Raw genomic sequence first — 86,969 nt, 5'->3', positions numbered from 1 at the left:
CCGAGGTACGAGGCTCGTCCGCCGACTAAGGGAAGGAATTTGAAATGGAAAATTGATGATTTAAAATTTGGCTGCCGCACGGGGAGTCGTCGGCCGACCGAGGCACGAGGCTCGTCCGCCGACTAAGGGAAGGAATTTGAAATGGGAAATTGATGATTTAAAATTTGGCTGCCGCACGGGAGAGTCGTCGGCCGACTGAGGTACGAGGCTCGTCCGCCGACTAGGTGGGGTAGATAGCTATCGGGGCTCGTATGCAGACTTCGGTGCAGGTAAATTTACCGTTTACAATTTACGGATGTACCATGTACCATTTGGTGTTACCCCCTTGCCGCCAAAACGAAGCCGATGCAGTCGCTGAGCAGAGCCACACAATTTTAAATTGAAAATTTTCAATTTAAAATTGATCCCCCTCACTTCAGCCGCTCAATCAGCCGGCCCGCTACGCGCAGGAAGTCCATTTCGGTGATGATGCCGACCAGCTCGCCTTCCTTGACGACGGGCAGGCAGCCGAGTTTGTTGCCGCGCATCGTTTGCATGGCTTCCTTGATGGTGGTTTGGGGACCCACCGTAGCCGGATTTTTGATCATGAGGTCGGCGACGGTTTTGTAGTCGTTGGCTTCGTTTTCTACCCGTCCCTTGTGGATGTAGTAGCGGAGCAGTTTGCGGGTGGTGATGAGGCCGCAGAGGTGGCCGTCTTCGTCCTCAACGGGGAGGTAGCGGAGCTTGCGCCAGTCCATGAGATCGCCGACGAGTTCCAGTAGGTCGGTTTCGCGGACGGTAAACAGATCGGTTTCCATGAACTCTTCCACCCGCAGTCCGACGGGGCGGTAGTGCTTCAGGTCTTCCACCTTCGGGATGGGCCACTTATGCACGGGATCCTGCTCGAGTTGGCACTTGACCATCTGGGAGGTGAGAATGGTCACAGCCTCGTCGCGGTTGACGCGCTCCGTTAGCTGAGTGAACGACTTCAGCAGCCAGCGGGCGCCGTTTTGGTGTACTTCGGCCCGGCCCTGGATCACGCCGAGGTAGCGCTCAATGTCGGGCTTATCGATGCCCTGGGCTACCAATCCGTCGTAGGCAATGGGAATCAACTCCTGGAGGATGAGGTCGCGGCAGTTGATCTTCTGGTTGTTGAACCAGGTGAACTGGGTATCGATGCCGAATTTGGCGGCTTTGGAGAAATTGTCCTTCGCGTCGGCAAAACTCATGTGCTCGCGAATGTCCTTGTACTTATGCGCCATGCCCATCATGAGTCCCAGCCAGAAGGCGGCGTTGGCGGTCTGGTCGAGCACGGTAGGGCCGGCGGGCAGTACGCGGTTTTCAATGCGCAGGTGGGGCTTGCCGTTATCGCTAATGCCGTAGCAGGGGCGATTCCACCGGTATACGGTGCCGTTGTGGACCTGCAGGGCGCGTAATTTCGGTATCTCCTGCTTGCCGATCATTTCCAGGCTGTCCTCGTCGATCTCGGTGCCGAGCAGAACGCGGAAGCGGGCGATGTCTTCTTTGTAGATCTCCATCAGGCTCTTATCGAGCCACTGGGTGCCGAAGCTTACCCGCGGCTCGGACTGTCGCATGTGCTCTTTGCTCGTGCGGACGTCGAGCGACTGTTGAAATAGGGCAATGCGCGACTCGTGCCAGAGGCGTTTGCCGAACACCAGCGGACTATTGGCAGCAATGGCCAGAATCGGGGCGGCAACGGCCTGGGCAATATTGTAGAGCGGCACGAAGGTATCCGGCGTCACTTGCAGGTGGACCTGGTAGCTGGTGTTGCAGGCTTCGAGCAGGGGGCTGTCGTGGTGAATGTGAAGATCGTCGATGCCCTGCAAATTGAGGGTAAAGCCGCGCTCGTTTTTCTGTTGCTCCTTGATGGCTTCGATCAGGGCCAGGTAGCGGGGTTTCGGGGTGAGGTTCTCGAGGTTGAGGTCAAACTTGCGCAGCGTGGGCAGGATTCCGGTAAGTACGATCTGAGCATTGCTGGCCTTTGCCGCTTCCTTGACGATGCGGAGTTGCTCCATGTTCTCCTCCTCCATCCGCCGTAGCGCGTCGCCCTTAAAAACTTGTGGCGTGAAGTTGGTTTCCAGATTGAAGCGGGCTATCTCGGTGGTCGCCCACGGATACTGCTTCAGCCGCTTCAGCACGTTCATGTTCTTCGGCGTCGGCTTGAGGGTCTTTTTATCGACCAGGCACATTTCCTGCTCGGCACCGATGCGAATCGTGTCCGTCTCAAACCACTTGTGCTTGAGCATGTACTCCAGGGCCTGCACATCCTGCAACAAGTGATGGGTGAAGGCGGACCGGCTGTCCTGAGTGGGTACGTTTACTTTTTCTTCTCCCATGCTTGGATTACTGTTTGCCGAAGGTACAACGCGTCTTCCTATCTTCGCGCCCCCAAACTCTTATCCCATGGCCACCGAAATCGACTTTAAAGCACTCACCGCCCACGCAAAGGAGAACGGATTCATCTACCAGAGTAGCGAAATCTATGACGGACTGGCCGCCGCCTACGATTACGGCCCCAATGGCGTGCTTCTGAAGAACAACCTCAAGGAATACTGGTGGCGCAGCATGGTACAGCTGAACGACAACATCGTAGGCATCGACGCGTCCATCTTCATGCACCCCAAGACCTGGAAAGCCTCCGGTCACGTGGATGCCTTTAATGACCCCCTGATCGACAACAAGGACAGCAAAAAGCGCTTCCGCGCCGATGTCCTGATCGAGGAACACATGGACAAGATCGAGGGCAAGATCAACAAGGAAATCGCCAAGGCAAAAAAACGCTTTGGTGATGACTTCGATGAGGCCCAGTTCCGCGCCACCAATCCCAACGTGCAGCGTTACCTGACGGAGCACGACGCCATCGCCAAACGCCTGGCCACCGCCATGACCGAAGGCAACATGGCCGAACTGAAGCAAATCATTGAAGACCTCGGCATCAGCGAGCCCGACACCGGCAGCAAGAACTGGACCGAGGTGCGGCAGTTTAACCTCATGTTCTCCACCCAGCTCGGCAACATCGCCGGCGAGGAAGGCAAGCTCTACCTGCGCCCCGAAACCGCCCAGGGCATTTTCGTCAATTTCACCAACGTACAGAAGACCACCCGCCAGAAACTCCCCTTCGGCATCGCCCAGATCGGCAAGGCCTTCCGCAACGAGATCGTCGCCCGCCAGTTCATCTTCCGCATGCGGGAGTTCGAGCAGATGGAAATGCAGTTCTTTATCCAGCCCGGCACCCAGCAGGAGTGGTACGAAAAGTGGAAGGAGGCTCGCCTAAAGTGGCACCTGGCCCTTCACCCCCAGAGCAAACTGCGCTTCCACGACCACGACAACCTAGCTCACTACGCTGACGCGGCGGTCGACATCCAGTTCGAATTCCCCTTCGGCTTTAAGGAGCTCGAAGGCATTCACAGCCGCACCGATTTCGACCTCGGCGCCCACCAGGAACTGTCCGGCAAAAAACTACAGTACTTCGACCCCGAAACCAAGGAAAGCTACGTACCCTACGTCGTCGAAACCTCCATCGGTGCCGATCGCCTCTTCCTCGCCACCCTCACCCACGCCCTGCGCGACGAGCAGGTGCCCGGTCAGGACGATCCCAACAATACCCGCACCGTACTGTCGCTCCACCCCGCCCTGGCGCCCATCAAGGCGGCCATCATGCCCCTCAAGCGCAACGACGAGCGACTGGTAAATATGGCCAGGGACATCTTCAACGACCTCCGCTTCCGCTTCGAGGTGCAGTACGACGACACCGGCTCCATCGGCAAGCTCTACCGCCGACAGGACGCCGTGGGCACCCCCTTCTGCATCACCGTCGACTTCGACAGCCTGGAGGATAACACCGTCACCGTCCGCGACCGCGATACCCTGCAGCAGGTGAGGGTCAAGATCGACGAGCTGGCGGGAATGATCGGACCTAAGGTGGATATGGGGGCTTTGCTTCGCTCCGCTCAATAATATTTACCGCAGATTATAACAGATTGATGTCGCAGATAACGCGGATTCCACGCTTAGCATCTGCGTCAATCTGCGAACCTAATCTGCCTTAATCTGCGGTTAAACTACAACGTCCCCGCCGCCTCCCGAAACACCGTAGCCAGCACCACCTGCCCCGCCGCCCGTAGTGTGCGCTTGTCGATGACGTCCATGTTGTCGTTGCCCGTGTGCCAGTGGTCCGGGAAGGGGCTGTCCGAGGCATTCGGCAGGTTGATGATGTCGATGGTGGGAATACCGCCCATGGTATTCAGGTAGTAGTGGTCGTCGGTGATCGCATTGCCGCGCTCATTGACGAAGTAGCTGCCGTAGCCCATGCCGTCGGCCAGTCGCCACACCTTTCGCACCACGTCGGGCGCGTACCTTTCCGAATAGCCCTCTACCGCGAAGCGCGCATCACGGGCCCCGACCATATCGAGGAGGATGCCGAAGCGGGGTTTGGGCTGGATGATGTTTTTACTGTAATGCTGGGCACCGAGGGCGTAGCTGTTGCGACTTCCCCCATCTGATTTCCCGTAGTCCTCGGCATCGAGGAGCACAATGTCCACGCCGATATCGGGGGTGTTCAGGCCGAGCTGACGGGCTACTTCGAGCAGTACACCTACCCCGCTGGCTCCGTCGTCGGCCCCGTTTACGACGGCGCTAGGGTCGTCTTCTAACTCACTGTCGGCCCAGGGTCGCGTATCCCAGTGGGCGGCCAGGAGAATACGATCCTGTAACTCCGGCGCATACCGGGCGATGATATTGGTCGACTGGAGCTGGGTTCCGTCAAAGGCTTTCGCGACAAATTCCTGCTCGATGACTTCCGCACCGAATTCATTCAGTTTTTCTACCAGCCAGGCGCGGGTTTGCCGATGGGCTTCGGTGTTGACCACCCGCGGACCGAAGTTCACCTGTTGCTCTACGTAGGCGTAGGCGCTGTCGCGGTCGAATTTTGGTACGGGCTTAGCATCTTTTTTCACGGGCGGGGTCGCGGGTGCAGTGTCGGAAATGGGAGGAGCGGGGTCTGGTTGGCACCCAAAGGTCAGCAGGGCGAGCAACAAGGATAGCGTGACGTGCTTAATGGTCAAAGCAAAAATTTCAAATGGTTAAGGTCGTCGGCTGAATCAGGGGAGGTTCACAACGAGTCGGCGGACGAGGCTCGTGCCTCGCTCGGCCGACGACTATTTAGAAACCAGCTCCGCGTCGGTGAGGATGTACATGAGCCGGTTGATGTTGTCGTTGTTGAGGGTGAGCTTGCCGCGTAGGGTGATGCGGGAGGTGCTGTACTTGACCGGGTCAGTAGCGGTCACTTCCATTACCGTCTCTGGACCTGCGCCCCCGCAAAAGAAACACATGTTGTACGGGTAGGCGCTGAAGACGAATTCGTTGTGGCTTTTGTAGCCCTCCACGGGTACGATGTATCCACTGATCTCGATGGTTTTGCCCTCCATGGCCCGGACGTTCTCACCGAATACCGGCACGTCTACCTTAAAGCCAAGCAGCTCATCGTACTTCTTCTCGTAAGTCACTTTTGCCAGATCCTGCCACGTACTAGCCGCGGCCGTCTGGGCGAACGCCCCGGTGGAGAAGAACAGCACACATAAAAAATAAAAGGCTCGCATGGATGGGAATTTGTACGGAACTACGAATATAGCCCTAACACCCCCGGACCGCTATTGGCTGTGAATGCGGCGTTAAAGCCTACCAGCCACCGCCGGCACCACCGCCGCCGAACCCGCCGCCGCCGAACCCGCCAAATCCGCCGCCGCCACCGAAGCCACCTCCTCCGCCACCAAATCCACCACCGCCGCCACCGAAGCCGCCCGGGAGGATGAACCAGCCGCCACCCCGTCTTCTCCTTCTGCGGCGCGGATCGTCCTTGTCGTAGCGACCGTTGCGCCAGTAGCCTCCGTCATCGTCGTCGTCATCGTCGTGGCGGTTGCCGAAGCGGTTCAGCAGCATGAAGATGAAGAAGATGAACATGAAGACGAAGATCGGGGGAATGCCCCCGCTGTTTTCGGGGACCTCGTCAGCGGTGTACTCTCCCCGTCCAGCGTCCATGATAGCCTGGGTGGCTCCCGCGATACCCGCGTAGTAATCTCCCTGCCGGAAGGCCGGGGTCATGATGTTGCGGATGATGCGACCGGCGCGGGCATCGTTGAGAAATCCTTCGGCCCCGTAGCCGGTCTGAATGAAGATTTTCCGGTCGTCGCGGGCAACGTACAGCAGCACCCCGTTGTCCTTCTGCTCCGAGCCACCGATCCCCCAACCGGAGGCAATGGCCAGGCTGCGGTCAAAGACATCTTCTCCCTGCAGGGAAGCTTCCGTCACGACCGCAATCTGGGTAGAAGTTTCCTTAGCGTAAGCGTTGAGTCGCTGCGTGAGCTCCGCCTGCTGGGCGGCCGTCATAAGTCCGGCATAATCATTGACCAGTTTATCACTCTTTGCCGGAATAGCGGGCTGGGCGGCCAGGGCCAGCGAGAGGACGAACAGCAGAACCACCGACATCCAGCCTTTAGAATGATTCAACACTAACGATCGGTAGTTCACAATTCGGTTTTTTACCCCTTCCGGCGATTCAGCAACCTGGCCGAACCGGAAAAGAAATCACTTTGACTTATTGTAGGAAATCTCGTCGGGCAGTTCGTTGACGTCGTCGGTTTGGTAGGGGAAGTAAGTCTTCAGTTTCTCACCGATCTGCTGGATGACCAGCTCGATGCCCGTGGCGAATTCCCCCCGCTTGAAGTGCTGCTGCATCAGGTCGCGTTCGGTGGCCCAAAAATCTTCGGGTACGACCTTATTGATGCCGACGTCGCCCAGGATGGCGAATTCACGGCGGTCGACGGCGAGGAGAATCAGTACTGCATTCCGGTCCTGGGTGTTTTCCATCTCCAATTCTTGGAAAATACGAGTGGCTACCTCCAGCGCAGGCTTGCGGGCACCAACCTCGACGTGCACCCGAATCTCTCCTGAGGTAGCCAGCTCAGCGGCCCGAATGGCGGCAATGATCTGTGCTTCTTCTTCCTGGTTAAAGAACTTTACCATCAGAATTCTACCGTCGGGGCGTTTTGGGCACCGGCTTCGGCCTGGAACTGTGGCTTCTGGTCAAATCCGAAGACGGAAGCGAAGACTACGCCGGGGAACTGACGCACCTTCTTATTGTACTCCGTAGCCTCCTCATTGAAACGCATCCGGGCGGTGCTGATGCGGTTCTCAGTGCCGGCCAGTTCGTCCTGGAGCGCCTGAAACTGAGCGTTGGACTGCAACTGCGGGTAAGCCTCGGCGGTGGCGAGCAGTCGGCCGAGTCCGGCACTTACCTGGGCCTGGGCGGCCTGAAACTGTTCGAGCTTTTCGGGGGTGAGGTCGTCTACGTCGATGGTGATCGAGCTTGCCTTGGCGCGTGCCTCGGTGACCGCTTCCAGGGTTCCGCGCTCGAATTCGGCGGCTCCCTTCACGGTATTCACCAGGTTGGGGATGAGGTCGGACCGGCGCTGGTACTGGGTCTCAACGTCTGACCAGACTTTCTCGACGTCCTCTTCGGCGTTGACGAATCCGTTGTAGCTGGAGCAGCCCGCGATAAGCAGGACGGCCAGGATGCCGACGACGATGGCCAGGGTGGAAAATGATCTCATGGTTTACTGTTTTTTATAAATTCCGTCAGTATAACATCCGCAGTGGCGGGAATGGTGAGGTGTTGGTCGAGCAGGTCGCGAAGTTGGTCGTTTTTCAGTCCGGCCGCCCGAAGGTAAACGTGCAGCCTGCGTAGCAGTTCGCGGTCGAGTTGTTCGCGCAGCCAGTCGGTGCGTTGCCCCTCGCGCCTTTCGGCGACGAAGGCAGCCTGGCGGGTGCGGTACAGATCCATTCGATCGGCCACCTCACTTACCCCTTGCCCAGTGAGGGCGCTTGCCGTAGCCACTTCTACCGTCCAACCATCCGGGCGGGGTGGGGCCAGGTGGAGCCCACGACGCAGTTCGGCCGCCGCCAGTCGGGCTTCCCGGGGTAGCGTATCGGCCTTGTTCACCACCAGGTGGTCCGCCAGTTCCAAGATGCCGCGTTTAATGCCCTGTAGATCGTCGCCGGCGGCGGGCTGGGCGAGCAACAGGAAGGCATCGGTCATGGCGTGCACCTGCCACTCGGCCTGTCCGACGCCCACCGTCTCCACGATGATGTAATCGTATCCGGCCGCTTCGCACAATACAACCGCCGCCCGGCTGGCCGGTCCGACGCCACCGAGTTCACCGGCATTCGGGCTGGGACGGATAAATACGTCGGGATGCCGGGTGAGCAGCTCCATCCGGGTCTTGTCCCCTAGAATACTGCCGCCGCTCAGGCTACTCGTAGGATCGATGGCCAGCACGGCGAGTCGGTGACCCCGGCGCAGGATTTCCAACCCGAAGGCTTCGATGAAGGTAGATTTACCTACGCCGGGCGTACCGCTGATCCCGAGTCGGAAGGTTTGAGATGCGTGAGGTTGCGCTTCGGCCAGCGCGATCAGTTCCGCAGCGATTGCCTGGTCCTCCGGACGACTGCTTTCCACCAACGTAATGGCGCGGCCGAGGGCACGGCGATGGTTGGGGCTGGATAGGTCGCTAAAGAGCTGCATCTGGGAGGAGTACGGGTTAAATAATACCTAAAACGGCCGCTGACGGGGGATAAACCGGTCGTACCGCATTTCATTTATCGAGCCGGCCACCCTGCCGCACCGATCGCTCATTTTCCATTACGGTAAATCGCGAGTCTGCCCCGGGCGGCGTGGGTGTCCGGTCTCTATATCAGTTTGAACAGCTTGCGAAATTTATCGAGCTGGTGGGGATTGCCCACGACGATGAAGCTGCCCTCCGGTTCGAGCACGGTGCTTGGCCCGGGATTGACCTGATACTTACCTCCCTCTAACCGGTGACCGATGATGTTGACACCGGTATTTGAGCGCAAGCTCATCTCCATGATCGGCTTGCCCAGGTACTCCTCGGGAAGCTGGTCGTAGCGTAGTTCCTCAAAGCCGATGTCCGCCGACAACTCGTTGGTAATGAAACTGAAAAATTCCACCGCTCCCGGTTTTGAGATCAGCGTAGCCATATAGAACCCGCCAATCTGCTCGGGCATAATGACGTGACTCGCCCCGGCCTTCATGAGTTTCTGCCGGCTTCTCATTTCCTTCGCCCGGCTGACGATGCGTAGTTTCGGATTGAGGTCCTTGGCGGAGAGTACGATGAATAGGTTGTCGCTGTCGTCGTTCAGCGCGGTGATAAGCGCGCCGGCCCGCTCAATACCGGCCGCGAAGAGGGTATCGTCGTGGGTAGCGTCGTTGAAGATGTAGAGTGCATCCTCGTCCTCGTCGATCAGTGGCCCGACCTTCTCCTCATCCTGCTCGATGACTACGTAAGGATGCTTGTGCAGCCGCAAGTGGCTTACGATCTCGCTCCCGTACTTGCCGTACCCACACACAATGGTGTGCCCCTCCATCTTGCTGATCTTCGACTGGATCCGATTGTACTGCATGGTCTCAAAAATTTTGCCGTCGATAACGTAGTAAGAAAAGGCGGCCAGGACATAAGCTACTACCCCGATATTGACTACGACCATGGCGGAGACGAAGATGCGCCCACCCGCGGATAGTGGCCTTACTTCGCTAAACCCCACTGTAGAAATGGTGATGACCGACATATAAAACGCCTCAATCAGGGAGTACTCCTCGATCAACATCAGCCCCGCCGTGCCAATACCCACCGCAACGAACAACAGCACTAAGGCCAACCGCAAGTTCAGAGCGGTCGTCGTGAGTCGTACGCGGGGTAATCGAAGTCGCATAGCCTGCAAAGTACAGTGCGGCCCAGGAATGCCGTTCACCCTAGGGAATTTTGCAACTCCAGTCGGCGGACGAGCCTCGTGCCTCGGTCGGCCGACGACCACGAGCCCCGATAGCTATCGAGGCGAGCAGAGACGTGCGGCAGCTAAATTGACAACTGTAAATTTGAACTTGTAAATTGTAAATCTTTCAATCCCCAGTCGGCCGACGACCCTACCTCACCTGCCCCATTCCCCGCACCAGCCACTTATAGCTCGTCAGCGCGGCCAGCCCCATCGGTCCGCGGGCGTGGAGCTTCTGGGTGCTGATGCCGATCTCGGCCCCCAACTCGAACTGGCCGCCGTCGGTGAAGGCGGTGCTGGCATTGACAAAAACGACGGCGGCATCCACCTCCCGCAGGTAGCGTTCCTGGTTGATGTCGTTGTCGCTGACGATAGATTCACTGTGGCGACTGCCGTGACTTTCTACGTGCCGGATCGCCTCGTCGATGTCGTCGACGGTCTTTACGGACAGCGCCATCCGCAGGAACTCCGTCCCGAAAGAATCCGGGGTGGCCTGGTGGAGTAGTTCGCTGGGATAGTCTTCCCGAAGCGCCGCGTAGGCGGCTTCGTCGGCGTACACTTCGCAGCGGTGTGCTTCCCCCAATTCTTGCAGGAGGTCTGGCAGCTTTTTCAGGTGGGCGCGGTGCAGCAGTAGGCAGTCCAGCGCGTTGCAGACGCTTACCCGGCGTGCTTTGGCGTTGGTGATGATGTCGCGCGCCCAGTCAAGATTGGCCTGTTCGTCGACGTAGGTATGGCAGATTCCGGCCCCGGTTTCGATGACGGGTACGGTGGCGTTGGCCCGCACGTGGTCGATGAGTCCCTGGCTGCCGCGGGGGATGATGACGTCAACGAGTCCGTCGGCGGTCAGGATGGGCTGCAGGGCCTCCCGTTCCGCCGGTGCGAGGTAGCAGGCGGCGGGGAGGCCGGTCTCCGCAAGGGCGCGATCGATCAGTTCCTTTATGGCCCGGTTGCTGTCGGCCGCATCCCGACTTCCCTTCAGCACGGTGGCGTTGCCCGCCTTCAGATTGAGCGCGAAGACATCGAAGGTGACGTTGGGCCGCGATTCGAAGACGATACCTACTACCCCGATGGGTACGCTTACCCGGCTGAGGTGCAACCCGTTGGCCAGCTCCCGCTCCTCCAGGGTGGTCCCGAGGGGAGAGGGCAGTTCGGCTACCCGGCGCAGGTCGGCGGCGATGGCCATCAGTCGGTCTTCGTTGAGCAGCAGGCGATCGTACTTCGGGTTCGTAGCGTCCATGCGGGCCAGGTCAAGGGCGTTAGCGGCCAGGAGAGACGGTATGTTTTCTTCGGTCAGTTCGGCCAGTCGGCGCAGGCAGTCGTTGAGCCGCTGGGCGGGCAGGCGGTTGAGGTGCAGGGCGGCGGCGCGCAGGAGCAGTAATTGGGAACGAATATCGGCGGCGGTCACGGAAACTGTCATAGCGAAAGAACGTTACTGGGAAAGCAGGGAGTTGCAAAGTTAACAAGGCCGAGGCGTTGCACGCCGAGCAGGTTTGCCCTTCGCGATTAACGCATTGCTCAATGTACGTTCATTGCTCCCGCGCGCCCGCCCCGAAAACCGAATTATGAAGTTAGAACATATTGGCATTGCTGTTGAAAACCTCGAACAGAGCGAAGCCTTACTGAAAAAGCTCCTCGGCCGGGCCTCCTACAAACGGGAGACGGTGGAGAGTCAGTCGGTCACTACAAGCTTTTTTACCGCCGGAGATGGCGCGGCGAAGCTGGAGCTCGTGGCACCCGAAAATAGCCAGGGGCCCATTCAGAAATATTTGGACAAACGTGGCCCCGGCATCCACCACTTGGCCTTTGAGGTGGACGATATCGTTGCGGAGATGCGGCGGCTGAAAGAAGACGGTTTTGAACTGCTGCAGGAACTGCCCTCCGAGGGGGCGGACAACAAGCTCGTCTGCTTCCTCCACCCCCGCAGCACCGGTGGCGTCCTGGTCGAGATCTGCCAAACCCGCACCGAATGATCAGCGAAAAGCGACTGCTGTTCATCCTGGCCACGGTACAATTTTGTCACATCATCGACTTCATGATCATCATGCCGCTGGGCAAGACGATCATGGAGGCCTTCAGCATCAGTCCCGGCCAGTTTGCCTGGGTGGTCTCGGCGTACGCCCTGGCGGCCTTTATCGGCAACCTGGTAAGTACGGTGGTGATCGACCGCTTCGATCGCCGCACGGCCCTGCTGTTTCTTTTCGCCTGTTTCACGGTGGGAACGCTGGCGTGCGCTTTCGCACCCACTTACCTCTTCCTGCTTGCGGCCCGCTTCGGCACCGGCCTGTTTGGGGGAACGCTGGGCGCGCTGGTACTGGCCATCGTGGGCGACGTCATTCCGCTCGAACGCCGCGCTTCGGCGATGGGCTGGGTGATGACGGCCTTCTCGGCGGCCTCCGTGATCGGTGTCCCGGCGGGCATCTGGATCGCGGCGGAATATACCTGGCACGCGCCCTTCTATGCAACGGCAGCCCTTGCGGCGCTATTTGTGGTGGTCGCCTTCTTCTTCGTCCCCTCGATGCGCGGCCACCTGGTGGAGCAAACCATCCTGCCGGACGGCGGTATGGACGAAGTGGGCCGCGAACCGGAAGCCCAGTTGCTGCAGCCCACTAGCCTCGTCAGTAAAATCGTAGACCCCTTCCGCGCCATTTTCACCAACGCCAATCAGCGCGCCGCCCTCCTCTTCACGCTGACCCTGATGCTGGGCCACTTCACCATCATCCCCTTCATCGCGCCGTACATGCAGATCAACATCGGTTTTGCGGACAAGCAAGTGAGCCTGGTGTACCTTATCGGCGGCCTGCTGACGGTCGTGCTGCTCCCCCTCTTCGGCCGACTGGCGGATCGCTACGGACGCCTACGGATATTTACCCTGTCGTCCTTCCTGGCGCTGTTTAGCATCTACGCCCTCACGAATCTCGATACCACCTCCATCCCCCTCGCGCTCGTCGTCACCAGTTCCTTCTTCGTAGTAGCCAGCGGCCGCAACGTGCCGGCTACCACCATGATCACCTCCGTCGTCCGCCCGGAAAACCGGGGAGGCTTCATGAGTATTCGGCAGTCGGTCAATGAGATGGCCCTCTTCTTCAGCACGGTCATTGCCGGCTTCATCATCACCGAGGGCCCCGACGGCAAGTTGCAGCACTACGAGATCCTCGGTTACTTCACCATCGTGATGAGCCTGATCGCGATCTACACAGCCAGCCGCATCAAAGCGATTGCCTAGTCGTCGGCCGAGCGAGGCACGAGCATCGTCTGCCGACTCCACAGTAATTTCCGTACTTGCACCCATGAGTAACCCCAAGCGCATCGCCATCTTCATCAGCGGCGGCGGGTCGAACGCCCGCGTCATGATTGACCGTTTCCAGCAACATCCGGAGGACGGCGTGGAGGTGGTACTCCTCGTAAGCAACAAGGCCAGCGCCGGCGGACTACTCATGGCGGCGGAGCGCGGGATTCCGAGTCTCGTAGTAAAGCGAGCCGACTGGGCAACGGGCGAGGAGCTGATCGCTGCGTTGCAAGCTTATCGGGTCGATCTGATCGTGCTGGCCGGCTTCCTTTGGCTCATTCCGTCCTACCTGGTGCAGGCCTACCCCGATAAGATTGTCAACATTCATCCCGCCCTACTGCCTAAATACGGAGGAAAGGGGATGTATGGCCGCCACGTCCACGCAGCGGTGAAGGAAGCCGGTGACCTAGACAGTGGCATCACCATCCACTACGTCAACGAAAATTACGACGAGGGCAACGTCATCTTCCAGGCCGCCGTCCGCCTCGACCCCGACGACTCCCCGGAGCAAATCGCTGCCCGCGTGCTGCGCTTGGAACACGGAAACTACTGGCGCATCATCCGCAACCTGTAACCCGCTGCCTCCCGGCAGCGACAGTACGATGCTGCCTCCGGCAGCGACGTGCTCCGCGACTTGCAGTCGCGGTGTATGAAGCCCTTCTCTACCACAGAGTACGTCGGTAGGGTCCGTTAATGCTGCCATTTTGTACTCGCTGTGAAGGGTGCAACACGGGTTTGTTGCCTCACTGCTTCGCTGCCGGAGGCAGCATCGCACATCGCGGTCAGGAGACCGCTTCGTACCGGGCCCGGTAGCCAATGCTCATCTCAATCAGCAGCAGCAGCACCGCCGGTGCCAAAAACCAGTAGAAGTAGCTGTCGTAGCTCGAAAACGACTGCGTCTCGAACTCCTGTTTCTCGATGCGGTCGACCTGGGCGCGGAGGGCCTGGGCAAGGTTTTCACTGTCGCCACTGAGGGTAAAGTAGGATCCACCGCCGCTGGAGGCGATGTCTTCCAGGGTTGCCATATCGGCGCTGGTGGTGGCCGGACCGCCGCCCGACTGGCGGATGTAGTCGCTGCGGCCGTTGTTGAGCTGGACGGGCATCAGGCTGGCACCGGATTTACCCACCCCGACGGTATACACCAGCAACCCCGCCTCATTGGCGCGTTTGGCGGCACTGGTGGCAGAACCCTCGTGGTCCTCTCCGTCGGAGATGATGATGAGGGCGCGGTGGTTAGCGCTTTCCTCGTCGAAGGCAGCCTCGGCGGTGGTGATGGCTTCGGCAAGATTGGTCCCCTGCGCGCTGATCTGGTAGGGGGCGGCGGTGCTGACGACACTCTTTACGAAGTTGTAATCGGTGGTCAGCGGAGCAGCCATTACGGCGGTGCAGGTGAAGAGCTCGACGCCGATGTTGTTCCCGGCCAGTTCGTCGATGAGGGTGGTGGTAAAGAAGCGGGCGCGGTCCATGCGACTGGGCTTCACGTCTTCGGCGAGCATGGAATTGCTGATGTCCAGCGCGATAACCAAATCGATGCCCCGCCGCTGCATCTCCTCCCGTTGGGCCGACCACTGTGGATTGGCAAGTGCCACCACAAACAGGGGCAAACTCAGCGCCAGTAGGATAAACTTCGTCCACGGCAACCGCCGATTGATGCCGGGAGCCAGGTGGTCCAGCAACTCCCGGTCGGCAAAGCGATCTAGGGCAGCCCGACGCTGGCGCCAGTACCAAAAGAATAACCCGATGACGGCCGGCACCAACAGCAGTAGCCAGAGGTAATCGGGGTGTTCGAAGCGGACCATGGTGAAGAAATTAAGGTTCGTACGCTAAAGGGAAGCCCCAAGGTAAGCAGTGCGCTACGCTTAGTCGGCGGACGAGCCTCGTACCTACGATTAGCAGCAGCAAGAGATAGTTGGGGTGAAGAAATCCGAAGTGGACGTCTCAAATTTACGCTTAGTCGGCGGACGAGCCTCGTGCCTCGGTCGGCCGACGACTGCGCTGGCCCCCCCGTTGCGCAGCAACCACATAAATCACCTACTCTTAATCCCCCGAATAATCTTCATAATATCCGGCGTCATCTCCTTCGGCATCTCGAAGGTATCGCGGCGGTAATCCGACCAGGCTTTTTCCTCCTTGATCTGAGCCTTGACTTCCTTAAGCAGGGGACGGAGCAAGTGCTCCAGATCGGGAAAACGTTTCCTGAGTAAGGCGATCACGCGTTCGCATTCGTCCATGCTGTTGCTGGGAAAGAGATCGACCTGGGCGGCAATCTCAATGCGGCGGCGCTGCTTGGTGTAGAACCACTGCTGTACTTCCTCGGCGTCGATGGTGCCCCGAGCATCGGCCGACCAGATCAATACATTGTACAGTTCCGCCACCTTGATGGCCGGTACGCCCTCGCTGAGTCGGTAGAGCAGTTCGGTAACGCCCTCACCGGGGAGCAGCTCCAGCAGTTCCGTAAGTTCGGTGAACATCGTTTCGGCCAGCGACACCTGCTCGTAACCGGGCTGCCCCTCGACGTACATCAGGTCATAAACGATCGCTAACTGGTGGCGGACGGCGGAAAGAGACTGGGACACGGCTGCTTATCTAGGGAACAGTTCTTAACACGGTATACCGCAGTACGGTTTCCAGTAGGAGCAGACCGAAGCCCAGCCAGAGAAAGCGGGCAAACTGCTCCTCGTAGCGCTTGAAGACGGTCGTCTCGATCTCCGTCTTCTCCAGCTCGTCGATGTACTCGTAGATCGACTCCAGCTCCTCGGTATCCCGCGCCCGAAAGTAGCGCCCGTTGGTTTCTTCGGCGATGAAGGAAAGCAGCTTATCGTCCACAGTACCGCGAGTGGGTTTGAAGCGATAGCGACCGCCCCCGATCGGCGCCGAAGGCATCAGCGTTTCTTCCCCGCTACCTACCCCGATGGTGTACACCCGGATGCCGAATTTGCGGGCGATCTCCGCAGCAACCTCCGGCTTGTGGCGGTCACCGGCGTTGTTCTCGCCGTCGGTAAGCAGGATGATGATCTTCGAAGCCGCCTCGCTCTCCTTCAGCCGATTGATGGCCGTTTCGAGACCGAGGCCAATGGCGGTCCCGTCGGTGATCTCCCCCATCTGCAGTTCGCCGATGAAGCGGTCGATGATTTCCTTGTCTACGGTCAGGGGTGACTTGGTGTAGGCCTCCCCGGCGTAGGCGACCAGTCCGATCCGGTCGAACTCCCGGCGGCTCACGAAATCACGCGCCACCTGCTTGGCTACTTCCAGTCGGTTCGGATTAAAATCCTGGGCACCCATGCTGGTCGATAGGTCCATCGTAAGTACGATGTCGATGCCCTCCGCGGTGACGGATTCCTCACTCATATCGAGGCGCGGCCGGGCCAGGGCGACGATCATCAGCACCAGGGCCACTACGCGCAGAATGGGCAGAAAGGGCCGCAGCGTACTCCGCCAACTCGTGAGTCCGTCGATCGACTTCGTACTGGGCAGGCGCAGGCTCACCAGCCGCTCACCCGCCCGCCGTTGGTTCCAGACGTACAGGAGCACCGGCAGTACGGCCAACGGCAGCAGCCAGGGGTAAACGAAGGTAAATTGGTTCCACCAGCCCATTTACGTGTGATCTTTTTCGGTAGACGCGGGGACGGGTTGCCGGGTTGCAAGTTCGGCGGCGGCACCCGTCTCCCGCACAAAGTCCCGCACGCGTTCCATTCCCTGTGGATGCAGTTCCTCGGCGGGTACGGCCTTTGCAAATTTCACTTCATCGGAGAGTCGCAGCAGTTGTGCTAACTCATCCCGTGAGGCCTCGTCGAGTCCGGCCCGCTGCAGGGCACCCGTGATTTGTCGGGTGGTCATTTCCAGGGCAGGGATGCCAAACTGACCCTCCAGGTAGGCGCGCAGGATGTGGGTCAGCTCCACGTAGTATTCGTCCGTTTTTCCACGTTGCCAAAGTTCGCGGGCTTCCAGGGCATCCAGTTCGGTGAGCGCACGGATGTGGGCCGGGGGCGGGGGCGGTGGGGGCGGAGCTACGGCAGCCTGTCGGCGGCGGTATTCCCGGACACCGAAGCCAATGAGCACCAACCCTAGAATGGCGAACACCCACCAGTAATCCAGCAGGTTGCGCGGCTCCTCGATGATCGGCTTGATGGGCAAGATGTCGTCTTCGGCCGAAACGATGGCCCCCTTCACCGTAAGCAGCAGGTCGCTGGTGTAGGCCGTATCGGCCCGCCCGTTGGCGTCCTCGAAGTAGATCGGCAGGGGCGGTATGGTCACGTAGCCCGTATCGAAACTGGTGATCAGGAAGCGTTGCTCCAGCAGCAGTTCGGGTTGTTCGGCGATGGTACGCAGTTCCTCATCGCGGATCACTTCGGCCCCCGGCAGCTCATTTACGAGCATGGGTGCGATGGGAAAGACCTTCGTACCCGGCGGTGCCGAAATATTGACATCCAGGTAAATTTGGTCGCCAATGGTGATCTCCTTCCGGGCCAGTTCGGCACGCACGTTCACGGTGCGGTTCGTCGGAGTTTGGGCGGGCACGCGGGTGCCGGGCAGTAAGAACAGGAGCAGTAGGTACAGGGTACGAGCCGGCATCCGGCAAAGGTACAATGTTCGCATGTCGTCGGCCGACCGCGTTGTCGTCGGCCGACCGAAGCGCTAGCGAAGGCTCGTCCGCCGACTAGGAATTCAACAACTCCTCCAAGTAATGCCGCTGCACCCCAAATCTCTGCTTCAGCGTTTTCCACTGCTCCTGCGCCCCCGCCCGTTGCTTACCCCTTACGGCGGTGATCATGACGTTCTTGGCGGTGTGTTCCAGGGGGATGAACTCGAAGAGCTTGGTGTCGTAGCCGGCGCCCTGGAGGTAGAGGGCACGTAGTCCGTCGGTGACCATGGCGGCCTGTCGCTCTAGGAGGATGCCGTGGTCGAGGAGGGGTTTAAGATCTGCAGGTACTTGCATGTCGCGGCGCACCTGTTTTTGGCAGCAGGGGGCTACGATCATGATCTCCGCTCCGGCCTGAATGCCCTGGTAGAGTGCGTCGTCCGTGGCCGTATCGCAGGCGTGGAGCGCGATGAGCATGTCGATGCGTTCGGGGCGGTAGCTGTCGATGTAGCCTTCCTCGAAGTTAAGCTGCGTGAAGGCGTTTTCGGCGGCGATCTTTCGGCACTTCTCCACGAGTTGGGGGCGCAGCTCTACCCCGGTGACCCGCACATCGAGGCCGAGGGTGTTCGCCAGGTGGTCGTAAAGCGCGAAGGTGAGGTAGCCGCTGCCGGAGCCCATATCGACAACGTGTGCCCCGGCCGGAAGCGGGTGCTCCTTAACGAGGCCGTCGATGATCTCGACAAACTTGTTGATCTGCTTGAATTTTCGGCGGCCGGCGCCGGTCACTTCGCCCTTCTCGCTGGTGATGCCGAGGGCGTGGAGGTAGGGTCGGCCGGCGGGAATGTCGCGGTACTTCTCCCGGTTGTGGGCCACGGCGGCTTCGCGGTGTTGGGGGGCCTGTTCCGTGATGCGTGCGTTGCCCTTGCGGCTCTGCATGATGGACAGTTGCTCGTCGAGACTGAAGAGATCGCCGTTGTAGTAAGTTTCCTGTAGTTGGGCGCGGAGGTAGGCAAGGCCGTCTTCGTACGCGTAGTTCTTGGCCTCCTCCCGATCCGGGTAGCGGTGGACGACCTGTAACTGCTGCTCCCTTTTTACCTCTACGGGGCGGGCGTACAGGTTGCGGGGCGTAGTGGGATCCTTACGTCGCGGCTTACTCAGCGTGAGCTTCACGAGCCGTCCGTTGTGGATGGCGCGGCGGGTGGTATTCCAGAATTTTTCTACGGTTTCGGTGGACATGCGGCAAAGGTACGGGGCGGGGCCGCGGGAGCAGGGCAAATGCAGGGGAGCAATGATCTGCGGAGAATTTAAAAACGATTTGTTTTATTCCGTTCCTTCCCCTAAGTTCGTTTAAACACAAACCGTACAACTATGACCGTCCACCAGATCGCCGACCGGCTCGTCGAACTCTCCCGCAAGATGGAGAGCACCCAGGCTTACGAGGAGCTATTTCACGAAAACGCCTCCAGCCACGAGATGCCGGGCATACCCGGTGGAGAGATCAGCGGACTCGACACCCTCATCGCCAAAAGCGAAGCCTTTGATGAGGGGCTCACGGTACACGGCGTTGAGGTCAGCGAACCGCTGGTATACCACCAATTTTTCAGCGTGGGCATGAGCATTGACGTCACGAAAAAAGACGGACAGCGCCTGAAGGAGCACGAAATGTGCGTGTACGAGGTGCGCGACGGCAAGATCATCTCCGAGCGTTTCATTTACTCCATGGGATAAAACTGCGGCGGATCACTTTTCGATCTTGCACATTAATGCTACGGATTGTACCTTTGCGGGCGTTTTCCCCGCGGGTGTGGTGAAATTGGTATACACGCTAGATTTAGGATCTAGTGCCGCAAGGCGTGAAGGTTCGAGTCCTTTCACCCGCACACATGGCCTACCTTTTGCGGGTAGGCCTTTTTTAACCTAGTAGCATTATGGCTGAAGTAACGTACGAAAAGACCGGGCCGGTCACCGGTCGCATCCAACTTAATTTCTCCAAAGAAGAGCTCGGTAAGAAGCTCAACGAGGAACTGAAGAAGGAAAGCAAGCGGGTGAACATCAAGGGCTTCCGTCGCGGCAAGACCCCCATTTCGGCCCTTCGCAAGCTCATGGGCAACCAGGTTTTCGGCCCCCTGCTCGACCGTACCATCCAGGAAGAACTGTTCGGCTACATCGAAGAGAACGAGATCCGCCTCATCTTCAGCCCCATCCCCGACGAGGAGGAGCAGGTGGAGCAGATCAGCGCCACCAACATCCGCGACCTGAAGCTTTCTTACGACCTCGGCCTGGAGCCGGAATTCGAGCTCAGCATGCCCGAGCAGTCCTTCGATAAGTACGTACTGGACACCAACGAAGAATTCCTCGACGAGCAGATCGAGAACCTGCGCAAGCAGCGCGGCGAGAGCAAGGAGATCGAAGAAGGTCCCGTGGGTGAAGAGGACATCCTCGACGTCACCATCCAGGAAGTGGACGGCGAGCTCAGCAACTCCACCAAGCTCTACGTCGACAACCTCAACGACGACATCAAGTCGCAGCTGATCGGCCAGAACGCCGGTGCCTCCATCACCGTCGACGACCTTACTACGGTCGAGGCCAACGGCACGGAAGCCAACGTGAAGAAGTACCTGCTGGAACTGGACGAAGACGCTCAGGACACCGACCTGTCCGGCAAGTCGTTTACCATCACCATCGACAAGATCAGCCGTTTGGTCCCCGCCGAACTGAATGAGGAGTTCTTCATCCAGTTCGACCCCACCGGTGAAGTGACTACTGAAGAACAACTGCGCGAGCGTCTTGCCGCCAATGCCGCCGAGGGTTTCAACGCTCAGGGCATTTCCATGGCCAACTTCATGATCCAGCGCGCACTGGTCGAGGGCAACGACTTCGAAGTCCCCACCGAGCTCATGAAAAAGATGAGCAAGGACGACAAGAAAAACAGCTTCGAGCACTTCGAGCGGGGCGTCCGTTGGATGCTGATTCGCAATAAAATCGCCGAAGCGAAGGAGATTGAGCTCGAGTACGAAGACGTACGCGCCGAGGCCCTGGAGAACCTGATGCGAATGCTTGGCGGCCAGCGCCCCGACTTCCTCACCGACGAGTTTCTGGACAACTACATCCAGAACATGCTCAAGGACGAAAAGCAGCGCGAGGAGCTCAGCAGCAACGCGATGGAGAAAAAGATCATGAACGCCATCCGCGCCGACGTGACCCTGGAGGAGAAGCCCCTCTCCGTAGACGAGTTCAACAAGACCATCAAGGAGTTCAACGAGGCCAACACGCCCGAACAGGAGGAGGAGTAGCCAGCCGTCAACCGCCGGACACGCTGCAACGTTAACGGGGAGTAACTATACCCCTAAACAAAATAATATGACTCCCCAAGTCCCCCAGGATGAATTCATGAAGTACGCTACTCGCCATATGGGTATGAGTACCATGCACCTGGAAAATTACGCCCAGACCATCGGCGGAATGGCGTCTCCCCAGGTCACCGGCTTTTCCCCCAACGTGATCGAAGAGCGGCAGATGAATATCGCCGCCCTGGATGTATTTAGCCGCCTGATGATGGACCGCATCATCTTCATGGGCGTTGCCGTCAACGACTACGTAGCCAACGTCGTGCAGGCCCAGTTGCTGTTCCTCGAATCGGTGGATCCGAAGCGCGACGTGCAGATGTTCATCAACAGCCCCGGCGGCAGCGTGATCGCCGGTATGGGCATGTACGACACCATGCAGTACGTGACGCCCGACGTAGCTACGATCTGTACCGGACTGGCCGCCTCGATGGGTTCCGTTCTGCTCGCCGCCGGTGAGAAGAGCAAGCGTTCCATCCTGCCCCACGCCCGGGTGATGATTCACCAGCCCAGCGGTGGCATGCAGGGTCAGTTCTCCGACATGGAGATCAACTATCGCCTGATCTCGAAGCTGCGGGAAGAGCTTTACACTATCTTGTCGAAGCATACCGGCAAGAGTTTCGAGCAAATTGAAAAAGATTCCGATCGCGACAACTGGATGACGGCCGAAGAAGCCGTTGCCTACGGACTCGTCGACGAAGTGCTCAACCGCGATAAATCCGCGGCCTAAGTTAAACTGATCGTACCGGCGCACCGCACTGCGCTACCACGAACGGCGGGCCGGCAAGGCTGCAATCAATTGCATCTGCCCGGCCCGCCGTATTTTTGTATAGACGCCTAAAACCGTGTCCCAACCTATCCCCCCATATGATGCGAGGTAAACGACAAGATTTCCGCTGTTCCTTCTGCGGCCGCGACAAGAGCGACGCGCTGGTGCTCGTAGCCGGTCTCGACGCCCACATCTGTGAAGTCTGCGTGGAACAGGCCCAGGAGATCGTCGCGGAGGAACTCTACGGAGGGCTCAACCCCGAGGAGCAGCCCCAGCCCGAAGCCAAGAAAACCGGCTACGACTTCAAGCTCCCCAAAAGCATCATCCCCACCCAGATCAAGGAGCACCTCGACAAATACGTCATCGGACAGGACGCGGCCAAGAAGATCCTCTCCGTGGCGGTGTACAACCACTATAAGCGACTGTCCCATCCCGCCACCAGCGACGATGAGGTACAGATCGAAAAGAGCAACATCCTGCTCGTCGGCCGCACCGGAACGGGTAAGACCCTGTTGGCCAAGACCATTGCGAAATTTCTGCAGGTGCCCTTCGCCATCGTCGACGCCACCGTCTTTACGGAGGCCGGCTACGTAGGTGAGGACGTGGAGAGCATTCTTAGTCGCCTGCTCCAGGTGTGTGACTACAACGTAGCCGCCGCCGAGCACGGCATCGTCTACATCGACGAGATGGACAAGGTCGCCCGCAAGAGCGACAATCCCAGCATCACCCGCGACGTGAGCGGCGAGGGCGTACAGCAGGCCATGCTGAAGATGCTGGAAGGCACTGACGTCAACGTCCCCCCCCAGGGCGGCCGCAAGCACCCCGAGCAGAAGCTCGTGAAGGTGAACACCCAGAATATCCTCTTCATCTGCGGAGGAGCTTTCGACGGCATCGAAAAGATCATCGCCCGTCGCACCAATACCAAGGTGATCGGCTACGGCAATGCCAACAAGAAGCAGATCAAGGAGGACGACATGCTGCAGTACATCACCCACCGTGATGTCAAGCGCTTCGGCATGATCCCCGAGCTCATTGGCCGCCTACCCGTGATCTCTTACCTCAAGCCACTCGACCTCGATGCCATGAAGCGTATTCTCGTCGAGCCCCGCAATAGCCTGCTGCGGCAGTACCAGCACCTGTTCCGCCTGGAGGGCATCAACCTGGTTTTCACCGACGATGCCATCCAGTTCATCGCCGAGACCGCCCTCGAGTACGAGCTCGGTGCCCGCGGACTGCGCTCCATCTGCGAAGCCATCATGACGGACGCTATGTTCGACCTGCCCGGCCACAAGGAGGTCAAGCACTACTGCATCGACGCCGTATACGCCAAATCTAAGCTGGAGGGCGGCATGCTGGAAGTACTACGCGCCGCGGCTTAGTCCGGGAGCGGAAAAAAGCCGCCCACGCCGCAGTCAATTCGGGGTGATTCCGTGTTACTCCAATCCGTACCGCGGACAAAAGACAGCAACATGCCCATTGACGCCTCCGACCTGCGGGTCGACTACCAAGCCGATGTCCTTCTCGAGAAAGACGCTCCTGCCGATCCCTTCCCCCTCTTCGACCGCTGGTTTAAGGAAGCGAAGGACAGTAAGGACCCCGAGCCTAACGCCATGGTCGTAGCTACGGTGAATGCCGCGGGCCACCCCGCCGCGCGCACGGTCTTACTTAAGGAAGTCAGCGACCGGGGATTCACTTTCTACACCAACTACGACAGCCGCAAGGGGCACGAGATCACCGCTCACCCCCACGTGGCCGTGGTGTTTAACTGGCTCGAACTGCAACGGTCGGTGCGCGTCGAGGGCCGGGTCGAGAAGGTCGATCCCGACACCTCCACCGAGTACTTTCAGAGCCGACCGAAGAAAAGTCAGATCGGCGCCTGGACCAGCCCGCAGAGCGACGTGATCCCCGACCGCGAATTCCTCGAGCGGCGCAGGGAGGAAGTCGAAGAACGATTCCGCGACGATGAGGTGCTGCCCCGTCCGGAGAATTGGGGCGGCTTCGTCGTTATCCCCGAGATGATCGAATTCTGGCAGGGTCGCAGCAGCCGCCTGCACGATCGCCTCGTTTACACCCGCAACGAGAATGAGTGGAATCGTGACCGCCTCGCCCCCTAATTTACTTCCCCGCATGCAAGAGAACGCCAACTGGATCCAGCTTCAGACCGACATCAAACCCTACCACCAGCCCCTGCAACAGGCGGCGGAGACCGTGATGGATGAAAAGGTCAGCAACTACCCCGTCTTCGTTGCCTATGCGGGCGACGATACGGAGAGCGTGCCCGGTATTCACTTGCTGGAAGTACCTACGCCCCGCAATCTGGTCTGGACGGTCAACGTCACCACGCTCGAAGAGCTGGTCGCCCGGCAGGTCGTGACCCAGGAAAAGGTCGACCCCTTCCGCAAGGTGTACCGGGAGAATGCCGATAGCTTTTGCTTCCTTATCATCGACGAAGCCGGTGGACGCTTCGGCTTCGTGCCCGGTAAGGGGTAGAGGACCTTGCCCTAGCTTCTCCAATCATTGCACCCGCGGCCCCGCCCATTTGTTTCATCCGCTTTACGAACATGATCTCAGAGACCACCATCGAGCGTACGCTCGCCCGCCTGGAAAACGCCAGCGAAGACTACGAAACGGAGATCCGCGATTTCGCCGAGAGCCAGCCGGAGCTTATGGAATACCTCACCAATGAGGACGTGGAAGCCTTCACCGAGCGAGAGCGCGAACTGCTCCTGTTTGCCGCCCTGGTGATCTTCCAGTCGGTGGAGGACGAAAAGTCGGGGGTACCCGAGGTAAGTGGCGAGCAGATCGCGGCGGCCGAGGAAAGCAACTACGAAACCATGGGCGAAGCGAAAGGCAGCTTCCGCGACCGCCTCAACCCCTTCTTCGAGCAGAGCCGGGAGGAGGATCTACTGGCCTTCGTGGAGGACCTACTACTAGCGGAAGACGGCGAAGACGAAATCTCCCGCGAGGCCCGCGAGCCCTTCTTCGTGACGCTGAAGACGGTCATCGATACCCTGACCTAGACCAGGTCGGCGGACAGTTCCCGCGTCCGAATTTCCCGCGACCGGTCTACCAACAGCAGTAACAGCAGCCCCAGAATACCGATGCTGGTCACGCTGTAAATCGATACGACGTAGCCAAAGTATTCCGCCAGTTGAAACCCGATCACCGGCGTGAGGACGAAGGCGAGTGAATAACTGGCCGACAGTACCCCCAGGTATTCTCCCCTCCGTGCGGGCGGCGCGTGCTTGGCCACGTAGGTGCTCGTGAAGGGCATGAACAGGATCTCGCCCAGCGTGATGAGCAGAATCCAGATGACCAACAGGTAATAACCCGCCACTACCGCCAGCGGGAGCAGGAAATAACCGGCCAGAATCAGTGCCGTACCCGCCAGCATTACGTACAGGGGGCGCAGCCGGCGATCGGCCAGGTACACCAGCGGCATTTCGATGAGCACGATCGCCACCCCGCTGATGGTGAGCAGCAGGCCGAACTCGCTCTCTGTGTACCCATTCTGCGTAAGGTGGACCGGCACCGTGCTGAAGAACTGGAAAAAGCAGGTAATTACGCAGGCGTTGGCCAGAATCAGGTAGAGTAGCCAGGGCTGTCGCAGGGCCGGGCGGGTTTCCGTCAGGGGCATACCTTGGGCGGGGAACGCAGGAGCGGTGTCTACCAACGGACGCGATGTTTCGTCGGCGGGAATCGCGAGCAGAAACAGTGCGGCCGCGAGCAAAAAGGTGATGCCGTCGGCCCAGAACAGGCTGGTGTAGCCGTAAGTAGCGATGAGCAGGCCGCCGAGTGCCGGCCCGATGGAGAATCCGAGGTTGGCGGCCAGGCGCTGCAATCCGTAGGACTGGGTCAGGTTTTCGGGCTTTGCGTAAATGGCGATGGCGGCACGGTTAGCGGGCCGGAAGGCATCGGCGGTGACGGAGGTCAGGAAGACCAGGATGCACAGGGGCCAGAAGGAGGTTACCTGTCCGATGAGAATATGCAGGATGCCCGCGACGACCAGGCTGAACACCATGATGTGCCAGGAGCCGTAGCGGTCGTTGAGGATGCCGCCGACGTAGTTGCCCACGATGCCGCCGGCGCCGAACGCGCCCATAACCCAGCCGGCGTCGGTGGCCGAGTAGCCCATTGAATTGACCAGGTAAACCGAGAGGAAGGCAATGACCATGGCCCCGCTGCGGTTTACTACCATAACCAGGGACAAAAGCCATACTTTACGGGGGAGGCCGGAGAACGCCCGGACGTAGAGTTGGGTCAGGCGGGTGAGCAATTCGGCCATTGGAAAAGGATTAAGAATCGAGATAACGGCCCCAATCGTACACAAGTTCCCGGAATGAACTTTAAGTTTGTCGGTGGAAAAGATGCAGATGCCGCATGGCAGGTAAGAGAGAAAAGTTTGTCATCGGGAGTATCCGCCGCCTGCTCAACGGGACGGCGCGGATGTCGCGACGCCACGCCGGTAAGATCGGATTCTACCTCCTGAGCAAACCGCGGCGGGCCGCCGACGAGCCCCTCAGCGACGCCTTCATGCGCACCGCCGAGCGGTATACCGTCGAGGCAAGCGGTAGCAAACTGCAGTGTTATCACTGGCCCGGCAAGGGCCCGAGCGTGATGCTCCTGCACGGCTGGGAGAGCAATACCGGGCGCTGGTTCGCCTTCTTCGAGCCGCTGCGGCGTGCCGGATATTCTATTTACGCCTTCGACGCCCCCGCCCACGGACGCAGCGGCGGTAAGCGCTTTAACGCGCTCATTTACGCCGAGGCACTCAAGTCTTACCTCCACCACCACGGCTTTGCCCCCGACTACTGGATCGGCCACTCCGCCGGCGGCATGGCCGCGATCTGGTACCTGACCGAGATGGACCCCGAATACGAGCCCCAGCAGTTCGTATCCCTGGCCGTGCCGGGGGAACTGGAAAACTTCATTGACAAGTTCTGCAGTTTCGTGGGCGTGCACGATAAGGTAAAGTGGGGGATCGACGAGCAGTTCCGCCGTAAACTGGACGTGAGCTTCACCGACATCTCCTTCATCAACTACGTGAAGAACCTACGGGTGCCCGGCCTGATCGTCCACGATGAGTGCGACGACCTGGCCCCCATCGACGGGGCGTACCTCATGCACGCCAACTGGGCCGGATCGAGCCTCATTACTACCCGCGACTGCGGCCACAGTCTGACGGGCGATCTGGTGCCGGCAATGGTGCTGGAATATCTGCGCCACTGCCGGGTAGCGCGCTAAGACCGGGGGGTACCTAAACCATGCGATTTGGTGGGGCGTTGAGTTCCTATAAATCCTCGCTACATGTCCTCCTCTTCCGTCGGTATTGACGACTTCTCCGTCTACATTCCCCAGCTCTACCTCCCCATCGAGCAACTGGCCGAGAAGCGAGCCATCTCCTACGCGAAGCTGAACAAGGGACTCGGACTCACCCAGATGGCCGTCGCCGACGCGCGGGAAGACACCGCCACCATGGCCGCCAACGCCGTGCTCGACCTGATGCACAAGAACGACCTGGACCCCTGCACCGTAGGACGCATCTACCTCGGTACGGAAAGTGCCCTCGACGGGGCCAAACCCACGGCGACCTACGTTCTGGACATGCTGCAGGACCATTTTGCCAGCACCTACGGCCCCAACTGCTTTTTGCACTGCGACGTGGTGGACCTCACCTTTGCCTGCATCGGTGGCATCGATGCCCTGCAAAATTCGTTGGAGTGGGCCGCCGGTCGCGAGGACCGCATCGGCATCGTGGTAGCCAGCGACAGCGCTAAGTACGAAATGGGCAGCACCGGTGAGTACACCCAGGGAGCCGGGGCGGTAGCGATGCTCGTGAAGCGCGATCCCCGTCTGCTGAAGATCGATCCGGACTTCGGGGTGGCCACCCGTCCGGCCCACGACTTCTTCAAGCCGAAACGCAAGGTGAGCAAACGCGCCATCATCCGGGAGGTGATCGAGATGTTGCCGGATCTTTCCGCGGAGGACTACCAGCTCGACGAGTTGGAGCAGAAGCTGAATTCCGGACTCGACGTGAAGGGCGTGCTGGACTGCAACGAGCGGTTCCTTACCCTGCACAAGGACACCCCGGTATTCGACGGTCCGTACAGCACCGAAGCTTACCAGGCACGCATTCGGGAGGCGCTGATCGACTTTCGCCGCCGCGGGGGCACCAAGACCGGCAGCCTGACCGACCACTACGCCGCCCTCGCCTTTCACCTTCCCTACGCCTACCAGGCGCGCCGCATGTTCTCCGAGTTGTACATGGAAGAACTGAAGGCCAAGAACGAGTGGATGGAGTTCATCGAGCGCAACGATCTGGACGTCCCCTGCGCCGACGATTACGAGAACCGCGAAGAATACATCACCAAGTGCAGCGAGTTCTTGCGCGCGGTCACCAAAACGGAGGATTACGGTAAGTTTGTAGAGCAATACATCGCTCCGGGAGAATGGGCCAGTTCACGCGTGGGTAACCTTTACTCTGGCAGCGTATTCCTCAGCATCGTTGCTACACTGGAAGCCGCCCTGACGGATGATCGCGAGCTCAGTGGCGAGAAAATCCTGGTATTCGCCTACGGTAGTGGCTCCAAAGCCAAGGTATGCGCCATGGAAGTGCAGGAAGATTGGCGACAGGTCACCAAAGATTTCGATCTGCAACTGCGGCTCGATAACCGCCAGGAGATCGACTACCCGACCTACGAAAAACTTCACCGCTGCGGCCTGGACAAGAACGTAGCCCACCAGTGTGAGGGAGGCTTCTTCCTGGCCGACGTGCACGACAGCAGCGAGGAAAACGAGGGCGTGCGCCACTACGGGTACGCGGCAAGCGTGATGGCATAAAAAAGCCGGAGATTGCTCTCCGGCCTCGGTAAAGGTTGCAAAAAATAAAGGCTTGAATGTGGGGTTGCAGCAGCACTCGCGCTACTGCTATCACAAATATAGTTACACTTATCCTATTGTGCAACTATTAGATTACACATTGGTTAACTTTTGCCCTTTATCCTTTTTTTGCGTATACTTAAAGGGGGGGGGGAGGGAAATCAGTCAACAATGAGTTGCAAACTGTCCTGCATAATGCTGTCCTGACGAATGCTATCGCGCAGAAGGCTGTCACGTAATAAGGTATCGAAACGGATTTCGAAGGGGAAAAGAGGACGCAACGGAAGTGGCTGGGAAAGCTCCTTCACGGGTGGGGCACCGGGCCGGCCCGGCTTGGGTGGGCGACCGGCGATGCGGCGCATGCGCCGTGCGCGGTCGAGCAGGAGGGAATCGGCGCGAGCGGTGGCGGCCTCCATCACGTCGCGCTCGCAGTCGCGGAGTAGGTTAGCCCGTATTGCCGCGACCTGCTCGTCGGCACGCTCCAAGACCAGCGCGCGGGGGTCGATCTCTTCCTTGCCACAAGCCGTGACGCCCAACATCAGCACCAATACGTAGTACTTCATTGCCCGATGGTTTGACCGAGTCTTGCCCGCAGACGCAGTTCTTCTTCGAGTCGGCGCTGCACGATGCTATCGGTGGCCACGGCAACCCGATCTTCAAAAGTCGCCTGGCAAATACTGTCGAGCAGGGGGCGCAGGGAGTCGAGCCGGTTGGAGGCGATCTCCTGGTACTCTTCGCGCTGGTCCGGCGTGAGTTGTACGCGTACGACTTCGTCTTCGCCGCAACCGAAGAGGACCAATGAAAGCAGCAGAAGGAGCGCATTTTTTACCACGGCACAAACTTACGGCTGCTTTACCGTTCCCCGTTGGACGGTGGCTACCTTTGCCCGTCCACCAAAAAGTGTACTTATGGATCCCCTGCGAGTTGGTATATCGGTCGGCGACGTGAACGGCATCGGCCCGGAGGTGATCGTAAAGGCACTGAGTCGTAATGGTGTACTGGATCTGGTGACGCCCGTGATCTACGCTACCCCCGAAGTTTTTTCCGCCTACACTACCGAGACGGATTCGTTTGAATTCACCGAGATCGACGGTGCGGAAACGGCCGAAGACGGCGCAGTCAGCCTGATCGTCTGCTGGGAGGAGCCCATTGAATATTCCCCCGGTCAGCCCACCCAGGCGGGCGGGCGGGTAGCCGCCCGATCGCTGGAGCGGGCCGTAGAGGACCTCAGGGCGGGCCGGCTGGATGCCCTGGTCACGGCCCCCATCAACAAATCGGTGATGCCCCGCGATGCTTTCCCGTTTCCCGGTCATACCGAAATGCTGACCTCCCGCCTGGAAGCCGATGAAAGCCTGATGTTCCTGGTTGCGGACGACCTGCGGGTAGGGGTGGTCACCAACCACATCCCCGTTTCCCGAATAGCCAGCGAGGTCACCCACGAAAAGATCCTGGCGAAGCTCAAAATTATGGACCACAGCCTGCGGGCTGATTTCGGCATCGTTAAACCCCTGATCGGCGTGCTCGCGCTCAATCCCCACGCCGGTGACGAAGGCCGCATTGGCGACGAGGACGACAAAGTCGTTCGCCCCGCCATCGAAGCCGCAAAGCAGACCGGCATCATGGCCATGGGGCCCTATCCCGCCGACGGCTTCTTCGGCAGCGGTAAGTTCCAAAAGTTCGATGCGGTGCTGGCGATGTACCACGATCAGGGGCTCGTCCCCTTCAAGGCTCTGAGTTTCGGCAAGGGCGTCAACTTTACGGCCGGGCTTCCGGCGATCCGTACCTCTCCAGACCACGGTACGGCCTACGACCTGGTGGGGCAGGACAAGGCCAGTCCGGACTCCTTCCTCGCCGCCCTCTTCCTCGCCCGGGAGACCTACCTCAACCGCGAACGCTACCTCGAGGATACCGCCAACCCCCTCGAAAGCCGGATGCACCTAGTGTATAAGCGCAAGCCCCTCGCTGGTGGCAGTGGTAAGGGCGGGCGGGGAAAACGCTAAGACGCAAAGATTACACACCGCGGTCCAACAATCGCGGGCGGACGGTCTTTAAGCAGGGAATCATTCCGCCCACATGCGCCGCTACCGCCTCCCGGTCATCATCTTCTTTGCCCTTTACGCAGCGCTGGCCGTCTTCGGCTGCTTCCGGCTCAACTTTACGTTCGACTTTCAGCAGTTTTTCCCGCGGGGAGACGAGGACCTAGACTTCTTCCTCGAATTCATCGATGAATTCGAGGGCGACGACAATTTCCTGCTGGTAGCCCTGGAGCGGGAGCCCACCGTATTCGACAGCACCTTCCTGAATCAGGCGCACGCGTTTTCCCTGGCCGTTCGCGACCTGCCCGAAGTGGAGAATGCTCAGTCGCTGACCTCCTTCGGCTATCCCATCAAGACGCCCTTCGCCGTTACGACCATTCCGGCCATTCACCTTAGCGATCCGACACGGTACGCCGCCGACAGTGCCCGCATCATGGCCGACGAGCGTTTCGTGGGCAACCTCATCAACCGCCGCGGTACCGCCCTGGTCACCGTGCTGAAGACCCCTAGCCTGATCAATCTTGACCAGAGCCGTGCGCTCATGCGGGGACTGGACAGCCTGATGGCAACGTACAATTTTCCCGATCACCACTACCTCGGGCCGGCTTACTTCCAGAAGGAGCTGGTGGACGTGCAGATACGGGAGGTGGCGGTCTCCGCGCTGGTCTCGGGCCTGCTCGTCACCCTCGTTATGTTCTTCCTTTTCCGGCGACCGTTGGGCATTGCGGTGTCGCTGGTGAGTATTGCCCTGGGCCTGTTGCTGTTTATGGGGACGCTGGGTTTGCTGGGGCGGGAGCTGAATGCGATCGCGGCCCTTTATCCGGTGCTGATGATCATCGTCGGCACCTCGGACGTCATTCACATCATGTCGAAGTACATCGACGAGCTGCGCAAGGGACAGCCGAAGGAGGCTGCCATCCGTACCACAATCAAGGAGATCGGGCTGGCCACCCTGCTCACCTCCATCACCACCGCGGTCGGCTTTGCTACCCTGCTGACCAGTCGGATCGACCCGATCCGGGACTTCGGCATCAATGCCGCCCTGGGGGTGATGATCGCCTTCACTACCGTGATTCTCTTCACCACTTCCCTGCTCAGCTACCTCAGCGTCGACCAGATCGTCAAGATCGGCCGGCAGCAGGCTTTCTGGGATCGGATACTGGAGCGGACCTACCGGTTTACCCAAGAGCGGGGTGGGACCATCAAGATCGGGGCGGTGATCGTGGTTATCCTCTGCGGGGTCGGGATTTCCCTCATCACCACCAACTACCGCATCGAGTCAAACCTGCCCATCGGACGGAAAGTCACCGAAGATTTCCAGTTTTTCGAACGCGAGCTGAGCGGTTTCCGCCCCTTCGAGCTGGCCGTGACCACCCGCGACAGCAGCCAGGCAACGGATTTCGGCGTACTGCAGGAGATTGCCAAGATCGAGGACTACGTAAAGGAATATCCCTTCGTGCAGAGTACGGCAAGCATCACGGCGGTCTACCGCAGCATTAACCAGGCCTTTAATAACAATCGCCCCGACGCCTACGTCCTGCCCGCCGACGAGCGGCGCTACCTGCAGTACCGTAACCTGGCCGAACGCATCCCGGACGTGAACCTGAACCTGCTCGTCAGCCGCGACGGGCAGAAGGCCCGCATCACCAGCCGTCTGGACGATATTGGGGCCGACAGTATCAAGGTCTTCCTGAAGAACACCACCGACTGGATCAATGCCAACGTCGATACGTCACTGGTGGAGATCCGCTCTACCGGTACCGGCCTGATCGTGGACAAGAACGCCGAGTACATTCGGCACAGTTTGCTGCAGGGCCTGGGACTCGCCATCTTCATCGTATGCGGGCTCATGGCCCTCCTGTTCCAGAACTGGCGGATGCTGATCGTGAGCCTTATTCCCAACCTGTTGCCCCTCCTGATCGCGGGGGCCATGCTCGGCTACCTGGGCATCGAATTGGAGGCGGGCGTAAGCATCGTTTTTGCCGTCATCTTCGGCATTGCGGTCGACGACACCATCCACTTTCTGTCGAAGTACAAGTTGGCGCGGCGGCGCGGCCTTCCCGTACAGGAGGCAATCCACCTGACGTTCCGCGAGACGGGCAAGGCGATCATGCTCACCTCCGTGGTACTTTTCTTCGGCTTTTTGGTGATGCTCTTTAGCGTCAGTCCGCCGAGCGTTACGATCGGGCTACTGATCTCCCTTACCCTGGCCAGTGCCCTCATCAGTGACCTGCTGCTTATTCCCCTGTTGCTCCGGTGGCTGGACCGCTAGGGCATGTTACTTCCTTTCCGCAACCATGATGTACTGGTAATCCAGTTCCGTGTTGTCGGTCGACACGATGGCAAAACCGGCCTGCTCGAGCATGTGGGCCAGATCGGACAGCCCGATCCGATCCGCCAGATCGGGACCCAGGGCGGTTTCCTCCTTTTTCCAATCGACAATCACTACCCGCCCGCCGGGGCGCAGGGCGGGGCGAATCTTCTTCAGGTAGGCTTCCGGATTATCGATCAGGTATAGCGTATTTACGAACAGGACGATATCGACCTCTTCCTCCTCCAGCATTGGGTCATCGGGAAGGGCGAGCCGGGGTTCCAGTCGGCCCTGCAGACTGGTAGGTAGTTCCGAGACGCGCAGGGTATCGAGGTAGTCGATCCACCGCTGGTCAATTTCTATGGCGATCACCCGGTCGGCCAGGGGGGCGAGGCGCCGGGCGAAAAAGCCCTCCCCGGCTCCGATGTCGGCGATCACCTTCTCTTCGATATCGCCCAGCACCTCAATTACCAACCCGGGTTTCTGCCATACGTGGCGGTCGCGGTCCTCCTCCGTGTTGCCGGTTGCGTACACGTCCTCCGGTGGCGGGGCCGGAGCATCCGCACCTCCGCAGCCGAGCACAAACAGCAAAAGGAGAAAAAATAAGGTGCGCATGAATCGGTAAACTAGCCGCGACAAGATACGCTCCGCCTACAGACTTGCCGTGCAGAGGTCCCGCATGAGATCGTAGATCAGTCGGTTTAGTTGGCTTCCCCTCATCGTATGATTGTTGACGGCAACACTGTATGCCAGCCGCCGCCCGTCGGGCCGGTCCACGTATCCCGCGTAGGCCCTTACGGCATTGATGGTGCCGCTCTTTCCCCATACCCGTCCCTCGGCCACGGTACCGGTCAGTACCCGACGCAGACTGCCCGTACGTCCGGCTAGCGGGATGCTTTCCCGCCAACGCTCGTCACCGGAGCGATCGGCCAGTAGGGCCGTCATCGTTTCCGGGGGGAAAAAGTTTCTCGGCGATAGCCCGCTGCCGTCCTGTAGTTGTATGCCTTCCGTAGCGATGCCCCGCGCTTCCAGCCAGTCGGTGATGACGTCGGTGGAGGCGAGATCGGTGTTGCCCCGCGCCTTATTCATTTCGCGCAGCAGCGTTTCGGCAAAGAGGTTGTTGCTGGTCAGGTTGGTGCGGTCGACGATCGTACTGAGGGGCGGAGACATCAGCTCGTCCAACACCCGCCCGGAGCGGTAATCCCCAGTTCCGACGGTCTGGTGAGTGGTGGGAGGCTGGATCACCTCGATGCCGCTTTCCTTCAGTTCCCGATCCAGCAACTGGGCGGCGAACAGGGGCGGATCGGGAATCGACCCCCGAATCCGGAAGCGGCCCGTACCGACCGGAATGCTGCCCCGTACGTACTGCCGGTAATTGAAGGGCGCACCGAAAATGTACGCCTGATCCCCGCTCCCCCGCGGCCCGCTGACCAACTCGTTGATGAATTCCAGGCCGGGTATTTGAGGTTCGGTACCGATAACGGGCGGCGTGGCACCCTCCCGCTGTCGCTGACTGAAGGACAGGTAGTAGGAATTTTCGTTCAGGTTCAGGCCATAGGTGCCGGCGCCGTAGTAGTTGCCCAGATCGGCCCACGTCCAGCCCCGCCCCGCGCCGTCGGTGGTGTAGTAGCTGCCGTCACCCACGACGGCACCGGTGATCCGGGTAATTCCGGAGGCTTTTACTTTCTGTACCCAGCGCTGGATCACTTCCTCCAGGCCGGCTACCTCGTCCACGAAAGGGCTGCCGAGGGTAGGGTCGCCGCCGCCTACGAGGTAAAGGTTTCCGCGCAGCACGCCCCCTTCAATTACCCCTCCGGCCACCAGACGGGTGCGGAAGCGGTGATCTTCTCCGAGGATGTCCATGGCCACCGCCGTAGTGATGAGCTTCTGGGTGGAGGCGGGGATACTCGCCACGGAAGCGTTATGCCCGGCCAACTGCCGTCCGGTGGCTACGTCGCGCACGTCCACCGCTACTGCCGCATTTTTCAGCTCCTGCGCCCCCGCAAAAGCCCGTACCACATGTTGGATAGTTCCCTGGCCACTCAGTGGGGCAGCGAGGAGCAAAAGTAACAAGCAACGCAGCATACGTTCGTTCGGTTTTGGCTTCCGGCATCACAAGGTTGGGCAGGTAAGCAGGTGCAATGTAATTAGCGCAACAGCAGGACACGTTTGGTGAAAATCCCGTCTACCCCCGCGATACGCAGGTAATACACCCCGGGGGAATTGCCTCCCAACTCCAGTTGCCGCAGCGCGTAACCCTGACCTTCCCACTCGCGCACGGGACGCCCCGCCGCATCGAAGAGGGTGAAGGTGAGGGGTTGTCGCTGCCACTCGTCTACCAGTTCTACATTGAGGAGACCGTGGGTCGGATTGGGATACACCGCGATGTCGCGCGCGGTAAAGGAAGTGGAGGAACTGGGTTCTTCTAACACGATAAACCGTGCGGCACCGGGGGAACTGCCGCAGGCATTGGTGGCTACGAGTCGATAGAAAAACCTATCGGGAAGTTCCCGACGCTCCACGGCAAGTTCGCTACCTAATGTGTATCGCGACAGAATGATGTCGGCAAAATCTTCACTGGCCGCTACCTCCAGGGTGTATCCGGAGGCTTCTGCGGAAGTGCGCCACTGAAAGGTCACCCGGGAAGTGTCAATGCGGGTTGCTAGCGGCAGGGCGGGTTCCGGAGTGGGCAAGAGGGCCAGGGTAGTTACCGCGTGTCGTTCGGTGCCGTCCTCGTCGGTTACGATAAAGGAGAGATCGAAGGTGCCGGGCCCTACCGACATCCAGTCGGCAAAATTCACCGTAAGCACGTTCGTCGGGGTATCGAGGGAATAGGTGTAATTGTCGAGGAGGAGGTTGTCCGCCGCTATGCGTAGGTCGAGATCGGTGAATTCTCCCGCTAACTGCAGTTGCGCGGTGCCGCCCGTACTGACGCAGCGCGCGGTAGGTGAGGAAAGGATGCCTACCGCAAGGTCACCCTTCCCGGTATGCTCGCCGCAAATTCGTAGCCCGAACTCCGTGATCCGTCCGCCATCCCCGCCCGCCCGGTCGGTCACGATGAGTTGCCAGGTGCCGCGGACCGGTGTGCCGGCTAGGTCAGACAGGGGCCGGGTCGGTTGCACGCGGCGGTAGTTGCCGAATGTTCCTGGATCGCAATCCTCCCTAAACTGGGTGGCGGTGACCGGGGCATCATCGGCGAAGGTGACGTACAGATCGCTGTTCGAGCACAAACCGTTTTGCAGGGGCCGAAACAGGGAAATTACGGTGCCGTCGGGCGCGACCAGATCAGCGTACACATCACCGATGAAGGTGTGTTCCAGCCCCACCGTCACCTCTAGCGAGGACAGAATGGTAGAACTGTTGATTTCCAATTGGGAAAATATACGCACCGAGTCGAGGGTAGGAATTTCCACGGGCAGGTCCACGGCGCTTCCCGTGATACAGCTCAGGTCGCTGGTTTTAAAGAGGTAGGCGGGCGACCATTCTCCGGCTCCGCAGCTGTTGTTTGCCCTTACCCGCCAGTAGTATCCGGTGGAGGCCACGAGGGGATAGCGGACCAGGTAGCTTGTGTCTTCGATACGGGTCAGGTCGGCCACCAGTAACGTGAAGGAAGGGTCGTTGGAAAGTTGGAGGTCGTACCCCGCGGATTGCTCCTGTGCACTCCAGGAGAACCGGGCAAACGGCCCAACGTCATCGCCACCGTCAACGGGATATTGCGGGACCGCAGGAGCCGGCACCCCACCAAGGAGGCGAAGCCGAAGGCTGACCTCGTCAGTCACCCCACCGCCGGAAACCGTCACCTGAATCGTATGCTCGCCTGCCTGAGCCGGCGTTTCCCGGCCGCGGTACACAATGCGGAGCAATCCGCCTCCGGAAACCGAATCGGCTGCCAGGAGAGTGAGACCGGGATCAGCGGAGATGCTTACCCGGTTGGATTCGGGAAAGCCGTCGCCAACGCGGAGAACGAAAACCGCGGAATCCGTCACGCAGCGGGTAAGATTAGGGGTTTCGGGAACGACAAGGTAGGGGAGGTCTGACTGTTCGAGCCCCTCCTGGGTCGGAGTACCGGAGTGGAGGGGATCGAGCCAATCCGCGAGTCGGCTGGAGGGGGTGCCGCCGCCGGTCCAACTGCGGTGGAGGAAGCCGAACATATCGTCTCCGTCCTTAGTACAGGATGCCCGCCCGCCGAAGAGCTGTCCCCGGGCCAGGCCATCCGTGCCGAAGAGAGGTGCACCGGACGACCCGCCCTGGGTGGTACCGACATCCCACGACGGTACCCGCAGAAAATCTCCGCCCGAATACAGGCTGTCGCCGATGATGTTGCTCACGGTCGTCTCCCGGTAGGAATACGAGATGCGTTTCTCCTCGATGTTGGGGTGGTGGACGGTGAGCACTCCGTCGGTAGGGGCAGCGGATTCGTTGGACCAGCCGGCGAAGAAGGCATTGGCGAGTGGATTCACCGGCTCATCCAGTTCCAGCAGCACCATATCGGTTGCCGAATAGCGGGCGCGGACACGGGCACCGGTGTTGAATACGTCCAGCTTACCGTCGCCGGGTTGGCCGCTCTCCACCGAATTCGGCGCGCGGCACCAGCTGTTTTCGAAGTTCCAGTAGGCCACCAGGGAGGGGGCCGACTCAGCGTCTACCGCGCAGTGCTCCGCGGTGAGGAAGAGGGGGCGACCGTCCTGGTTGGTATTATTGACGAGGAAGCCCGTACACTGGCTTTTGCCGTTGAGGGTGTAGGCCGCAACGCTGCGGATGATGTCGCGGTAGTTGTCGATCAGGGGGAAACCGTCGGCCCCTCCGCAAATTACGTCGAGGTTGCAACTGCCCGAGATCTCGTCGATGACCCCGGTGAAGTCATGATTTACGGTGGTGAGTACCAACCCCACTCCCGTTCGCTCGGTGGTAGGCATACGGAGTTCGATCACAAGCTCGTCGCCGGCCAGCAGGGGCGACCAGAACTGGGCGTGGTCCTCGTTGTCCGCGGCGGTGAATGGCCCGAACCGGTTGTCGGCAGTGGACAGGTAGAGTTGGGCGCCCTCCGGCAGGCGAAAGTCGGTGAACCCGAGGTTGAGGGACTTGGCGCCGGGGCTGGAAATTCGCAGGTGCCAGATGGCCCGGCCACGGTCGGTCGACCATTTTCCGTCGGTACCGGGGCTGAGGTGCACGGGGAGGGCAACCGCGAAGTCACGGGGGCGTCCGGGGCGGCGGACTTGTTCTTCGCGGTGTAGGAGCGCGGCGTTGTCCTGCCGGGGGAGTTCCGGGGCGGGCAGGCTTTGGAGTACGGTCCGTGACAAGCGGTGCTGCGCCGGTGCGGGGCTGGCTGACAGCAGTCCGACGAAGAGGAGCAACAGAACACGGAACATCACGAGAGATTTAACGTGGGTCAAGGTAAGGTGGATTGGCGGGGGTAATAAATCGAATGTGAAGTTTGTAGGTTAAATGCTAAAGGCTTACCTTTGCCCGACTTTTGCAGAACCTCCGGCCCGGTATCGCGTGCCTAAAAATATAGAAGATGAAAAGGACATTCCAGCCCTCCAAGCGTAAGCGCGTCAACAAGCACGGTTTCCGCTCGCGTATGTCAACCAAGAACGGCCGCAAACTGCTGGCCCGTCGCCGCGCTAAGGGACGCTACAAGCTGACCGTCAGCGACGACACCTACAAGAAGTAACTGATACCACCGGTTTAACTCCCGGAAGGTTGCAAAATTTCAGAGCCCGGCTGCCCAGTGCAGTCCGGGCTTTTTGCTCGTTCGTACCTTTCCTCCCATGCGTACCCTCATCCAGCGCGTCAGCCGCGCCTCCGTCACCATCTCCGGGGAAATCACCGGGCGGATCGGCCCCGGTCTGCTCGTCCTCCTCGGCATCGAAGAGGCCGACGGCCCGGAAGACATCGACTACCTCTGCGGAAAGATCAGCCGCCTGCGCATTTTCGGCGACGCGGAGGGAAAGATGAACCTCAGCGTGGCGGATACGGACGGCGGCCTGCTAGTCGTGTCCCAGTTCACCCTCTTCGCCAGCACAAGAAAGGGCAACCGACCGGGATTTACGCGCAGTGCCGGGCCACCGGTGGCCATTCCCCTGTACGAGCAGTTCGTCGCCCGACTAGCCGAAGTATCCGGCCGGCCGGTAGAGACGGGCGAGTTCGGGGCCGATATGCAGGTCGAGCTCGTTAATGATGGCCCAGTCACGATCTGGATGGATTCTCGGAACCGGGAATAGTCGTTGGCCCGTCGTCGGCCCGTCGTCGGCCGAGTTCCGGCGCTAGCCGCGCTCGTCCGCCGACTGGGGCACCCAGCAAGTCACTCCACATACCAATCATCCTCTAGCCTACTCGGCGGACGACTTTAGAGTCGGCCGACGAGTAGTCGTCGGCCGAGCAAAGGCGCTAGCCGCGCTCGTCCGCCGACTGAAGGCACCCACGAATCAATACTCCACCTTACTCAAAAACAGCCCCTCCGGCCGCGCCTGCCCTACCCCCAGTCGCTGGCCGCTGCGAAGCGCCGCCTGCATATCTTCCGGAGCGATCTTGCCGGCTCCCACCCGTAGCAACTGAAAGACCAGAATCCGGATCATGCCCCGCAAAAAGCGATCGGCGACGAAGCGAAAGCGGTAACGGCCCTGCCCCTCGTCGTGCAGACTGGCCTCGCGCAGGTCGCAAGTGGTGGTATTGTGCCGATCGGGCGTCAGGCAGAAGGCGCGAAAATCGTGGCGGCCGGTGAGCAGCGAGCAGGCCCGGTGCATGGCGGCGAAGTCATAGCATTCCATCTCGTACAGGCTACTCAGTGGGGCCAGAAAGGGATCGGCGCGGGTGTGAATAAAGTAGTCGTAGGTGCGCTCCCGGGCGTCGTAGCGAACGTGGGCGCTGGAATCGACCTCCCACACGCGGTAGAGCACGATGTCGTTGGGCAGGAGCTTATTGACGATGAAGAGCCAGTTGTCGCGCAGGGGCTGCTCGCTGTCGAAGTGGAGGTAGTAATCGGATGCGTGGACGCCGGCGTCGGTCCTGCCACATCCTACTGCTTTTACGGGCGAAGAGTGCACCTGCGTCACCGCCCGTTCTATCGTCTCCTGCACGCTTACCGTGTTGCCGGATTGACGTTGCCAGCCCCGGTAGTGGGTACCGCGGTAGGCCAGGTGAACGAAATAACGGTGGGGCATGAGCGTAAATGTAAGCTTACGACAGCACGGAGGGTCACGGGCGCGCACTTCTAACCCGATGGCGTAGTTTGTGGAACTACCTATCCCAGTTCCCATGCACGTCGCCATCATCGGTAACGGCATCGCCGGAGTGACCGCCGCCCGTTGGCTGCGCAAGTTGAGCGATGACGTACGGATCACCATTATCTCCGCCGAATCCGAGTACTTCTTTTCCCGCACCGCCCTCATGTACGTATACATGGGCCACCAACGCTGGGAAGACCTGCGGCCCTACGAACCCTTCTTCTGGAAGAAAAACCGCATCGACCTGCTGCGGCAGTACGTGGAACGGGTGAACACGAACGCAAAGGTGCTGCACTTCGGCGACGGCAATACCCTGTCTTATGACAAGCTCGTACTGGCTACCGGTAGCAGCCCCAATAAATTCGGCTGGCCGGGGCAGGACCTCAAGCGGGTGAGCGGTATGGTCAGCGCCCAGGACCTGGATAATCTGGAAGCCATTACCCCCGAGATCAAGTCGGCCGTCGTAGTGGGCGGCGGCCTCATCGGCATCGAGCTGGCCGAAATGCTGCACAGCCGTCACATCCCCGTTTCTCTGCTGGTGCGCGAAGGCAGTTACTGGAGCAACGCGCTGCCGCCCGAGGAAAGCCGTATGGTCAGCCGTCACATCGTCAGCCACGGCATCGACCTGCGCCACGATACGGAGCTCGCGGAAATTCTGGACGACGGGGGCGGGGCCGCAGGAGCAATCACCACCAAAACGGGCGAACGTATCGAGTGCCAGTACGTAGGTCTCACCGCCGGGGTGCATCCCAACATCGATTTTCTGAGGGACGTAGCGGGCCTCGAACTCGGTAAGGGTATTCTGGTCGACGACTACTTACGGACTTCGGTCCCGGACGTTTACGCCATCGGTGATTGTGCCGAAGTGCGGAACCCCAAACCCGGCCGCAAATCCATCGAAGCCGTCTGGTACACCGGTCGGATCATGGGCGAGACGGTGGCCTATACCCTGCTCGGTCGGCCGGTCCCCTACGACCCGGGCATCTGGTTTAACTCCGCCAAGTTCATCGACATCGAGTACCAAGTGTACGGCGAGGTGCCGGCACACGGCCGGGAGGGACTGGCGACCCTATACTGGGAACACGCGGACGGCGACAAATCCGTACGCATCAACTACGAGGAAAGCGACGGACGTGTCGTCGGTTTTAACCTCATGGGCATTCGCTACCGCCACGAGGTCTGCGAAAAGTGGATCGCCCAAGGTATCCACGTCGAAGAAGTACTGCAGCAACTGGGCATGGCCAATTTTGATCCCGAGTTTTACCGGGAATACGAAGCGGAGGTGGTCGAGCTATACAACCGGCAGACCGGCAAACAGCTACAACTCCGTCAGAAGCGTAGTCTGAAGGCCGCCCTGCAATTCCTCAATTTTAAACGCCGCGCCCCGCGGGCAACCGCTACCCCAGATGCCAAGTAAGAGTACCCATAAATCCCTCCTCCAGTACGTCGGTTTGGCACTGTTCGCCATTTCCCTGCTGGTTTTCACCGCCATGCTCGGACTAGAGAAGTACCGCCTCAGCGAAGAAGACCTGATCGCTACCGTTGCTCCAGACCCCCGTACCGATTCCGAAGAGGATGGCGACGGCGAGGCGGCCTCCACGGTTTCCGCGGGCTCCACGGGTGGGGCGAGTGCCCAGGTAGACGAAGCACCTACGGATGAGCAGGGTACCGAAGTGGATCCGAAAGCGCGCCTGATCCACGAAATACAGGGCGACGCCTTCCGCGAAGCCGGTCGAGAACTCGGACTCGTTGACCAAACCTTCGGCAGCAGCTTCAGCTTTTCGGATAAGGTCTACGAGGTCCACGAGGAAGCCAAACGCCGCGTCGACGAGCGGGTAGATCAACTCAAAACCGACAACGCCCTCCCCGAGGGGGTTTCCGAATGGGACATCCGGCTATCCGATCCCATTTACTTCAAGGATAAGCTCGCTGCCCTGACCGCCGCGGCGGAGATGGGGCCGGTGAAGAACAATCCGTTGCTGTTTTTTGGACTGACCATCGGTCTCGGGCTGCTGGGTGGGCTACTTTACATCATCCCCAAGTTCAGCGGTCACGCAGGCATCCGGAACGATCACATTTATCACTCCCAGCTCACCAAGGGGCTGAACCTGGGTTGGCGTAGTGCTATACTAGGAGCGGCCATTATCGGCATCATCGGCTACGGCATCCGCTACATGGCGAGCGACTGGTTCTGGCCGGCGGTGACGGTGGGCATTGCGCTGCTGATCATCGGACTGGTGCTCTTCGTGGAGCATTCGTGGCGCAATTCTCCGGCGCGGGCCGCCGATCCGGCGGGCCTGTCCGCTTACCTGGGCATCCTGGGCGGGACCTACCTGATCGGGTTCTACATATTGCTTTACTGGGCACCGGAGCACGTTACGGCCTGGGTCACGATGGTCGATCCGGTCAAGCAGGGGGTCTTCGGGGGCATGGCGAGCCAGTGGTTTCTGTACGGTTTGCTTTACACCGTAATCATCCTGGTCATGGGCGTACGCATGATCGCCAAGTACCGCCACAACAAGTACCAGATCGTGCGGACGCTCTCCGTCATGTTCTTTCAGACGGCCTTCGCATTTCTGATCCCCGAAATCCTCGGTGCGCTGAATAAGCCGCAGCAGGACCTCAAAAACATCTGGCCCCTCGACTACGATTTCTTCTTCGGCTGGCAGCTTGACCAATTTCAGAGTGCCGGGGCCCTGGGCACCTTCATGCTGGTGTGGGGCATCTTTCTGGTCATTGTTGGCGTGCCGCTCATGGTGCATCTGGTGGGTAAGCGGTGGTACTGCAGCTGGGTCTGCGGCTGCGGTGGTCTGGCCGAGACCATGGGCGATCCTTGGCGGCAACTCAGCGACAAGAGCGTCCGCGCCTGGAAGTTCGAGCGTTGGATCATTCACGGCGTGCTGGTGGCCGCGATTTTAATGACGGCCCTTACGCTTTATTCCTATTTCACTGGTGCCGAGAGTCTCTTCGGCTTCCAGACCTGGAAGGTGCAAAAGTGGTACGGCTTCCTGATCGGTGCGGGTTTTGCCGGTGTCGTGGGTACGGGCTTCTATCCGCTGATGGGCAACCGGGTATGGTGCCGCTTCGGCTGTCCGCTGGCTGCCTACCTCGGCCTCGTGCAGCGCTTCCAGAGTCGTTTCCGCATCACCACCAACGGTGGACAGTGCATTAGTTGCGGCAACTGTTCTACCTACTGCGAAATGGGCATCGACGTCCGTGCCTACGCCCAGAAGGGACAGGATATCGTGCGGGCCAGTTGTGTCGGCTGTGGTGTTTGCGCGGCGGTGTGTCCACGGGGCGTCCTCCGACTCGAAAACTCCAGCGAGGATGCAGGCTACCGGACGGTGCCGGAGCGGGTGATTCATGTTTCGGAGGAGGAAGGGGTGGTGATGAAATTTTAAATTTGGGATTTGAAATTTAAAATTGGCTGCCGCACGGCAAGTCGTCGGCCGACCGAGGTACGAGCATCGTCCGCCGACTAGGCAGGTAGGGGATTTACCATTTACAGTTTTCGATGTACCATGTACCATTTGGCTGCCGCATGTCGGAGCCGTCGGCAAGTCGTCGGCCGAGCGAGGTACGAGGCTCGTCCGCCAACTGAGAGATGTACCTGGAATAACTACAACCGTCGATAAGGGCCCTGCCCCTACTCGGCGGACGACTTGCAGTCGGCCGACGAGTATGTCGTCGGCCGAGCGAGGTACGAGGCTCGTCCGCCGACTGAACCAAAAAGCATAAAAAGCCATATCCATCCTACAGCCACGACTCGGCGGACGAGCTTAGGCTCGGCCGACGAGGTGGCGCCGTCGATCAACGAGGGCGCTCAGAACAGTTTCTCCCCCGGGGGCTCTATGCCGGCTAGTCTTAGGTAGACCGTGGTTTGTCCGCGGTGGTGGGTCTGGTGCTCGAATGCTTTGTCGATGGCAGTTGCGCGGCTTAGGTCGAAGCGGCCGAACATATTGATTTGCTCGGTGAGTATGGCGGGATCCATTTCCTGGATGCTGGCGATCACGAAGTCGTAGCCGTCGGTGACCATGCGGATGACGCTCTCCTTTGACTGGTCGGTCGATTTCTCGGATTCTCCCTGTCCGACGGGGCTTTCCGCTCCGGTGCCGGCCGATGAAATGCCGTAGATGCCGTCCGCCAGGTGGAGCATTTGCTGGGCGAAGGAGCGCATGTCGGGGGTGGGCTTGTAGTCGTAGCTCTCCGCCGGCATCGCCTCCAGGTACTCGAGCGTGAATGCTTTGGCGCGCTGCCAGTCCTGAATCATTTGGTCTGTGGAAGACTGGGCGAGTGCCGCCGTTCCCGAGACCAGGAATAGGCACAGTAAAAAAAGTACGGATAAAGATTTCATGTCGGTTGGTTTTGTGTGACGAATCAGCAAACAACCGGGGCAGTTACACTCATAATTTACCGGATTATTCTGACATGACTCGGAGGGGGGGGCGAAGCGGAGCGGAAGCGTCTCCCAGCGCAGGATCTAGATTGTACAGATCGACCGCCTGACGTACGCGCTTGTCTGCCGTTGCGGACAGGGGGAACGTGACACCCAGCAGCAGGGCACCGGCGACGTAGGATTGCCAGCGGTTCAGGCTGTCGTCGCTGTCGTCGTTCCATAGGGCATCGGACAACGCCTGACCAAGCACGATGCCGCCCGACAGGGCCAAGACGTTTGCCCAGTCCTTATTCCGGTTTGCGCTCCTGAACAGCCGGTTGAGCTCCGATCCCCTTTCCTGGCTGCGGATCATTTCCCGCATAGTGATGATCTCGCTGTTGCGGGTAAATACGTACTCATCAAAAACTTCGCGGTACGAAAGCTCCTGAGCGGAACAGCAAAACGTGGTGAATAGGATGGTGGTGAGGATTGATATTAGGTGTCGCATACAAGGAAGTTACTCTTTCCCGCAATACGCATTATAACAACATCAATATTTTAGGAGAACATTATGGCGGTCGGGCTCAATCACAGACCTATTTCCGTGCCTCGAATACACAAAAAAAGCCCGGCCACATTAGGGGGCCGGGCTATAAGATCGCACCAACAATTAGTTCTTGAACGAATGCTGTATATGCCAGTATTCGTATTGGGTGTGGGGTGCTAATCTTGACTAATAAGCAGTGTTGTTCATTTAAATTCAACGTCTCTCACAACGTCAAGCTTCAGTATTCACAGTGTCGAAAACAAATCAGTAAAAATCAAAATCGGATGTCAACGTCTCTCACAACGTTCGCTATCGATATCACATAGGTAACGCGATTTTCTGACTGACTATCCATCCCGAAGGCTGCATGTTCTGAAAGGAGGCAGCGGTGTTCTGAACGGTTTACCGAACCTAGCTTACATAAAAAAACCCGGCCACCTGAGGGGCCGGGTTATTAAGATTGCACCAATAATTAATTCTTAAACGAATGCTGTAAACGCCAGTATTCGTAGTGGCTGTAAGGGTGCTTATCCTAAAATTACGTCAACGTCTCTCACAACGTCAAGCTTTATGAAACCATAGTATCCAAAGAAAAGTCAAGCAAAAATATAAGGTCGAATAAATTCAACGTCTCTCACAACGTTCGTTATCGATGTTAGATAAATAATGTGCTTTCCGGGGCCAACATTTTATTTTGGAGGTTACATGTTCTGAAAAGCAGCGGTGGTGTTCTGAGTGAACGATTCTTGTTCGGAAGGGAATTTGTCGGCCTGGTCTATTCTGTTGTCACGGGTAGGTTAATTTCCAGTCGCTCCTCCGGTGTGATCACCGCGTTGAGGATGCGCAGGGGAAGATCGAAGGAAGCGACGCGCTCGCCCGTCATGATGGACAGGGTAGTTTCGGCGTGGGGGGCGAGGTGAAGCACGCCCAGTCCGCTCTGCAGGGAGTAGCCGCTCAGGTTCTCGATGATGTAATCGGCGTCGCTGTCGTTGCGGATCGTAACGTCAACGATGGACGACGGGCCCCGGTAGAAAGCGCTCCTGACGCTAAGGCTTGCCATCACCACCTCCCGTACGTTCGCTTCCCTACCCACCAGGGTATTCTCAAACCAGGCCACGGTACGCCCCGCGTCCAGTGCTTCGCGAATGGAGGCAGCACTGCGCTCGGTACAGAGCACCAGGGTTACCGGCCGGTGGCCTCCCTCCGCTACGTCGTACTGGTAATCGATGAGACCATGTATGTCGGAAGTCCCCATAATAGTCAGGTCGTGATCGAGCGCGATCTGTAGGGCTTCTTTACTGATGGTGAGATCATTGACGACTTCTATGCCATGCAGCCATTTGCGGTCGATCAGGTCTCGGTGGAAGGGCGTCAGGCGGGCCACGCCGTCTTCCCGCTGCGCTACCCAATTGGGATGATTCCAGAAGGTGAAGGCTCCCTGGCGATTGGCTTCGGCAAAGACGGCCAGGCTATCGTTGACCAGCAGCTTATTCGCATCCTGGATGAAGAGTGCATTGACGTGGCCCGGTGGCATGTCGCGGGTGATCTCGGCACCGGGGATGACGATCATATCGTAGGGTCTGGCGTACTCCTCGGCTAGCTGGTGGCTCCGGTTGCGGTCGGGGTGGGGAATATCGTCGCTGTGGGGTTGGTACTCCAGGTGCTCGGTCATGGCGATCGCATCTACGCTATCGCGCAACGATTCCTGCACCCTGATGTCCGGCCAGACGCTGCCGTCGCTGAAAACGGTGTGCTGGTGAAAATCGCAGACCAGGGTGAGGTAATTTTCCGAATCGGGAAACTGAATGGCCCGTTCTCCTATATGGGAGTGTCCGTGACCGTGCTGGGCCACTACGGGAAGCGTACATACCGCAATACCCAAAAATAAAAGCCATTTTCGCATTCCTGAACGGGTTTAGTATCCGTATAAGCAACTATCTCTTGTGGGGTTCACTCCCGTAGCTACTTCAACTTCAGGAGGGTTAACGTAGCCGCTGGTGTAAGGCTCGTAAGCGTGTCAACTAGACTTTGCATGAACCTTCGCCCCTGGCCCCTGCTGTTTTTCTTCGTCGTCCTATCCCTGCTCCTGCGCTGGGGAACCTCATTCATCTCCGTTATTAATCACGATGAAAGTACATACATCGTCATTGCCCAGGAAATCCTGAACGGTAAGGTGTACCTGCGCGACGTGATCGACACCAAGCCCATCGGAGTATTCTGGTTGTATGCCGCCATCATCAAACTAACCGGGGGAAGTATTCCGGGTATACGGCTGGTGACGCACCTGTTCGTTGCACTTACTGCCTGGGCCTGCTTCTGGGCTGGCCGCCGGGCGACCGGCAGCGACCGGGTAGGCCTAGCGGCCGGCATCGCCTACCTCTTTGCTACCTCCACCTACACCCACTACGGAGTAGGACCCAACAGCGAGCTATTTTTCAACTGCTTTACCGTCGCGGCCCTTGGTATTGGCATTGCCCCCCGCGCGTCGTCGCCCGCGGAAGACGGACCGATGTGGCACTGGCCGCTGATGGGCGTATTGCTGGGAACCGCCGTGATCATAAAGCCCTTCGCCGCGGCCGAAAGCCTGGCCATGGGTCTATTTGCCCTGTGGTACTACTGGTGGCGGAGACGGGAGGTGATGCGGGGGTTCCTGGCCGGCGGCATGCTCGTTGCCGGCTTCGCTCTTCCACTGCTGGCGGTCTACGCCTATTACCTGCGACTGGACATGGTGGACGAACTCCTGTACTACAGCTTCACGGTCAACAGCAAGTACCCGGTGGAACTGGCCTGGCACCTGCGGCTCAAGTACCTGGGCGATTACCTGCTGCGCTATTCCGTACTGGTACTTCCGGCCGGCGCGGCATTGGTGGTGGCCTACCGCCGGGGTATCAACCGGACCTGGGTATACTTCCTGCTCGGCTACTTTACCGTGGTGACCCTGATGATCCTCAGTCCGGGAAGACGCTTCGGATACTACCAGATTCAGTTGCACCCGGCACTTTGCTTACTGGCTGCCGCCTTTATGGATCAGCGGGTAGAAATATGGAATGGCCTGCGCCGCTGGCTGTCGCGCCGGATCGTCGTTTACGGACTGGTAGGAATAGCCACGGTATTGGGTATTTCCCACTTCCTGAGCTACCAGGTAAAGACGGACCGGCCGCAAATGATCGTCGAATACTTTCGCGACCGGCTGGAGCCCGGCGATCAATACTTCAGCGTGACGAGCCACCAAATCAGTTATTACCTGCTAAAGCGAGAGGTGCCAACCCGGTTCGTCCATACCGCACTGATGTTCTACGACCAGTACGTCAAGGCCTTCGAGCTGGACGAGCGAGCGGAGGCCGAACGGCTACTGGCGAACCCCAACTTACGCTATGTGATCCGCCACCCGAAGGATAAGCTGTTCTTTACCCCGCTATCGGAGCGGTTGCTGCAGGAGTTTACTTTAGTGGATAGCCTGGACCAGGAGCTTTATATTTATAAGCGGAAAGAATAAGGGTGTTAAACCAATATTCTTAGCTCTCAGCCCATTTCACATTGCTCCTGCGTACCCGCCCCGAAGGACCGCATGCCATAAATATTGGGCAGCCGGGGTCGCTACCGGGGTGCCGAAAATCGCTCGTCCGTCAGTAGGGATTCATCCGTAAGGGTGTTGAGAAATGCCAGTAGGGCCTCCTTTTCCCGTTCCGTGAGCGTAAAGCCGGTGATGTTGGGGTCCTCGTTTTCCAGGTTGTGGCCGCCGGAGGCGTAGTGATCGAGCACTTCTTCGAGGGTCTTGAAGCGGCCGTCGTGCATGTAGGGAGCAGTGAGGGCGATATTGCGCAGGGTAGGCGTACGGAACTTACCGTTGTCGAAGCGATTGCCGTTGACGCCGCCGAGCCCCTTATCGACAAAGTCGTCAAGGGAGGCGACATCTTCAATGCCGTTGTTCTTGAACTTATTGTCGCCAAAATTCGGAGCGTTGTGGCAATGACCGCAGCCGGGATGCAGGGTCCCCGGTGGTACGTTTTCTACGAAGAAGAGGCTGTCGGCCCCCAGCTGCTCGGCCTCGGTGAAGAAGTCCGTGTTCTGGTACACGACGCGATCAAACTTGCTGTCGGCCGAAATGATGGTACGCTCGAACTGGGCAATGGCCTTCACGGTAAGCTCGCGGGTGATCTCCTCCTTGCGGTCGATGCCGAAGGCGGCGCGGAAACGGGCGGGATAATCGTCGTGTTCCCGGAGTTTGCGCAGCACCTCGGCCCAATCGTTGTCGAGCTCGAGCATATCCTCCACGGGGTGGATGGCCTGCTCCCACAACTTCGGTGAGCTGCCGTCCCAGTTGAAGCCACTGGGGTTAAAGGCGAGATTGACCAGCGACATCGCGCTTCTGCCCCCCTCCAGCTGCCGGATGCCTAGCGAGCGGTTCAGTCCATCGGTGAAGGCCAGTTCCTGTTTATGGCAGCTGGCGCAGGACATCGACCCGTCGGAACTCAGGATGTCCCGATCGTAAAAAATGTGTCGCCCCAGTTCGATTCCCTCCTCCGTGATCGGATTTTCCGGATCGACGATGGGGGCCGGAAAGTAAGCGGGCACCTCCAGGGCGTAGGGCGTCGGTGCACTGGGGCCAGTGATTGCTTGGTCGTCGATTATGGCATTATCCACGGGATCCTCCGTACAGCCCACCACCGCGAGCAGGCTCAGGAAACCGAAGATGAAGTACTGACGAACCATAAACTATTGCTCTTTTTACATTGCTCGGCGTACAACGCCTCGACCTACTTAACAAAGGAAGTGTCGGTCAGGGTATGCAGGAAGGCGACCAATGCCGCTTTATGGCTGGCATCCAGGCCCAGCGGATGAACGTTGGGGCTCCGGGTTTCCGCGTATTTCCCTCCCGAATTATAGTGGTCGATCACCTCCTCCAGACTGCCAAAACGCCCGTCGTGCATGTAGGGAGCAGTGAGGGCGACATTGCGCAGGCCCGGATTACGGAACCGACCGTTGTCGTAGACAACCCTGTTTACCGCCCCACGCCCCGGATCGGGAACGGCGGTGAGATCGGGCATTTCGTCCAGGCCATTGTTTTCGAAACGTTGGTTGGTGAAGTGGGGCGGCGTGTGGCAGTGAGCACATTCTCCCTTCGGGAACCCCGCAAACGGACCGCCAGGATCGTCCGCCAGATCGAAAAAGATGGCATGCCCCAGAGATTCCTGAGCCGTATACTCCTCCACTCCGCGCTGTACGCGGTCGTACTTGCTGTCGGAGGAAATAAGGGTTCGCTGGTACTGGGCGAGGGCCCGGCCCACGAGGGTAGAGTCGATCGGCACCGCGCCGAAGGCCTTTCGGAACGCGGCGACGTAGTTCCGCTGCTCGCGCAATCTTTCGATTACTTCCGGCCAACTGCCCCCCATTTCGTGAACGTTACCGACGGGATGCAGCGCCTGATCCTCCAGGTTCTCGGCGCGCCCGTCCCAAAAAAGGGAGTGGTGGAGGTAGCCGATGTTGGTCAGGCCGGGGGTGTTGCGCAGGCCCTCGAGTCCGCTAATCCCCCGGCTTACCCGCAATCCGTCGCTAAAGGCCAGTTCCGGACGGTGGCAACTGGCGCAGCTGATCGATCCGTCTTGCGAAAGTCCGCCGTCGAAGAAGAGCCGCTCCCCGAGCGAAATACCGGCCTCGGTCGACGGGTTGTCGGCCGGATAGAGGATCGCGGCAAAGGGCGGGGGAATGGACTCAGTACGTTCCTGTCCGCAGGCGCAGAGTAATACGATGCTATAGACCCACCACCGCAAGCTTATTCCCTGATTTCCAGCCTGAACTGACCGGCCAGCCGTTCCCAAATGTCCCGCCCCACTTCCTGGTTGCCGCCGTGGACGTTGCGTTGGTCAGGATTACTGATGTCGAAGGTCTGCCCGCTGGCGGAAAGGGCCCGCAGCACGTCGGCCGCCACTGTAATCGCGGGACTGCTTCCCTCGGCGACCCGGAAGGTCTGGTCGAAGGTGACGGTGGTGTAGAGGGCATCGGTACCCAGGTGGTAACTCAGCCCGGTGTCGAAGGTATTGTCGTTTTCCAGGTCGGCATTGGCTTCGATCTTGGCGAAGACGTAGCGGGTGGTCGGCCCCCAGAATTCGGCTTCGTTAAGTACGTAATCGGCGGCAAATTCACTGGGATTGCGGGCGTTAAGTTCCGGTTTCACCCCCAGCCCGAAGCGTAATCCACGGTATTCACCTGCCGGCACCCGGTAACTGCGCGTCGTGGTAGCCGGTTCACTGGCCGACATCCAGCGGATGAGGTCGATGTCCGTCAGCCTGACCGCTTCCCCCCCGCCGACCGGCAGCAGCTCCAGGTCGGAAATGTAGTACTGAAACAGCAGCACCTTCAGTCGGGCGCCTGTAGGGTAGGTATAGGTGCCGCTCTGAATGGCCAGGGGTTGGCCCGCGTAATCGGCGCGAAAATCGAGCGACAGCTCCACTTCTTCGGTTGCCGACACGGGATCGTCGTCGTCCTGGCAAGCGGTAAGTACGAACAAAAGCAGGAGGGGCAGCAGGTATTTCATAGGCGGGCGGGGACGCAGGTGCGGTGCAATTCGGTGAGGCTATATAACGTGGCGGGGGCGGCTTAGGCTTCGTAGTACCCCGAATATTCTCGGCGTGATAGCGGACAAAATACCCGAACATCACGCAAAAGCTGCCCGTTGGATAGGGCATTTCATAAGTAAACTATCAATATCCATGGCCGACCAATCCGCCAACCGCAAAGATCTCGACAACGCCCTGAAGCAATTATCCTACGGCTACTACATCGTTGCCACCCGCAAGGACGGCAGTGACCTCGCGACCCGCTCCGAAGACTGGGTAAGCGCCGCTACCGTGAGTTGGGCGATGCAGTCGAGTTTCGAGCCCCCCCTGATCACGATCGCCGTACAGAAGGACAGCGACCTCAACGAGACCATTCAGCGCGCCCAGTCCTTTTCCCTTTCCGTACTCGGCAAGGACGACGAGTCGCTCATCAAGAAATTCGCCCAGCAAACGGAGGTCGATTACAGCAACCAGTCCGTAAACGGAATATCCTACACGGAAGGAAAAACCGGTGCCCCCCTGCTCGATTGCGGCATTGCCACCCTGGAATGTAAGCTTGAGGATGCCCTTACCACACCCGGCGATCACCTGCTCTTCGTAGGCCGCATCGTCAATGCCCGCAGCAACGCCGGCCAGCCCATCACCGAGGCGGACACCCGCAGGCACTACGAAGGCGTAAGTCCCAGGAGCTAATCCGGGACCAACCATGATCGACCCCGAAATCGCCGCTCACCTACGCCGTCACGCTAAGTTGGGTCCCCTGCTGGATCAGCATACGCTAAAGCTACGGCCGGATCACGGTGGGGACGTCTACTTCGGGTTGCTCCGTTCCATCACCTACCAGCAGCTGAGCGGCAAGGCGGCGTCAACCATTTTCGGCCGCTTCCTGGATGTATTTCCCGACGGCTACCCCCACCCCGATCGGCTGCTCGACCTGTCGGAAGCGGATTTACGTGCCGTAGGCATGAGCCGCTCCAAGGCCGGTTACCTGCACAATGTCGCCGAATTCTGGCTGGAGCACAAGCTCATCGATCAGGATTGGGACGAGCTAAACGACCAGGAAATACTTACCCTCCTCACCCAAATCAAGGGCGTGGGCCAGTGGACGGTAGAGATGGTCCTCATGTTCGTCCTTAAACGCCCCGACCTGCTCCCCGTTGACGACCTCGTCGTACGCCGTAACCTCATCACGCTATTCGATCTCCATCACCTCAAGGGCAAAGCCCTCATCGCCGCCATGATCGAGGCCGCGGAGCCCTGGCGGCCGTACAGGAGTTACGCCAGTCGGTATTTGTGGGAAATGGGGTAAAGCGGTCGGACCGCTATAGCCGTCGGACGGGGTAACCCCGTCCGGCATTTGAACCGTTGGACGGTGTCACCCCGTCCAACGGCTTAAGCGGTTGGACCGGGCCCCGCCCCCGGTCTCCCCAAATGCCGTAATTTCGCCGCCTGAAATCACCTTGCATGTCTACCGAGCTCACCGTCTACAACAGCCTTTCCCGCCAGAAGGAGGTCTTCACCCCCCTTAACGCCGGCCACGTCGGGCTGTACGTCTGCGGTCCCACCGTTTACAACCCCGTCCACCTCGGTAACTGCCGGACCTTCGTGAGCTTCGACATCGTGTACCGCTACCTCTTGGCAAAGGGATACAAAGTCCGCTACGTACGCAACATCACCGACGTGGGTCACCTCACCGACGACGGCGAAGACCGCATGAGCAAGGGCGCCAGACTGGAGCAACTGGAACCGATGGAGGTCGCCCAGAAGTTCGCTAACCAGTTTCACGACGTGATGCGCACCCTCAACGCGTTGCCCCCCAGCATCGAGCCCCGCGCCACCGGCCACATCATCGAGCAGATTGAGCTGGTACAGGAAATTATCAACAACGGATACGCCTACGAGGTAAACGGCTCGGTCTACTTTGACGTAGCCGCCTACAACGCCGCGAATGAAGATCGCTACGGGGAGCTGTCCGGCCGCCGCATCGACGAGCTGCTGTCCGAAAGCCGCGAACTGAAATCGCAGGACGAAAAGCGCAACCCCTCCGATTTCGCCATCTGGATGAAGGCCCACGAGGACCACATTCTTCGGTGGAACAGTCCCTGGGGCGAGGGCTTTCCCGGCTGGCACCTGGAGTGCTCGGCCATGAGCACGAAGTACCTCGGCGAGGAGTTCGATATCCACGGCGGCGGCAACGACCTCAAATTCCCCCACCACGAAAACGAGATTGCCCAGAACGTCGGTGCCTGCCGCCACGCCGGCGCCCGCTACTGGATCCACACGAATATGCTGCTGATGAACGGCAAGAAAATGTCGAAGTCGGACGGCAACACCATCACGCCCGAGGAGCTCTTCAGCGGAGACAGCCCCCACGTTTCGGAGGGGTACAGCCCGCTGGTCGTCCGCTTTTTCATGCTACAGAGCCACTACCGCAGCACCATGGACCTCAGCGACGAGGCACTGCAGGCCGCTAAGAAAGGCCACACCCGTCTCATGGAAGCCTGGAACATTTTACAGGATCTGGAAGCGAAGGGCGGCGGACAGAACGACACGGTAGGGAAAGAACTCGAAGAAGGACTCGCGGCCGCCTATGCCGAGATGGACGATGACTTCAACACCCCCCGGGCCCTTGCACGCATCTTCGAGCTCGTCACCCGCATCAATGCCCTGCAGGGCGGACAACTGTCCCTCGAGGAGGTCAGCCCCGATCGGCTTGCCGACTTTCTTACCCGACTCGGCACCCTACTTTTCGATGTGCTCGGCCTGAGGAATGAGGCGGCAAGCGCAGGAGCGGAGCAAGAGGCACTCAGCAATGCCATGCAAATTATCCTCGATCTACGTCAGCAGGCACGTACCGATAAAAACTGGGCGCTGTCGGACAAACTGCGCGACGCGCTCAGCCACGCCGGAATCACCGTAAAGGACGGGAAGGACGGCGCGACCTGGTCGATCGAATAAACTACACGGCAGCCACCTTGCGTTGGTGGCGTTGGTAGGCGTACACAGCCGCACCCACGGTACCGGCGGTATTGCGCATCTCGGCGGGCTTGATCTCACACTTGCACTTAAGGTACTTCTTGTAGTCGAGGTAGTACTTGCTGCCACCGCCGCCCAGGATGATCAGGTCGGGGTTGAGAATGGAGTTGACGTGAGTGAGGTACTTGTTGAGTCGCTTACCGAAGGTCTTCCAGTCCATGTTGGTATCCTTGCGCACCTTGTTGGATACCCACTTTTCGGCGACGATGTCCATCCCCTTTAAGTACAGTTGCCCCAATTCGAAGTTAGGGACCAACTCACCATCGAGGAACATTGCCCCGCCCAGACCGGTACCGATCGTAATCATCACCACGGTGCCGTCTTCCTTATGCGAGCGGCCGGTGCCGAAGTTCATGGTTGCGATGCCGGCGGCATCGGCGTCGTTGAGCGCGTAGATGGACACGTCGCGCATCCGGCCGAAGGTTTCGGAGATGGACGTACCGATCCAGGCCTTATCGATGTTGGAGGCGCTACCGGCAACATTGCGGTGTACGGTAGCCGGAAATCCGACACCCACCACACCGGTGTATTCAAAATGGTCAATCAGGCTGCGGAAGGTATAGGCCATTGCCGAGGGAGTAGCCGGCTGGGGAGTGTCGAAGCGAAACCGCTCAGTGAGCATCGCGCCGGTTTTTACGTCGACCAATCCACCCTTAAACCCAGTGGCGCCTACGTCAACGCCCAAAATAGTAGTGTCCTTCATTCCGCTGTTTTGTACTGAGGCGGTGAAGATAGGAATCTCCTAACGCACCAGCGAAATCTTCATGGATACGTCCTCCTTGGGGCGGTCTCCGGCTCCGGTCGCAACGGCGGCAATCTTATCGATGACGTCCAGCCCCTCGATTACCTGTCCGAAGACGGTGTAGTTCTGATCGAGGAAGGGGACGCCGCCGTTTTGCAGGTAGGCTTCTCTCACCTCGCTCGGGTAGCGCACTCCGGTCTGACTTTCCTGGCTGTTGAGTTCGTTCTCCGTAACTGGGCGGCCCTGCACGATGTAGAACTGTGAGCCACTGCTGAGTTTCTGGGGGTTGTTGGTCCGGGCCGCCGCGATGGCACCCTTTACGTGCGCCAGGGAAGGATCGAATTCCGCGGGCACCTGATACCCCGGTCCCCCACTGCCGAGGCGGCTGCCGGGCGAGGCGTTCTTGCTATCGGGGTCACCGCCCTGGAGCATGAATCCCTCAATAACGCGGTGGAACAGCAGGCCGTCGTAAAATTCCTCCTCGGTCAACTTGACGAAGTTGTCCTGGTGCTGGGGAGTGAGATCTGAGAGCCGGGCGAGCATATCTCCCTGGGGAGTCTCGATGCGGATGAGGCATTCTTTCGGTGGAGTCACGTTGATGGTTTGGGTGGTTGATTTGGATTTTCCCTTCTCGTTGGTCGCGGTGAGCACCACGGAGTAGTCGCCGGATTTGAAGTAGCGCATTTGGGGGCTTGCTTCCGTACTGGTCTGTCCGTTGCCGAAGTCCCAGTAGTAACCGACGGCCTTCTCCGAATCGTTGCGGAAGGTGACCGTATCGGCGGCGGCTACGGTTTGCTCATTGGGGGTGAATACCGCTACCGGCCTTGCGCAATGGACAAAAAGAACGGTAGTGAGCAGGAGGATCAGGGTACGCATGAAAGGGGTTTGGTAGTAAACGCGAATTTTCCCGGCATCTTATTTTTCCAGAAAATACTCGAGTAAAACATCTCTTTCCTTAGACAGTCCGTAGTCGGGTTTGTTCTTTCCGGCGCGGCGGTACCAGTAGCCGGCATTGGCCTCGTCGCCGTCGATGCGGTGCAGGTAGGCGTGTACCCAGGCGGTATCGGGGCCGGGTGCGGAGTCGATCAGGTCATGGGCCCGCTGCCACTGGTTGTTGGTGATCCACCAGAGGGAGGTAAGCTCCCGACTCAGGGACGGGGGTGGGGCAGCTTCGGTAAGCGAAGCGTCAAATTCCTGGCGGGTCACGGGTCGGGTTTTGGTAACGGTGTGGCGGGCGAAGATAACCTAAGCCCGGGATAAACAACTTCCCGGTTCAGGCAATTTACTTCCATGTACGAAATCGGAGGCCTGATCATCATTGGCGTATTGGCCCAGTGGATCGCTTGGCGGCTGCGGGTTCCCGCCATTCTTCCCCTTATTCTCGCGGGTATTCTCATCGGTCCCGGCTGGGAGTGGTACAGCGGCCACCGGCTGCTCAGTCCGCGCTTCGATAGCGATGCGGGCACCGGCCTCTTCCCCGGAAACCTGCTCTACAGTTTCGTGTCCCTCTCCATCGGCCTTATACTTTTCGAGGGCGGCCTCACCCTGCGGTTGAAGGAGATCCGCGGACTGGCCGACAGCATCTTTCGCCTCACCACTTACGGAGCCTTTACGACCACGATAGTAGCCGGCTTCGCGGCCCACTTCATTATGGGCCTCAACTGGCAGATCGCCTTCCTGTTTTCCACCCTTATCGTAGTCACCGGCCCCACGGTCATCACGCCCATCATGCGGCAGATCAACGTAAAGCGGCAGGTAGCCACGGTACTCAAGTGGGAAAGCATCGTGATCGACCCGGTGGGTGCCTTTCTTGCCGTGCTGTTCTATAATTTTATCGTCGCCTACTACGATCCCCAGGCTACGGTGTATCAGTCGCTGGTCAAATTCTTTCAGGCGGGACTGGTGGGTATCGGACTGGGCTTCGTGATCGGCCACCTACTCTTCTTTGTGATCAGCCGCCTGTACGTACCTAAGTTTCTGCTCAACATCGTTACCCTCGGGTTCGTGGTGGGAGCCTTCCTCGTATCGGATGCCATCGTCCACGAAAGCGGATTGCTCACCACGGTGGTAATGGGAGCGTATCTGGCCAACCGGGAAGTGCCCTTCCTGCACGACATTCTGGACTTCAAGGAGAGCCTCACCCTCCTCCTCATCTCGCTGCTCTTCATTTTGCTCTCGGCCAACATGACCGTCGACCAGATCACCCTGGTCCTCACCCAGGAAAGCCTGGTCGTCTTCCTGATCGTCGTTTTTCTCGCGCGGCCCCTTGGCGTCTTCTGGAGTCTGGCCCAATCCGATCTGAGCTGGCGCGATAAGGCCTTCATCAGTTGGGTAGGCCCCCGGGGCATCGTGGCCGCCGGCGTAGCATCCCTCTTCGGTATCGAACTTGCCAAGGAAGGTATTGCCGACGCCGAGTACATTACCCCCCTGGTGTTTCTTATCGTACTCGGTACGGTACTACTCAACGCTACCCTCGCCGGCTTCATCGCCCGCAAGCTGAGGGTGAGTCTGCCCCGGGGCAGCGGTGTACTGATCTTCGGTGCCTCGGAGGGTGCCCGTCAGCTCGCCCTCTCCCTCCAGGAAAGCGGGCGCGACGTCACCCTCATCACCCCCAACCGGGCGGAATCGGACATTGCCGAGGAAAAGCACCTCAACGTGCTTAACGTGCAATTCAATTCCGATGAACTGGATAGCCGGATCGATCTGACGGACATCGGCTACATCCTCGCCCTGACCGGCAACGACGAGGACAATTTTTACCTGCTGAACAACTACCGGAGCCGGGAGGGGATTCGGGGGGCATTCCGCCTGGTTACGCGCAAGGAAATCCAGGCGCAGCGCTACGGCAATGAATCCCTGTTCGGTCATTACGTCAGCTACCTCCTCTTCAACCGGGCGGCCAGAAACTTCGGCGAGGTGCAGTCGGTAGAAGTGACGGAGCAGAAGGAGTATCACCTGATCCTGGAGCAATTGCGGGAGGAGAAGGCCATTCCCCTCTACCTACGGTGTGCGGAACACGGTGACATCACCTTTATTCCCGCCGGAGAGGGCAAGGTATCCGTTTCGGTAGGCGACACCCTCTATTACCTGGGCGATCCCCAGGAGGAGGAGGCAGAGGTAGAACAGGAAAGCTACGCGCCACGGGAGATCGAGGCCTGATGATCTTCGGCCAGCATCACTTCCAGGCGATTGCCGCGACTCCCCTTGACAAATATCTTCTTCCCGGTCCAGTCCTGCTGCCAAAACCACTCCGACAGGGCGGCACTATCCGCAAAGTGGGGACGCTCGAATTCCCTCGCTACGGCAGCCATTTCCGGACCGACCAGAAGCACGGTTCGCGCTACCTGCCCCGCACGCAAAACGACCTTACGGTGAGCCGCCGCACTCTCCCGTCCCAATTCCAGCATCTCACCCAGCACCACTACACTGTCTTCGGGCGAACTGGCGGCCCGGAAACCGGACAGTGCCGCGATCACGCTGCTGGGGTTGGCGTTGTAGGCATCCCAGTAGAAATCTACCCCACGGTGCGCGAGCCACTGACTGCGGTGGTTTTCCGAGCGGTAGGTTTCGAGTGCCGTAACGATCGACGCCGCGGGTACCTTGAAGTACTTGCCGACCGCGATGGCGGACTTCACGTTCTGTAGATTGTGCTCCCCGCTCAAATGGGTCGTAAGGGTCACCAACTCCCGGTGTTCGCTTAGGAAGCTTACCTCGATGTGGGGGTGAACGGCCCCGGTCTTCACCTCTACTCCCTGTACGAAGGGGGAAGGAGCTTCACTGGTGAAGTAGGGGATTACCCTTCCGGCCGTGCCGGCCATATCCCTAAGGTGGGCTTCGTCGGTATTGACGAAGGCTACCCCACCGGTGGCCGCCAGAAACTGGTACAGCTCGGCCTTGCCCTTGATTACGCCTTCCCTGCCCCCGAACCCCTCCAGGTGAGCATCGCCGACGTTGGTGACGAGTCCGTGGGTAGGCCTGCCGATCTCGCACAGGGCCGCGATCTCGCCCTGGTGATTGGCCCCCATTTCTAAAATAAGGAGATCGGTACCCGCCGGCATGGAAAGAATCGTGAGGGGCAGGCCGAGATGATTGTTGTAGTTGCCGGGCGTGGCGTGGATCGCGTACTGCCGGGACATAACCGCCGCGATCAGCTCCTTCGTGGTCGTTTTGCCGTTGCTCCCCGTAATGGCCAGTACCGGCATGAGAAATTCCTCCCGGTGGCGGCGTGCGAGTTGTTGCAGGCTTACCAGGCTGTCGTCTACGAGCAGGTAGCGGTCGACCTCGTCGCCGGAGGGAATCACCGAAGGGTCATCGACGATGGCGTAGGCGGCGCCCTCCCGCAGTGCGGCGGCGGCGTAACGGTTGCCGTCGACGCGGTCACCCCGGAACGCGACAAACATGCCGCCCGGGCTCACCCGCCGGCTGTCGATACTGATTGCCGGATGCCGGAGGTAAATCTCGTACAGTTCCGCAATTGGTACGTGGGGTAAGTTCATCACGCAAAACTACGGGTGTAGGAACAATTAAAAATGCCCCACCCGAAATTTCGGGTGGGGCATTTTCAAGTGCTAGCTTGTGAAGCCGTTAGCGACGGGAGCGGCGGCGGTTTTTAGACTTGCTCGGTTTGATGCCGAAGCGGTTGACGTTCGAGTTGTCCTGACCGGCGCTGTTTCCTACGCGCACCATGGCACAACGGAAACCGATGGTACGTGAGCCACGGTCCTGGTCGAGGAAGCGGCGGGTACCGGGGCTAAGCCAGTAGGCGCGATCCGCCCAGCTGCCGCCCTTGTATACGCGAGCCTTGTCGCTGATCAGGGTGTAGCGGTCGGTAGCATACTCGGCACCACTGTCCTCATCGCCGTCCAGGTAGTCGTACACCCGCCCGCGGTTGTAGTTGTCGCGGTCGGCAACTTCGGCATCCTCTACGGGAACGTAAATGAGGCGTCCGAGGCTGTCCTTTTCAACGGCTTTGCCGTCCTGATCGCGCTTCACGTTCATGAAGTCGTTGCCCCGGAAGCTGTTGAGGTCGTGGTTCTGTACGTCGACCAGCGTCTGGGTGGTGAGCGGACGGTAAAGGTCCAGTACCCATTCGTTGACGTTGCCGGCCATGTTGTACAGGCCGAAATCGTTGGGGAAATTGTCGAAAACATTGCTAGTGATCATGTTCTCGTCGTTCGGCTTACCGGCAATACCGCTGTAGTCACCGGCACCCCGCTTAAAGTTGGCGTACATCTTACCCTGATTCTTATCGTGGCGCTGGTAGCGCATGCTGGTTCCGCTCCAGGGGTAAATGCGGCGGTCGGTGTAGTTTTCGTCCTTCTCATTCTCCTGGAGTCCCTGGAGGGCGAGGGCGGCGTACTCCCATTCCGCTTCGGTGGGCAGGCGGAAATCGGGCTGCAGAATACCGTCGGCGAGGCGAACGGGGCGGGTACCGCCGGTCTTCATGTCTTTCTTTCCCTTGCGCTCTACGCCTTCGTACTGTCCGGCGAGGTAAGCATCGGTAACGAACACATCGGAACCGCTTTGGTCGGGGCGCTCCTCCTGGATGCCCTTATCGATCAGGATGGCTTCGTTTACGCGGTCAGTACGCCAGCGGCTGTACTCCTTGGCCTGTACCCAGGAGACACCCACCACGGGATGCTGGGCGTAGGCGGGGTGACGCAGGTAGCCGGTTACGTAGGGTTCGTTAAAGGAGAGCTCATCGCGCCAGACCAGGGTGTCGGGAAGGGCTGCGAGCAGCACCTCGGGGTACTCACTGTAGACATCCTGTGTCCAGTCGAGGTACAGCAGGTAATCCTCGTTCGCGATCTCGGTCTGATCCATGTAGAAGCTCGACACGGTCACGCGGCGGGGGATGTTATCCCAGTCGTAGGGCACGTCCTCTTCGGTATAGCCCATGACGAAAGTTCCGCCGGGGACGAGCACCATATTGGGGGGCGTCTCCTGGCCGGCGAATTCGTCGTTCTTTTCGTAGCCGCCCCACTTCTCGTCGTTGTACTTCCAGTTGGTCGTACGCGAGCGTTCGTTGTTGCGGTTACAGCTCGCGACCAGCAGCACCAGGCAGAGGTAGGGAAGCGTCTTTAGCAATATCTTCATGTGGCGTTGGTAGTCCAGTTATTTGTTAAGCAAGGCCCTTGTTCCCTTGCTTTTGATGCACAAGGTGTTACGGCCTACGGCTAGTTAAACCGATACGACGGAAAAACTATTGTGTGCAAAATCTTAATTTTCACTGCTCCTGCGCCCCCGCCCTAGCGATTGCGTCGGTTGATTTCGTCTTGCAGCTGACGTCGCAGGTCTTGCTCTACGGTAAGGCGGCTTTTACGGCTTTGTTCGAGCTCGGAAGCCAACTTGTCGCGCTCCCGCTTTAACTCATTATTATTGGCGGCGGCCACCCGCGTTCCGGCCACGGCAATCAGGGTGAAGACCAGCAAACCGATGACCAGCGACCACATAATGATGCTGTACGTGTCCTTTGCGAGTTGGAAGCCCAGCAGACTTACGCTGTCCCGCTCCGCATTGAGTGCGGTGATGGTAGCGTCGCGGTCGGCTACCTGGGAGGCGTTGCCCTCGATCTGGTCCTGCAGGCGGGCCTTATCCGCCTCCAGCTGGCTGATGCGCTTCGTATACACGGAGATCGAGTCGCTCACGTTGTTCATGAAAGCATCGAGGTACACGCGCCGCACGACCTTAAATTCCTGGTCCTGCTCCCGGTATCGGTTGGAGACGTCCAGCATGGTATCGAACTGGAACTGCAGGGGGGTGCCCTCGGATAGCGCCGGATTGCCGCGTTTCTGCGCGGAAACCGAAGTACACAGACAAAAGAAAAGCAGATAAAGGAGAAAACGCATACAAATTCGGTTGTCGGGGTAGTCCAGCATGTGAAAAGCTCCGCAAAGTTAGGCTTTACCTTTGGCAAATGCTAGATCACCTGGTTTACTGCGTCCCCAATCTGGAGGAAGCGACGGCTCGGCTTGCTTCCCTGGGAGTACTTCTTACTCCGGGCGGCCGTCACCCCAGTCGCGGTACCCACAACAGCCTCGTTCGGATCGGCCCGCGCGCTTATCTCGAACTCCTGGCCGTCGATTCTACTTCCTCCGTCCCTCCGCCCCGTTGGATGGGCATTGATCTCCTGAACACGCCAACCGTAAGCAGATGGGCGGTAAACGCAGGAGCAACGATCGAAACGAAAGCCAGGCTGATGGGTGGAAACACCGAAGTTCAGCCCGGAGAAAGGGCGCTTCCCGGTGGCGAAACGCTTCGTTGGCAACTTACGGATCCCGGGTGGGCGCCGGCCGTGTCGGTAATCCCCTTTCTCATCGATTGGGGAGGAGAAAATGCCGTACACCCCACCGATTTTCTGCCGGATCGGAGAATAAGCCTGCGGGCCCTCCGCCTTTTTCATCCCGAACCCGAGCGGGTGAATCCACTGCTAGCCGCCCTGGTGCCCGGCTACGCTGCCGGGTATGCGAGTGAACCGAAAATAGAGCTTGTCCTGAGCGGCCCGGCGGGAGAATTACACCTCTAATAAAAAAGCCGGCATGCACCCCTTAGGAATACATGCCGGCCGGCTGACAGGTCGGAACCGCGGTTCCGCCTACATCATTTTCATGGAGCGTTCGATGAACGCCTTCAGTTCCGCCCCGCTGAGCATCTGCTGACTGAGCTTAGCCAGTTGGTAGAGGTACTTGGCGTTTTCGCTGCGCGTGGCTTCGTCCTCGACGTCGAGCAGCCGTTCCTTTACCAGCGGATTGTTGGCGTTAACTACAACCTGGTAGGAATCGGGGAACATATCGGTGTTCATGCCCTGCATCATCTGCATTTCCTTCATGCGGCGCATAAATTCGTTGCGTACGATCTGTACGGGGGCATCCTGCACATCGAGCGGCTTGACTTCCACCGAGCCAGTATTGTCTACTACCCCGCTGAAGAGGATCGTTACCGTTTCGCGTTCTTCCTCGCTGAGCAGGTTCTCCTTCTCCTCGTCCTTCTGTACCAGTTGGTCGGGGGTGGCGGAGTCGACGCGCACGAAAGTCATCTTGTCCTCCTTCTGCTCCAGGCTCTGGATGGTCGGGGCATCGATCGCGTGCTCAAACTTGAGTACGTCGAGTCCGCGGGCGCGGGCGGCCTCGACCAGGGTGTGCTGGCGGTCAACGTCGGCGGTATAGATGGCTACCAGGCGATCGTACTTATCGGTCTGGTTTTCCTTGATGCGCTCGCGGTACTCCTCGATGGTGAAGAACTTGTCTTCGGTATTCTCGACCAGGGCGAACTTCTTGGCCCGATCGTAGAACTTGTCGTCCGAAACCATGCCGTACTTCACGAACACGCCCAGGTCAGGCCACTTTTCTTCGTAGGCCTTGCGGTCTTCCTTAAAGAGGCTGTTGAGCTTCTCGGCTACTTTCTTGGTAATGTAGCCGGTGATCTTCTTGACGTTCGTATCGGCCTGCAGGTAGCTGCGGGATACGTTGAGGGGAATATCCGGTGAGTCGATGACGCCATGCAGCAGGGTCAGGAACTCGGGAACGATGTCGGAAACATTGTCCGTGACATATACCTGATTGCTGTAGAGCTGGATCTTGTTGCGCTGCAGCTCCAACTTACCCGATACCTTGGGGAAGTACAGGATACCGGTGAGGTGGAAGGGGTAATCGATGTTGAGGTGAATCCAGAACATCGGGGGCTCTCCCATGGGGTAGAGTTCCCGGTAGAAGTCCTTATAGTCTTCGTCGGTCAGCTCCGCCGGTGCTTTTTTCCAGAGGGGGTCGGTGTTGTTGATAATGTTATCAACCTCCGTTTCGATCTTTTTCGGCTCGGGGGCTTCTTCGCCCTCGGCTACTTCTTCGACTTCCTCGTAGGTGGTTTCGGTCTTGGTACCGAAACGGATTGGGTACGGCAGGAAGCGACAGTACTTCATCAGTAGCCCCTCGATCTCATCCGACTCCAGGTACTGCTTGCTGTCTTCACCGATATGGAGGATTACGTCGGTGCCCTGCATATCACGTTCGGCCTCGCCAATTTCGTAGCTCGGGTCACCTTCACAGATCCAGCGCACCGCCGTCGCATCGTCCTGGTAGCTCTTGGTTACTACTTCTACCTTGTCGGCCACCATGAAGGCGGAGTAGAATCCGAGTCCGAAGTGCCCGATAATCGAGGCGTCGTCCTGGTACTTATCGACAAAATCCTGGGCGGAGGAAAGGGCCACCTGGTTCAGGTACTTTTTCACTTCCTCTTCGGTCATCCCGATTCCGCGGTCGCGGATGGTGAGGGTTCCGGCCTCCTGATCGATCATGATATCGATCGTCTTGTCGGAGTAGTCGCCCTTTGCTTCTCCCTTGCGGGCGAGGGTGACGAGCTTGCTGGTCGCGTCGGTCGCGTTGGATACAAGCTCCCGTAGGAAAATTTCCTGATCGGAGTACAGGAATTTCTTAATGATCGGAAAGATGTTTTCCGTCTGTACGGAGATATTGCCTTTCTGCATAGTTGTAGTGTTTAGCGGGCGCACGGTCCCGGTAGATAGCCGGTCAACATCCGTTCCAGCCGAAGTGTACTGTCAAATTGTCGGTACCCTTACGTTCGGTAAAGCCCCGATTTGTCCAACTCTTCGGCCACGGCTTCGGGCACCAGGTAGCGGATGCTCCGGCCGTCACGGATGCAGTTGCGGATGTAGGTAGCGGACAGGTGCATGAGTGGAGCATCGTAAACCGTCACGCCCGGATGCGTACTGAGTTCACCCCCGGGGTATTCGGGGCGCCGGTACACGTGAATGCGGTAGTCGCGCAGGATGATGTCGGCGTTCTTCCACTTCGGCAGGGAGGCCAGGTTGTCGCTGCCCATGATGAGGGAAAAGTCGTACTCCCGGTGCTTGTCTCTAAGTACCGCCAGGGTGTCGATGGTGTACGACGGCTTCGGCAGGTCAAATTCTATCCGGCTGGCGCGCAGCCCGGGGGTGTCTCCGATGGCCAGTTCGACCAGGTGCAGGCGGTCGTGGTCGCGGGCCAGGCTACCCGGCTTTTTAAAGGGGTTTTGGGGGCTGACGACCATCCACACCTCATCGAGCGAGGTTTGGGTAGCCATGTAATTGGCCAGGATCATGTGGCCGGTGTGTACCGGATTGAAGGAGCCAAAGAAGAGCCCGATCTGACGCCTTTTCATGAACGATTGCTTAGTACGCGAGGTAAGGATCGTATGCCTCGACGATGAAGAAGCCCTCCTCTCCCTGTTCCTGATATAGCGGCATCAACATGTAGCCGCTACAGGGTGCGGCAATGGGCCCGTTGTCGTCATCGGCAACCAGGGTACCCTGCTGTACGGGCTGAAAGTTGCGAAAACCGGGACGCATACGAAAGTTCCGCCGGTTTGATTTTTCCAGACGGTGCACGTAGATCAATTCCAGCAGGGACGGGGCACCGGCTTTGGCCCGGCGCAGCACGTCGTCGTGGTGGGTGCTCACGTCTTCCTTGCTGACGCAGTTGACGGAGCGGAGCAGGTTCACGGTTGCGGCCAGGGCCCGGTCTACGGATTCGGGATCGTTGTGGGCGCCGGCTTCGAAGGTGATGGCACGGCTGGGCTGATCGAAGTCGAACTGCGGCTGGCGGAAATAGCTCAGGGTGGTTCCCTGCAGGTTACTGAGCATTCCTTTGATCACGGGTACGCCGAGTTCGGCGGCGAGCATGAGGCTCGGATTATCGTCGCTGGTGATGGCGAATACTCCCCCGTCGGCAGTGGTGGTGTGCAGGTCCAGCATGATGAGCTCGCTGGCGGGCGTCTCCCGGAGGGCGTTCTCGATGGCCGCGAGTAGTCCGTCGAGTTCACGGGCTTCGGTGGAGGGGTAGGGATCTTCCGGCGGGCGAACGGGAGTCTTCCAGATGCGATTGAGATCGGTATCGATGTAACGTCGCCCGGCTTTGAGGGCTTCCAGGTTGCCCCGTAGCGCCAGTAGCTCACCCCGGAAGGTGAAACCGGGATTGACGAGGGGCTCTTCTTTAAGCAGGTCGAACAGCTGCTCGAGGGCGAGTACACCGGCCGGTTCGTTGCCGTGAATGCCTCCGATGACAACGACCAGGGGGCCGCTTTCTTCCCCTACGTAGTGCCCAATCACGCGGGGTGATTCGCCGAGAACATCGGGGGTGTGCTGGTCGGAAGTGCCGAACATCAGAAATAGAATTTCAGAGCGATGAACTGTGAGACAAAGCCCAGCGTATAGCCGGCATACAGCTGCAACCGGTCGTGGGAGCCGAGCGCGAGCCGGGCCGAGCCAACGAGACCTGCCACCAACACGGTAAAAATAAGCAGTACGGGCAAGCCGATGTTCCAGTTTCCGATGCTGATGCCGTTGGAGCCGAAAAATCCGAGCGTGATCATCGCAACGGCCACCAGCCCCCCCATGCCCGTAGCGTGGAGGCTTATTTTCTCCAGCAAGTTGATAACGAACGACGCTACCAGGGCAATGACTACCCCGAGCAGGAAGGAAGTGAAGATGGTGGGGGTTTGGTTGCTCTTGCTGAAGTTCCAGAAGATCCAAAAGTAAAGTACCATTACCAACAGTAGGGGTCCGATGCGTTCCGATTTATCGTGCATCATGATGCTGTCGATCATCTTGAGCTTAGCCATGATGACCACGGCCACCATCGGAATGACGAAGGTGTCGAGGAAGATCAGGATCAGGTTGCTCATCGCCCGGGGCTCGCCCAGATCGGAGGTCCCGAAGAGGTAGGGGTTGACCCCGATGAGAATCAGAAAGATGTACGTCGGCACCAGTAACGGGTGAAATACCACGCTGACGAGCAGGGCCGGAATGTTTCGGGCGGGGGTAGCCACAAGTTGCGCTTCTTCGGGCATTGTCGCAAAAGTAGGGCTAAAACAGCAACCGGAATGTCGTACGACGATTGCTCGCCCGCCCTTCCTCCGTGTCGTTGGATTCCACTGGCCGGCTTTCTCCGTACCCCACGGCGGCAATGCGATCAGTGGCTATTCCCTGGCTAACCAGATACCGCTTAACGGAAGCGGCACGACGTTCGCTAAGCTTCTGGTTGTCGTCCTCCGACCCTACGTCGTCGGTATGGCCGGCTATCTCGACGCGGATGTCGGGTTGCTCGCGTAGGAGCGCCACCAGTCGGTCTAGTTCCTCAGTAGATATGTCGAGCAGGGCGTCGCTTGCGGTAGCGAAGAATACGTTGCGCAGGACAATAGCCCCGTCCGATTCAGCTTCCTCTACTACGGTCGCTTTTTCCACCGGTTTAAGGCGGATCGTAAGTTCGTAGGGTTCGCTTGCGGAGTACGGCCCGGTGAGTACGAAGCGGTTCGAGTAAAAAAGGTAGCCGGATTTCTCAACCGTAAAGCCGTAGTCGACACCGATCGGCAGTACGGTCAGGTAGCGACCGCGGTGGTCGGTTCGGTTGGTGGATACCATACTTCCCTTGGTGAGCGGGTTGAGGCGGACTTCCGCCTGCAGCGGTCGGCCGGTTTTATCGTCAATAACCCTCACCGAAACGTAGGTCGCGGGAGCAGGGCGGAACTTTTCGGGTAGCACGAAGGAATAGATGTCGATGTCGTCGCCAACCCCCTTGCTGAAGTAGGCGGTTTTACCGTCCAGGCCGATGAAAATATTGGTTTCCTCTCCTGGCGTATTGATCGGGTAGCCGAGGTTGACGGGCTCCCGCCACTTGTTGTTTTCGTCTACCGAAGTCATGAAGAGATCGGCCCCTCCCATACCGGCCCGGCCCGTGGAGGTGAAGTACAGGGTTTTATTGTCGGCGGCCCAGTAGGGGTAGCGGTCGTTGCCCGCGGTGTTGACCGAAGGCCCGAGGTTGACCGGTCGGCTCCAGCCGCCGTCGGGAGTTCGACCGGCGACGTAGATGTCGTCGTTTCCCGATCCTCCCGATCGATTACTGGCGAAAAAGAGAAGTCGTCCGTCCCGTGAAAGGCTCGGCTGACTCTCGGAGGAGAGTGAGTTGATCGCGGGACCCAGATTCTGTGCATTGGACCACTCGCTTCCGGTACGTTCGCTGAAGTACAGATCGCAGGAGCCGATGCCATCCGGCCGTCCGCAACCGGTAAAGACGAGGTAGGCGCCATCGGCGGTGATGGTCTGTGCTCCCTCGTTCATTGGCGTATTTATTCCGCCGAGGGGAACGGCTTCGCTCCAGGTGCTGTCTTCCCGTAGCTCACTCTGGTAAAAATCTTCCTGCCGGCGGTTGACCCGGCGGGTAAAGATCATGCGCTTTCCGTCGACGCTGAGACTGGGGAAATACTCCAGGCTATGGGAGGTGTTGATCCCCGGGCCGAGCGGCGTGGGGGCAATGCGGTGTGGTTCGGAGGCAAGATCGGCTACCGTACGTGCCTTAGCGACCAGGCGTTCCGCTTTCACGATCGCGGCTCCGTTGCCGCCTCCGCTCACCAGTTCATAGTAGCTCTCGTAACTCTGCAGTGCTTGGTCGTAGGCGCCAGCCAGCGTATGAATGTCCCCTAACATGCGGTACGCCATGGGAGATTTACCCCCTTCGAAGGACAGCCCCCGGTTGATCGAGGCGACGGCGCTATCGTAATTGCCCTGGTAACGGTTGATTTCGCCGCTGAGGTAATGCAGTTCCGCAACCGAAGGGTACTTTCGCAGCAACCGCGTCAGTTGCTGGTTCGCTTCGTCAAACTTCTGTAGGGTCATGAGTGACTGAACGGCGGCGAGCTCCTTTAAGTCCCGGGCTTTCATCTCCCGGTGCCCCGACTGGCCGTAAGCAGCTCCCGTTGGGGAGACCAACAGCAGGTACAAGATCAACCCATATAAGATAGAGGCGCGCATTAACCAAGAACTTCACGTAACGTGAATTCAACGCCCGAAACGGTAAAAAAGTACGCTTTACGCGCTATGCCTTGCTCGCCATTGCTTTATCCAGCAGGGCCCGAACGGCGCTTTCCGAAGGAGCCTTATGGTCTTCCGAAGCGGCGAGTGCGCGTTCCAAAGCGGTGATGGCATCCGTCGGTCGACCGGCCTTTAGGTACAGTTCACCGAGTTGGTAGGCCACCCTGCGGTCGTAGCGATCCAGGCTTGCGATGCGCTGCTTGCGCTTGGTGAACATGCCGAAGATGCGCATGGCGTCGGCGGGGCGGCCGAGTTCGAGGTAGGCATCACCCAGTGCCACCTGCGCCATCCAGTAGATCGACTGGTGGGGAATACTGTTTTTGGTAACGGCCTCAAAGTCGGCGGCGGCGGCTTCGGTATCCCCCTTGCGCATATTCACCAGGCCACGGCCGTAGTAGCTTTCGGGCATCAGGGGATTGATGCCGATGCTCTTGGTGTAGTCGTAGTGGGCGTCCTTGTCGTTGCCCAGGCGGTAGTTGATGAATCCGCGACGTTCGTAGGCCTGGGCGTGGCGTTCGAAGCGGGAGACGACCTTGGTCATCATCTTCAGTGCTTCCTGTTCGTTGTCGTGCTGATCTACCAGTTCCCGGCCACGGTTGAACAACTGCACGGTGGTGCGGTCGCTTTTGGGTTCGAGTTGGTGGTGATCGACCATCACTCCGGCGTCCAGTCGCCACAGGTTCAGGCTTCCGGCAATGCTGAACGTAACGACTCGTTCGAGCAAGTTGAGGGTATTGAGCCAGAGCCGTTCGGTACTGGGCATCACCGTACGGGGTACATCCAGCGTGAGTTCCTCCTCCTTGAAGATGGCCTCTGGCTTGAGGAGAATGTCATTTTTATAGTAGTTCTCCATGCGGTGGGCATACTGCTCCATCACTTGGCTGAACGCCCGGCGTGACCCGAATTCGAGCTGCCCCGCAATAATGACCTTATACTCAGACATTTCCCTGAAACTTTAGACGCGTACCCTTCGGCGGGCTTACCCAAACCGTTAAGCCTATTCATAAATCAAAACCCGCTACAATCTGGATGGCCCCCTACAACGGACGGTAGTGACAAAGGTGCGGCTTTTCTAAATAAAAGAGGGTGCTTCCGGCTGGGAAGCACCCTCTTTGTACAGATTAACTGAACTAGTGGGATCAGTTGTTCAGGTCGATCATCCGGGTTGGCTCGGTAGCTACCGGAATTACCACGCGGTTTTCACGCAGGGTAGCTCCTACCGGTTGCTTCTCGCCGAAGCCAATCGTAGACAGGTTGGCGGGGTTGGCACCCTGGCGCTCGGAGTAGTCGCTGGCCGAAGTGGCACGACGCTCGGAGAGGCGCTGGTTGTACTCATCCGAAGCGCGACGGTCGGCGTGACCTTCGTAGCGGATCGAGAACTCGTTGGCACCTTCCAGAGAAAGGAAGCGGTCGATCTCCTCGATGATCATGCGATCAGGACGGTTCAGGCTAGCCACATCGGTGGGGAAGTAGATGCGGTCGATCATGATCGTACCGTTGATCGAGTCGATGCGGATGTGCTTGAAGTCCTGGCCTTCGAGGAGCTTACCGTAGCGCTCGATGCGCTCCTGCAGGTTCTCGGGGCGGTTGGTGGGCAGCGGGCAACCGTTGCGCTCGGCAACACCGGCCTCATCGGGGCACTCGTCGTCTTTGTCGGCAATTCCGTCACCGTCGCGGTCGGGGCAGCCGTTCGTGCTGGCGGGGCCGGCTTCGGCGGGGCAGTCGTCGTCTTTGTCGGCAATTCCGTCACCGTCGCCATCGGGGCAGCCGTTCAGGCTCGCCAGACCGGCCTCATCGGGGCACTCATCGTCCTTATCGGCTACTACGTCGCCGTCGCGGTCGGGGCAACCATTGGTGTTAGCGGGACCGGCCTCGGTGGGGCAGTCGTCGTCTTTGTCGGCAACACCGTCACCGTCGCCATCGGGGCAGCCGTTCAGGTTAGCCAGACCGGCCTCGTTGGGGCAGTCGTCGTCTTTGTCGGCAACACCGTCGCCGTCCGCATCGGGACAACCGTTGGTGTTAGCGGGACCGGGCTGAGTGGGACACTCATCGTCGTTGTCGTTCACGCCGTCCTTATCCGCGTCGCGGGCACCGAATCCTACGGAGTAGGTCAGGCCGAAGAAAGCGTAGGCGTCGTCGTCGGTAGGATCACCGGACTGCGAAACGCCGTCAATGAGGTCGGCTCCGGTAATGCGGAAGCTGTAGTCGAGGCCGAGGGCAGACTTGGGCGAGAAGTGGTAGCGAAGACCTACGCCGATGGGGAATACTACTCCACCGCTGTCGTCGAGCTGGTCGGAGATGTCCTGCTGGATAGCAGCAGCACGGCCTGCATTAGTGGGCTCACTGGTGTTGTAGTCGGTCATGACGTCACCCCAGATACCGTAACCGATACCAGCGGAAATGTAGGGAGACAGGCCGGGGTTGAAGGTATAGTCGTCATTGAAGCGACTGCCGTAGAAGGGGGTAAGCTCAAAGGAGAGGCTCGGTTCGAAGATGTTGGTTTCGGAGGTGAATCCTCGAGTTACCCGGTTGGCATCATCGCTCTCGGTGTCGTCTCCGACCAGCTGACCGTACATAACGGCGAAGCGCAGAGCCAGGGCGTTACCGAGGCGGCGGCGGAGGAAAATGCCTCCAGCGGGTTGTGCATTGTTGAAAACAACAACATCGTTATCGACGAGATCACCGCCGAGTGCGGAAGTTCCGAGTTGCAGACCGAACTCCCAGGGATAGGGGCTTTCGGGTGATTCCGTACTTACGGAGCCTGTAGTGACTCCCTGGCTGTAGACATTGAGGCCAGTGAGCACTGCTAGGACTAATAGTAGTGGCTTAAGCATATTTGCGGGTTTGACGTATGGTTGTTTTCAAAGTTGGAGCTGTCCGGGGTGAGATCGGACCATCTACCGATCTATCGCTTACGCACCATTTTTGTTCAGGGCGTTAAGTTTCAAGGTGCAATTTTAGGACTTTATACCGTTACGGAGATAGTATTTATGTCAAAGCCTCCCTAAAACGGCCTTTTTAGTGCTCCGCTAGCTACACTTCCCCCGACGGTGGAAGCGCAATAAGTGCCCCGCGGCCGCTTCGTTGTACAGTTCCAACACCAGTGAACCCCGCTTGCTCCCAACCGGGGGGAAAAGGATTTTCAACGGATTATGGACGTAACCGTCTTCCCCGAAGAGCGATAACTGGTGACGGAGCTTCGGAGGCAGGCGAAATGCCCGCAATTCCGTCAAGTCGGCCGGTATGGGTACGTCGCCGTAACCCTGCTCCCGCAGAAACTCCCGAATCATGCCGTACGTCTGCTCCGTTCGGCCGGCCGCAAAGGTGATGACGAAACGGTAGCCGTCCGAAATTCCCCCCTGTCGGCAATCCCCCGCATGTGGAAAATCATGACGTAATTGTGGTTCACTATCCACCACGACCTCCGGCTCCTCCTGCGGGGTAGCATCAGTTGAGTGGATCGCCTTACCGAAAGAGGCGATGTACACCGGTCTCCGTAGTGGCCGTGCGGTAGCATTAGCTCCCATACTTTATGTTTTGAGTTGCTCAAAACTAAACAAAAAGTTTATTTTGTGCCGATAAATTCCCCTTCCCCCCTCGCTCACTCCCCGCTCACCGAGTACGTGGACTCGCGAATACTGGCTTCGGCGGTAGGGCCCCACCGCCGACTTACGCTTCCCCACCTGATCCGCCTCTTCCAGGAAGCGGCCATGCGCAACACCGACCGCCTCCAGATTTCGAGCGGCGACCTCATGCACGCCTACGGTCTTACCTGGGTGCTGCACCGGCAGGTCGTGACCGCTACCGCCTGGCCGGTGATCGGAGATGAAGTGACGGTAGTGACCGCCCCCACGCACATCGAACGGGGACTGATGACCTACCGCGACTTCTACCTCATCGACGCGAAGGGCCAACCGCTGGTCTCTTCCACTTCCGTCTGGTCGGTCATGGATTACAGTTCGCGCCGCATCAAGCACATCCCTCCGGCGGTAACCGCCCTGCTGGATCAAATGCCACATCCCGGATCGCGCCTGCCGGTCCCCGGAGACAAGCTTGCCCTACCCGCCCGTACCGATGCCGAACGCAGTTACCGGGTAGGGTTTTCCCACCTCGATTTCAACGATCACCTGACCAACCCCGCCTTCGCCGAACTGATGCTCGAACCGCTGGACATCAATTTTCTCCGCCACCACCTCCCGACGCTGGCCGACATCGTGTACCGCCACGAAGCCCGCTACGGTGATTTGCTCACGGCTACTTCGAGTACCGAGGCCGGTCGGGCGACTGCCTTCACCCACACGCTGCGACGGGAGAGCGAGGTGCTTTCCGTCATGCGCACCGAATGGGCGGACCTGTAGAATAGGCGTTATCGTACCTTAGTCATTGCTTTTACCACATCGACCTTGCACCCGCGTGCCCGCCAAAACGTTCCTATGCGCCTGCTTACTTTCTTGGTCTTCCTTACCACCGGACTGAGTGCCCAGAGTGTCCTGGAGGATTCCATCCGCTCGGTACTCGAAGCGGGCGTCGAGGCCGGTGCCTTCCCCGGCGGCCAGGTGCTCGTCTGGCACCGGGGTGAGCCGCTGGTACACGTAACGGCGGGCTACCATACGTACGACCGAATACGTCCTACCCGACCCGATGACGTGTACGATCTGGCCTCCGTTACCAAGACCAGTTCCGGACTACTGGTCATGATGCAGCAGTACGGTGAGGGAAGACTGAATCTGGACACCCCCATCGGTGCCCTTTTTCCCGAGCTCTACCGTACCGATAAGACGGATATTCCCCTGCGGTCCGCCCTCGCCCACCGGGCCGGACTCCTCCCCTGGGTGCCCTACTGGCAAACAACCCTGCGCGGGGAAGCGCGCTACCCCTGGAAGAAAAAGTGGGACCCCACCCGCACGAACGATTATCGCTTCCGCAACCGCACAATCAAGCGCGACAGCTCCCGCCGGTTTCCCATCCGGCTTACGGACGACCTCTGGCTGCACCGCAAATACCGCGAGCGCCGCATCTACCGGGCGATCGAAAAATCACCCCTCAAGCCGCCGGGAGATTACGTCTACTCCGGCCTCCTGTTCTACCTGCTCCCCGAATACGTCGAACGTACCACCGGTACGGATTACCAGCGCTACCTACGCGAAAATTTCTACGATCCGCTGGGTGCTACCACCCTGGGTTACCGTCCGCTCGACCGGGGCATCCCCCTCGACCGCATCGTGCCTACCGAAGTAGACACTTTTTTCCGGATGGACACCCTGCACGGAGTGGTACACGACGAGGGCGCGGCCATGATGGACGGGGTAAGCGGCAACGCCGGGCTCTTCTCCACCGCGGAGGACCTGGCCAAACTGTACCAGATGCTGATGAACGGCGGAGAGTACCAGGGCCGGCGCTACCTCACCGAGGAGGCAGTGAAGGAGTTCACCCGTTACCAGTATCCCGACGAAGGGAATCGCCGGGGACTCGGCTTCGACAAGCCCCTACTGCAGTACGACCCCAAACTGAGTTCGGTGGCTGAGGCGGCTTCCCCCTCCAGCTTCGGACACAGCGGATATACCGGCACCTTCGTGTGGGCCGATCCGGAAGCCGAGTTGCTGTACGTATTCATGAGCAACCGCGTTCACCCAAGTCGGGAACGCCGCGCCATCTATGAGCTCAACATCCGGCCCCGCATCCACGAAATGATCTATTCCTTTATAAACCGTAAAGATTCGGTGCCCGACCCCCGTCGCAAGCGCAAGTAGTAGCTGCCGGCCGGAAGCGACGATAATTCCAGTTTGGGTCCATGGCCTTCGTACACCGCTACGCCATCACTGCGGTATACGGTCACCGCCTCGTCGTCTCCCACTTCACCACTCAGGTAGATCCTACCGGTGGTGGGATTCGGGTATAGCCGCAGTACGCCACTATCGAGCCGTACCGCGACCGGTCCGTGTATTTCCTCCGAGCCGTCGAGATCGATCTGCCGCAACCTATATATATTCTGTCCGGGGTAGGGCCGGTGATCCACCAGTACGTAGGGGCTCGTCCCCCCGGTGACGGTACCGATGTGCTCGAACACCCGCCCGGCCTTGCTGCGCTCTACGACGAAGCGAGCGTTGTTCGATTCCCAGTCGGTGGCCCAGTCGAGCCGTACCGCGTTGTGCAGCGATGTAGCGGTGAAGGAGCGCAGCCCGACCGGCATTACGCTCTGGACACAGGGCGAGGAGGTGATCCCGGCCTGGCGGGCGGAATGGGGTTGGTAGCCACCGGCGAGGTTGCCGTCGGGGAAGAGGGAGAGTGATTCACCGGCCGGGGCATCGTCAAAGCTCACCTGGGCCACCACGCGTCCCGCGGCATCGCGGAGGGTTACGGATTCGGCACTGTCGTCGTTCAGGCCCAGAAAGCCGTTGGCGATGCCATAGTTGCAGTCGTCGCCGATGGTCCCCGCCCCCGCAAAGACCGTGAAGCTCTCCCCCGGAGCCAGCACGGTGCCCTCCGCAAAGGTGAACCGGGGGCCGGAATTGGAGGCGTCGTGCAGGGTATGTCCGTCGAGGGCATGTGCTTCCGAGCCGGCGTTGTACACCTCTACGAATTCGTCGGCGGGGGTGACCGCTCCATCTCCGTTGGTATCCTCGGCGGGAGCGGCCAGTACTTCATTGATCACCAGGCTGCTCGGGGCACACTGGTCGGTGGTGAATTCCAGAGGTAGCTGAAGGTCGCAATCGCCGCCGGTCACTTCCAGCAGGTAGCTACCGCCCTCACTGAGTCCACTCAGCTCGAGCTTCCCGTCTGCATGGTGGGCGGGATTGTCGCCGGCGATGGTTCCCCCTCCACTCAGTTGCGCGACCACTCCGGTTTCCGCGCCGGTATATGGGATGCTCAGGCGTAGGCCATCCGGACCGTCCGTAAAGTCTACGCAATTGACCGTCGGCTCCCCGAGTTTCAGGCCACACACGGGGGTACACCTTCCGGAACGGCCCGTAGCGATCACCCGCACGTTATCGATGCCGGCTACGTCGTCCCCGTTTTGGTCGAAGAAGAGGACCAACTTCGCCGTTTGGGCGGTACCGGGAACGGATACGGTATCCGAGATCCACCCGGGGGTAGAAACCCCGCCTCCGTTCTGACCATCAACGAGGATCACCGTTCGTTCCAGGAAGCCGTCGAGGTAGAGTTCGTAGCCAAAATCATCGCCGCCATCGTAACCTATTATACTATAGTCGAAGACGAAGCGGGGCAGGGTCAGGTTGCAGATGTCTCCGGCGTCGAAGGTCAGGCGGCTTACCGCACGCGCCGAGATCGGGTTATCCACATCCCGGGCCGCCCAGAACAGGCTTCCGTTGGTGGGTCCGTCGATGCCCCTGATTTGTTCCACGGTATTCCAGGTCGGCAAGCTTCCCGCACCGTAAGGGATTACGTCCGTGCTGTAGGGCAAATTCTGTTCCGCATCCGCCTCGAAACTCTGCCAGTAGATGGTTTCCTGGGCGGGGGCGCGGGTGCTGGGTAAATAGGCAAAGAGCAGTATAAGTAGGCCCGGGTATAAATGACGCATAACTTTTTTTGCGCATAGGTAGGCTCCGCCACTCTACTGGGGGTGGAATCGTGTTAAAATTTGGAACAGCCCGGTGGAATTCAAATAATGTCGTCCACCCGACATTTGACCGCTACTCCCCCGCGGAGGGCTGCCGTTGGATCAAAAGATCGGCCATCCCGGGGTACCGTGTGTAAACTCAAACTACCTCTTATCTTCGCGCTCCGTATGATATTTCAGATTAGGAAAGACGAACGTAAAATTTTCGAAGTCATCGGTCGGGCCGCCGAAGACCTGAACTTTCCTACTTATGTGGTGGGGGGATACGTGCGCGACCGCCTGCTCGCCCGCCCCAGCAAGGATCTCGACATTGTTTGCGTAGGGAGTGGGATCGACCTGGCCCGCCGGGTGGGGGATTGCCTGCACCCCCGCAGCCGGGTGACGGTATATAAGCGGTTCGGCACGGCGGCCCTCAAACACCGTGACTTGGAGATTGAATTTGTGGGGGCACGCAAAGAATCGTACCGCTCCGATAGCCGTAAGCCCACCGTGGAATCGGGTACCCTCGCCGACGACCAGAACCGGCGCGACTTTACCATCAACGCCCTGGCCATCAGCCTGAACAAGCACGACTACGGCACCATCATCGATCCCTTCAACGGACTCGAAGACCTGGAGGCCAAGCGCATCGTTACGCCCCTCGAGCCGGGAAAGACCTTTAGCGACGATCCGTTGCGCATGATGCGGGCCATTCGGTTCGCTACCCAACTGGGGTTCACGATCGATCCCGCTACTTTCCGCTCCATCAGCGAAAACAAGGAGCGCATTAAAATTATCAGCTGGGAACGGATCGCCACCGAACTCAACAAAATAATGCTGGCTTCCCGCCCGAGCATCGGCCTTCGCCTACTCGATAAATCCGGGCTACTGGATTACGTGCTCCCCGAACTGGCCGCCCTACGCGGCGTGGAGAGCCGCAACGGTCGAAAGCACAAGGATAATTTTATTCATACGACCAAGGTGGTGGATAATCTGGCCGAACGCAGCGACGATTTGTGGTTGCGGTGGGCCGCCCTGCTCCACGACATTGGGAAGGCCAAAACCAAGCGCTGGGAAGCGGAGGCGGGCTGGACCTTTCACGCCCACGACGCGGTCGGCGAGCGGATGGTCCCCAAGGTCTTCCGCCGCCTGCGGTTGCCCAACGATAAGCTGAAGTACGTGCAAAAACTGGTTGCCCTGCACCAGCGCCCCATATCACTAACCCAGGAGGAAATCAGCGACTCTGCCGTACGCCGCATTCTTTTTGATGCGGGCGACGACATCGACGACCTCATGACCCTCTGCCAGAGCGACATCACCAGCAAGAATCCACACAAGGTGAAGCGCTACCTCGAAAATTACGAGGGCCTACGGCAACGAATGAGTGAGATCGAGGAAAAAGACCACCTGCGCAACTGGCAACCCCCCATCACCGGCGAACTGATCATGGAAACATTCGGTATCCCCCCGAGTCGGGAGGTCGGATTGATCAAGGATGGAGTGCGGGAAGCAATCCTAGACGGGGCAATTCCGAATGAGTACAGCGCGGCCTACGAAAGAATGTTGGTGGTTGCGGCCGATCTCGACCTCTCGCCCCAGAAAAGTTAGGCGCTACCCCCGCCTGAAACCCCATATTCTTCTGGATTTGTGTCCTTCAGTGAAAATTTAACAAGCTTTTCTTTCGACACCCCACGGTCGTGGGGTGGTGCCCCCCCTACCCCCCGCCCTATCTTTGAGTTATCGAAGGGAACGGTGCAACGTTCCACTCGAGTTTTTCCAAAAAGCGTGTTCATTGATTTTGGCGGCCGGGATTGTTGGTTTTCCCTCCGCCGGTTTTGAAGGTTTGTATTATAATCCCTGCGCTTAAGCGCACTAAATTCCAGTTATTTCGGTAGTTAGAAAGCTACAATTTAAGGTCCGTGCGAAATTCGCACGGGCCTTTATTTTTTCCACCACCTCTCCCCAACGAAGAAAAGCAGGACGGTAGTGTATTCCACGCCCACCAACCAGAGATTCTCCCGGTAGGGTAGATCGACGTAACTGGTATAGGTCAACATGATCAGGTACGACCACACCAGCGGAAAGCGCCACCGAGTAAAGCACGTCAGCACAATCGGCACGGCCAGGTACCAGGGGTGGACGGTGGTCGCACAGATAAGGTATAGCACGAATGCCGCAAGCCAGAGTCCCGGCAAGGATTTCCAGTCGGTGGTGCGGTCGCCCAGGGCCACGATCAGAATGAGTCCCACAGCAAGCCGGGCCAGTAAGGGACCGAAGCGCGCGATCTGATTCCATCCGAGTTCGTAGTAGCCGTAGGCCCGCGCCAGGTAGTACAGGCTGGCGTTGAACTCAAATTTGCGGAAGTACAGGTCGATGCTGCCCCCAAATCCACCGATCACGTCCCCACTTCCAAACAGCAGGGGGGCGAAGAGTAGTCCGGTCACTACGCCCAGCGTCACGAAGAATACCCAGAACGATCGCTTCCAGAGCCGGCGCAACAGGAAGGGGAGCAGCATCAGGGGCAGTAATTTGCTTGCTATTGATAAAGCCATTGCACCCGCGGCCCCGCCATACTTGCTGCGCGTAAGCAAATAAAGGGACAGCAGCAGAAAGCAGATCATCATCCCCTCAAAGTGGATGTTGCCTACGATCTCGGTGATAATGAGGGGATTGAGCCAGTAGTAGAGCAGGCGGATACGGGGAAGGGCAAAGGCACTCAGTAGCTTCACGAGCAACACCAGCGATCCGAGCTCAGCCAAAAACAGGAACAGCTTCATCACCACCGCCGCCCCGTACCAACTGTTCGGACTGATCCAGGCGGCTACCGTGAAGACGGCCTGCGCCAGCGGTGGGTAAATGGAATGATACTCCTGAGAATTTAGTCGATCGAAGAGCTCCCGGCTTAGGCCAGGCACACTGTGGCCCGTCTCCAAATAATAAGCGGGCAAGTGAACGAACGGGTTCTCCCCCCCGGCCACCAGGTGACCGTCCCAAATAAAGCGGTAAACATCATCGCTCAGCAGGGGGAAAGCGAAGACCAGAGCCAGGCGCAGCAGGATACCGAGGGCGATCCAGTACGGCAGGGTAGCTCCGCCATCGCGTGCCGCCACCACGATGAGATAGCCCAGAAAGGCGACGGAAAAGGCCAGAAAAAGAGAGGTGAAATCGGTCCGGTCGACGCCAAACCCCAGATAAAGCACGCCGGCGGCAAGCAGGACTCCGCCCACTACCCTGCCGGCCCCATGCACTAACCCAGCACTTTTGCGGCAACCGCGCGGGCCACGTTCTGCCCGTCCATGGCCGCGCTGAGGATGCCACCGGCAAAGCCCGCCCCCTCGCCGCAGGGATACAGCGACGGCACCTCCGGATGTTGGTACCCCTTGCGGTCGCGCGGGATCCGCACCGGGGAGGAAGTTCGGCTCTCGACCCCGATCACGTTGGCCTCGGCGGTGTAGTAGCCCTTCATTTTACGGCCGAAATCCCTTACTCCCTCGCGGAGGCGGTCGTAAATGCCGTCGGGCAGCAGCTCGTGCAGGGCGGCGGAGTGCAGCCCCGGGATGTAACTGGTCTCCGGCAGATCGGAGGATATTTTCTTATTGACGAAGTCCGGGAGCCGCTGCGCCGGAGCCCGCTGGCTGCCGTCGCCGCCGGCAAACATAGCTTGCTCTACGGCCTGCTGGAAGGCGAGCCCGGCAAAAACGCCCGCATCGGCGAAGGGGGCCAGGTCTTCCACTTCCACGGCAACCACGGTACCGGAATTGGCGTAGGGGCTGTCCCGCCGCGACAGGCTCATGCCGTTCACGACGATCTCACCCGGGGCGGTGGCGGCCGGTACGACCAGCCCACCCGGACACATGCAAAAACTGAATACGCCCCGCCCCTTCACCTGGGTGACCAGTTTATAGCTACTGGCGGGCAGGTTCTCCTCCCGCTCGGCCTGGCCGTACTGAATTTTGTCGATCAGCGGCTGGGGGTGTTCGATGCGCACGCCGAGGGCGAAGGGCTTGGCCTCCAGTCGAATTCCGTGGCGGTGCAACAGGTGGTACACATCCCGGGCTGAGTGGCCGGTGGCCATAATGTAGGCGGCAGCCGACAGGCGGTAGGTGCCGCCTGCTTCGTCCTGTACGATGAGTGCCCGCAAGTCTTCCCCGTGCTCGAGATCGACCAGGCGGTGACCGAAGCGGATCTCCCCCCCGTGGGCCAGAATGGTCTCCCGCATACTGGCCACCACGCCGGGCAGCTTGTTGGAACCGATGTGGGGGTGGGCGTCAATCAGGACGTCGGACTGGGCGCCGTGGTCGACCAGCGTCTGCAGGGCTTTGAGGTAGTTGCCGCGTTTGAGGCTGCGGGTGTAGAGCTTGCCGTCGCTGTAGGTACCGGCACCGCCCTCGCCGAAGCAGTAATTGGAATCGGGATCCACCTCGCCGAACTGCTGAATCGCCCGCAGGCTCCGGCGGCGCGACTGGACGTCCTTTCCCCGCTCCAAAACGATGGGCTTCAGCCCGAGCTCGATGAGCTCCAGGGCAGCAAACATACCGGCCGGGCCGCAGCCCACGATCACGACCGGGGGGGCATCGGCCACATCGCGTAAGGTAAAGGCGGGCGGAGACGCGGGAGCGGGGCCTTCCTCATCGTTCCTTACTTCTACCCGTAACCGGAATACGGGGCGCGCGCCCCGGGCATCGATGCTGCGGCGGTTGACGATGACCTCACCGATCTGGGTTTCGGGCACTCCCTGTCGGCTCACGGCACGACGCAAGGCAGCCGGATCGTGAAGATCGGCGGGGGGAAGCTTTATTTCTAGGGTGGTCGGCATGGAGGGCAAAGTTACGCACTCCCGCCGGGCCGGATCACTTGCTGATGCGGCGGTACTGTCCTTCACCGGCCAGGGTGAAGTCTTCGGGGACGTAGACAACGATCACGACGTTCTCGTATGCATTTGCTTCGGTGCCCTTGACCGCGCGGCGGGTCTTGTCGAAACTGACGAGCGACATCTGATCGCCCTGCACCTGGGGTTTGAGGAGGTAGCGGTTTTGCCGCATGTAGAAGTCGAGAATGTCCTGTTTGACGTTCTGGATCTGCACGCTGGTTTCGATGAGCAGGTCGTCGCCGGGCCAGGTTTTGTACTCGACCTGATCTTTCGGATATACGTCGAAGGACAGGCTATTCACCCGGTCGATATCCACCGTCCGGTGGAAAATGTCCGCTGGATCCTGTGCAAAGGATGCCATGGTATAGCCCAGGAGGGCTAAGGTTATGAGGTAACGCATAGTTTGTATACTCCAGTTATTGCGAGAACGGGGCGCGAGGTTGGTTTCTTGTGCCCACTCAAAATTCAATACATAAAACGCACCCGAAGGTAGGTAAATCAGAGTTCTCCCCGCTCTTCGGTAAGCTCCTTTGGTCGGGCGGCTTCCGGTAATTCGATCCCGAGGTAGACCAGGCAGTACTCTCCGGACGACACATCGATTTCTTCCGGATGGGCGGAAAGGACCTGAAGCGTACCGTCGGGTGCCTTAACGAACAGGGGCACGGAGTAGTTCTCGCGCTCTAGTCGGAGCAGCAGATCGAGAAAGTGTTGCTGCCCGAAGAGCTTCTGTTCGTGGACCATGGCGGCCTCGCGGTGGGCCTCGCTGAAGTTGATGAAATCGTCCGTCCGACTGAAAATGTGTTCCGCATCTTCCGGCGCTTCCTTAGCCTTCATTTCCTCCGCCGTGATGAGGCGGTACGCTCCCCGTTCCCCGAAGATGTCTTCGTAGCGGCTGATGGCATAGGCATTCACGTCATCGCTACCGGTCAGGGCAAGCATGTAACCCACGTCCAGCAGGTCGTACTCGTCGCTCAGGTCGGAATTGTAGATATTGGAGACGATGGCGCGAAGCCCCTTTTCCTGGGCCCGCCTGATGTTGCTGGAGTTGCTGTCGACCAGGAATACTTCCCGGCCCTCGCTCTTCAGGTACTCGGCGATGGTGATGGCGAAGTCGTTCGCTCCCAGAATCAGCACGCCGCTCGACGTATCCTGGATCACCTTCAGCATGCGGGCTACGAATCTGGCAGTGGTGGCGTTGATCAGTACGGTTCCCAGTACGATCATGAATACCAGCGGGGTAATGTACTCCGCCCCCGGTACGCCGTCGGCCGCGAGCTTCAGACCGAACAGGGAGGCGATACCGGCTGCGACGATCCCGCGGGGCCCGACCCAACTGATGAATAATTTCTCGTTAAAACTCAGGTTCCCCCGGGCCGTACTGGCAAATACCGCCAGGGGACGGAGCACCAGGATAACTACCCCAAAAAGTGCCAGAGGCCGCCAGTCTTCCGTGAGCAGCCGCAGTTCCGACATGTTCATGTTGGCAGCCAGTAGGATAAATAGGATGGAGATCAGTAGTACGCTGATCGATTCCTTGAAGGACAGGATTTCCTTAATGCGTGGCACGTCCTTATTGGCCAGCACCAGCCCCATGACCACCACCGCCAGCAGCCCCGACTCGTGGGCCAACTGGTCGCTCACCACGAAGATGAACAGGACGTAGGCCAGGATAAATACGTTGAGCAGGTAGTGGGGCACCATCTCCCGCTTGATGATCTGAAACAGCGCATACCCGGCCAAGAAGCCCAGCGTACCGCCGTAAATGATGATCTGTACGAAGGTGCGCACGGCTTCCCCCGTAAACCCGAGCCCGTGGTCCGTAGAACTGATGAATTCGAAGACCAGCACCGCCACTAAAGCCCCCAGCGGATCGATCAGGATGCCCTCCCACTTCAGGACCGTACTGACGTTGCGGTTAAGGGGAATGTTCTGTAGAATGGGCGCGATCACGGTAGGCCCCGTCACGATAATCAGGGCGGCAAACAGAAAACTAACGCTCCACCCCAGGTTCATGATGAACTGGGCGGCCAATCCGGCCCCGATGAAGGTAACCAGGCTGCCAATGGAAATAAGGCGGAGGATGCTGCGCTGCGTCTCCCTTACTTCCCGAAACTGCAGCGTCAGTCCCCCCTCGAAGAGGATGATGCCGATGGCCAGGCTAACGAAATAGAACAGCGATTCACCGGGAAAGAGTCCGCGCCCCTCGTCCGTATCGCCCACCATCGTGAAGATGGGACTGATGAGCTTACTGCCGTCAGCGGTCAGGAGGGTCGACAGGGGTCCGACCAGTAGTCCGATAACAATGAGCGGCAGAATCGCGGGCACCTTGACGCGCCAGGCGAACCACTGGGCGAAAATTCCAAGTATGATAATTCCCGCTAATTCTTCCATGCAAATTGGGCTGGCTTTCCGGAAGCCTGAAAATAAAGATTATCCGCCAAGTATGCTGCCGAGGCCGCCGGGCAGCATGTTGTCCATCATGCCTCCAGCCTGCTGTGCCTCGTAGGTTGCGGCCTGCTCCAGGGCCCGGTTAGTGGCCACGACGACCAAGTCCTCCAGGGCTTCCAGGTCGGTGGGGTCTACTTGCTCCGGGTCGATGCTTACGTTTTGGATGGTGCGGGTACCGTCGCAGGTAACCTTCACGGCACCGCCGCCGGCCTCGGCCTCGAAGGTCTGTTGGGCCAGCTGCTCCTGCATTTTGGCCTGCATTTCCTCCATCTGTTTCATCATATCTCCGAACATGGTTACATCGTTTGGTGAAGCTATAGAAGGAGGGGGTGGGCGGTTTAGTTTGCCCCGCCCGCTATTCTTTATGCTTGTCCTACCTTTGGCGATCACCAAAGCAAGCTGATACCATGGGTCTACTCGACGGAAAAGTCGCTCTCATCACCGGCGGATCCCGAGGCATCGGGGCCGCACTCGTTCGTTCCATCGCCGCGGCCGGCGCCAAAGTCGCCTTCACCTACCGCAGTTCGGCCGCTACCGCCGATGCCCTCGTGGAAGAACTGGGTTCCGACGTACGGGCTTACCAGAGCGACGCCTCCGACTACGCCGAGGCCGAACATCTCGTCAAGACCGTCGTAGCCGACTTCGGCGGGCTGCACATCCTCATCAACAACGCCGGCGTCACCCGCGATACCCTCATGCTCCGCATGAATGAGGAGCAGTGGGATACGGTAATGGACAACAACCTGAAATCGGTCTTTAATCTCACCAAACACGCGCTGCGGACCATGATGCGGGGTGGCGGCAGCATCATCAACATGTCGAGCATCGTCGGCATCCAGGGCAATGTGGGTCAGGCCAACTATGCCGCCAGCAAGGCGGGCATCATCGGCTTCAGCAAGTCGATCGCCAAGGAAATGGGCAGCCGCAACGTACGCTGCAACGTCATCGCGCCCGGCTTCATCGAAACCGACATGACCGACGAGCTGCCGGAAAAGGTCCGCGAGGGCTACCTGGCCAACATCCCCCTCAAACGCTTCGGGAAGCCGGAAGAAATCGCCAACGCCTGCATCTTTTTGGGTTCCGACCTGGGGAGCTACGTCAGCGGGCAGGTGCTTTCCGTCGACGGCGGGCTGTCGTAAACCGACGTTCGCGGCCGGGGTGGCGGTGTATCTTTGCCCAAACTTTGGTCTTTGTCTCCCCAGCCCCCCGTGATCGATGTGATTATTCCCGCCTACAATGAGGAAGCGAGCATCGGATTGGTCGTTACCGAATTGCCCCGCCACCTGCTACGCGACGTCATCGTCTGCGACAACAACAGCAGCGACCGGACGGCTCAGGTGGGCGCGGACGCGGGTGCAGTGATCGTAAGCGAAAAGCGGGCGGGGTATGGTTCGGCCTGCCTGCGCGGGTTACGGTACATTGCCGAACGACCCGCCGATGAGCATCCCGATATCGTAGTTTTCATTGACGGCGACCACAGCGATCACCCCGAGCAGTTGCCCGAGTTGGTGGCCCCGATCCTGAACGGGGGGTACGATCTGGTCATCGGTTCCCGGGCCCTCGGCGAGACGGAGGCTGGTAGTATGACCCTGCCCCAGGTGTTCGGCAACTGGCTGGCCACAAATCTTATTCGGGTATTTTACGGTTACGAGTTTACCGATCTCGGGCCTTTTCGGGCCATCCGGTATGATTCTCTGGTAAAACTGGGGATGCGTGACCCGGATTTCGGGTGGACGGTGGAGATGCAGGTGCGTGCCGCCCGGGCCGGTCTTCGGTGTACGGAGGTGCCCGTACGTTACCGCAAACGCATCGGAAAGTCTAAAATATCGGGAACGGTCCGGGGTACCCTACTGGCCGGCCACAAGATCTTGTGGACCATCTTTAAACTGATTTGACGATGACCGTAGTGGCATTCGTGGTCCTGGCGATTTATACCTTCAGCCTGCTGTACATCACGGTCTACTGCCTGCTACAGTTCAATCTGCTGTACCACTACAAACAGGAAGGACCCACCGTGGAACCCCCGGCCCTGCCGGCCGGCGCGGCAACCGGTACCTCCCTTAAGAGGAGTACGGGTGCTACTACGCTCACCGCGTACACCACCAAACAGCCGCGCATTTCCGGAATTGACCTTGCACCCGCGGCCCCGCCCCGCTTTCCCTTCGTGACGGTACAGTTGCCGATCTACAACGAGCTGTACGTGATCGGGCGGTTGATCGATGCGGTAGCGGCATTCGACTATCCCCGCGATCGGTACGAGATTCACATCCTCGACGACAGTACCGACGAAACCGTGGCGTTGGTGGCGGAAAAAGTCAAGTACTACCGGGCCCGCGGCTACCAGATCAAACAGATCATCCGCGCCGAACGACAGGGGTACAAAGCCGGTGCGCTGCGCGACGGCACCCAGCTCGCGGGGGGGGAGTTCATTGCCATTTTCGATGCCGACTTCGTACCCGAACCCAGTTTTCTGCGGCGAACGATCCCCTACTTCACGGATCCTACAGTGGGCGTCGTACAGACCCGCTGGGAGCACCTCAACGAAGACTACAGCCTCATCACCCGTTTACAGGCCCTCCAACTGAACGTACACTTCACGGTTGAGCAGGTCGGTCGAATGAACGGCGGACACCTGCTGCAATTCAACGGAACGGCGGGCGTCTGGCGGCGGGCGGCCATCGACGCCGGGGGCGGTTGGCAACCCGATA

General features: G+C 59.2%; 78 protein-coding genes and 1 tRNA gene (1 of these 79 running past the window's edge). 32 read left to right on the top strand and 47 right to left on the bottom strand.

Annotated elements, in window-relative coordinates; translation table 11 throughout:
- Nucleotides 1–410: 410 nt before the first annotated feature.
- Complete coding sequence (locus GGR28_RS07770) at nt 411–2,336, bottom strand: CBS domain-containing protein (protein ID WP_183495198.1); 1,926 nt, start codon at nt 2,334–2,336, stop codon at nt 411–413.
- Between the two features lie 67 nt (nt 2,337–2,403).
- On the opposite strand from GGR28_RS07770, the gene GGR28_RS07765 reads away from it, so the two are divergent.
- A complete protein-coding gene (locus GGR28_RS07765; RefSeq protein ID WP_183495197.1) occupies nt 2,404–3,957 on the top strand; it encodes a glycine--tRNA ligase in 1,554 nt (517 codons plus the stop codon).
- Nucleotides 3,958–4,061: 104 nt separating this feature from the next.
- Here the strand turns inward: GGR28_RS07765 and GGR28_RS07760 are convergent, their stop codons facing one another.
- The 8 genes from GGR28_RS07760 to GGR28_RS07725 all read right to left on the bottom strand — a co-directional run bounded on the left by GGR28_RS07760 (nt 4,062) and on the right by GGR28_RS07725 (nt 11,260).
- Entirely contained in the window at nt 4,062–5,063 is a 1,002-nt protein-coding gene (locus GGR28_RS07760) for a M28 family peptidase (protein ID WP_246416496.1), read from the bottom strand.
- Between the two features lie 93 nt (nt 5,064–5,156).
- Nucleotides 5,157–5,597, bottom strand: a complete 441-nt coding sequence (locus GGR28_RS07755) for a hypothetical protein (protein ID WP_183495196.1) — start codon at nt 5,595–5,597, stop codon at nt 5,157–5,159.
- A gap of 79 nt (nt 5,598–5,676) precedes the next feature.
- On the bottom strand, nt 5,677–6,504 hold the full coding sequence (locus GGR28_RS07750) for a TPM domain-containing protein (RefSeq protein WP_221233837.1): 828 nt from the start codon (nt 6,502–6,504) through the stop codon (nt 5,677–5,679).
- A 78-nt stretch (nt 6,505–6,582) separates the two neighbouring features.
- Entirely contained in the window at nt 6,583–7,020 is a 438-nt protein-coding gene (locus tag GGR28_RS07745) for a TPM domain-containing protein (RefSeq protein ID WP_183495195.1), read from the bottom strand.
- A complete protein-coding gene (locus GGR28_RS07740; RefSeq protein WP_183495194.1) occupies nt 7,020–7,607 on the bottom strand; it encodes a LemA family protein in 588 nt (195 codons plus the stop codon). Before GGR28_RS07740 ends, GGR28_RS07745 begins: the two co-directional genes overlap by 1 nt.
- Nucleotides 7,604–8,578 carry a methylmalonyl Co-A mutase-associated GTPase MeaB gene (gene meaB, locus GGR28_RS07735; RefSeq protein ID WP_183495193.1) on the bottom strand — a complete coding sequence of 325 codons (975 nt, stop codon included), beginning with the start codon at nt 8,576–8,578 and terminating at the stop codon, nt 7,604–7,606. Before meaB ends, GGR28_RS07740 begins: the two co-directional genes overlap by 4 nt.
- A gap of 164 nt (nt 8,579–8,742) precedes the next feature.
- On the bottom strand, nt 8,743–9,783 hold the full coding sequence (locus GGR28_RS07730; protein ID WP_183495192.1) for a potassium channel family protein: 1,041 nt from the start codon (nt 9,781–9,783) through the stop codon (nt 8,743–8,745).
- Between the two features lie 211 nt (nt 9,784–9,994).
- Nucleotides 9,995–11,260 (bottom strand): glutamate-5-semialdehyde dehydrogenase, encoded by a 1,266-nt coding sequence (locus GGR28_RS07725; RefSeq protein ID WP_183495191.1) that lies wholly within the window; start codon nt 11,258–11,260, stop codon nt 9,995–9,997.
- A gap of 145 nt (nt 11,261–11,405) precedes the next feature.
- On the opposite strand from GGR28_RS07725, the gene mce reads away from it, so the two are divergent.
- The 3 genes from mce to purN all read left to right on the top strand — a co-directional run bounded on the left by mce (nt 11,406) and on the right by purN (nt 13,703).
- Nucleotides 11,406–11,813, top strand: coding sequence for a methylmalonyl-CoA epimerase (gene mce, locus GGR28_RS07720; RefSeq protein WP_183495190.1), 408 nt, complete (start codon nt 11,406–11,408; stop codon nt 11,811–11,813).
- Complete coding sequence (locus tag GGR28_RS07715) at nt 11,810–13,066, top strand: MFS transporter (RefSeq protein WP_221233836.1); 1,257 nt, start codon at nt 11,810–11,812, stop codon at nt 13,064–13,066. Before mce ends, GGR28_RS07715 begins: the two co-directional genes overlap by 4 nt.
- A 64-nt stretch (nt 13,067–13,130) precedes the next feature.
- Nucleotides 13,131–13,703: a phosphoribosylglycinamide formyltransferase gene (purN, locus tag GGR28_RS07710; RefSeq protein ID WP_183495189.1), complete on the top strand. Its 573-nt coding sequence runs from the start codon at nt 13,131–13,133 to the stop codon at nt 13,701–13,703.
- Nucleotides 13,704–13,911: 208 nt separating this feature from the next.
- On the opposite strand, the gene GGR28_RS07705 is transcribed toward purN, so the two are convergent.
- The 5 genes from GGR28_RS07705 to GGR28_RS07685 form a co-directional block, all read right to left on the bottom strand.
- Nucleotides 13,912–14,928, bottom strand: a complete 1,017-nt coding sequence (locus GGR28_RS07705; protein ID WP_183495188.1) for a vWA domain-containing protein — start codon at nt 14,926–14,928, stop codon at nt 13,912–13,914.
- A 228-nt stretch (nt 14,929–15,156) separates the two neighbouring features.
- Nucleotides 15,157–15,705 carry a hypothetical protein gene (locus GGR28_RS07700; RefSeq protein WP_183495187.1) on the bottom strand — a complete coding sequence of 183 codons (549 nt, stop codon included), beginning with the start codon at nt 15,703–15,705 and terminating at the stop codon, nt 15,157–15,159.
- 10 nt (nt 15,706–15,715) lie between these two features.
- A complete protein-coding gene (locus tag GGR28_RS07695; protein WP_183495186.1) occupies nt 15,716–16,723 on the bottom strand; it encodes a vWA domain-containing protein in 1,008 nt (335 codons plus the stop codon).
- Nucleotides 16,724–17,701: a hypothetical protein gene (locus tag GGR28_RS07690; protein WP_183495185.1), complete on the bottom strand. Its 978-nt coding sequence runs from the start codon at nt 17,699–17,701 to the stop codon at nt 16,724–16,726.
- 85 nt (nt 17,702–17,786) lie between these two features.
- Nucleotides 17,787–18,944, bottom strand: coding sequence for a class I SAM-dependent methyltransferase (locus tag GGR28_RS07685; protein ID WP_183495184.1), 1,158 nt, complete (start codon nt 18,942–18,944; stop codon nt 17,787–17,789).
- 132 nt (nt 18,945–19,076) lie between these two features.
- On the opposite strand from GGR28_RS07685, the gene GGR28_RS07680 reads away from it, so the two are divergent.
- The 8 genes from GGR28_RS07680 to GGR28_RS07645 all read left to right on the top strand — a co-directional run bounded on the left by GGR28_RS07680 (nt 19,077) and on the right by GGR28_RS07645 (nt 24,841).
- Complete coding sequence (locus GGR28_RS07680; RefSeq protein ID WP_183495183.1) at nt 19,077–19,436, top strand: nuclear transport factor 2 family protein; 360 nt, start codon at nt 19,077–19,079, stop codon at nt 19,434–19,436.
- A gap of 70 nt (nt 19,437–19,506) precedes the next feature.
- A tRNA-Leu gene (locus GGR28_RS07675) sits at nt 19,507–19,588 on the top strand.
- A gap of 48 nt (nt 19,589–19,636) precedes the next feature.
- A complete protein-coding gene (locus tag GGR28_RS07670; protein WP_183495182.1) occupies nt 19,637–21,001 on the top strand; it encodes a trigger factor in 1,365 nt (454 codons plus the stop codon).
- A gap of 67 nt (nt 21,002–21,068) precedes the next feature.
- Complete coding sequence (locus GGR28_RS07665; protein WP_183495181.1) at nt 21,069–21,782, top strand: ClpP family protease; 714 nt, start codon at nt 21,069–21,071, stop codon at nt 21,780–21,782.
- 140 nt (nt 21,783–21,922) lie between these two features.
- Nucleotides 21,923–23,200: an ATP-dependent Clp protease ATP-binding subunit ClpX gene (gene clpX, locus GGR28_RS07660; protein ID WP_183495393.1), complete on the top strand. Its 1,278-nt coding sequence runs from the start codon at nt 21,923–21,925 to the stop codon at nt 23,198–23,200.
- 90 nt (nt 23,201–23,290) lie between these two features.
- Complete coding sequence (gene pdxH / locus GGR28_RS07655) at nt 23,291–23,935, top strand: pyridoxamine 5'-phosphate oxidase (RefSeq protein ID WP_183495180.1); 645 nt, start codon at nt 23,291–23,293, stop codon at nt 23,933–23,935.
- A gap of 13 nt (nt 23,936–23,948) precedes the next feature.
- The gene (locus GGR28_RS07650; protein ID WP_183495179.1) at nt 23,949–24,311 is read left to right on the top strand and encodes a hypothetical protein; all 363 of its coding nucleotides are present in this window, start codon (nt 23,949–23,951) and stop codon (nt 24,309–24,311) included.
- 71 nt (nt 24,312–24,382) lie between these two features.
- Nucleotides 24,383–24,841 (top strand): hypothetical protein, encoded by a 459-nt coding sequence (locus GGR28_RS07645; RefSeq protein WP_183495178.1) that lies wholly within the window; start codon nt 24,383–24,385, stop codon nt 24,839–24,841.
- On the opposite strand, the gene GGR28_RS07640 is transcribed toward GGR28_RS07645, so the two are convergent.
- Nucleotides 24,838–26,106 carry an MFS transporter gene (locus tag GGR28_RS07640; RefSeq protein WP_183495177.1) on the bottom strand — a complete coding sequence of 423 codons (1,269 nt, stop codon included), beginning with the start codon at nt 26,104–26,106 and terminating at the stop codon, nt 24,838–24,840. The genes GGR28_RS07645 and GGR28_RS07640 overlap by 4 nt on opposite strands.
- 95 nt (nt 26,107–26,201) lie before the next feature.
- Between GGR28_RS07640 and GGR28_RS07635 the strand changes: the two genes are divergently transcribed.
- Both GGR28_RS07635 and GGR28_RS07630 read left to right on the top strand, forming a co-directional pair.
- Entirely contained in the window at nt 26,202–27,065 is an 864-nt protein-coding gene (locus tag GGR28_RS07635) for an alpha/beta fold hydrolase (RefSeq protein WP_183495176.1), read from the top strand.
- 63 nt (nt 27,066–27,128) lie between these two features.
- Entirely contained in the window at nt 27,129–28,661 is a 1,533-nt protein-coding gene (locus GGR28_RS07630; RefSeq protein WP_183495175.1) for a hydroxymethylglutaryl-CoA synthase family protein, read from the top strand.
- Nucleotides 28,662–28,861: 200 nt separating this feature from the next.
- On the opposite strand, the gene GGR28_RS07625 is transcribed toward GGR28_RS07630, so the two are convergent.
- Both GGR28_RS07625 and GGR28_RS07620 read right to left on the bottom strand, forming a co-directional pair.
- Nucleotides 28,862–29,263, bottom strand: coding sequence for a hypothetical protein (locus GGR28_RS07625; protein WP_183495174.1), 402 nt, complete (start codon nt 29,261–29,263; stop codon nt 28,862–28,864).
- Nucleotides 29,260–29,532, bottom strand: coding sequence for a hypothetical protein (locus tag GGR28_RS07620; protein WP_183495173.1), 273 nt, complete (start codon nt 29,530–29,532; stop codon nt 29,260–29,262). Before GGR28_RS07620 ends, GGR28_RS07625 begins: the two co-directional genes overlap by 4 nt.
- Nucleotides 29,533–29,608: 76 nt before the next feature.
- Here GGR28_RS07620 and pdxA point away from each other — a divergent pair, with 76 nt between their 5' ends.
- Both pdxA and GGR28_RS07610 read left to right on the top strand, forming a co-directional pair.
- The gene (pdxA, locus tag GGR28_RS07615) at nt 29,609–30,700 is read left to right on the top strand and encodes a 4-hydroxythreonine-4-phosphate dehydrogenase PdxA (RefSeq protein ID WP_183495172.1); all 1,092 of its coding nucleotides are present in this window, start codon (nt 29,609–29,611) and stop codon (nt 30,698–30,700) included.
- Nucleotides 30,701–30,773: 73 nt separating this feature from the next.
- Nucleotides 30,774–33,008, top strand: a complete 2,235-nt coding sequence (locus tag GGR28_RS07610) for an efflux RND transporter permease subunit (protein WP_183495171.1) — start codon at nt 30,774–30,776, stop codon at nt 33,006–33,008.
- Between the two features lie 6 nt (nt 33,009–33,014).
- Here GGR28_RS07610 and GGR28_RS07605 read toward each other — a convergent pair whose 3' ends face one another.
- From GGR28_RS07605 to GGR28_RS07595, 3 genes are all read right to left on the bottom strand, one after another.
- Entirely contained in the window at nt 33,015–33,662 is a 648-nt protein-coding gene (locus GGR28_RS07605; RefSeq protein WP_183495170.1) for a class I SAM-dependent methyltransferase, read from the bottom strand.
- 36 nt (nt 33,663–33,698) lie between these two features.
- Nucleotides 33,699–35,120, bottom strand: coding sequence for a D-alanyl-D-alanine carboxypeptidase/D-alanyl-D-alanine endopeptidase (dacB, locus tag GGR28_RS07600; RefSeq protein WP_183495169.1), 1,422 nt, complete (start codon nt 35,118–35,120; stop codon nt 33,699–33,701).
- Nucleotides 35,121–35,194: 74 nt separating this feature from the next.
- Nucleotides 35,195–38,416, bottom strand: coding sequence for a proprotein convertase P-domain-containing protein (locus tag GGR28_RS07595; RefSeq protein ID WP_183495168.1), 3,222 nt, complete (start codon nt 38,414–38,416; stop codon nt 35,195–35,197).
- A 149-nt stretch (nt 38,417–38,565) separates the two neighbouring features.
- Here GGR28_RS07595 and rpmH point away from each other — a divergent pair, with 149 nt between their 5' ends.
- Both rpmH and dtd read left to right on the top strand, forming a co-directional pair.
- A complete protein-coding gene (gene rpmH / locus GGR28_RS07590; protein ID WP_183495167.1) occupies nt 38,566–38,721 on the top strand; it encodes a 50S ribosomal protein L34 in 156 nt (51 codons plus the stop codon).
- Nucleotides 38,722–38,818: 97 nt separating this feature from the next.
- On the top strand, nt 38,819–39,271 hold the full coding sequence (gene dtd / locus GGR28_RS07585) for a D-aminoacyl-tRNA deacylase (RefSeq protein ID WP_183495166.1): 453 nt from the start codon (nt 38,819–38,821) through the stop codon (nt 39,269–39,271).
- Nucleotides 39,272–39,475: 204 nt separating this feature from the next.
- Here the strand turns inward: dtd and truA are convergent, their stop codons facing one another.
- On the bottom strand, nt 39,476–40,210 hold the full coding sequence (gene truA / locus GGR28_RS07580; protein WP_183495165.1) for a tRNA pseudouridine(38-40) synthase TruA: 735 nt from the start codon (nt 40,208–40,210) through the stop codon (nt 39,476–39,478).
- A 94-nt stretch (nt 40,211–40,304) separates the two neighbouring features.
- Between truA and GGR28_RS07575 the strand changes: the two genes are divergently transcribed.
- Nucleotides 40,305–41,690, top strand: coding sequence for an NAD(P)/FAD-dependent oxidoreductase (locus GGR28_RS07575; protein WP_183495164.1), 1,386 nt, complete (start codon nt 40,305–40,307; stop codon nt 41,688–41,690).
- A 535-nt stretch (nt 41,691–42,225) separates the two neighbouring features.
- Nucleotides 42,226–43,674: a 4Fe-4S binding protein gene (locus tag GGR28_RS19050; RefSeq protein ID WP_183495392.1), complete on the top strand. Its 1,449-nt coding sequence runs from the start codon at nt 42,226–42,228 to the stop codon at nt 43,672–43,674.
- A gap of 422 nt (nt 43,675–44,096) precedes the next feature.
- Here the strand turns inward: GGR28_RS19050 and GGR28_RS07565 are convergent, their stop codons facing one another.
- The 3 genes from GGR28_RS07565 to GGR28_RS07555 all read right to left on the bottom strand — a co-directional run bounded on the left by GGR28_RS07565 (nt 44,097) and on the right by GGR28_RS07555 (nt 47,098).
- Nucleotides 44,097–44,627 (bottom strand): DinB family protein, encoded by a 531-nt coding sequence (locus GGR28_RS07565; RefSeq protein WP_183495163.1) that lies wholly within the window; start codon nt 44,625–44,627, stop codon nt 44,097–44,099.
- A 64-nt stretch (nt 44,628–44,691) separates the two neighbouring features.
- A complete protein-coding gene (locus GGR28_RS07560) occupies nt 44,692–45,156 on the bottom strand; it encodes a hypothetical protein (protein ID WP_183495162.1) in 465 nt (154 codons plus the stop codon).
- Nucleotides 45,157–45,970: 814 nt separating this feature from the next.
- Nucleotides 45,971–47,098 carry an Sb-PDE family phosphodiesterase gene (locus GGR28_RS07555; RefSeq protein ID WP_246416490.1) on the bottom strand — a complete coding sequence of 376 codons (1,128 nt, stop codon included), beginning with the start codon at nt 47,096–47,098 and terminating at the stop codon, nt 45,971–45,973.
- A gap of 129 nt (nt 47,099–47,227) precedes the next feature.
- Here GGR28_RS07555 and GGR28_RS07550 point away from each other — a divergent pair, with 129 nt between their 5' ends.
- Nucleotides 47,228–48,691, top strand: a complete 1,464-nt coding sequence (locus tag GGR28_RS07550; RefSeq protein ID WP_183495161.1) for an ArnT family glycosyltransferase — start codon at nt 47,228–47,230, stop codon at nt 48,689–48,691.
- Nucleotides 48,692–48,792: 101 nt separating this feature from the next.
- Here GGR28_RS07550 and GGR28_RS07545 read toward each other — a convergent pair whose 3' ends face one another.
- From GGR28_RS07545 to GGR28_RS07535, 3 genes are read right to left on the bottom strand one after another with little or no spacing between them, the layout of a single operon-like run.
- A complete protein-coding gene (locus tag GGR28_RS07545) occupies nt 48,793–49,908 on the bottom strand; it encodes a cytochrome-c peroxidase (protein ID WP_183495160.1) in 1,116 nt (371 codons plus the stop codon).
- A 44-nt stretch (nt 49,909–49,952) separates the two neighbouring features.
- On the bottom strand, nt 49,953–50,966 hold the full coding sequence (locus GGR28_RS07540) for a cytochrome-c peroxidase (protein WP_221233835.1): 1,014 nt from the start codon (nt 50,964–50,966) through the stop codon (nt 49,953–49,955).
- Nucleotides 50,967–50,968: 2 nt separating this feature from the next.
- Entirely contained in the window at nt 50,969–51,730 is a 762-nt protein-coding gene (locus tag GGR28_RS07535; protein WP_183495159.1) for an MbnP family protein, read from the bottom strand.
- Nucleotides 51,731–51,905: 175 nt separating this feature from the next.
- On the opposite strand from GGR28_RS07535, the gene GGR28_RS07530 reads away from it, so the two are divergent.
- The 3 genes from GGR28_RS07530 to cysS all read left to right on the top strand — a co-directional run bounded on the left by GGR28_RS07530 (nt 51,906) and on the right by cysS (nt 54,710).
- On the top strand, nt 51,906–52,445 hold the full coding sequence (locus tag GGR28_RS07530; RefSeq protein WP_183495158.1) for a flavin reductase family protein: 540 nt from the start codon (nt 51,906–51,908) through the stop codon (nt 52,443–52,445).
- 13 nt (nt 52,446–52,458) lie between these two features.
- Entirely contained in the window at nt 52,459–53,061 is a 603-nt protein-coding gene (locus GGR28_RS07525) for a DNA-3-methyladenine glycosylase family protein (protein WP_221233834.1), read from the top strand.
- 155 nt (nt 53,062–53,216) lie between these two features.
- Nucleotides 53,217–54,710 (top strand): cysteine--tRNA ligase, encoded by a 1,494-nt coding sequence (gene cysS / locus GGR28_RS07520; protein WP_183495157.1) that lies wholly within the window; start codon nt 53,217–53,219, stop codon nt 54,708–54,710.
- A gap of 1 nt (nt 54,711) precedes the next feature.
- Here cysS and ppgK read toward each other — a convergent pair whose 3' ends face one another.
- The 3 genes from ppgK to GGR28_RS07505 are packed head-to-tail and all read right to left on the bottom strand — an operon-like array spanning nt 54,712 to nt 56,736.
- Entirely contained in the window at nt 54,712–55,491 is a 780-nt protein-coding gene (gene ppgK, locus GGR28_RS07515; RefSeq protein ID WP_183495156.1) for a polyphosphate--glucose phosphotransferase, read from the bottom strand.
- A gap of 39 nt (nt 55,492–55,530) precedes the next feature.
- Nucleotides 55,531–56,406: a peptidylprolyl isomerase gene (locus GGR28_RS07510; RefSeq protein WP_183495155.1), complete on the bottom strand. Its 876-nt coding sequence runs from the start codon at nt 56,404–56,406 to the stop codon at nt 55,531–55,533.
- A gap of 39 nt (nt 56,407–56,445) precedes the next feature.
- A complete protein-coding gene (locus tag GGR28_RS07505) occupies nt 56,446–56,736 on the bottom strand; it encodes a hypothetical protein (protein WP_183495154.1) in 291 nt (96 codons plus the stop codon).
- Between the two features lie 84 nt (nt 56,737–56,820).
- Here GGR28_RS07505 and GGR28_RS07500 point away from each other — a divergent pair, with 84 nt between their 5' ends.
- Nucleotides 56,821–58,689, top strand: a complete 1,869-nt coding sequence (locus tag GGR28_RS07500) for a cation:proton antiporter (protein ID WP_183495153.1) — start codon at nt 56,821–56,823, stop codon at nt 58,687–58,689.
- Here the strand turns inward: GGR28_RS07500 and GGR28_RS07495 are convergent.
- The 3 genes from GGR28_RS07495 to GGR28_RS07485 all read right to left on the bottom strand — a co-directional run bounded on the left by GGR28_RS07495 (nt 58,662) and on the right by GGR28_RS07485 (nt 62,378).
- Nucleotides 58,662–60,026: a UDP-N-acetylmuramoyl-tripeptide--D-alanyl-D-alanine ligase gene (locus tag GGR28_RS07495; protein ID WP_183495152.1), complete on the bottom strand. Its 1,365-nt coding sequence runs from the start codon at nt 60,024–60,026 to the stop codon at nt 58,662–58,664. The genes GGR28_RS07500 and GGR28_RS07495 overlap by 28 nt on opposite strands.
- An 88-nt stretch (nt 60,027–60,114) precedes the next feature.
- Complete coding sequence (locus tag GGR28_RS07490) at nt 60,115–61,626, bottom strand: SUMF1/EgtB/PvdO family nonheme iron enzyme (protein ID WP_183495151.1); 1,512 nt, start codon at nt 61,624–61,626, stop codon at nt 60,115–60,117.
- A gap of 152 nt (nt 61,627–61,778) precedes the next feature.
- A complete protein-coding gene (locus GGR28_RS07485; RefSeq protein ID WP_183495150.1) occupies nt 61,779–62,378 on the bottom strand; it encodes a hypothetical protein in 600 nt (199 codons plus the stop codon).
- 68 nt (nt 62,379–62,446) lie between these two features.
- Between GGR28_RS07485 and GGR28_RS07480 the strand changes: the two genes are divergently transcribed.
- Nucleotides 62,447–63,055 (top strand): VOC family protein, encoded by a 609-nt coding sequence (locus GGR28_RS07480; protein WP_183495149.1) that lies wholly within the window; start codon nt 62,447–62,449, stop codon nt 63,053–63,055.
- A 69-nt stretch (nt 63,056–63,124) separates the two neighbouring features.
- Here GGR28_RS07480 and htpG read toward each other — a convergent pair whose 3' ends face one another.
- The 8 genes from htpG to GGR28_RS07440 all read right to left on the bottom strand — a co-directional run bounded on the left by htpG (nt 63,125) and on the right by GGR28_RS07440 (nt 72,912).
- Nucleotides 63,125–65,008: a molecular chaperone HtpG gene (gene htpG, locus GGR28_RS07475; protein ID WP_183495148.1), complete on the bottom strand. Its 1,884-nt coding sequence runs from the start codon at nt 65,006–65,008 to the stop codon at nt 63,125–63,127.
- Nucleotides 65,009–65,097: 89 nt separating this feature from the next.
- The gene (gene nadD, locus GGR28_RS07470) at nt 65,098–65,682 is read right to left on the bottom strand and encodes a nicotinate (nicotinamide) nucleotide adenylyltransferase (RefSeq protein WP_183495147.1); all 585 of its coding nucleotides are present in this window, start codon (nt 65,680–65,682) and stop codon (nt 65,098–65,100) included.
- Nucleotides 65,683–65,692: 10 nt separating this feature from the next.
- A complete protein-coding gene (locus GGR28_RS07465) occupies nt 65,693–66,682 on the bottom strand; it encodes a succinylglutamate desuccinylase/aspartoacylase family protein (RefSeq protein ID WP_183495146.1) in 990 nt (329 codons plus the stop codon).
- Nucleotides 66,682–67,368 carry a hypothetical protein gene (locus tag GGR28_RS07460; protein ID WP_183495145.1) on the bottom strand — a complete coding sequence of 229 codons (687 nt, stop codon included), beginning with the start codon at nt 67,366–67,368 and terminating at the stop codon, nt 66,682–66,684. The genes GGR28_RS07465 and GGR28_RS07460 overlap by 1 nt, the downstream gene beginning before the upstream one ends.
- Nucleotides 67,369–67,384: 16 nt before the next feature.
- Nucleotides 67,385–69,301 (bottom strand): OmpA family protein, encoded by a 1,917-nt coding sequence (locus tag GGR28_RS19315; protein WP_183495144.1) that lies wholly within the window; start codon nt 69,299–69,301, stop codon nt 67,385–67,387.
- 88 nt (nt 69,302–69,389) lie between these two features.
- Nucleotides 69,390–70,328: a tetratricopeptide repeat protein gene (locus GGR28_RS07450; protein WP_183495143.1), complete on the bottom strand. Its 939-nt coding sequence runs from the start codon at nt 70,326–70,328 to the stop codon at nt 69,390–69,392.
- Nucleotides 70,329–70,524: 196 nt separating this feature from the next.
- Nucleotides 70,525–72,219, bottom strand: a complete 1,695-nt coding sequence (locus tag GGR28_RS07445; RefSeq protein WP_183495142.1) for a DUF6089 family protein — start codon at nt 72,217–72,219, stop codon at nt 70,525–70,527.
- A 195-nt stretch (nt 72,220–72,414) separates the two neighbouring features.
- Nucleotides 72,415–72,912 carry a hypothetical protein gene (locus GGR28_RS07440; RefSeq protein ID WP_221233833.1) on the bottom strand — a complete coding sequence of 166 codons (498 nt, stop codon included), beginning with the start codon at nt 72,910–72,912 and terminating at the stop codon, nt 72,415–72,417.
- A gap of 45 nt (nt 72,913–72,957) precedes the next feature.
- Between GGR28_RS07440 and GGR28_RS07435 the strand changes: the two genes are divergently transcribed.
- Both GGR28_RS07435 and GGR28_RS07430 read left to right on the top strand, forming a co-directional pair.
- A complete protein-coding gene (locus tag GGR28_RS07435; protein ID WP_183495141.1) occupies nt 72,958–73,743 on the top strand; it encodes an acyl-[acyl-carrier-protein] thioesterase in 786 nt (261 codons plus the stop codon).
- Between the two features lie 75 nt (nt 73,744–73,818).
- The gene (locus GGR28_RS07430) at nt 73,819–75,135 is read left to right on the top strand and encodes a serine hydrolase domain-containing protein (RefSeq protein ID WP_183495140.1); all 1,317 of its coding nucleotides are present in this window, start codon (nt 73,819–73,821) and stop codon (nt 75,133–75,135) included.
- On the opposite strand, the gene GGR28_RS07425 is transcribed toward GGR28_RS07430, so the two are convergent.
- Complete coding sequence (locus GGR28_RS07425; protein ID WP_183495139.1) at nt 75,078–76,925, bottom strand: lamin tail domain-containing protein; 1,848 nt, start codon at nt 76,923–76,925, stop codon at nt 75,078–75,080. The genes GGR28_RS07430 and GGR28_RS07425 overlap by 58 nt on opposite strands.
- Before the next feature lie 207 nt (nt 76,926–77,132).
- Between GGR28_RS07425 and GGR28_RS07420 the strand changes: the two genes are divergently transcribed.
- On the top strand, nt 77,133–78,551 hold the full coding sequence (locus GGR28_RS07420) for a CCA tRNA nucleotidyltransferase (protein ID WP_183495138.1): 1,419 nt from the start codon (nt 77,133–77,135) through the stop codon (nt 78,549–78,551).
- A gap of 332 nt (nt 78,552–78,883) precedes the next feature.
- Here GGR28_RS07420 and GGR28_RS07415 read toward each other — a convergent pair whose 3' ends face one another.
- The 5 genes from GGR28_RS07415 to GGR28_RS07395 form a co-directional block, all read right to left on the bottom strand.
- The gene (locus GGR28_RS07415) at nt 78,884–80,191 is read right to left on the bottom strand and encodes a glycosyltransferase 87 family protein (protein ID WP_183495137.1); all 1,308 of its coding nucleotides are present in this window, start codon (nt 80,189–80,191) and stop codon (nt 78,884–78,886) included.
- On the bottom strand, nt 80,191–81,759 hold the full coding sequence (locus tag GGR28_RS07410) for an NAD(P)/FAD-dependent oxidoreductase (protein ID WP_183495136.1): 1,569 nt from the start codon (nt 81,757–81,759) through the stop codon (nt 80,191–80,193). The genes GGR28_RS07415 and GGR28_RS07410 overlap by 1 nt, the downstream gene beginning before the upstream one ends.
- Before the next feature lie 34 nt (nt 81,760–81,793).
- The gene (locus GGR28_RS07405) at nt 81,794–82,213 is read right to left on the bottom strand and encodes a hypothetical protein (protein ID WP_183495135.1); all 420 of its coding nucleotides are present in this window, start codon (nt 82,211–82,213) and stop codon (nt 81,794–81,796) included.
- Nucleotides 82,214–82,311: 98 nt separating this feature from the next.
- Nucleotides 82,312–84,204 (bottom strand): cation:proton antiporter, encoded by a 1,893-nt coding sequence (locus GGR28_RS07400; protein ID WP_183495134.1) that lies wholly within the window; start codon nt 84,202–84,204, stop codon nt 82,312–82,314.
- Nucleotides 84,205–84,243: 39 nt separating this feature from the next.
- Nucleotides 84,244–84,543 (bottom strand): YbaB/EbfC family nucleoid-associated protein, encoded by a 300-nt coding sequence (locus GGR28_RS07395; RefSeq protein WP_246416479.1) that lies wholly within the window; start codon nt 84,541–84,543, stop codon nt 84,244–84,246.
- A gap of 125 nt (nt 84,544–84,668) precedes the next feature.
- On the opposite strand from GGR28_RS07395, the gene fabG reads away from it, so the two are divergent.
- The 3 genes in view from fabG to GGR28_RS07380 are tightly spaced (at most 51 nt apart) and all read left to right on the top strand, a layout consistent with a single transcriptional unit that may run on beyond the window.
- Nucleotides 84,669–85,400 carry a 3-oxoacyl-[acyl-carrier-protein] reductase gene (gene fabG, locus GGR28_RS07390; RefSeq protein WP_183495132.1) on the top strand — a complete coding sequence of 244 codons (732 nt, stop codon included), beginning with the start codon at nt 84,669–84,671 and terminating at the stop codon, nt 85,398–85,400.
- A gap of 51 nt (nt 85,401–85,451) precedes the next feature.
- The gene (locus GGR28_RS07385; RefSeq protein ID WP_183495131.1) at nt 85,452–86,156 is read left to right on the top strand and encodes a glycosyltransferase family 2 protein; all 705 of its coding nucleotides are present in this window, start codon (nt 85,452–85,454) and stop codon (nt 86,154–86,156) included.
- 2 nt (nt 86,157–86,158) lie between these two features.
- On the top strand, nt 86,159–86,969 hold the 5' portion of the coding sequence (locus GGR28_RS07380) for a cellulose synthase family protein (protein WP_183495130.1). The gene runs 788 nt beyond the window's last position; only the first 811 of its 1,599 coding nucleotides appear in the window; it begins with the start codon at nt 86,159–86,161; its stop codon lies beyond the right edge, outside the window.

The sequence above is a fragment of the Neolewinella aquimaris genome, assembly GCF_014197245.1.
Classification (GTDB): domain Bacteria; phylum Bacteroidota; class Bacteroidia; order Chitinophagales; family Saprospiraceae; genus Neolewinella; species Neolewinella aquimaris.
The sequence above is the reverse complement of the archived record's forward strand: the minus strand, read 5'-3'. Positions and strand labels throughout refer to the sequence as shown.

What these genes read in the sequence shown, in the direction of transcription:
- GGR28_RS07565 (WP_183495163.1), bottom strand. Translation starts at nt 44,627, where the DNA reads ATGAAATCTTTATCCGTACTTTTTTTACTGTGCCTATTCCTGGTCTCG.
- GGR28_RS07405 (WP_183495135.1), bottom strand. Translation starts at nt 82,213, where the DNA reads ATGCGTTACCTCATAACCTTAGCCCTCCTGGGCTATACCATGGCATCC.
- GGR28_RS07745 (WP_183495195.1), bottom strand. Translation starts at nt 7,020, where the DNA reads ATGGTAAAGTTCTTTAACCAGGAAGAAGAAGCACAGATCATTGCCGCC.
- GGR28_RS19050 (WP_183495392.1), top strand. Translation starts at nt 42,226, where the DNA reads ATGGGGCCGGTGAAGAACAATCCGTTGCTGTTTTTTGGACTGACCATC.
- fabG (WP_183495132.1), top strand. Translation starts at nt 84,669, where the DNA reads ATGGGTCTACTCGACGGAAAAGTCGCTCTCATCACCGGCGGATCCCGA.
- GGR28_RS07690 (WP_183495185.1), bottom strand. Translation starts at nt 17,701, where the DNA reads ATGCCGGCTCGTACCCTGTACCTACTGCTCCTGTTCTTACTGCCCGGC.
- GGR28_RS07645 (WP_183495178.1), top strand. Translation starts at nt 24,383, where the DNA reads ATGATCTCAGAGACCACCATCGAGCGTACGCTCGCCCGCCTGGAAAAC.
- GGR28_RS07630 (WP_183495175.1), top strand. Translation starts at nt 27,129, where the DNA reads ATGTCCTCCTCTTCCGTCGGTATTGACGACTTCTCCGTCTACATTCCC.
- GGR28_RS07705 (WP_183495188.1), bottom strand. Translation starts at nt 14,928, where the DNA reads ATGGTCCGCTTCGAACACCCCGATTACCTCTGGCTACTGCTGTTGGTG.
- GGR28_RS07430 (WP_183495140.1), top strand. Translation starts at nt 73,819, where the DNA reads ATGCGCCTGCTTACTTTCTTGGTCTTCCTTACCACCGGACTGAGTGCC.
- GGR28_RS07535 (WP_183495159.1), bottom strand. Translation starts at nt 51,730, where the DNA reads ATGAAATACCTGCTGCCCCTCCTGCTTTTGTTCGTACTTACCGCTTGC.
- GGR28_RS07640 (WP_183495177.1), bottom strand. Translation starts at nt 26,106, where the DNA reads ATGGCCGAATTGCTCACCCGCCTGACCCAACTCTACGTCCGGGCGTTC.
- GGR28_RS07740 (WP_183495194.1), bottom strand. Translation starts at nt 7,607, where the DNA reads ATGAGATCATTTTCCACCCTGGCCATCGTCGTCGGCATCCTGGCCGTC.
- GGR28_RS07410 (WP_183495136.1), bottom strand. Translation starts at nt 81,759, where the DNA reads ATGCCGACCACCCTAGAAATAAAGCTTCCCCCCGCCGATCTTCACGAT.
- GGR28_RS07555 (WP_246416490.1), bottom strand. Translation starts at nt 47,098, where the DNA reads ATGCGAAAATGGCTTTTATTTTTGGGTATTGCGGTATGTACGCTTCCC.
- mce (WP_183495190.1), top strand. Translation starts at nt 11,406, where the DNA reads ATGAAGTTAGAACATATTGGCATTGCTGTTGAAAACCTCGAACAGAGC.
- GGR28_RS07510 (WP_183495155.1), bottom strand. Translation starts at nt 56,406, where the DNA reads ATGCGTACCCTGATCCTCCTGCTCACTACCGTTCTTTTTGTCCATTGC.
- GGR28_RS07765 (WP_183495197.1), top strand. Translation starts at nt 2,404, where the DNA reads ATGGCCACCGAAATCGACTTTAAAGCACTCACCGCCCACGCAAAGGAG.
- GGR28_RS07490 (WP_183495151.1), bottom strand. Translation starts at nt 61,626, where the DNA reads ATGAAGATATTGCTAAAGACGCTTCCCTACCTCTGCCTGGTGCTGCTG.
- GGR28_RS07685 (WP_183495184.1), bottom strand. Translation starts at nt 18,944, where the DNA reads ATGTCCACCGAAACCGTAGAAAAATTCTGGAATACCACCCGCCGCGCC.
- ppgK (WP_183495156.1), bottom strand. Translation starts at nt 55,491, where the DNA reads ATGAAGGACACTACTATTTTGGGCGTTGACGTAGGCGCCACTGGGTTT.
- rpmH (WP_183495167.1), top strand. Translation starts at nt 38,566, where the DNA reads ATGAAAAGGACATTCCAGCCCTCCAAGCGTAAGCGCGTCAACAAGCAC.
- GGR28_RS07670 (WP_183495182.1), top strand. Translation starts at nt 19,637, where the DNA reads ATGGCTGAAGTAACGTACGAAAAGACCGGGCCGGTCACCGGTCGCATC.
- cysS (WP_183495157.1), top strand. Translation starts at nt 53,217, where the DNA reads ATGTCTACCGAGCTCACCGTCTACAACAGCCTTTCCCGCCAGAAGGAG.
- GGR28_RS07635 (WP_183495176.1), top strand. Translation starts at nt 26,202, where the DNA reads ATGGCAGGTAAGAGAGAAAAGTTTGTCATCGGGAGTATCCGCCGCCTG.
- GGR28_RS07485 (WP_183495150.1), bottom strand. Translation starts at nt 62,378, where the DNA reads ATGCGTTTTCTCCTTTATCTGCTTTTCTTTTGTCTGTGTACTTCGGTT.
- GGR28_RS07650 (WP_183495179.1), top strand. Translation starts at nt 23,949, where the DNA reads ATGCAAGAGAACGCCAACTGGATCCAGCTTCAGACCGACATCAAACCC.
- GGR28_RS07460 (WP_183495145.1), bottom strand. Translation starts at nt 67,368, where the DNA reads ATGCCCGAAGAAGCGCAACTTGTGGCTACCCCCGCCCGAAACATTCCG.
- GGR28_RS07420 (WP_183495138.1), top strand. Translation starts at nt 77,133, where the DNA reads ATGATATTTCAGATTAGGAAAGACGAACGTAAAATTTTCGAAGTCATC.
- GGR28_RS07715 (WP_221233836.1), top strand. Translation starts at nt 11,810, where the DNA reads ATGATCAGCGAAAAGCGACTGCTGTTCATCCTGGCCACGGTACAATTT.
- GGR28_RS07560 (WP_183495162.1), bottom strand. Translation starts at nt 45,156, where the DNA reads ATGCGACACCTAATATCAATCCTCACCACCATCCTATTCACCACGTTT.
- GGR28_RS07610 (WP_183495171.1), top strand. Translation starts at nt 30,774, where the DNA reads ATGCGCCGCTACCGCCTCCCGGTCATCATCTTCTTTGCCCTTTACGCA.
- truA (WP_183495165.1), bottom strand. Translation starts at nt 40,210, where the DNA reads ATGCCCCACCGTTATTTCGTTCACCTGGCCTACCGCGGTACCCACTAC.
- GGR28_RS07770 (WP_183495198.1), bottom strand. Translation starts at nt 2,336, where the DNA reads ATGGGAGAAGAAAAAGTAAACGTACCCACTCAGGACAGCCGGTCCGCC.
- GGR28_RS07680 (WP_183495183.1), top strand. Translation starts at nt 19,077, where the DNA reads ATGACCGTCCACCAGATCGCCGACCGGCTCGTCGAACTCTCCCGCAAG.
- dtd (WP_183495166.1), top strand. Translation starts at nt 38,819, where the DNA reads ATGCGTACCCTCATCCAGCGCGTCAGCCGCGCCTCCGTCACCATCTCC.
- GGR28_RS07605 (WP_183495170.1), bottom strand. Translation starts at nt 33,662, where the DNA reads ATGCGCACCTTATTTTTTCTCCTTTTGCTGTTTGTGCTCGGCTGCGGA.
- GGR28_RS07725 (WP_183495191.1), bottom strand. Translation starts at nt 11,260, where the DNA reads ATGACAGTTTCCGTGACCGCCGCCGATATTCGTTCCCAATTACTGCTC.
- meaB (WP_183495193.1), bottom strand. Translation starts at nt 8,578, where the DNA reads ATGCAGCTCTTTAGCGACCTATCCAGCCCCAACCATCGCCGTGCCCTC.
- GGR28_RS07525 (WP_221233834.1), top strand. Translation starts at nt 52,459, where the DNA reads ATGATCGACCCCGAAATCGCCGCTCACCTACGCCGTCACGCTAAGTTG.
- GGR28_RS07465 (WP_183495146.1), bottom strand. Translation starts at nt 66,682, where the DNA reads ATGTTCGGCACTTCCGACCAGCACACCCCCGATGTTCTCGGCGAATCA.
- GGR28_RS07395 (WP_246416479.1), bottom strand. Translation starts at nt 84,543, where the DNA reads ATGATGAAACAGATGGAGGAAATGCAGGCCAAAATGCAGGAGCAGCTG.
- GGR28_RS07440 (WP_221233833.1), bottom strand. Translation starts at nt 72,912, where the DNA reads ATGGGAGCTAATGCTACCGCACGGCCACTACGGAGACCGGTGTACATC.
- GGR28_RS07425 (WP_183495139.1), bottom strand. Translation starts at nt 76,925, where the DNA reads ATGCGTCATTTATACCCGGGCCTACTTATACTGCTCTTTGCCTATTTA.
- pdxH (WP_183495180.1), top strand. Translation starts at nt 23,291, where the DNA reads ATGCCCATTGACGCCTCCGACCTGCGGGTCGACTACCAAGCCGATGTC.
- clpX (WP_183495393.1), top strand. Translation starts at nt 21,923, where the DNA reads ATGCGAGGTAAACGACAAGATTTCCGCTGTTCCTTCTGCGGCCGCGAC.
- GGR28_RS07400 (WP_183495134.1), bottom strand. Translation starts at nt 84,204, where the DNA reads ATGGAAGAATTAGCGGGAATTATCATACTTGGAATTTTCGCCCAGTGG.
- GGR28_RS07695 (WP_183495186.1), bottom strand. Translation starts at nt 16,723, where the DNA reads ATGGGCTGGTGGAACCAATTTACCTTCGTTTACCCCTGGCTGCTGCCG.
- GGR28_RS07550 (WP_183495161.1), top strand. Translation starts at nt 47,228, where the DNA reads ATGAACCTTCGCCCCTGGCCCCTGCTGTTTTTCTTCGTCGTCCTATCC.
- GGR28_RS07730 (WP_183495192.1), bottom strand. Translation starts at nt 9,783, where the DNA reads ATGCGACTTCGATTACCCCGCGTACGACTCACGACGACCGCTCTGAAC.
- nadD (WP_183495147.1), bottom strand. Translation starts at nt 65,682, where the DNA reads ATGAAAAGGCGTCAGATCGGGCTCTTCTTTGGCTCCTTCAATCCGGTA.
- purN (WP_183495189.1), top strand. Translation starts at nt 13,131, where the DNA reads ATGAGTAACCCCAAGCGCATCGCCATCTTCATCAGCGGCGGCGGGTCG.
- GGR28_RS07500 (WP_183495153.1), top strand. Translation starts at nt 56,821, where the DNA reads ATGTACGAAATCGGAGGCCTGATCATCATTGGCGTATTGGCCCAGTGG.
- GGR28_RS07755 (WP_183495196.1), bottom strand. Translation starts at nt 5,597, where the DNA reads ATGCGAGCCTTTTATTTTTTATGTGTGCTGTTCTTCTCCACCGGGGCG.
- GGR28_RS07450 (WP_183495143.1), bottom strand. Translation starts at nt 70,328, where the DNA reads ATGTCTGAGTATAAGGTCATTATTGCGGGGCAGCTCGAATTCGGGTCA.
- pdxA (WP_183495172.1), top strand. Translation starts at nt 29,609, where the DNA reads ATGGATCCCCTGCGAGTTGGTATATCGGTCGGCGACGTGAACGGCATC.
- GGR28_RS07625 (WP_183495174.1), bottom strand. Translation starts at nt 29,263, where the DNA reads ATGAAGTACTACGTATTGGTGCTGATGTTGGGCGTCACGGCTTGTGGC.
- GGR28_RS07595 (WP_183495168.1), bottom strand. Translation starts at nt 38,416, where the DNA reads ATGTTCCGTGTTCTGTTGCTCCTCTTCGTCGGACTGCTGTCAGCCAGC.
- htpG (WP_183495148.1), bottom strand. Translation starts at nt 65,008, where the DNA reads ATGCAGAAAGGCAATATCTCCGTACAGACGGAAAACATCTTTCCGATC.
- GGR28_RS07480 (WP_183495149.1), top strand. Translation starts at nt 62,447, where the DNA reads ATGCTAGATCACCTGGTTTACTGCGTCCCCAATCTGGAGGAAGCGACG.
- GGR28_RS07665 (WP_183495181.1), top strand. Translation starts at nt 21,069, where the DNA reads ATGACTCCCCAAGTCCCCCAGGATGAATTCATGAAGTACGCTACTCGC.
- GGR28_RS07575 (WP_183495164.1), top strand. Translation starts at nt 40,305, where the DNA reads ATGCACGTCGCCATCATCGGTAACGGCATCGCCGGAGTGACCGCCGCC.
- GGR28_RS07445 (WP_183495142.1), bottom strand. Translation starts at nt 72,219, where the DNA reads ATGCTTAAGCCACTACTATTAGTCCTAGCAGTGCTCACTGGCCTCAAT.
- GGR28_RS07530 (WP_183495158.1), top strand. Translation starts at nt 51,906, where the DNA reads ATGGCCGACCAATCCGCCAACCGCAAAGATCTCGACAACGCCCTGAAG.
- GGR28_RS07495 (WP_183495152.1), bottom strand. Translation starts at nt 60,026, where the DNA reads ATGAACTTACCCCACGTACCAATTGCGGAACTGTACGAGATTTACCTC.
- GGR28_RS07545 (WP_183495160.1), bottom strand. Translation starts at nt 49,908, where the DNA reads ATGGTTCGTCAGTACTTCATCTTCGGTTTCCTGAGCCTGCTCGCGGTG.